This window comes from Pseudomonas sp. IT-93MI4, assembly GCF_949767635.1.
GTDB lineage: Bacteria > Pseudomonadota > Gammaproteobacteria > Pseudomonadales > Pseudomonadaceae > Aquipseudomonas > Aquipseudomonas putida_A.
Window position 1 is genome coordinate 114,806 of the sequence record NZ_CATKPP010000001.1, and the last position, 115,343, is coordinate 230,148.

Sequence of the window (115,343 nt, forward strand, 5' to 3'; positions counted from 1 at the left end):
GCTCAACTGCCCGGTGCACGTGCTGGGCGGCAAGGCGGATCGCGCGACCACCGAACAACTGATCGGCTGGAGCAAGGAAACCCGTGGCAGCTTTTCGGTGGACATGCTCGCCGGCGGGCACTTCTTCATTCATGAGCATGAGGCCAAAGTGCTCAAGGTGATCAAGGATCAGCTGGAAGGGCATCATCGTCGGCATGTCATGGCCGCAATCGCCTGAACAGCGCATCACCCAATGTGGGAGCGGGCTTGCTCGCGAAAGCGGTATTTCAGTTATTGCATCGTTGACTGACACACCGCTTTCGCGAGCAAGCCCGCTCCCACATTTGATTTGTGTGCATGAAAAAAGCCGCCCTACCTCCCGCCTGACAGTTGTTCTCATTCGCTAATTTTTCCGGTCTGCATTCGTTTTATAGGGACGACGTGCCTTTGTGCTTCCTGCCTACTGATCCGGATGCTGAGAAATGAATGCTGAAGACTCCTTGAAACTTGCTCGCCGGTTTATCGGGTTGCCCCTGGAAAAGCGCCAGATGTTCCTCGCGGCCCTGCACAAGGAGGGCGTGGATTTCGCGCGGTTCCCGATACCGGCCGGCATCGCAGCCGAGGATCGTCAGGCGCTGTCTTACGCGCAGCGACGCATGTGGTTCCTGTGGCAACTCGATCCGCAGAGCGGCGCCTACAACCTGCCCGGTGCGGTGCGACTCAATGGTCGACTGAACCAGTCGGCGCTGGAGCAAGCTTTCGCCAGTCTGGTGGAGCGCCACGAAACCCTGCGCACGGTGTTCCAGCGCCAGGCCGATGACAGCCTCCTGCAAGTGCCAGCCACCGCGCCGCTGCTGATTAACCGGGAAGACTTCAGCGCACTGCCGGCCAGCGAGCGCGAGCAGGCGGTGATCCGTGCCGCCGAACAGCAGTCGGTGTTGCCATTTGATCTGGCGGTCGGCCCGTTGCTGCGGGTGACCTTGCTCAAGCTTGCCGAGCAGGAACACGTGCTGCTGCTGACCCTGCACCACATCGTCTCCGATGGCTGGTCGATGAACGTGTTGATCGACGAATTCATCCGTTGCTACGACGCCTTCGACGCCGGTCAGGCACCGCAATTGCCGCCACTGCCGATCCAGTACAGCGACTATTCGCTGTGGCAACGCCGCTGGCTGGAGGCCGGTGAACAGGCGCGCCAGCTCGACTATTGGCAGGCGCAACTGGGCGACGAACACCCGGTGCTGGAGCTGCCACTGGATCATTCGCGCCCGGCGATGCCGAGCTATCGCGGCACTCGTTACGAGTTTGCGGTCGACGGCCAACTCGCCGAGCAACTGCGCAGCACTGCGCAACAGCATCAAGTCACTTTATTCATGTTCCTGCTCGGCGCCTTCAATGCGCTGCTGCACCGTTACACCGGGCAGACCGACCTGCGGGTCGGCGTGCCGATCGCCAACCGCAATCGCGGCGAGATCGAAGGCCTGATCGGCTTCTTCGTCAATACCCAGGTGCTGCGCACGCAGCTGCACGGACAGACTCGGGTCGATGAACTGCTGCGGGCGGTCAAGGAAACCGCGCTCGGTGCCCAAGCGCATCAGGATCTGCCGTTCGAGCAACTGGTCGAAGCGCTGAAGCTGGAACGCAGCCTCAGCCACACGCCACTGTTCCAGGTGATGTACAACCATCAGCCGCACGTCGCCGATATCGCCACCATTAGCACCGCATCCGGCCTGCAACTTGACAGCCTCGACTGGCAGAGCCGCACCACCCAGTTCGACCTGACGCTGGACACCTGGGAGAAGGGCGGCAAGCTGCACGCCGCGCTGACCTACGCCAGCGACCTGTTCGATGCACCGACCATCGAACGCATGGCGCGGCACTGGCTGCGCCTGCTGACGGCGATGGTCGCTGATCCGTCGCAGCGCATCGGTGAGTTGCCGCTGCTGGAGGCTGACGAGCAGCGCACGTTGGTGCACGACTGGAACAACGTCCACGCGCGATACCCGAGCGACACGCCGATTCACCAGTTGATCGAAGCACAGGTCGCGCGCACGCCGCAGGCACCGGCACTGGTATTCGGCGAACAGACCCTGAGTTACGCCGAACTGGATGCCCGGGCCAATCGCCTGGCGCATCTGCTGCGCGAACAAGGTGTGCAGGCGGACAGTCTGGTCGGCGTGTGCGCTCTGCGTTCGGTGGAAATGGTCGTCGCGCTGCTGGCAATTCTCAAGGCCGGCGGCGCCTACGTGCCGCTGGATCCGGAGTACCCGCAGGAGCGTCTGGCCTACATGATCGAGGACAGCGGCATCACCTTGCTGCTGACGCAACAGGCGCTGCTGGCAGCGCTGCCGACTGACGGCGTAAACGTCATCACCCTGGATCAGCCGGGGCTGCTCGACCGTTACAGCGACAGCCGTCCCAACGTCAGCGTCGATCCGCTGAACCTGGCGTACGTGATTTACACCTCGGGTTCCACCGGTAAACCGAAGGGCGCCGGCAACAGCCACGCGGCGCTGGTCAACCGTTTGTGCTGGATGCAGGAAGCCTATGCGCTGGACGCCAGTGATTCGGTGCTGCAGAAAACCCCGTTCAGTTTCGACGTGTCGGTGTGGGAGTTCTTCTGGCCGCTGCTGACCGGCGCACGGCTGGTGGTGGCCGCGCCGGGCGCGCACCGTGATCCGCTGCAACTGATCGATAGCATCAACCGCCACGGCATCAGCACGCTGCACTTTGTGCCGTCGATGTTGCAGGCGTTCATTCACGAGGCCGGCGTGGAAAGCTGCAGCGGACTCAAGCGGATTGTCTGCAGCGGTGAAGCGTTGCCGCTGGATGCGCAGCTGCAAGTCTTCGCCAAACTGCCGAACGCGAGCCTTTACAACCTGTATGGCCCGACCGAAGCGGCCATCGACGTCACTCACTGGACCTGTGTCGAAGAAGGCGCGGACAGCGTGCCGATCGGCCGGCCGATCGCCAACCTGCGCACCCATGTCCTCGATGCCGAATTGCTGCCGGTGCCGAGCGGTGTCGCCGGTGAGTTGTATCTGGGCGGCGCCGGGCTGGCGCGCAGTTATCACCAGCGCCCGGCGCTGACGGCCGAACGTTTTGTGCCGTGCCCGTTCCATCACGGCGCGCGCCTGTACCGCACCGGCGACCGTGTGCGGCAGCGTGCCGACGGCGTGATCGAATACCTCGGGCGTCTCGACCATCAGGTCAAGTTGCGCGGTTTGCGCATTGAGTTGGGTGAAATCGAAACCCGCCTGATGCAGCACTCGCTGGTGCGTGAGGCGGTGGTGCTGGTGCAGGGCGGCAAGCATCTGGTGGCTTATCTGGTGCTGGAAAACCCGCAGGCAGACGAGCAGTGGCAACAAGAGGTCAAGGCGTGGCTGCTCGGCAGTCTGCCGGAGTTCATGGTGCCGACCTACCTGATCACCCTCGACAAATTGCCGGTCACCGCCAACGGCAAGCTCGACCGCAAGGCCTTGCCACAACCGGAGGCCGCGCCGCAACAGGCATTCGTGGCGCCACAGGACGCCATGCAGAAAGCCCTCGCGGCGATCTGGGAAGCTGTGCTCGGCCTCGACCGCGTCGGCCTCGAAGACAACTTCTTCGAGCTGGGCGGCGATTCGATCATCTCGATTCAAGTGGTCAGCCGTGCGCGACAGGCCGGGATCCGTATCAGCCCGCGTGACCTGTTCCAGTACCAGACCGTGCGCAGTCTGGCGCTGGTCGCGAGCCACGATCATCTGTCTTCGGTGGATCAGGGGCCGGTGACCGGCGACGCCGTGCTCGGGCCGATCCAGCAGGATTTCTTCAGCCGCGCGATGCCGGTGCGCGAGCACTGGAACCAATCGTTGCTGCTGACCCCGCGTGAGGCATTGAACGCACAATGGCTCGATGCGGCGCTGACCCACCTGATCAATCACCACGACGCCTTGCGCCTGCGTTTTGTCGAAGGCAGCGAAGGCTGGCAGCAAAGCCACGGCCCGCTGCTGACGGGCGCTGAGCTGTGGCAACGCGATGCCGAATCTGCCGAACAGTTGCAGGCGCTATGCAACGAAGCTCAGCGCAGCCTCGACCTGCAAAACGGCCCGCTGCTGCGCGCGTTGCTGGTGACCATGGCCGACGGCTCGCAACGACTGGCGCTGATCATTCATCACCTGGCGGTCGATGGCGTTTCCTGGCGGGTGCTGCTGGAAGATCTGCAGCAGGCTTACGAGCAACTGGCGGCGGGTGGCGGCATTCAGTTGCCGGCCAAGACCAGCGCGTTCCAGAGCTGGACGGCGCGTCTGGCGCAGGATGCGTCGCGTTTCGATGAGCAATTGGGTTATTGGAAAGCCCAGCATCAGGGTGCCAAGGATCTGCCGTGCGACCGCCCGGATGGCAGCCTGCACAACCTGCATGGCGAGAAAATCGAATGGCGCCTCGACGCCGAGCGCACCCGCCAGTTGCTGCAACAGGCGCCCGCCGCCTATCGCACCCAGGTCAACGATCTGTTGCTCACCGCACTGGCGCGCACCATCAGCCGCTGGAGCCAGCAGCCGGGCACGTTGATCGAACTGGAAGGGCATGGCCGCGAAGATCTGTTCGATGACATTGACCTGACCCGCACCGTGGGCTGGTTCACCAGTCTGTTCGCGGTCAACCTGACCGCCAGCGCTGATCTCGACGGCTCGATCAAGGCGATCAAGGAGCAACTGCGCGCGGTGCCGGACAAAGGTCTGGGTTACGGCGTGCTACGGCATTTGGCCGCGCCGTCGGTGCGCGCCGAACTGGCCTCGCTGCCGCAACCGCGCATCACCTTCAACTACCTCGGCCAGTTCGACCGCCAGTTCGACGAGGCGGCGCTGTTCGTGCCGTCGGTTGAAGCCAGCGGCGTGGCGCAGGATCCGTCGGCGCCTCTGGGCAACTGGCTGACCGTGGAAGGTCAGGTGTATGGCGGCGAACTGTCGATGAGCTGGGGCTTCAGCCGCGAGATGTTCGACAGCGCCACGGTGCAGCACCTGGTCGATCAATACGCCATCGAATTGCAGGCGTTGATCGAACATTGCTGCACGCTACCCATTGCGCAAGCGACGCCGTCGGACTTCCCGCTGGCTCGGGTGACCCAGGCGCAACTGGATGCGCTGCCGGTACCGGCCGGTCAGCTCGATGATGTCTATCCGCTGTCGCCGATGCAGCAGGGTTTGCTGTTCCACACCCTCTACGAGCAGGCTGCGGGTGAGTACATCAACCAGTTGCGCGTGGATGTGCAAGGTCTTGACCCTGAGCGCTTCCGCGCCGCATGGCAGGCTACCGTCGCTGCGCAGGACATTCTGCGCAGCGGTTTCGTCTGGCAAGGCGAACTGGCGCAACCGCTGCAGATCGTGCAAAAACAGGTGCAGTTGCCGTTCAGCATCCTCGACTGGCGCGAGCGCGACGATCAGCCGGCAGCCCTTGCGGCGCTGGCCGATGCCGAACGTCAGCAAGGATTCGATCTGAGCCAGGCACCGTTGCTGCGTCTGGTGCTGGTGCAGACCGCTGCCGAGCAATGGCACCTGATCTACACCCATCACCACATTCTGATGGACGGCTGGAGCAACTCGCAGTTGCTCGGCGAAGTCTTGCAGCGCTACAGCGGTCGCACCCCGGCCCATGGTGGCGGACGTTATCGCGACTACATCGCCTGGCTGCAGCGTCAGGACGCGCAACTCAGTCAGGACTTCTGGAGCGTTCAGTTGGCCGCGCTGCAAGAGCCGACCCGACTGGCTCGCGCCGCCACCGGCGGCGAAGGCGACAGCGGCCACGGTGACCATTACCTGACGCTGGACGTGCCGCGCACCCAGGCGCTGGAAGCGTTTGCCCGCCAGCAGAAAGTCACCGTCAATACCCTCGTGCAAGCTGCGTGGCTGCTGTTGCTGCAACGCTACACCGGTCACGAAGCGGTGGCGTTCGGTGCGACCGTGGCCGGGCGCCCGGCGGATTTGCCGGGCATCGAGCAGCAGGTCGGCCTGTTCATCAACACCTTGCCGGTGATCGGCACGCCGCGTCCGGATCAATGCGTGGGCCAGTGGCTGCAAACGGTGCAGGCGCAAAACCTCAGCCTGCGCGACTTCGAACACACGCCGCTGGCGGATATCCAGCGCTGGGCCGGGCAGGGCGGTGAGGCGCTGTTCGACAACATTCTGGTGTTCGAAAACTACCCGGTCGCCCAGGCGCTGAGCCAGGCCGGGCAGGGCCTGCAGTTCGGTGATGTCGGCAACCTGGAGCAGACCCACTACGCCCTGAGCGTGGCGGTCACCCTCGGTCAGCAACTGGCGTTGCACTACAGCTTCGACCGCAGCCAGTTTGCCGGTGAGGTGATCGAAGGCATCAGTGCCCACCTGCTGCAATTGCTTGAGCAATTCGCCGTGTCGGCCGAACGCAACCTCGGTGAGATCGCTCTGGCCAGCGCGCAAGAGCATGCCCGCCAGCAAGCCGAAAACCAGCCGCAGCCATACCCGCTGGACATCGCTGTGCATCAGCGCATTGCTGCGCTGGCGGCCGAGCGTCCGCAGCGCACCGCGGTGATCTTCAACGGTCAGCATTTCAGTTATGGCGAGATCGAGCAGCGTGCCAATCAACTGGCCCACGCGCTGATCGCCCGTGGTGTCGGCGCCGAGACCCGGGTCGGCGTGGCCCTGCCACGCAGCGAGGCGGTGATCGTCGCGCTGCTGGCGGTGCTCAAGGCCGGCGGTGCGTATGTGCCGCTGGATACCAGTTATCCGCGTGAACGCCTGGCCTATCTGATCGAAGATTCAGGGCTGGCGCTGCTGATCAGCGATTCGTCGGTATCGGCGCAATTGCCGGTCGACGAGTCGGTGCCATTGCTGGAACTGGATCGTCTCGACCTGCGCCAGTTGCCGATCTCGGCGCCTCAGGTGCCAGTCGATCCGCATAACCTCGCGTACGTGATCTACACCTCCGGTTCCACCGGCAATCCGAAAGGCGTCAGCGTGGCCCATGGCCCACTGGCGATGCATTGCCAGGCCATCGGTCAGCGCTACGAAATGCGCGACAGCGACTGCGAATTCCACTTCATGTCGTTCGCCTTCGACGGCGCCCACGAACGCTGGCTGACCAGCCTGACCCACGGGGCTTCGCTGCTGATTCGCGACGACACGCTGTGGACGCCGGAGCAGACCTATAACGCGATGATCGAACACCGCGTGAGCGTGGTCGCGTTCCCGCCGGTATACCTGCAACAACTGGCCGAACACGCCGAGCGTGTCGGCAACCCGCCGAAGGTGCGGATCTATTGCTTCGGTGGCGATGCGGTGCCAAACGCCAGTTTCGAGCGGGTCAAACGCGCGCTCGATCCGGACTACATCATCAACGGCTACGGCCCAACCGAAACCGTGGTCACGCCGTTGATCTGGAAGGCTGGCCGTGAAGAACCGTGCGGCGCCGTTTACGCGCCGATCGGCAGCCGGATCGGCGACCGCAGCGCCTATGTGCTCGACGCCGATCTGAACCTGTTGCCACAAGGTATGGCCGGGGAGTTGTACCTCGGTGGCACCGGTTTGGCGCGGGGTTATCTGAACCGTCCGGGGCTGACCGCCGAGCGTTTTGTCGCCGACCCGTTCAGCGCAAATGGCGGCTTGCTCTATCGCACCGGCGACCTGGTGCGCCAGCGTGTCGACGGCACGTTCGACTATCTGGATCGCATCGACAATCAGGTGAAGATTCGCGGTTTCCGTATCGAACTGGGCGAAGTCGAAGCGGCGCTGCAAGCCCTCGACGGCGTGCGTGAAGCGGTGGTCGTGGCGCAGGAAGGCAGCGCCGGCAGTGGCAAGCGTCTGGTGGCTTACGTGGTCGGCGATTCAGCGAGTGCCGAGTTCACCGACGACCTGCGCGCGCAGCTCAAGGCCAGCCTGCCGGCGCACATGGTGCCGGCGTATGTCCTGCGTCTTGAGCGCATGCCGCTGACGCCGAATGGCAAGCTCGATCGCAAGAACCTGCCAAAACCGGACGTCAGCCAACTGCAGCAAACCTATGTCGCCCCCCAGAGCGCGCTGGAGCAGCAACTGGCGGCCATCTGGCAGGACGTACTCAAACTTGAGCAAGTCGGTGTTAGCGACAACTTCTTCGAACTGGGCGGCGATTCGATCATCTCGATTCAAGTGGTCAGCCGGGCACGGCAGGCCGGGATTCGCTTCAGCCCCAAAGACCTGTTCCAGCACCAGACCATTCAGGCCCTCGCTACAGTCGCGCAGACTGGCGAGGCGGTGCAGCCCATCGATCAGCATGCGCAAACCGGCGAAACCGCGCTGCTGCCGATTCATCAGGCATTCTTCGCCGAAGCGATTCCCGACCGTCACCACTGGAACCAGTCGGTGATGCTCAAGCCGACGCAGGCACTGGATGCTCAGGTACTGGAGCAAGCGCTGGATGCGTTGGTCGTGCAGCACGACAGTTTGCGTCTGGACTTTGTCGAGCAGGCCGCGGGTTGGTCGGCGCACTACCGCGACGTCGCCATGCAAGCGGGGGAAACCATTCTCTGGCAAGTCGAGGTCGCTGATCTCGCCGCCCTTGAGGCACTGGGCGACAAGGCCCAGCGCAGTCTGCAACTGAGCGGCGGTTCGCTGATCCGCGCGGTGCTGGCGAACCTGGCTGATGGCAGTCAGCGCCTGCTGCTGATCGTCCATCACCTGGTGGTCGATGGCGTGTCGTGGCGGATTCTGTTCGAAGATTTGCAACGTGCTTACCGGCAGATTCTCGCCGGTAACGCCGTGCAGTTGCCGGCCAAGACCAGTGCGGTCAAAGCCTGGGCGGCAGCGTTGCAGGACTACGCCAAAACGCCTGCGTTGCAGGCCGAACTGGGCTTCTGGCAGCAGCAGTTGCAGGGCGCTTCGGCGGCCTTGCCTTACGACCGGCCGCAGGGTGGTCAGCAACACGATCAGGCACTGACCCTGCGCAGCAAACTCGATCAGACCCTGACCCGCCAGCTGCTGCAGGAAGCTCCGGCGGCCTATCGCACCCAGGTCAACGACCTGTTGCTGACCGCGCTGGCGCGGGTGCTGGTGCGCTGGACCGGTGACGACAATGCGTTGGTATTGCTTGAGGGCCATGGTCGCGAAGACCTGTTCGAACACATCGATCTGACCCGCACCGTGGGCTGGTTCACCAGCGTATTCCCGGCACGCCTGGCGCCGGCTGCGGAACTCGGCGCGTCGCTCAAGCAGATCAAGGAACAGCTGCGGGCGATCCCCCACAAGGGCATCGGCTTCGGCGCACTCGCGCACCTTGGTGATGAGCCGGCGCGTGCCACCCTGCAAGCCTTGCCAGCGCCGCGCCTGACCTTCAACTACCTCGGCCAGTTCGACGGCAGCTTCGACGCTGCCAGCGATGCTCTGTTCGTGCCGACCAGCGAGTCCGGCGGCGCAGAGGTCAATCTGCAAGGGCCGCTGGGCAATCCGCTGGCGCTCAACAGCAAGGTGTTCGGCGGTGAGCTGGACCTGAGCTGGACCTACAGCGGCGCGATGTTCGACACCGCCACCATCCAGCGTCTGGCCGACGACTATGTGCAGGAACTGACCACGCTGATCGGCCACTGCTGCGACAGTGCCAACCGTGGCGTGACGCCGTCGGACTTCCCGCTGGCGCAACTGTCGCAAGCGCAACTGGATGCGCTGGTGCTGGAGCCGCAAGGCATCGACGACATCTATCCGCTGTCGCCGATGCAGCAGGGCATGCTGTTCCACACCTTGCTCGAACACGGCAACGGCGACTACATCAACCAGATGCGCCTGGACGTCGACGGCGTCGATCCGCAACGCTTCCGCGCAGCGTGGCAGGCGGTGGTGGATGCACATGACATCCTGCGCAGCGGCTTCTTCTGGCAAGGCGATCTACCGCAACCTGTGCAAGTGGTGCAGCGTCAGGTCGAGGTGCCGTTCAGCGTGCTCGACTGGCATGGCAGGATTGATCTGGAGGCAGCGCTGCAAACCCTCGCCGATGAGGAGCGCGCCCTGGGTCTGGACCTGAGTTGTGCGCCGCTGATGCGCCTGGTGCTGGTGCGCACCGCAGCCGAGCGTTATCACCTGATCTACACCAACCATCACATCCTGATGGACGGCTGGAGCAGCGCGCAGTTGCTCGGCGAAGTGTTGCAGCACTACAGCGGCGAAGCGGTCGCCCGTGGCGCGGGTCGCTACCGCGATTACATCGCCTGGCTGCAACGTCAGGATGGCGCGGCGGCTGAAGCCTACTGGTTGGCGACGCTGGGCAATCTGCAGGAACCGACGCGCCTGGCCAATGCCATCGCGCGGCCGCAGGCCGGTTTGCCGAGCGTGGGTTATGGCGATCATTACCAGGTGCTGGACGCTGAGCTGAGCCAGCGCCTGGGCGAGTTTGCCCGGGCCGCGAAAGTCACCGTCAACACCGTGGTGCAAGCGGCGTGGCTGCTGCTGTTGCAGCGCTACACCGGCAAGGATTGCGTGGCGTTTGGTGCCACCGTCGCCGGGCGCCCGGCGGATCTGCCGGGTGCCGAAGCGCAGATCGGCCTGTTCATCAACACGCTGCCGGTGATCGCTGCGCCGTCCGCGCAGCAGAGCGTGATCGCCTGGCTGCAAGCAGTGCAGGCGCAGAACCTCGCCTCGCGCGAGTTCGAACACACGCCGCTGGCGGATATTCAGCGCTGGGCCGGGCAGGGCGGTGACGCGCTGTTCGACAGCCTGATGGTGTTCGAGAACTACCCGATCGGCGAAGCACTGGAACGCGGTGCGCCGCAAGGTCTGCGCTTCGGCGCGGTGGCCAATCAGGAGCAGACCAACTATCCGCTGACCCTGCTGGTGAACATGGGCGCGCAACTGTCGGTGCATTTCAGTTATCAGCGCGACAGCTTCGCTGCGGCCAGCGTGGCGCAGTTGGGCGCGCATCTGCAGCGTCTGCTGAGCCAGATGGCGGATGGCGGGGAACGTTCGCTCAGTGAACTGAACCTGATTGAACACGGCCCGCAAGTGAACAGCGATTTCGTTACTGAGCAGTGCATCCATCAAGCCATCGCCCGTCAGGTAGCGGCGATCCCGGATGCCTTGGCGGTAACCTTCGCCCATAAGCAACTGAGCTACGCCGAACTGGATGCCCAGGCCAACCGTCTGGCGCACAAACTGGTCGAGCTGGGTGTCGGCCCGGAAGTGCGCGTGGGCGTGGCCATGCCGCGTTCCGAGCAGTTGCTGATTGCCTTGCTCGCGGTGCTCAAGGCGGGTGGCGCTTACGTGCCGCTCGACCCGGACTATCCGGCGGATCGCGTGGCTTACATGCTCGAAGACAGCCGGGCGCGGGTGTTGCTCACCGAACAGGCGGTTGCCGCGACCCTGAGCGTGCCGGGCGATACCCAAGTGCTGCTATTGGATCAGCTGTCGCTGGGCAGCTATTCGGCTGTTGCACCACAGACTGCGGTGCAGCCGGATAACCTCGCCTACGTGATCTACACCTCCGGCTCCACCGGCAAACCGAAAGGCGTGGCGATTGCCCATCGCAACGTCATGGCGCTGATCGACTGGTCGGCCAAGGTCTACAGCCGCGAGGACATTCAAGGCGTGCTGGCCTCGACTTCGGTGTGCTTCGACCTGTCGGTGTGGGAGCTGTTCGTCACGTTGGCCAACGGCGGCTCGCTGATCATCGCCCGTAATGCCTTGGAGCTGCCGCAACTGTCGGCCCGCGATCAGGTGCGCCTGATCAACACCGTGCCGTCGGCAATTGCCGCGCTGCAGCGTGCCGGGCAGATTCCGCCGAGCGTGCGCATCATCAACCTGGCGGGTGAGCCGCTGAAACAAGCGCTGGTGGAGGCGCTGTATCAGCAGTCGACGGTCGAGCACGTCTACGACCTGTACGGCCCGTCGGAAGACACCACTTACTCGACCTGGACCCGCCGCAGTGCCGGTGGTCAGGCACGGATCGGGCGCGCGCTCGAGCACAGCGCCAGCCATCTGTTGGATGCCGACCTGCACGCGGTGCCGCAAGGCGTTTCGGCCGAGCTGTACCTGTCCGGCGCCGGCATCACTCGCGGTTATCTGGGGCGTGCGGCGATGACCGCCGAGCGCTTCGTACCGAATCCTTTCGTCGGCAGCGGCGAGCGCATGTACCGCACCGGCGACCTGATTCGAGAGCGCGAGGAGGGCGAGCTGGAGTACATGGGCCGGATCGACCATCAGGTGAAAATTCGTGGATTCCGCATCGAACTGGGGGAGATCGAGGCGCGATTGCTCGCGCAACCGGCAGTCACCGAGGCGGCGGTGCTGGCCGTCGAGAGCGACACCGGCGCGCAACTGGTGGCGTATGTGGTTGCCCCGTCACTGGAGATGCACGACGGGGACGCGCAGCGGCAACTGCGCGAGGGACTAAAGACTGGCCTCAAGTCTTCGTTACCTGACTACATGATTCCCGCGCACCTGCTGTTCCTTGAGCAGTTGCCACTGACCCCCAACGGCAAACTCGACCGCAAGGCCCTGCCGGCGGTCGATGCCAGCCAGATGCAGGCCGCGTATGTCGCGCCGCACAGTGAGCTTGAGCAGCAGGTCGCGGCGATCTGGCAGCAAGTGCTCGAAGTGCAACGCATCGGCTTGAACGATCACTTCTTCGAACTCGGCGGGCACTCGCTGCTGGCGGTCAACGTGGTGTCGCGCATGGCTCTTGAACTGGGCCTGACGCTGACCCCGCAACTGTTATTCCAGCACCCCGTCCTGAGCGATTTTGTCGCTCGACTCGATACAGGAGGCGGGGCAATCAACGAACAGAAACTGAGCAAGCTGGAAGCCCTGCTTGACGATATGGAGGAAGTCTGATGGACAAGAGTGTTGCTTTGAGGGTAGCCAAGCGCTTTATCACTCTGCCGCTGGACAAACGTAAGCTGTACCTGGAAAAGATGCTCGAAGAGGGCGTCTCTCCGGCCAACCTGCCGATCCCGGAAACACGTTCCGGGTTTGCGGCGATTCCTCTGTCGTACGCTCAGGAACGTCAACTGTTCCTCTGGCAAATGGACCCGCACAGCACCGCGTATCACATCCCCAGCGCCTTGCGCCTCAAGGGTCGGCTGGATGTGGCGGCGCTGGAGCGCAGCTTCAACGCGGTGGCGGCGCGCCACGAAAGCTTGCGCACCACTTTCGCCGAACAGGGTGAAAGCTTTTGCCAGGTGATTCATCCGCAGTTGCCGCTGAGCATCAGCCTGACGCCATTGCCGGAGGGCCTCGACGCCGCCGGGGAAGACGCCGCGATCAAGGCCTTCGTCGAGAGCGAAACCGCACGCCCGTTCAATTTGCAGCAGGGCCCGCTGCTGCGGGTGGCGCTGCTCGAAGTGGCGGAAGACGACCATGTGCTGGTGCTGATCCAGCACCACATCATCGCCGATGGCTGGTCGATCAAAGTCCTGGTCAACGAGCTGATCCAGCATTACGCCGCCGACACCGCCGGGCAGCCGCTGAGCCTGCCGGAACTGGAAGTGCAATACGCCGACTACGCGATCTGGCAGCGCCACTGGCTGGAAGCGGGCGAGCGTGAGCGCCAGTTAGCCTACTGGGTCAAGACCCTGGGCGGCGAGCAGCCGGTGCTGGAGCTGCCGATCGATTTCCCGCGTCCGGCCGTGCAAAGCCTGCGCGGTGCGCGGCTGGAGCTGAACCTGCCGGCTGACCTCGGTGACGCCCTCAAACAGCTGGCGCAGCGCGAAGGTGCGAGCCTGTTCATGCTGTTGCTGGCGTCGTTCCAGGCGTTGCTGCATCGCTACAGCGGTCAGGCGCAGATTCGCGTCGGAGTGCCGACCGCCAACCGTAATCGGGTCGAGACTGAAGGCCTGATCGGCTTCTTCGTCAACACGCAGGTGCTGAATGCCGAGGTCAGCGGGCAACTGCCGTTCAACCAGTTGCTGGCTCAGGTCAAGCAGGCGGCGATGGCCGCGCAGGCGCATCAGGATCTGCCGTTCGAGCAACTGATCGAAGCCCTGCAGCCGGAGCGCAGCCTGAGCCACAGCCCGGTGTTCCAGGTGATGTTCAACCATCAGACCAGCCGTGATCAGGGGCGCAACGCGGCGCAGTTGCCGCAGCTGAGTGTCGAGGATGTGCAGTGGGAAGGGCGCACCGCGCAGTTCGACCTGACGCTGAATACCTACGAGTCCAGCGACGGTTTTGCCGCCGAGCTGACCTACGCCACCGATCTGTTCAAAGCTGAAACTGTCGAGCGTCTGGCGCGTCACTGGCAGAACCTGCTGCGCGGCATCGTCGCCGCGCCGAGCCAGCGCGTCGGCGAATTGCCGTTGCTGGAAAGCGCCGAACACGGCGTGCTGTTGCAGGACTGGTTGCGCAGCGCCGACCGCACTGCGCAAGCCGAATGCGTGCAGCAGGATTTCTCCCGGCGTGCGCAGCAAACACCGCAGGCCACGGCACTGATCATCAGCGAAGACGTGCTGAGCTACGGCGAGCTGGATGCCCGCTCCAGTCAACTGGCGCACAAGCTGATCGAGGCCGGTGTCGGCCCGGATCAACTGGTCGGTATCGCCGTCGAGCGCAGCGTGGAAATGATCGTCGGCCTGCTGGCGATCCTCAAGGCCGGCGGTGCTTATGTGCCGCTGGACCCGGCGTATCCGCAGGATCGTCTGGCCTACATGATCGAGGACAGCGGCCTGCAATTGCTGCTGACCCAAAGCCATTTGCAGACGCAGCTGCCGATCCCGCCGGGCGTGCAAGCGCTGTTGCTGGATCAACCACACGAGTGGCTGGCGGCTTATCCACAGACCGCGCCGGACGTGGCAGTCAATGGCGAGCATCTGGCCTACACGATCTACACCTCCGGTTCTACCGGCAAACCGAAAGGCGTGATGGTGCGCCACGCGGCGCTGAGCAACTTTGTCGCGAGCATGATCAAGCAGCCGGGCATCTGTGCCGCCGATCGCATGCTGTCGCTGACCACCTTTTCGTTCGATATTTTCGGCCTGGAAATCTACGGCCCATTGCTGGCCGGTGCCTGTGTGGTGCTGACCGGCAAGGATGTGCATCAAGACCCGCAAGCGGTGCTCGAACTGATCGCGCGTCATGGCGTGACGGCGCTGCAAGCCACGCCCTCGACCTGGCGCATGCTGCTGGACAATGAACAGGCGCCAATCCTGGCGGGCCGCACGTTCCTCTGTGGCGGTGAAGCGCTGCCGCAGGAACTGGCGCAACGCATGCTTGCACTGACGCCGAGCGTGTGGAACCTCTACGGCCCGACCGAAACCACTATCTGGTCGGCGCAGCACGCCTTGAGTGCGGACAGCAGCCGTCCATTCCTCGGCACGCCGATCGACAACACCGCGTTGTACATCCTCGGCAGCGACCTGGAGCTCAATCCGCTCGGCGCCCCGGGGGAACTGCTGATCGGCGGCGACGGCCTCGCGCGTGGTTACTTCCAGCGCCCAGGCCTGACCGCCGAACGTTTTGTCCCGGATCCCTTTTCGAAAACCGGCGCGCGTCTGTACCGCACCGGCGACCTGACCCGTTACCGCGCCGAAGGCGTGATCGAGTACATCGGGCGAATCGACCATCAGGTGAAAATCCGTGGTTTCCGGATTGAACTCGGCGAGATCGAAGCACGTTTGCTCGCCCTCGATAGCGTGCGCGAAACCGTCGTAGTTGCTCAGGACGGCCCGAACGGCCCGCAACTGGTCGGCTATGTGGTGCCGACCGCCGACGATATTGCTGAAGTCGAACTGCGCGCCGCATTGAAAGCCAGCCTCAAGGCCGAGCTGCCGGAATACATGGTGCCGGCGCACCTGTTGTTCCTCGCGCAACTGCCACTGACGCCGAACGGCAAAGTCGACCGCAAAGCCTTGCCGGCACCTGACGCCAGCCAGTTGCAATCGACTTACATCGCCCCGCAAACCGCCACTCAGCACAACGTTGCCGAGATCTGGCAGGCGGTGCTCAAGCTTGATCGCGTGGGCCTGAGCGATAACTTCTTCGAACTGGGCGGCCACTCGTTGCTGGTCACGCAAGTGGTCTCGCGGGTGCGTCAGACGCTGAACGTGCAGGTGCCGCTGCGCACGTTGTTCGAACACAGCACGCTGGAAGACTTCGTCGCCGCGCTGGGTGTCGATCAGGCGCATCGGGAGCCGCCGATTGTTGCCTTGCCACGCCTGCAACCGCTAGCGCTGTCCTATGCCCAGGAGCGTCAGTGGTTCCTCTGGCAACTGGAACCGACCAGCACCGCTTATCACGTGCCGGCGGCGCTGCGTCTGCGCGGTGAGCTGGATCTGCCGGCGTTGCAGCGCAGCTTCGACGCGCTGATCGAACGCCACGAATCGCTGCGCACCTGCTTCGTCGAACAACAGGGGCAGACCCTGCAAGTGATCCAGGCTCACGGCACGCTCCATCTGCAGGTACAGGAGGTGGCAGCGGATCTCGACGAGGCGGCGCTGCAAGCGCTGGTTGCCGCCGAAACCCTGCACCTGTTCAATCTGCAGCAAGGCCCGTTGCTGCGGGTCAAACTGCTGCGTCTGGCCGCCGATGACCACGCGCTGGTCATCACCCTGCATCACATCGTCTCCGACGGCTGGTCGATGAATGTCATGGTCGATGAGCTGGTGGCGTTGTATGCCGCCTACAGCCAGGGCCAGAGCGTGCAATTGCCGGCGCTGCCGGTGCAATACGCCGACTACGCCGTGTGGCAGAAACAGTGGATGGACGCCGGTGAACGCGAGCGTCAATTGAGCTACTGGGCCGCACAACTCGGCGATGGTGATCAACCGCTGCTGGAGTTGCCGACCGACCGTCCGCGTCCAGCCGAGCAGAGCTATCGTGGCGCCCGTCGCGATATCCCGCTGAGCCGCGAACTGGCCACCGCGCTCAAGCAACTGGCGCAGCGCGAAAACGTCACGCTGTTTGCGCTGTTGCTGGCGTCGTTCCAGACCTTGCTGCATCGCTACAGCGGTCAGGCCGATATCCGCGTCGGAGTGCCGGTGGCCAACCGCAACCGGGTCGAGACCGAAGGCCTGATCGGTTTCTTCGTCAACACCCAGGTTCTGAAGGCCGAGTTCGACAGTCAGCAGACGTTCCGCAGCCTGCTGCAACAAGTGAAAAATACGGTGCTCGGTGCGCAGGCGCATCAGGATCTGCCGTTTGAACAACTGGTCGACGCGCTGCAACCGGAGCGCAGCCTCAGCCACAGCCCGCTGTTCCAGGTGATGCACAACCACCAGAGCCAGGTGCGTCAGGCGCAGGGCGCCACGCGGCTGCCGAACCTGGCAATTGAAGGCTTGCCTTGGGCGTCCAATACAGCGCAGTTCGACCTGACCCTGAACACCTTTGAATCGAGCGACAACGTCTGGGCCGAGCTGACCTACGCCACCGACCTGTTCGACGTCGAAACCATCGAACGTCTGGCGCAACACTGGACCCATCTGCTGCAAGGCATCGTTGCCGACAGCGCTCAGCGCATCGCCGAACTGCCGCTGCATGACGCTGCCGAACGCGCGGCGACCTTGCAGCAGTGGAACCCGGCCATCCGCGATTTCCCGAGCGAGCAGTGCCTGCATCAACGGATCGAACAACAAGCCGCCCGCGCCCCGCAAGCGATTGCCGTGAGCTGTGCCGGGCAGGCCTTGAGTTACGGCGAACTCAACAGCCGCGCCAACCAGTTGGCCCACAAGCTGATTGCCAGCGGTGTCGGCCCGGACGTGCGCGTCGGTCTGGCGGTGGAGCGCAGCCTCGACATGCTGGTCGGCCTGCTGGCGATTCTCAAGGCCGGCGGTGCCTATGTGCCGCTGGACCCGACGTATCCGGAGGAACGCCTGAGCTACATGATCGGCGACAGCGGCATCGGCCTGCTGTTGACGCAAAGTCATCTGCTCGCGCGTTTGCCCGTGCCAGACTCGGTGCGCAGCCTGATGCTCGATCAGGATCGCGAAGACCTCGAAGGTTACAGCGACAGCAATCCGCAAGTGCGCATGAGCGCCGACAACCTCGCATACGTGATCTACACCTCGGGTTCGACCGGTCAGCCAAAGGGCACCTTGCTCGCGCACCGCAACGTGCTGCGCCTGTTCGAGGCCACTGATGCGTGGTTCGATTTCGGCGCCACGGATGTCTGGAGCCTGTTCCATTCCTACGCCTTCGATTTCTCGGTGTGGGAGATTTTCGGCGCGCTGCTGTACGGCGGCAAACTGCTGGTGGTGCCTTACGAGGTCAGCCGTTCGCCGGAAGATTTCTTCGCCTTGCTCTGCCGTGAAGGCGTCACCGTTCTGAACCAGACGCCGTCGGCGTTCAAGCAATTGATGCAAGTGGCCTGTGCCCCCGAACACGCGACGCAAGCACTGGCGCTGCGTTACGTGGTGTTCGGCGGCGAGGCGCTGGAGGTCAAGAGCCTGCGTCCGTGGTTCGAGCGTTTCGGCGATCAGGCACCGCAACTGATCAACATGTACGGCATCACCGAAACCACCGTGCACGTGACCTACCGGCCGATTTCGCTGGCCGACTTGCAGCGTGATGCCAGCAGTCCGATCGGCGAGCCGATCCCGGACCTGTCCTGGTACTTGCTCGACGGTGATCTGAATCCGGTCGCCAAAGGCTGCATCGGTGAGCTGTACGTCGGTCGTGCCGGCCTGGCTCGTGGTTACCTGAACCGTGCGGATCTGACCAGCCTGCGCTTTATTCCCGACCCGTTCGCCGCCGATGGCGGGCGTCTTTACCGTACCGGTGACCTGGCGCGCTATCGCGCCGACGGCGTGATCGAATACATCGGCCGGATCGACCATCAGGTGAAAATTCGCGGTTTCCGTATCGAACTTGGCGAGATCGAAGCGCAACTGCTGGAACAGGCTGCCGTGCGCCAGGCCGTGGTGCTGGCGCAGCCGGGCCTCAGCGGTCAGCAACTGGTGGCGTATCTGGTGCCAGGCGACGCCGCGCTGCTCGACGCAAGCCCGGCCGAACAGGCGCTGTGGCGCGACAGCGTGCGCGCCGAACTCAAGGCCAATCTGCCGGATCACATGGTTCCGGCGCACCTGTTGCTGCTGGCGCAATTGCCGTTGACCGCCAACGGCAAACTCAACCGCATGGCCTTGCCGTCACCGGACGCCAGCCAGGCGCAGCAGGCCTATCAGGCGCCGCAAAGCGCGATGGAGCAGGGTCTGGCCGCGATCTGGCAAGACGTACTGAAGCTGCCGCAAGTCGGCATCAACGACAACTTCTTCGAATTGGGCGGCGACTCGATCATCTCGATTCAGGTGGTCAGCCGTGCCCGTCAGGCCGGCATTCGCCTCAATCCCAAAGACCTGTTCCAGCACCAGACCGTACAGCGTCTGGCACTGGTCGCGCAGTGGGGTGGCGACGAATCGACGATTGATCAGCAAGCCGCGAGCGGTGCAGCGTTGCTGCTGCCGATCCAGCAGCAGTTCTTCGCCGACGAAATTCCGCAGCGTCATCACTGGAACCAGTCGGTGCTGCTGCAACCGCGGCAGGCGCTGGACGCTGAAAAACTCGAGCAAGTGTTGCGCGCACTGGTGGCTCATCACGATGCCTTGCGCCTGAGCTTCACTCAGCACGATGGCGTGTGGCAGGCCGAGCACCGCGCGGTCGAAGCGCTGCCGCAGAACCTGCTCTGGCAGGAGGACGTGGCCGATGCCGCCGCCCTTGAAGCCTTGGGTAACCGCGCCCAGCGCAGTCTCGATCTGCAACACGGGCCGTTGCTGCGTGCGGTACTGGCGAATCTGGCCGATGGCACGCAGCGTTTGCAGTTGGTGATTCATCACCTGGCGGTGGACGGCGTGTCGTGGCGGATTCTGCTGGAAGACCTGCAAAACGCTTATCAGCAATTGCTGAATGATCAGCCGTTGAGCCTGCCGTCCCGGACCAGCGCCTTCAAGGACTGGGGCGAGCATTTGCAGCGTTACGCCAACAGCCCGGCGTTGCAGGCCGAACTGGATTATTGGCAGGCCTGCCTGAGCGATGTAAGTACCGATCTGCCGTGCAAACGCGTTGACGCCAGTCAGGACAATCGTCTGGCCCAGACCGTACAAACCCGGCTCGGCGCCGAGCTGACCCGCCAACTGCTGCAAGAGGCCCCGGCGGCGTACCGTACTCAGGTCAACGATCTGTTGCTGACTGCGCTGGCGCGGGTCATCGGCCGTTGGAGCGGGCAGGCGTCGACGCTGATCCAGCTCGAAGGCCATGGCCGCGAAGAACTGTTCGACGGTGTCGATCTGACCCGCACGGTGGGCTGGTTCACCAGCCTGTTCCCGGTGCGCCTGACGCCGGCAGAGACGCTTGGCGAGTCGATCAAGCAGATCAAGGAACAACTGCGCTCGATCCCCAACAAGGGCATCGGTTTCGGCGCCTTGCGTTACCTCGGTGATGCCCGCGCGCAACAGAGCCTGCAGGCCTTGCCGAGCCCGCGCATCACCTTCAACTACCTCGGGCAGTTCGACGGCAGTTTCGCCGGCGATGACGCTGCGCTGTTCGTGCCGTCGCCGGATAACGCCGGCCTCGATCAGAGCCCGGAGGCGCCGCTGGGCAACTGGCTGACTCTCAACGGTCAAGTGTATGGCGGCGAGCTGCGGGTGGGCTGGACGTTCAGCCGCGAGCGTTTCGACAGCGCGGTGATTGAAGCCCTGGCCGAAGATTACGCTGCAGAACTCGCAGCGTTGATCGGCCATTGCCTGACCCCGGGCATCGAAGGCCTGACCCCGTCGGACTTCCCGTTGGCCGGCCTGACGCAGGCGCAGCTCGATCAGTTTCCGCTGGCGCCACGCCAGGTCGCCGATGTGTATCCGCTGTCGGCGATGCAGCAGGGCATGTTGTTCCACAGCCTCTACGAGCAGGCCACCGGCGATTACATCAACCAGGTCCGGCTCGATGTCGAAGGCCTCGATCCGCAACGCTTCCAGCAGGCCTGGCAAGCGGCGGTGGACAACCACGACATCCTGCGCAGCAGTTTTGTCTGGCAGGGTGAACTGGCGCGTCCGGTGCAAGTGGTGCACAAGCAACTGGACATGCCGTTCCGCATCTTCGACTGGCGTGATCGTGACGATTGCCACAGCGATCTGAATGCACTGGCGGCTGCCGAACAGGCGCAAGGTTTCGACCTGAGCCAGGGGCCGCTATTGCGCATGGTCGTGGTGCGTCTGGACGAGCAGCGCTGCCACTTGATCTACACCAACCACCACATCCTGATGGACGGCTGGAGCAACTCGCAGTTGCTTGGCGAAGTCCTGCAGCGCTACAGCGGGGTTGCCCAGCCGCCACTGGCCGGACGTTATCGCGATTACATCGAATGGCTGCAGCGCCAGGACGTGCAGGCCAGCGAGCGTTACTGGACCGCACAACTGGCTGACCTGCAAGCGCCGACCTTGCTGGCGCAAGCGTTGCAGGCGCAGCGCGGCGATGCACCGCGCGACGGCCACGGTGAACATTTCTGCGTACTCGATGCTGAGCAGACGCGGCGTCTGGGCGAGTTTGCGCGCCAGCAGAAAGTCACCCTCAACACGCTGATTCAGGCGGCATGGCTGCTGCTGTTGCAGCGCCTGACCGGCCAGCCGTGCGTGGCGTTCGGCGCGACGGTAGCGGGGCGTCCGGCCGAGCTCAAAGGGGTCGAGCAGCAGATCGGCCTGTTCATCAACACCTTGCCGGTCATCGCCAGCCCGCAGTCGCCATCGAGCGTTGGCGAATGGTTGCAGAGCGTGCAGGCGCAGAACCTGGCCTTGCGCGAGCATGAGCACACCCCGCTGTTCGACATTCAGCGCTGGGCCGAGCGCAATGGTGAGGCGCTGTTCGACAACATTCTGGTGTTCGAGAACTACCCGGTGTCCGAGGCGCTGGCGCAGGGTGCACCGCAAGAACTGCGCTTCGGTGAAATCCACAATCATGAGCAGACCAACTACCCGCTGACGCTGCTGGTGCACTTGAGCGACGAGTTGTCGATGCACTTCAGCTACCAGTGCGAAAGCTTTGCCGCGCACAGCGTGGTGCAACTGGCCGGGTATCTGCAGCGTTTGCTCGGGCAGATGAGCGAGTCAGGGGAGCGTTCGCTCAGTGAACTGAACCTGATCGAGCACAGCCCGCAGGTGAGTACCGACTTCTCCACCGATCTGTGCATCCATCAAGCCATCGCCCGTCAAGTGGCGGCGACCCCGGATGCCTTGGCGGTGACCTTCGCCCATACGCAACTGACCTACGCCGAACTGGATGCCCAGGCCAACCGTCTGGCGCACAAACTGGTCGAGCTGGGTGTCGGCCCGGAAGTGCGCGTGGGCGTGGCGATGCCGCGTTCCGAGCAGTTGCTGATTGCCTTGCTTGCGGTGCTCAAGGCTGGCGGTGCGTACGTGCCGCTGGACCCGGATTACCCGGCGGATCGCGTTGCCTACATGCTGGAGGACAGCCGGGCGCGGGTGTTGCTGACCGAACAGGCGGTTGCCGCGACCCTGAGCGTGCCGGGCGATACGCAAGTGCTGCTGATGGATCAGCTTTCGTTGAGCGATTATTCGGCTGTTGCACCACACACCAAAGTGCAGCCGAACAACCTCGCCTACGTGATCTACACCTCCGGCTCCACCGGCAAACCGAAAGGCGTGGCGATTGCCCATCGCAACGTCATGGCGCTGATCGACTGGTCGGCCAAGGTCTACAGCCGCGACGACATCCAAGGCGTGCTGGCCTCGACGTCGGTGTGTTTCGACCTGTCGGTCTGGGAGCTGTTTGTCACGCTGGCCAACGGTGGTTCGCTGATCATCGCGCGTAATGCACTGGAGCTTGCGCAACTGCCGGCTCGCGATCAGGTGCGTCTGATCAACACTGTGCCGTCGGCGATTGCCGCGCTGCAGCGTGCCGGGCAGATTCCGCCAAGCGTGCGCATCATCAATCTGGCGGGTGAGCCGCTGAAGCAAGCCTTGGTCGATGCGCTGTATCAGCAGTCAACCGTCGAGCACGTCTACGACCTGTACGGCCCATCGGAAGACACCACCTATTCGACCTGGACCCGCCGCAGTGCCGGTGGTCAGGCACGGATCGGGCGCGCGCTCGAGCACAGCGCCAGTCATCTGCTGGATGCCGACCTGCACGCGGTGCCGCAAGGCGTTTCGGCCGAGCTGTACCTGTCCGGCGCCGGCATCACGCGCGGTTATCTGGGACGTGCGGCGATGACCGCCGAGCGCTTCGTGCCGAATCCTTTCGTCGGTAACGGCGAGCGCATGTACCGCACCGGCGACCTGATTCGTCAGCGCGAAGAAGGCGATCTGGAGTACATGGGCCGGATCGATCATCAGGTGAAGATTCGCGGCTTGCGTATCGAACTGGGCGAAATCGAAGCGCGTCTGCAGGCGCATGCCGCCGTGCGTGAAGCGGTGGTCGTGGCCAGCGAAGTGTCGAGCAGTCAGCAACTGATTGCCTATCTGGTGCCGAGCGATCCGGCGGTCATCGAGGCCAGCGTCGAGCAACAGGCCGAACTGCAGCAAACCCTCGGCAACTGGCTAGGTGCGACCCTGCCGGATTATATGGTGCCGAGCCACCGCCTGTGGCTGGCGCAGCTGCCGCTGACCCCTAACGGCAAGATCGACCGCAAGCGCCTGCCGGCACTGGAACTCAGCGCCGCGCAGTCGCATGTCGAACCGGCGAATGCCACCGAGCAAATGTTGGTGGAGATCTGGAAAGAAGTGCTCGGCCTTGAACAGGTCAGCACCCACGACAGTTTCTTTGCCTTGGGCGGCGACTCGATCATCTCGATTCAGGTGGTCAGTCGCGCCCGTCAGCAAGGGCTGGAGCTGAGCCCGAAAGACCTGTTCCAGCAACCGACCATTCAGCAACTGGCCCTGTGCGTGCAGGCTGCCGAAGGGCGTGTGGCGCCGGACCCGGCGCTGATCGACCTGCCGCTGCACGGCTTGAGCGAGGCGCAAGTGGCGCAACTGCCACTGCCGGCGGGGCAACTCGACGGGCTCTATCGCTTGTCGCCGATGCAGCAGGGCATGCTGTTCCTCGGCCTGAATTCGCCGGAATCGGACCTGTACGTCAACCAGTTGAGCGTTCCGGTGCAGGGCCTTGAGCCGCTGCGTCTGCAAGCCGCGTGGGAAACCGTCAGCCGTCGCCACGACATTCTGCGCACCGGTTTCCTCTGGCAGGACATGGCCGAGCCGCTGCAATTCGTGCTCGCCGATCCGCAGTTGCCGTTCAGTCTGCTCGACTGGCGTGAGCAGGATCATTCGGCCGAAGCCTTGCAAGGCCTGGCGGATGCCGAGCGGGCCAAGGGCTTCGACCTTGACCAGCCACCGCTGCAACGGCTGACGCTGGTGCAAGTCGGCGAGCACAGCTATCAACTGATCTGGACCTACCATCACATCCTGATCGACGGCTGGAGCAGTTCGCAGTTAATCGGTGAGGTGCTGAGCCAGTATTCAGGGCGACCACTGGCCGACGCGGTGCCGTACCGCGGTTACATCAACTGGCTGCAGCAGCAGGACGCGAATGCCAGCGAAGGTTTCTGGCGTCAGCACCTGAGCCTGCTCGACGAGCCGACCTATCTGGCGGACGCGGTGACGCGCACCGGCAGTGGTCGCGGTCACCAGGCGCTGTACAGCCGTCTGGGCGCAACCCGCACCGAGCAGTTGAAAGCCTTTGCCCAGTCGCAGCAGGTCACCCTCAACACCTTGGTGCAGGGCGCGTGGCTGGTGCTGCTGAGCCGGTACAGTGGGCAGCGTTGCGTGGCGTTCGGCGCCACGGTGGCGGGGCGTCCGGCGAGTCTGCCGGCGTCGGAATCGATCCTCGGCCTGTTCATCAACACCTTGCCGGTGATCAAGGACGTGCCGGCCGAGCAGGCCGTGGGCGCCTGGTTGCGCGAGTTGCAGGATTTCAACCTGGAACTGCGCGAGCGCGAGTACACCCCGCTGACCGACGTCCAGCGTTGGGGCGGGCGTGCCGGGCAGTCGCTGTTCGACAGCATCATCGTGTTCGAAAACCACCCGATCGATCAGGCGCTGCGCGAGTGGCGCGATGATTCGCTGAAGTTTGGCGAGATCAATAACTCGGGCCTGACCAACTTCCCGATGGACCTGATGGTCACCCTCGAAGACGGGTTGGTGATCGAGTACATGTTCCTGCGCGAACATTTTGATCTGGCGACTGTGGAAGGCATCCGCAGCAACATGGAAGGCCTGCTCACCGCACTGGTTCAGGACGCCGGGCAGGCGCTGGGACGCATCGGTCTGCCGACCGGGCAAGTCGCGCCCGCGCCGCACGTTGTCGCGCAAGCGCAGACCACGCTGGTGCACCAGCGCATTGCCGGGTGGGCCGCGCAGCGTGCCGAACAAACCGCAGTGATCTTCAATGAGCAAGCCTTCAGCTACGGCCAGATCGAAGCGCGGGCCAATCGTCTGGCGCATGCGCTGATCGCCGAAGGTGTCGGTCCGGAAGTGCGGGTCGGTGTGGCCCTGCCACGCAGCGAAAACATGATCGTCGCGCTGTTGGCGGTGCTCAAGGCCGGGGGGGCCTACGTGCCGCTGGACGCGACTTATCCGCGCGAGCGCTTGAGTTATCTGATGCACGATTCGGGCATCGCCTTGCTGCTCAGCGATTCGAGTCTGCGTCAGGTGCTGCCGACCCAGGCCAACCTGCATGTGCTGGAACTCGATCAACTGGACCTGCGCACTCAGCCGGATTCGGCGCCGCAGGTCGCGGTGCAGCCGGGCAACCTGGCCTACGTGATCTACACCTCCGGCTCCACCGGTCAACCGAAAGGTGTCGGCGTGGCGCACGGGCCGCTGGCGATGCACTGCCAGGCGATCGGTCAGCGTTACGAAATGAGCGCAGCCGATTGCGAGTTGCACTTCATGTCGTTCGCCTTCGACGGCGCGCATGAGCGCTGGCTGACCACCCTGACGCACGGCGCCCGTTTGCTGATTCGTGACGACAGCCTGTGGACGGCCGAACAAACCTTCGACGCCCTGCATCAGCATGGCGTGACTGTGGCCGCGTTCCCGCCGGTGTATCTGCAACAACTGGCTGAACACGCTGAGCAGCACGGCAATCCGCCGCCGGTACGGATCTACTGCTTCGGCGGGGATGCGGTGCCGGTGGCGAGTTTCGAACTGGCCAAACGCGCACTGCAACCGCAGTACATCATCAACGGCTATGGCCCGACCGAAACGGTGGTCACGCCGTTGATCTGGAAGGCCGCGGTCGACGATCAATGCGGCGCGGCCTATGCGCCGATCGGCAGCGTGGTCGGCGAGCGTAGCGGTTATGTGCTCGACAGCGACCTCAACCCGCTGCCGGCCGGCATCGCTGGTGAGCTGTACTTGGGTGGTGCGTTGGCGCGCGGTTATCTGGGGCGTGCCGGTGGCACCGCCGAACGTTTCGTCGCCAACCCGTTCAGCGCCGATGGCAGTCGCCTGTACCGCACCGGCGACCTGGTGCGCCAGCGTGCCGACGGCACCGTCGATTACCTCGGGCGGATCGACCATCAGGTGAAAATCCGTGGTTTCCGCATCGAGCTGGGTGAAATCGAAGCGCGCCTCAAGCAGCAGCCGGGCGTGCGTGACGCCGCCGTGGTGGCCCGCGAGGGTGTCAGCGGCAAGCAACTGCTCGGCTACGTACTGGCCGCTGCCGAGACGCCGGCCGACGGTTTGGGCGAGCGTCTGCGCGAGCAACTCAAGGCCAGCCTGCCGGATTACATGGTGCCGGCACACCTGATGGTGCTTGAGCGCATGCCGCTGACGCCGAACGGCAAACTCGACCGCAAGGCCCTGCCGAATCCGGACGCCGAACAGCGCCTGGCCTACGTCGAGCCGCGCACCGAGCTGGAAAAAGCCCTGGCGAAGATCTGGCAGGAGGTGCTGAAAATCGAACGTGTCGGGCTCACCGATAACTTCTTCGAACTGGGTGGCGACTCGATCCTCAGCCTGCAAGTGGTGGCCCGCAGCCGTGTGCTCAAGGCTCAGGGCCTGAGCCTGAAACTGCGCGATCTGATGCAGAAACCGAGCATCGGCGAACTGGTAGCGAGCGTTCAGGGCACGGCGGAAAAAGCCTCCGGGTTGCTGGCGATGAACGCCGAGGTCAAGGGCGTGGCGCCGCTGTTCTGCCTCCACGCCGGTTTCGGCACGGTGTTCGACTACGAGCCGCTGGCGCGGCGCTTGAGCGGTCAACGCCAGGTGTTGGCGATTCAGTCGCGAATGCTGCTGGATCCGACGTTCAACGACACCTCGTTGCACGAGATGGCGAGTGATTACCTGGCGCAGATTCGCCAGAAACAGCCGCACGGGCCGTATCACCTGTTGGGCTGGTCACTGGGCGGTACGCTGGCGATGTTGATCGCCGCGCAACTGGAGCAGGCCGGGCAACAGGTCAAGTTTGTCGGGCTGGTCGACAGCTTCGTGCCGTCGGCGGCGGTCGACGCCGGGGCTGTCGATGACTGGCAAGCCGACCTGCGCGACTTCCTGCAGGTGACGCTGCCGGACGCCGCACCGGGCCTGCCCATCGACGGTGAAGAAACGCCGCACAACCTGCGTGCGCTGTTCCAGCGTGCCATGAGCGCCGAGCGCGGGGCGTCGACTTATGTGGCGCTGGGTGCCGAAGAACTGGCGCAGGTGTTCAGCGTGGCGCGCCGGCTCAAGCAGTTGTCGCTCAAGCTTGAGCGCTGTGCGCCGCTGACCGTCAACCCGACGTGCTGGTGGACCTTGGGTCGCGAAGCCGAGGCACTGGAGCTGGCGGCGCAACTCGACCAGCCGGGCATGGGCGGTGAATGGCTGGATTGCGGGCACTTCCAGATCCCGCGCGATGAAACTTTCCTGTCCGAGGCTGAAGAAATGCTCGGCCAGATCGTTGAATCAGTAGTCATGTCCTGAAACCTGCTGTGAAAGCCAAGTAAAAGCGATCGGGCGCTGCTGGCGCCCGACCGCTTTGGAGATTTGAATGTCATTGAATCCTGATATCGCCGCATTTCTGCAACTGGTCGGCAACGGCCGGGCCAGTGGCAAACGCGTCGGCATGCATGAGCTGACCCCGAGCGAGGCCCGTGAACAGTTCGATCAGTCATCGTTGCTGATGGACGCCGGCGGTGAAGAACTGGCCGTGGTGGATGAGCTGCAATTGCCGGTGCGTGACGGTGCACTGTTGAACGCACGGATCTACAGCAATCATCCGTTGCAGGCGGGCGCCGGACGTCCGGCACTGTTGTATTTCCATGGCGGCGGCTATGTGGTCGGCAGCCTCGACTCGCATGATTCGCTGTGCCGCGCGTTGGCCGCGCTGGCGGATTGTGTGGTGCTGTCGGTGGCGTATCGACTGGCGCCGGAACATCGTTTCCCGACAGCGGCCGACGACGCCCGCGATGCCTGGGACTGGCTGGTGGCGAGTGCTGCTGATCTGGGCATCGACACGGCGCGGCTGGCGATTGCTGGTGACAGCGTTGGTGGCAGCCTGGCCACGGTGCTGGCTGCGCAACTGACGGATGCCGCTGTGCAGCCGCGTTTGCAGGTGCTGATTTATCCGGTCACCGATGCCAGTCGCAGCACGCCTTCGATCGAGCGTTTCGCCGAAGGTTATCTGCTGGAGAAGGCTTCGCTGCAGTGGTTCTACGCGCACTATCAGCGTGATGCCAGCGATCGTCTTGATCCGCGTTTCTCGCCGTTGCTCGGCGAAGTCCCGGCCAATGTCGCGCCGGTGCTGATGGTGTTGGCCGAGTGTGATCCGTTGCACGATGAGGGGGTGGCTTATGCCCGGCATTTGCAGGCGGCGGGGGTTGTTGTGGATTTGCAGGTGTACTCGGGCATGACCCATGACTTTATGCGGATGGGGGCGATTGTTGATGAGGCTGAAGAGGCGCTGGGGTTGATTGCTGGGCGCTTGGTAGAGGTGTTTGATTTGGCTTGACGGGGTGGGTGGGTGAGTGGGTGAATATCCGTTGCTGCGGTAACGGCCGCCTAGGGTTCCGCCCTTACGGCGGGTCACTTTTGGCAAACGCCCGGAATGCCGGCCCAGCCAAAAGTAACCAAAAGGTCTATGCCCTGACGTTCGGCCCTCGCTTAGGCTCGGGTTCCTTCGCTCCGGGATTCATCCGGGGGGCAGCGCCTACGGTTTGCTTCGCTGCACCTCCTCTCGCTGTGTTTGGCTGCGCCAAACGGTCGCTGCGCTCCCACCCCCGGATAAATCCCTCCACTCAGCCTGCCGACGGGCCCTCAGATCAAAAGCGGTACTCGAGCTAACGCTCATTGTGTTGAGTGGGGCGGCTTCGCCGCAAGGGGTGCACGCTCTCTAAATTGTAGGAGCCAGCCTGCTGGTGAAGGCGGCCTGACAGCTGACCAATCTCTACCTGAATACACCCCATCCCCCTGTGGGAGCGGGCTTGCTCGCGAAGGCGGCCTGCCAGCCGACCAAACTCCAACTGAAAACACCCAATCCCACGCAGGAGCTGCCGAAGGCTGCGATCTTTTGATCTGCTTTGGCTTTGGCTTTGGCTTTGGCTTTGGCTTTGGCTTTGGCTTTGGCTTTGGCTTTGGCTCTTGATGTGGCTTTTGATCTTCAGCCCCTTCGGCAGGCCGAGCGTAGGTGTTCATCCGGGGGATAGGCGCGCAGCGCCATGCGGCGGAGCCGCATACATCGAGAGGAGGTGCAGCGAAGCAAACCGGAGGCGATGCCCCCGGATGGACACCGTAGCGAGGGAACACTGAGCCTCAGCGAAGTGCCGTACGCCGGGGCAAAGCCTTTTGGGTTACCTTTTCGGCGTCTGGAAAAGGTGACTCGCTGTAAGAGCGAAACCGCCAGCAGCAACACCCGCAGAAACGGATATACACCCAAAACCCCAAGAGCCTGGTCGGCCCAAAGGCCGCCAAGGCCCAAAAAAAACGCCAGCAAATGCCGGCGTTTCAGTGAGCGCTAAACGTATTACCAGTTGTAGGTCACGTCAGCAGTCATGGTCCGGCCTTCGCCGTAGTAGCAATCGAGGGTACCGTTGCACGCGGCCACGTATTTCTCGTCGGTGAGGTTCTGCAGATTGGCTTGCAGTTTCACGCCTTTGACATGCAGCGGCGATTTCTCCAGGTCGTAAGAAACCATGGCGTCATACACGGTATAGGACGGGATCTGGAACGAGTCCGACTCGTAATCCGAACCGTAGCTGCTGCGCACGTAACGGGCGCCCAGGCCCATGCCGAAACCGGCGAGGGCGGTAGAGATGTCGAAGTCGTAGTTGACCCACGCGGAGGCGGTCAGCGGTGGACGCATGGCCAGAGTGCGACCTTCGCGACCGTCGTTGTCCTTCTCCCACTTGGTCTGGTTACGCGACACCGCCGCCAGCACGCGCAGGTTGCGGGTGACGTTGACCTTGCCTTCCAGCTCGATACCGCGCGAACGCACGGAGCCGCTCTGGGTGCTGAAGCCCGGGTTGTTGAGGTCGGTGGTGAGCATATTGTCCTGGTCGATCTGGTACGCCGACAGCTGGATGAAGCCGTCGATCGACTTCGGCTCGTACTTGACGCCGACTTCGTACTGCTTGCCGGTGGTCGGTTCGAAGGCGCCGCCGCTCATGTCGGTACCGGTTTGCGGCAGGAACGATTCGGCGTAGCTGATGTACGGCGTGATGCCGTTGTCGAACTCGTAGCCCAGGCCGGCACGACCGGTGAACTTCTCGTCCTTCTGGTTGCTGTGGCCGCCGCTCAGCGGTTGCTTGTTGTCGGTTTCGGCGAAGTCATAACGACCGCCGAGGGTCAGGAACCACTGGTTCCAGCGCAGTTGATCCTGAGCGTACAGGCCGGTCTGGGTGATGGTGTTGTCCCATTTGTACGGCTGACGGAAATTGATCTGGCTGCCATACACCGGGTTGTACAGGTCCAGACCTGGAGCGGTGCGGTCGTACAGGCCGAGGAATTTCGAATTGTAGTGGTAGTAGTCCACACCCAGCAGCACGGTGTGCTCGACGTCGGCGGTGTGGAACTTGGCCTGGGCAATGTTATCGATGCCGTAGACCTTGTTGTGCTGCGACCAGTCCACCGCATAACGGCTCTGGTAGCTGCCGTCGTTGAGGCCGGTGACCGGGTTGGTCGGGAACGCATAACCGTGCAGCGGCGCCACGTACTGGTCGTTGATGTCGGCGTAACGCGCGTTCTGCTTCAGGGTCCAGACGTCGTTGAGTTCGTGAGCGATCTCGTAACCGACGACGAACTGCTCGCGGTGGTACTTGTTCACGTCCGGCTCGCCGAGGAACAGGCTGCGGCTGATGCGCCCGGCCTGGCTGCGATGCACCGTGCCGTTGGCCGGCAGGCCTTGGGCTTCCGGTACATCGTGGTCTTTCTGGTACTGACCGAACACGGTGATGGTGGTCTGATCGTTGGGCAGCCAGGTCAGGCTTGGCGCCAGCAGCATGCGGTTCTGGCTGGCGTAGTCGATGGCCGAGCCGCTGTCGTTGACCACACCGGTCAGGCGATAGAGGAATTCGCCCTGATCATCGATCGGGCCGCCGAGGTCGAAGGCACCGTACTTGCGGTCATAGCTGCCGCCACCGAGCTTCACTTCGTGCAGCGGGGTCGCGGTCGGACGCTTGCTGACCATGTTGACGATACCGCCCGGCTGGTTCTGGCCGTACAGCACCGAGGCCGGGCCTTTGAGCACTTCGACGCGCTCCAGGGTGTACGGGTCGATCTGCAGCGAACCGCCGGTGCTGCCGCCGCCGTAAGGCATGTGCAGGCCGTCGAGGTACAGCGGAGTAGGGGAGAAGCCACGGGATGTCGGTTCGTCGAAGATCTTCACCCGGTCCGAGAAACCGCCGCCGGTCATGCCCGGCGTGTATTGCAGGGCTTCGGTGACCGTCTTCGAGCCGCGCATCTTGATTTCGTCTTGAGTGACGACGTTGATGGTCTGCGGGATTTCCTTGAGCGACGAATCGGTCTTCGAACCGGTGGCGCTGCGCTTGGCGACGATCCCGTCGACCGGGCCCCAGGCCGATTCGGCGGTGGCGGAAATGCTGGTCGGGGCCAGATCGAGGCTGGCGCCGCCGGTGCTGCGTGAACGCAAGGCGACGTTGTTGCCTTCGACGCTGTAGGCGATGTTGGTGCCTTGCAGCAGTTGCGCGATGGCGGCGGTCGGTTCCAGGTTGCCACTGACGGCGCTGCTGCGCAGGCCGCTGACTTCATCCGGGCTGTAAAGCACTTGGAGGTTGGTCTGGCGACCGAATTCCTGCAACGCGCTCCCCAGCGACTGTGCAGGAATATTGATCGCCACGGCGGCGGCCTGGGCCTGGCCGATCATCGGCACAGTCAGGGCCATGGCGCAGAAGGCTGGCAAGGTGCAACGGAAGGAGCGGCGGATCAGCAGGGCCTTGGCGAGCGGGTGGAGTCCGTGCGGTGCGGGCATTGTTCTTCTACTCTTCAAAGTGTTGACTGAGAACTATTTCTATTAACTGTTAGTAAGACGTTGAGCCTTCCGAAAACCGGAAAGCTCAACGCAATTTTTTTACAAATTTTTCACAGTCAGGCGGGTTGCAGCTCAGTGACCACTTTGCCGGCGCTCATGCGCACCAGTTGGTCGGCGACATCGAAGTAACGATCGTCGTGGGAAATGACGATGATGGTCTTGCCCAGACGCTTCAGGTCCGGCAGCAGCTCGGTGTAGAAAATCCGCCGGAAGGTCGGGTCCTGATCGGCGGCCCACTCATCGAACACCAGCACCGGACGCTCTTCCAGCCAGGCGTTGATCAGGGCCAGACGCTTGCGCTGGCCGGTGGACAGGTCGGTGGTGGTGAACGAGCCGTCACGCACGCTGACCTTGTGCGCAATTTCCAGGCGCTCCAGGTATTGGTTGGCGTCTTCCGGGATATGCGTATCGCCCTGAACCACGTCGTCGAACAGGTAATAGTCGGCGAAGATCGTGGTGAACAACTGACGGTAATCGTCGCGGTTGGCGGCATCGACGAGCTGCTGGTTGAGGCGGATTTCGCCTTGCTGCGGCGCGTACAGGCCCAGCAGCAACTTGATCAGCGTGGTCTTGCCGCAGCCGTTTTCGCCGACGATGAAAATGATGTCGCCCTGTTCGATTTTCAGGTTCACCGGCCCCAACCGGAACGGCTTGGCGCCTTCTACCGACGGGAAGCTGTACGAGACATCGGTCAGTTCCAGTCTGTGCACCGGGGTCTTTTGGTGGCCCTGATCGCTGAGCAGCAGGTGCGGCTCTGGCGAGGAAAACTGCTCGGACAGATCGGCGATCCGGCGGAACGCGATTTGCGCACGACTGACGATCGGCAGGGTGCCGATGATGTGTTCCAGCGGCCCTTTCATGTACAGCAGCACCAGCACGAAGCCGCTCATGACTGCTTTGTCAGCACTCGGCCACAGCGATTGCAGGCCCAGCGCCAGGCCGATCACCACGAAGAACAGCATCGAACCCAAAGTCTTGGCGACCACGAAAATGTTCACCGAACGCACCTGCGTGTCGCAGATCTTGTCGGCCGTGCCTTCGATGCCCGAGACGAACATGCGATGCCGGCGCGGGCGGTGGATGCGCAGTTCCTTGGCGCCCTCGGCGACCGCGTGGTAGTGCTTCTGCAACTCGTCTTCGTAGTCGCGGGCCTTGAGGAAACCCTGCATGCCACGCCCGCGCGCGATGTACTGAATGACCGTGCCGATCAGGATCGCCACCGCCATCATCAGGAACATCGGCCACGACAACATCGCCAGGTAGCCCATGCAACCGAGGGTCACGGTCAGGGAAATCGCCAGCGGCGCAAAGGCGAAAGCGAAGTCGCTGATGGTGTCGACATCGTGGGTCAGCACCGGAATCAGCCGATGGCTGCGATAGCGCTCGATCTGCTCGATCGGCGCCGAAAGGACTTTCTCGCCCAGCTCTTTGCGCAATTTGGCGATGATGTGCTGGCCGACGAAATTGGTGCCGATGTCGGAAAAGATCGAGCTGGTCAGCGCCAGCAGGCACAGGCCGGCAAACACCGCGACCATCGTGCTGGTCAGTGCGCCCTCGGCGTGCAGCACGTTGTTGATGGTCGCCAGCAGTGCGGTGACGCTCAGGCCACCGACCATGCCGAGCAGGATCGACACGCTGACGATCAGTCGAAAGGGTTTGAGCAGGGCGAACAATTCATTGATCACCCCGCGTGTTGGTTTGCTCATGGAGGTTCCCTGCTTGAAGGAGCGGCGAACACCGGCACTGCTCGTGGGGTTCGCCTGGATGACGTAGAGGGCGGTGGGCGCGCCATGGAGGATCGCGCCCACCTGTAGAACGACTGGCAGGACGGCTAATTTAGCCGGGCGATGGCGTTACAGATCGCGGGCGACCCGGAAGCCGATCCAGTCGCCACGGGTGTCGGTGTAGGTGGCGTTGCGGTTGCCCGAGCGCGAGAACACCGGTGCCTCGCCCCAGTCGTTGCCACGGATGCGCCGCACGTCGCACTTGCCGCTTAACCAGGCACTGCCATCGCTTGGCGCGCCAACGTAGTTCTCGTTGTAGCAATCGGCGGTCCACTCATAAATATTGCCGTGCATGTCGTAGACGCCGAAGGCGTTGGCCGGGAAGCTGCCGGCCGGCGCGGTGAAGTTGTAGCCATCGGCGGCGCCATAGGTGTTGGCGTGTTTGGCGATGCTGTATTCCTTGCCTTCGTCAAACGGGAAAGGGAACGGCCCGGTGCTGCCGGCGCGGGCGGCGTATTCACGCAGCGATTCGCTGACCAGCCGGTATTGCTGGCCGGTCTTCTTCGACAGCCAGGCCACGTACGCTTCGACCTCCGGGAAATCCATGCACACCGCCGGGTGCTTGTCGGTGTACTGCTTGCGCGGGTCGCTGCCCTGATAATCCGGGATCCCGGCCTTGCACGCGCGACCGGGGCGCGTGTCGCCGTCGGGCATCTTGTAGCCGCTGTCCTTGAGGTAGGCGTCCCACTCGCCGCGCAGAATCTGGAAACGGCTGATCGCCAGCGGTTTGGCAAACGTCACCGGGTGCAGCGGCCCTTCATCCGGCTCGCGGCCGACCTCATCCTCCGGGGTGCCCATGGTGAACGTGCCGGTGGGCAGCACGACCATTTCCGGGCAGTCCTTGCAGTCCTTGAACACCTTGCCCGGCGCAGGAGGGGTGGCGGCCTGCGCGGCACCCGGCAGCAGGCCGGCGGCGAGGGCGGTGAGCATCAGCGCCGGCAGCGCCCTCAAGGAAAATCGACGCAGTTCACTGTTCATTGCGAGTCTCGCTAAAAGGAAAAAAAGGAGCGTCCGGGTCAAAGGGCCTGATCGAGCACGCCCAGCAAGCGGTCGATTTGCTCTTCGTCGTTGAGCAGCCCCGGTGCGGTGCGGATCACCGGGCCGACGTCACGGTGCACGGCATCGGCCACTACGCGGTTGGCCATCAGGTGCGCGGCGATCTTGTCGCTGTCCTTGCCCTTGACCCGGAAGAAGGTGAAACCGGCGGACAGCTCAGGGCTCAGTGGCGTGACCAGTTCGATCTGCGGCCGTTGCTGCAGGCGTTGTTTCAGGTAACTGTTGAGCGCGTGAATGCGCGCTTCGACCTCGGCCTTGCCCAGCTCAAGATGCAATTTGAACGCTTCGTCCAGCGCCCAGCGGTGCTCGAACGAGTGATAGCCACCGGGCGTCATGGTGGTGGAAAACGCCGTGGCTTCGGAGAACGTCGGAATGATCGGGGTGACGTACCTGACCTCGGCGAAGCGACTGCAGACGATGCCGGTGCCACGCGGACCGAACATCCACTTGTGGGTGCCGGCGATGAAGAAGTCGCAGTTCATTTGCGCGAAGTTCAGGTTGTCCACGCCGAAGCCATGCACCCCGTCGACCACGTAAACGATGCGGTCAGCGTCGCTGCGACCACGGTTGTGCCGGTCGACGATGGCGCCGATTTCACCGATGGGCAGTTTCATGCCGCTGCCCGAATGCACCCAGCACATGCCCAGCACCCGGGTTTCGGGGCGGATGGCGCCGTCGATGGCAGCAAGGATTTCTGCTTTGCTGGCGCTGTACGAATCCTTGAACAGACGAATTTTGCGCACCCGGGTGCCGTCGCGTTCGCTACGCAGGGCGAGGATAGTGTGGGTCGCGTAGTGCTCGTGCTCGGTGGTGAGGATTTCCTGATCGGGGCGCACGTGCACGCCGCCGTAGATCGTCGCCAGACCTTCGGTGGTGCTGCTGGTCAGGGCGATCTGTTTGGCGTCGGCTTGCAGGTAGCGTCCGGCCCAGACCCGCACGTTCTCTTCGCGCTGCTCGATCACGCCGTGGTCCCAATCCATGGCCAGGCCGGGATTTTTGTCGAGGGCGGCGCGGTGCCGCTCAATCGCCTCGCGCACCGGTTTCGGGTGCGAGGTGATCAGGAAATTGGAGAAGTGCAGATACGCCGGATCCTGATCGAACAGCTGCTGCAACCGCGCCCACTTGTTGACGGTCGCGGGCGCGGCGTTCGCGGCACCGGCGACATTCGGCAGGCTCGCGCCCAGTGGCAGAGCCGCGGCGAGAATCCCCGCCTGCTTCAAGAACTCACGACGATTGCTCATGGCTTGGCAGTTCCCGGCGCGGCGGCCAGTGCCGGTTTCGCGGCTTTCTCGACCTGATCCCAGACCCGCAGGAAGTTGCCGCCCCAGAGCTTGGCGATGTCCGCTTCGGAGTAACCGCGTGAGATCAGCTCGGCGGTGACGTTGCGGATTTCGCCGACGTTCTCGAAACCTTTGACGCCGCCACCTTCGTTGAAGTCGGAGCTGATGCCGACGTGGTCGATGCCGATCTTGCGCACCGCGTAATCGATGGCATCGCCCAGATCCTTGAGGCTGGCTTTCGGTTCTTCTTCGAGGATGCCGTACAGGCGGCTGGCGTACTGGCCAAACTTCTGCTCGGACCACGCCGCAATGATCGGGTCGCCGGGCATCAGCGCCATCGCCAGGTTCGGCAGCGGCGGCAGGTCGAAGTCCTTGCGCATCTCGTTGAGCTTGTCCTGGGTGTGCTGGGTGAGCGGACGCAGGTACTGCGAGAACGCGACGATCTGCACCACGCCGCCGCTGTTTTTGATCAGCTGCATTTCCTTGTCGCTGAGGTTGCGCGGAATGTCGACCATCGCGCGCGGCGCCGAATGCGAGGCTACCAGCGGCGTGCGGCTCAGTTGCGCAACTTGTTCGAGGGCTTTGGTCGACATTTGCGAGACGTCGATGATCACGCCCAGATCGTTGAGGCGCTTGACCGCTTGCTTGCCCAGCTCCGAGAGGCCGTCGAGGGCGTCCGGCGAATCATTGAGAAATGGCAGCGGCCGCGACGAATCCGCCCAGTCGTTGTTGCCGATGTAGCTGAAACCGAACATGCGCATGCCGCGCGCGGTCCACAGGTCCAGCAGGTTGAGGTCGTGGCCCAGCGGATAGGCGTTGAGCATGCTGATGAAAATCGCGAACTTGCCTTCGCCGTGCAGGCGCCGGAAGTCGTCGGGGGTGTAGGCGATGGCCACCTGATTAGGGTAGTCGCGAACCATCCCGGAGATGATCTTGAAGCGGATTTCCTGCTGATTGCGCGCCTCGTCGACGAAGCCGGGGGTCGGCTTGTGCGGGGCGTTCGGGCCGTTCCACATTTCCGGCCAGCCGAAGATGGTCAGCGCGGCGCCGGACAGGCGCCCACGGTTGGCCTTGGCGAGGTCGAACTGGCCGTCGCCGTCCTTGTCGGCTTCGTGGCCATCGGTGCCGAAATTTTGCGTCAGGCTGACATGGCTGTCGAAAGAGAGCATGCGTTCGTGCAGCTCATCGGCCTGCTTCATGACTTTGGCCGGGTAGCCGAGGTCGTCCTTGAACCAGTGATGCCACACGGCAAAGCCTGCGCCGGCGCTGATCGCCAGGGCCAACGGCAGGCCGATGAATAGAGCCTTTTTCGAACGTGGTTTTGTCATTGCCATCTCAGTCAGGTTCGCCATCGAGTTGCAGGCGCGGAGGCCTTCGCTATCTGGGAGGAACGAGTGGTTGGCGGCAAAATTTAAGCCTGGTGCTGTGGCGAGGGGATTTATCCCCGATCGAGTGCGAAGCGCTCGCAAAGCCTGCCAGCGCTGTCCCTTCTGGTGTCGCCGCCAGCGTCGGATGGGAGTTGCTTCGCAACTCATCGGGGATGAATCCCCTCGCCACGGGTCATCATCGCCGGGCGCGTTAAATTTGCCGGGGCAACAAACGTTCTAGCTTGGATAAAGCCTGCTTCATGGCTGACACAGGTAGGGCAATGAAGATTTCTCGACGATGGTTCATGGCGGGCCTGGCGCTGACCGGCGCTGCCGTGCCTGCGGCGTATTTTGGGCATCGTGAATGGACGAAGCCGGACCCGACGATCACCCCGGGCGAAGCGTCTTTCGACGTCGCCGACATGGCCGGACAGCGCCTGGCGAATGCGTTGCGCGGGGTGTGGGATATCCGTTTCGAAGGTGCCGATGCCGGCCTCGAGGGCTTGCCGCTCAAGGGTCTGCAAGTGTTTCTCGACATCGGCCAGAAGGGGCGCGGCGTGTGCGGTTTTCTCGACACGCCCGAGCGCCTGCGCTCCGCTGAAACACCGCGTTATCGAATTCTGGGCGACCTCGCGATAGCCGATGCGGCGAAGTTGAGTTGGCGCCTGATCGGTGCCGACGGCCAGATCAGCTATGAGCTGGAGATGATCCTCGATGAGGTCTGGGCCGACTTCGGCAATGCCGGCAGTGGCACCCTCAGCGGCAAGGCTTTGCGCCTGGATCGAGCGCTGGCCTTGCCGGCGCAGGACAACCGCTTCGTCGCCGTCAAGCGGCTGTTTCCCGAAGCGCGCGAGCGCACGCCGCTCAACCCGACGTTGCTGGCGTGGCTTATCTCTCCCGAGCATCGCCTGTTTCACCAGTTGTGGCATGCGACCCGGGACAAGTGGCACAAACTGCCCGAGGACAAACGCGAGGCCTTGCGCGGCATCGGCTGGCAGCCCGGCCCGCGCGACAAGGAGCGCGATGCCCGTGGTCCGCGCAAGGATCGCAATGGCTCGGGCGTGGACTTTTTCTTCATGCACCGGCACATGCTCGGGACGGCGCGCTCGATGCAGGAATTGCCATCCTGGGAGTTTTTCCCGCTGCCGCAGCCTGAGCTGATCCGCGACCGCGTCGGCTTCGCCCGCTATTTCGACAACCACGACGGCACGGCCTTGCCACCGACCTGGACGGCGGCGGGTGATGACGAATTCAGTCAGTGGGTCAGCGACATCAAGACTGCCGAGACTTACGAAAGCAACTTCCAGGTCTGGGAGTCGCAGTATCGCGATCCGGCGTATCTGGCCCGGCTCACCCTCGGCCAGTTCGGCTCCGAAGTCGAGTTGGGCCTGCATGACTGGCTGCATATGCGCTGGGCTTCTGTGCCGCGCGATCCGTCCAACGGTCAGCCGGTGCCGTTTGCCCGCGATCCGGCGGACTTCGCGGCGCGTTGGTACAACGCCGAAAACGATTTCCTCGGCGATCCGTTTTCTTCCCACGTCAACCCGACGTTCTGGCATTTTCATGGCTGGATCGACGATCGCATCGAGGACTGGTTCCGCGCCCACGAGCGGTTCCATCCGGGCGAAGTCACGCGGCTGCAGGTCAATGGCGTGCCATGGTTTGCCCCGGGGCGTTGGGTGGAAGTCGACGACCCATGGCTCGGGCCGATCACCCATGGCTGCAGCACCACGCCGGGTTTGCAGATGGGCAAGTCGGTGGAGATGGATCCGGAAACCATGAAGCTGGCGCTGCGCATCACCTTCATCACCGACGAGGAAAAACTCGCCGGCCTGTTCCGCCGCGTGCCGCAACGGCCATGGTATGCGCGCAATCTGAAGCCTAAAACCAGCCCGACTTGAGGGCTGCGTCATCGATCATTCGCGAGCAGGCTCGCTCCTACAGGTTCAGGTGTCAGCCCACAATGTCCGGACTGACTTCTACATGAGAACGCATTCTTACTGATGGAACGCGTTCAAATGTGGGAGCGAGCCTGCTCGCGAAGGCGATCTGTCAGTCGCCGCAATTACAAGGTCTGCCACCCGCCACCAAGCGCCTTGTACAGCGCAATGCTCGCCTGCATCCGCGCCAGGCGCAGTTGCACGCTCTGGTCCTGCGCTGCGTACAAGGTGCGCTGGGTTTCGAGGACAGTCAGCAAGTCTTCAGCGCCAGCCTGGTAACGGCTCTGCGCGATGTCGAATGCGGTCTGCGCCTGATTCAGTTCTTCGTTCTGCCACAACCGCTGCTCATCCAGGCGGCGAATGCTATTGAGCGCTTTTTCCACATCGGCGAAACCGTTGATGATCGCCCCACGGTAAGTTTCCAGCAGCTCTTGCTGGCGCGCAGAGGCCTTGTCGCGTTCAGCGCCGAGGCGACCGTTATTGAAAATCGGTGCGACCAGTCCGGCGGTCAGGTTGTAGAAAGGGCTGCGGATCAAATCGTCGAACTGATTGGCGCCCGAGCCGAGTTGGGCGGTCAGGGTCAGTGCCGGCAACATGGCCGCGCGAGCGACTTTGACGTCAGCTTCGGCGGCGGCCAGTTGGGCTTCGGCGCGTGCGATGTCCGGACGATGCGTGAGCAACTCGCTGGGCACGCCAGCGGCGATGTCTGGCCATTGCAGGTGCTCGAAGGACTCTGTCGCCGACAGTTGCTGCACCGGTCGGCCGAGGAGGGCGGCGAGGCTGATCAGCGCGTCCTGGGCTTGCTGTTGCAAGCGCGGCAATTGCCATTGCTGGGCGGCGACCAGGCTCTTCTGTTGCGCCAGTTCCAGCGCGGTGGCTGAGCCTGAATCAAACCGCGTCTGCACCAGTTTCAGCACGCTTTGCGCGTTGGCCAGATTGAGTTCGGCGATGCGGCTCTGCTCGCGTAGCGACAAGGTTTGCGCATACGTGCTGGCAACGCCGCTGAGCAATGTCAGTTCTACCGTCGCCCGGTCGAATTCGCTGGCCTGCAGAGCGAACTGCGCACTGTCGCGAGACGCGCGTTTGCCGCCCCAGAAATCGATTTCGTAGGTGGCGCTCAGGTTGGTATCGAAATAGTCCACCGCCTTGTTGCTGCTGTTGGCATCGAGTTGGCTGTAGCCATTGCCGCGCAGCAGTTTCTGCCGATTGGCATTCAGACCGGCCTTGACCTCCGGCAACTGTGAGCCGCCAGCGATGACGGTGGCCGCCTGCGCCTGATGCACTCGAGCAGCGGCGGCCGCGAGGTCGAAACTGCCGACGCGAGCCTGTTCGATCAGACGATCCAGTTCCGGGCTGCCAAATTGCGTCCACCACTGCGGGTTGTTGCGGGCAACGCTGGCGCCATGGGGCGACTGCCAGGCAGCTGGCGTTTGCACGCCACTGTCCGGGCGTTGAACGGGACTGCCGCAGGCACTGAGGATCAGGCACACGGTCAACAGGCTGAGGCGCGGTTTCATAGATCGATCATTCACTGGTAAGGGCCGTGACCGGGTCGAGCCGGGCAGCTTTGCGGGCAGGCATGAAGCCGAAGACAACACCGGTGACCAGGGCGCAGCCGAACGCGCCGAGTACCGCCATCAAGGAAAAAGCCACGGCCACTTCGCTGAGGATCAGCACGCCGCCGACGATCAGCGCCAGGGCGATCCCGGCAATGCCGCCGACCACCGAGAGCATCACCGCTTCGGTCAGGAACTGCCGGAGGATGTCGCGCTGGCGGGCGCCGGTGGCCATGCGAATGCCGATCTCGCGAGTCCGCTCGCGCACGGTCATGAGCATGATGTTCATCACGCCGATGCCGCCGACCAGCAGCGAAATCGCCGCAATCGAACCGAGCATCAGCGACAGGGTGTTCTGGGTGCGCGCCTCGGCCTGAATCATCGCGGCGTTGTTGGTCAGTTCGAAATCCTTCTTGCCGTTGTGCAGGCGCAGCATCAGTTGCTCGATGGCCTGCTCGGTGTCCTTGACCTTGCGCGCGTCGGCGGCGGCGATGGCCACGTATTCCGGATTGCGCGTGCCGAACAGCCGGACGCTGGCCGCCGAATAAGGGATGGCGATGCGATTGTCGCTGTCGGAGTCGCCGGAGCTGGCGCCTTTTTCCGCGAGTACGCCGACCACCTGGAACGGCACATTCTCGATCAGGATGAACTGCCCGATCGGGTTCGGCACATCCTTGAGCAGTTTGCTGCGGACTTTGTGGCCGATCACCGCGACGGCTGCAGCATTCTGCTCATCGGCCTCGGTGAAGTAACTGCCTTGCACCACCGGCCAGTTGAAGATCGCCGGGAAGTTGGTGTCGTTGCCGCCGACGTAACTCAGGTGGTCGGCATTGCCGTAACGTACGCCGGCCTCGGCGCCATTGACCGGCATGATCCGCTGCACTTGCGGCAGGCTGGCCAGCGCGTGCACATCGTCGAGGGTGATGATCCCCGGCGGCGTGCGCGGGTTGGGCGCCGAGCCGCTGAGGTAAATAATGTTCGAACCGAACGCGCCCATCTGCGCCATCACCTGGCGTTTGCTGCCTTCACCGACCGCCAGCATCACCACCACCGACGCCACGCCGATGATGATCCCGAGCAGGGTCAGTGCGGTGCGAAAACGATTGATCCACATCACCCGCCACGCAGCGTGCAGGGCATCGACCAGTTCGCCTTTCCAGGCGCCGGTGGCTTCGGCGCCGTCGGCCAGACGCTGGCGCAGATCCACCGCTTGCAGGGCGCCGGGGTTGGCGCTGGTCTGGGCGTGGGGATTGTCGCGGGCGCTGTCGCTGATGATCAGGCCGTCGCGGATTTCGATGATGCGTTTGGCCCGGGCCGCGACTTCGCGGTCGTGGGTGATGAGGATCACCACGTGGCCCTGGCTCGCTAGCTCATCGAGCAGCGTCATCACTTCTTTGCCGCTGTGGCTGTCGAGCGCGCCGGTGGGTTCGTCGGCGAGGATGATGTGGCCGCCGTTCATCAACGCCCGGGCAATCGACACCCGTTGCTGCTGACCGCCGGACAATTGATGCGGGCGATTGCCGGTGCGCGAGGCCAGACCGAGGCGGTCGAGCAGGGCGGCGGCTCGGGCGTGACGCTCGGCGGCCGGGGTGCCGGCATAGATCGCCGGCATCTCGACGTTTTCCTGGGCCGAGCCGGACGGAATCAGGTGATAGCCCTGGAACACAAATCCAAAGGCTTCGCGACGCAGCCAGGCCAGCTCGTCGCTGTCGAGGCCGGCAACGTTTTCCCCGGCGAAGCGGTACTCGCCGGAGGTCGGGCGGTCGAGGCAGCCGAGGATATTCATCAGGGTCGATTTGCCGGAGCCGGAAGCGCCGACAATCGCCACGAATTCACCAGCGTGAATCGACAGGTCGATGCCGCGCAACACGTGAACTTCAGGCGCGTCACCGCCGCCGTAGGATTTGCGAATGTCCTGCAGATCGATCAGAGGCGTTTGCATTCAGCCTCCGCTGCCGTCGACCGGGCCGATCAGCAGGTGATCGCCTTCGTTGAGGCCGTCGACAATCTGTACCTTGAGCCGGTCGCTGATGCCGGTGCGCACCTCGCGTTGCTGGATGTCGCCGTTGGCCGCGACCACCTGCGCGGTCTGCAGGTTGGCGCTAGTGCTGCCCTGCAACGCGGCGACCGGTGCGGTAAGCACGCCTTTGGCCTGATTGGCGACGAAAAACACTTGGGTGGTCATCTCGGCCATCAAGGCGTTGTCGGCGTTATCGACGTCGAGCAAAACCGTGTACAGCACAACGCGGGCGCTGCCGCTTTTACTGCTGCTGGCTGGGCTGCCGCCGCCCTGGCTGGTCTGGTCCAGCGGCTTGGGCGGCACCGGCAGAATCTGCCGCACGGTGCTGCTCCAGCGCCGCTGGCCGCCGCTGAGGGTGGTGAAGTAGGCGGTCATGCCCGGTTTGACGTGACCGATGTCAGCCTCGGAAACCTCGGCCCACACGGTCATCGGTGACAGCTTGGCGATGCGCAGGATCAGCGGCGTCTGCTGTTGCGCGTTGAGGGTCTGGCCTTCGCGGGCGTCGAGGGCAACCACGGTGCCGGCCATCGGCGCGTAGATCCGCGTGTAGCCGAGTTCGGCCTGATCGCTGCGCAGGCTCGCTTCGGCCTGGCGGATCTGTGCCTGGAACATGTCGACGCGGGCCTGAGTGGCTTTCAGTTCGGCGCGGGCGGTCTGCACGTCTTCTGCACGGGTGGCGCCGCCGGCGGCGAGATTCTGCTGGCGCTGATATTTCTGCCGCGCCAGTTCATGCTGGGCGCGTTGCTCCTGCAATTGCGCCTTGAGGTTTTCGATGGAGAAGCGTCCGGCGTCGAGTTTGGCCTTCTGCGTGGACGGATCGATTTCCACCAGCAGTTGACCTTCCTTGACCACGTCACCGACTTCGACGTGGATTTTCTGGATCTGCCCGGAGGCCTGCGCACCGACATCGACATATCGGCGCGGTTGCAGGGTGCCCAGTGCGGTGACGCTGCTTTCGATGTCGCCACGACTGACTTGCACGGTGGCAAAACGGTCGCGGCCCGGCGGCATGATTTGCCACGCGGCGTAGGCAACAACAGGAATCAGACAAAGGACTGCGAGCAGGGCGCGTCGAGCGGGGCGGGGACGTTTCATGCAGGGTTCCGGCCAGTGGAATTCGGCCCGTCGTCCGGCTGCACGCCACAGCGCGCAGCCGCAGAACGCTGTCGCAGGGCGCGACAGACACGGGGAGCTGTCCTGTAAACGATGAATACGCGGGGGAATTTAAGTGAAGACACAGGATGTTACAGGTATAGAACGGCACTATTTAGCGGGCAACGACAAACGCCACTTTAAATCTATATGAGAATTACTATAAATTACGCACCTCAGTTGCCACTATCTTGCTACCCGTGTTCGCGGGCCGTCGATCAGTGTGCTCAAGGATCGAATCCGCATCGATGCGGCCGGGAGTCATGTTGGAAAACTACTATCGCGAGCTGGTGTGTTTCCTGAACGCCAAGCTCGGCAACCGTCAGGTCGCCGAAGATGTGGTGCATGACGCTTATGTGCGGGTTCTGGAACGCTCCAGCGACACGCCCATCGAGCAGCCCCGAGCCTTTCTTTATCGCACTGCGTTGAATCTGGTGATCGACGATCATCGGCGCAACGCCTTGCGCCAGGTCGAGCCACTGGAAGTGCTCGACAGCGAAGAGCGCTATTTCACCCCGTCGCCCCATGGCACTCTCGATCACGGCCAGCGTCTGGAGATGCTCCAGCGCGCCCTGGCGGAATTATCGCCGCTGTGCCGCGACAGTTTTCTGCTGCGCAAGATCGAAGGCCTGTCGCACCCGCAGATCGCCGAACAGCTGGGAATTTCCAAGGCACTGGTGGAAAAACACATCGTCAATGCGATGAAGCATTGCCGCCTGCGCATCAAACAATGGGATGCCCATTGAGCCGCCATCGCTAAATTTTATTTCACTGTCCTCGTTCCTACTCAACAGACGACCTGCTGTCCTGCTCAAGGCCAGTCGGGTCACTTAGGCTCTCCTTTCCCCTTGTTGAGGGGTTCATCCAGAGGACACTGGAAATGACTCAGGCAATTGCATCGCCCATCGTTCACGACCTGATCGGCGTCGGTTTCGGACCTTCGAACCTGGCGCTGGCCATCGCTCTGCAAGAGCGCGGCCCGACCCACGGCGAACTGGATGTGCTGTTCCTCGACAAGCAGGCCAACTACAGCTGGCACGGCAACACCCTGTCGACCCAAAGCGAATTGCAGATTTCCTTCCTCAAGGATCTGGTGACCCTGCGCAACCCGACCAGCCCGTACTCGTTCGTCAATTACCTGAAGGCCCACGGCCGTCTGGTCGACTTCATCAACCTCGGCACCTTCTACCCGTGCCGCATGGAGTACAACGACTACCTGCGCTGGGTCGCCGGGCAGTTCACCGAACAGAGCCGCTATGGCGAAGAAGTGCTGACCATCGAACCGGTGCTGCACAACCATCAGGTTGAAGCGCTGCGCGTGATCTCCCGCGACAGCGAAGGCCAGCAGTTGGTGCGCACTGCGCGTTCGGTGGTGGTCAGCGCCGGCGGCACACCGCGTATTCCCGAGGCGTTCAAGGCGCTGAAGGGTGACAGCCGCGTGTTCCACCACTCGCAGTATCTGTCGCAGATGGCCAAACAGCCTTGTGTGAACAACCAGCCGATGAGCATCGCGATCATCGGCGGCGGGCAGAGCGCGGCGGAAGCCTTTATCGATCTGAACGATTCGTTCCCGTCGGTGCAGGTCGACATGATCCTGCGCGGTTCGGCCCTCAAGCCTGCGGATGACAGCCCGTTCGTCAACGAAGTGTTCTCCCCGGAGTTCACCGATCTGGTGTTCCAGCAAAACAGCGCCGAGCGTGAGCGGCTGGTCAACGAGTACCACAACACCAACTACTCAGTGGTCGACATCGACCTGATCGAGCGCATCTACGGCATCTTCTATCGGCAGAAAGTCTCGGGCATCGCCCGTCATGCGTTCCGTACCCTGACCACAGTGGAAAGTGCCACCGCCACCGAGCGCGGCATCGAACTGGCGGTGCGCAACAACGCCACCGGCGAAGTCACCGTGCGTATCTACGACGCCGTGGTCCTGGCCACCGGTTATGAGCGGCAGATGCACCGCAAATTGCTGGCGCCCCTGGAAGAATACCTCGGTGATTTCGAGGTCGATCGCAACTACAAACTGATCACCGACGAGCGCTGCAAGGCCGGCCTGTACATGCAGGGCTTCTGCCAGGCCAGCCATGGCCTGAGTGATACGTTGCTGTCGGTGTTGCCGGTGCGTGCCGACGAGATTGCCGGGTCGCTGTATGAGCATGGCAAGAACCGTGGGCATCGTTCGGTGGCAGATCTGTTGTTGGCGACGGCAAGCTGAATCTGCTTTGCCTGATACACCGCAATCGCTGGCAAGCCAGCTCCCACAGGATCTGTGTCGGATGCAAAACTTGTATTCACTGGAGATTCTTGTGGGAGCGGGCTTGCCCGCGATAGGGCCCTGGAGGCCAGCGAAAAATCTGAATCCTGAACCCTTCCTGAACACCCGCCACATTCCCCGACACACTTCCTTTTGCGGGTTTACTCTCAAATCATCGAGGCGTAAGCTTCGCGCGTTTTCATCAATAGCGGAGACCCACAGTGGGTACTTGTTCGAGTGACAGTTGTCGGCCGGTCTCGGTAACCGGCAGATTCTCGGCAAGATAACGCGCAGCCTTTCTCTGCCGTTGTCTCGCCGTAAAGCGAGCAGCGGCATCCCGATCATGGTCAGTTGAGACCATGTCCCGACGTCCTTCTCATCGACACTGAAAGTATGTGATTTCGACCGTGTGGTCGCGATCGCAAACCTATCGACACGCCTGTCCTTTGTGATCGGCGCGCCAAGCCTTGCCGTGCCGGATTTTCCGGCGTACGAGGCGCGGTCGTACCTGCTCGACGGTTTCCCGGCTGACCATAGGGGCAACAGCCATGAAACTTACGCTCAAGGAATTTTTCGCAGGCTTCCTGCGTACACGCCACATCGCCCGGCACTTCCGCCGTCTGGCGCTGCTGGAATCGATCACCGACACCACGGTCAGCCGTGAAGTCCCGCCCACTCTGGCCAACACCCTGGTCGATGCAGCCCATCGCGACAGCGGTGAGCTGCTGTCGTCACTGGGTACTCACACCGACGGTTTGACTGACTTTGAAGTCGACGCCCTGCGTGCGCAGTACGGCCTCAACGAAGTCGAGCACGAGCAGCCGCTGCCATGGTGGAACCACCTGTGGCACTGCTACAAAAACCCGTTCAACCTGCTGCTGACCCTGTTGGCGGTGATTTCGTGGCTGACCGAAGACCTGAAAGCCGCCACGGTGATTTTCTCCATGGTGGTGCTGTCGACGCTGCTGCGCTTCTGGCAGGAAAGCAAATCCAACCAGGCCGCCGACGCGCTCAAGGCGATGGTCAGCAACACCGCCACGGTGATGCGCCGCGACGAGCCGCGCGTCGAACTGCCAATCAAGCAACTGGTGCCGGGCGACCTGATCGTGCTGTCCGCCGGCGACATGATTCCTGCCGACTGCCGGGTGCTCAGCGCCAAGGACCTGTTCGTCAGCCAGGCGGCGATGACCGGTGAATCGATGCCGGTGGAAAAATTCGCCCGTCAGGCCGACCGCGACACGCGCAATCCGCTGGAGCTGGAGAACATTCTGTTCATGGGCACCAACGTGGTGTCCGGTACGGCGGTGGCGGTGATTCTCACCACCGGCAACAGCACCTATTTCGGCGCGCTGGCGCAGCGGGTCGGCGCGACTGACCGCGCGGTAACCTCGTTCCAGCTGGGCGTGAACAAAGTCAGCTGGCTGCTGATCCGCTTCATGTTCGTCATGGCGCCGCTGGTGCTGTTCATCAACGGTTTCACCAAGGGCGACTGGACCGAAGCGCTGCTGTTTGCGCTGTCGATTGCCGTGGGCCTGACCCCGGAAATGCTGCCGATGATCGTCACCTCGACCCTGGCCAAAGGTGCGGTGTTCCTGTCGCGCAAAAAGGTCATCGTCAAGCGTCTGGACGCGATCCAGAACTTCGGCGCCATGGACGTGCTGTGCACCGACAAGACCGGCACCCTGACTCAGGACAAGATCTTCCTCGCGCGCAATGTCGATGTCTGGGGTGAAGACTCCGATGACGTGCTGGAAAAGGCCTACCTCAACAGCTACTACCAGACCGGGCTGAAAAACCTGCTCGACGTGGCGGTGCTGGAACACGTGGAAATCCATCGTGAACTGAAGGTCGGCACGGCGTTTCGCAAGGTCGATGAGATCCCGTTCGACTTCAATCGCCGGCGCATGTCGGTGGTGGTCGAGGGGCGTGGCGAGCCGCATTTGCTGATCTGCAAAGGTGCGGTGGAAGAAGTGCTGGCGGTGTGCACCCGTGTGCAGCACGGTGACGTCGAGGAAGCCTTGAGCGATGAATTGCTGACCCGGATTCGTCAGGTCACCGCAGCATTCAACGCTGAAGGCTTGCGCGTGGTGGCAGTGGCTGCCCGCTCGATGCCGGAAGGTCGCGACACTTACAGCCTGGCGGATGAGCAGGAACTGACGCTGATCGGTTACGTGGCCTTCCTCGATCCACCGAAGGAAAGCACCGCGCCGGCGCTCAAGGCTTTGGCCGAGCACGGTGTGGCGGTCAAAGTGCTGACCGGTGACAACGAACTGGTGACCGCGAAGATTTGCCGCGAAGTCGGTCTGGCCCAACAGGGCTTGCTGATGGGTAACGATGTCGAGCGCATGAGCGATGCCGAACTGGCCGTGGCGGTAGAGAAAACCAACGTCTTCGCCAAGCTGACGCCGTCGCACAAGGAGCGCATCGTGCGCATCCTCAAGGGCAACGGGCATGTGGTCGGTTTCATGGGCGACGGCATCAACGACGCCCCGGCGCTGCGCACCGCCGACATCGGAATCTCGGTGGATAGCGCGGTGGACATCGCCAAGGAAGCCGCTGACATCATCCTCCTGGAAAAGAGCCTGATGGTGCTGGAGGAGGGCGTGCTCGAAGGGCGGCGGACCTTCGCCAACATGCTCAAGTACATCAAGATGACCGCCAGCTCGAACTTCGGCAACGTGTTCTCGGTGCTGGTCGCCAGCGCGTTCATTCCGTTCCTGCCGATGCTGCCGATGCACCTGCTGGTACAGAACCTGCTCTACGACATTTCGCAGATCGCCATTCCGTTCGACAACGTCGACAAGGAGATGCTGAAGAAGCCGCAACGCTGGCAGCCGGCTGATGTCGGGCGCTTCATGCTGTTCTTCGGCCCGATCAGTTCGATCTTTGACATCCTGACGTTCGCCTTGATGTGGTATGTGTTCGATGCCAACACCCCGGACCACCAGACCCTGTTCCAGTCCGGCTGGTTCGTGGTGGGGCTGCTGACCCAGACGCTGATCGTGCACATGATCCGCACGCCGAAGATTCCGTTCCTGCAAAGCCGTGCAGCCATGCCGCTGCTGGTGATGACCGGAATCATCATGGCGGTCGGGATCTTCCTGCCGATGGGGCCGCTGGCCAACTACTTCAAACTGCAGGCGCTGCCGTCGATGTACTTCGTGTTCCTGCCGATGATCCTGCTGGCGTACATGGCGCTGACCCAGGCGGTGAAAGGCTTCTACATCCGCCGGTTCGGCTGGCAATAACAACAGGACAACGCTGTTCCCTCTGTAGGAGTGAGCCTGCTCGCGATGGCAATCCGTCAGTCAAAATTTCAACGACTGACACACCGCTATCGCGAGCAGGCTCACTCCTACAGGGGATTCGGATGTTTTCAAGGACTAGACTATGCAAGCCATCAACAACCTCAACCTGACTTCTTTGCTCGACACGCTGGTCAGCCTCAGCGCAGCGTTCATCCTCGGTGGCCTGATCGGGTTCGAGCGCCAGTACCGGCAACGCACGGCGGGCCTGCGCACCAATGTGCTGGTGGCGGTCGGTGCGGCGATTTTCGTCGACATGGCCAACCGTCTCGGCGGTGCTGAAGGCGCGGTGCGGGTGGTCGCCTACGTGGTTTCCGGCATCGGCTTTCTCGGTGCCGGGGTGATCATGCGCGAAGAAGGCAACGTGCGCGGCCTCAACACCGCCGCGACCTTGTGGACTTCCGCCGCTGTCGGTGCCTGCGCCGGTGCCGACCTGCTGGCCGAAGCGGTGCTCGGCACGCTGTTCATCCTCGCTGCCAACACCTTGCTGCGGCCGATCGTCAACAACATCAACCGCCAGCCACTGGACGTGGTCTCGGCCGAAGTCACCAACATCGTTTACGTGATCGCCCGGCGCTCACAGCAGAAAGCCGTGTTCGCCCTGCTCGAAGCCGAGTTGGAACGCAGCAACTACCCGGCCAGCGACGTCGATGTACACGCCTTCGGTGCCGACGAAATCGAGATCGAAGCCACGCTGGCGACGACTTCGGTCGACGGCGATGAACTCGATGCGCTGGTGGCGCGGATTTCGACTTCAGCGCTGGTGGTGCAGGCGTTCTGGAGTCCGAGTACCACTGAATAAGGCAACAACGTCGGGCAGCCATTCGGCATGGCTCATGAGTGCGGATGAATGACCGGTTTTTTAGGAAAAGTCCTACAGAACTGCTCCTGAGGCTTGCGTAGTCTTGGCGCACCCGTCCACCTCCACGAGATCGAGCATGATCAATAAAGCCCTGCGTATCCTGATTGCCGATTCGCAGCATTTTTACCGGATGAAAATCGAGCGCCTGTTCAATGGTCTCGAATACTTCCGGGTTGCTCCGGTACAGAGTCTGCTTGAGCTGCTGACCCTGGTGGACTACGGCTGTGAACCGTTCGACGTCGTGGTCATCAACGCCGAGCTGGCGGCCGGATCGCTGGACCTGCCGGGGTTTTTCCTCAACAACCCGCAGGTGCGCCACGCCCTGATCTATAACGAGCCCTCGGCACCTGCGCCGACACCCGCAGGCTTTGCTCAGGAAAACCTGCAGATCAGCCATGTCGGCCTGCCCAATGCGGCCGCGATCAAGCACCTGATGGCGCGCGTCGACGTTGCCCCGGTGTGTGCTGCCAATGCCTGGAACCCGGCGCCAGCCTTGCAACGCCGGGCTTGAGCACGAATTACATTTTTGCGCAACTGTCAGATCTGACAGGTAGATACGACTGGCTTCCCGTGTAACAGTTCTTGCGCAGCCACCCCGGCCGGAACAGCCGATACCGGTGGCGCCATCGTCTTGTTTTTGCCCTGGGAGCGGTCATGAAGTCAGCGCTGATCGTCGACGATCATCCGGTGGTAAGGGCTGCCGTGAAACTCGTACTCGAAGCCGAAAGGTTCAAGGTGATTCACGAAGCATCGAACGCCAGCGAAGCCCTGGAGCTTAGCCGTGAGCACAAACCGGAACTGGTGATACTTGATCTCAAGTTGCCGGGGGTGGGTGGACTGGAAGCGTTGGAGCGGCTCAAGGCCAACGACCCCGAATGCAGGGTGCTGATTTTTACTTCTCAGGATCCGCTGCACTATCAGGATCGCTGTCTGCGTAGTGGCGCCATGGGTTACGTGGCTAAAACCAACCACTTGCTGCAATTGCACAAGGCTGTCCAGGCGCTGATGTCGGGCTACTCCTATTTTGCTGCACTGCCTGATAGCGGCTCTGTGTCGACCCCGTCGCACCGCAGCGAAAAACAGCTGATCGACGAGCTCTCCAACCGAGAACTGAACATTCTCGTGCAGTTGGCCCTGGGCAAGCCCAACAAGAAAATCGCCGCTGAAATGTTCCTCAGCCACAAGACCGTCAGCACCTACAAAACCCGCTTGATAAAAAAGCTCGGTCTGCACTCAAAGTCAGCGGTGTACTTGCGCGAATTCGCCAAGCGCAACGATTTGATCTGAGTAGCACAGTGAATCTGCGACGCTGGTGGTGCGTGCTCTGGTTGAGCATCACGGCCACCTGCTGGGCCAGTGAGTCGCCGCAGCCTCTTGAGTTGTTGAGCCAGGCAGCACTGGAGAACATTCAGGTCCCGCTCGACCCCCAGGATCAACAGTGGCTACGCCGCCATCCGACGTTGCGCATGGGGATTTCCGGGCCCGATTATCCACCGTTCGAGATCACGCGAAATCGGCAGGAGCTGGAAGGTCTCACCGCCGACTATGCCGAGCTGCTGGCGCAACTGCTCGGGGTGCGGATCGAGGTGCAACGCTACGCAAACCGCGACGCGGTGATGAGCGCACTCAAGCGCGGCGAACTCGATCTGCTGGGCACCTCGAACAATTTCGAGCTGGCCGATCCAGATTTCATCTTGTCGCGCCCCTATGCCGAAGACCAACCGATGCTGGTGACCCGGCTCGACGAAACGTTACCGGCCGACCTGACAGGCAAACGCATCGCCATGGTCGAGGACTATCTGCCGCTGACCAGCGTGCAGGCGTTCTACCCCGACGCGAAGGTGCAGCGTTACGCCTCGGCAATGGATGCGCTGGGTGCGGTAGCGTTTGGTGTCGATGACGGCTATCTCGGCGATCTGATCAGTGCCAATTACCTGATCAACACCAATTACCGCAATGACCTGCAACTGGCCGGGCCCTCGGGCCTGGATGCCAATCCCTTCGGTTTCGCCCTGCTGCGCAGTGAGGTGCGCCTCAAACGCATCATCGACAAGGCGCTGGCGGCGATTCCCATGGAGCGTCGTCAACTGATCGAGCAGCGCTGGAGCGCAGGGCGCGCGCAAATGGCCGCGCAGTCGCAGGTGCGCCTCAGTGCCAGCGAGCAGCAGTGGCTGGAGCAACATCCGCGGGTGCGGGTCGGCGTGATCGAAGACTTCGCACCGCTGACGTTTTTTGATGCCGACGGACGATTCAACGGGCTGTCGGCGCAGTTGCTCAACCTGATCAGTCAGCGTACCGGGCTGCAATTCGAGGTGGTTCGGGGGCGTTCGCTGGACCGCCAGATCGAACAGCTCAAGGCGGGTGAGCTCGACGTGCTGCCGGTGGTGACCCCGAGCAGCGAACGCGAAGCCGAGCTGCAATTCACTCGCGCCTACCTGAACAATCCGTTCGTGCTGGTCAGTGCGACAACCGCGGGTAGTCCGCGCAGCCTCATTGATCTGCCGGGCAAGCGCCTGGCGATTTATCGCGGTCATCCGTTGCGCGGCTACATTTTGCAGAGAGTGCCCGGGATCCGTCTGGTGGAGGTGCGCAGCCCGGCCGACGGCATGGAACTGATCACCAAGGGGCAGGCCGACGCGACCGTCAGCTCACTGCTGGTGGCGCGTTTTCTGATCGCCCGCCATTATCGCGAACGCCTGCGCATCACCAACACGATCGGCGATCAGCCGGCACGCATTGCGCTGGCGACCGCAGCGCAGGATACGTCGCTGCACACGATTCTGAACAAGGCGTTGCTGAGCATCGCGCCGCAGCAGATGGACGAACTGGTCGAGCGCTGGAGCCATGACGTGGTCGTGGAAGAGAGCTACTGGCAGCGTCATCGCCGCGAAATCCTGCTGGCGTTTGCCGGTGCGGCAGGGCTGCTGTTGCTGGCTTTGGCCTGGATCGGTTTTCAGCGCTCGCAGCTGCGTCAGCGTCAGCAGTGGCTGCACCAGTTGCAGCAGGCCAAGGATGCCGCCGACGACGCCAATCGGGCCAAGACTACGTTTCTGGCGACCATGAGCCATGAAATCCGCACGCCGATGAATGCCCTGATCGGCATGCTCGAAATGGCCCTCAAACGTGCCGAGGAGGGCGTCACCGACAATCTGGCAATCGAGCTCGCGTCCGCTGCCGGCCAGCAATTACTGGGGTTGATCGGCGATATTCTCGACATCGCGCGTATCGAGTCCGGGCATCTGTCCCTCGCGCCGGAGCGGGCCAATCTGCGCGAACAAGTGATCGCGGTGTGTCGCGTATTCGAAGGACTGGCGCGGGAGAAACGCCTGCTGTGGCAGGTCGAACTGGATGCGCACAGTGACGTCGACGTCATGCTCGACCCGACACGCTTCAAGCAAGTGCTGTCAAACCTGTTGAGCAACGCGATCAAGTTCACCGAGCAGGGTCAGGTGAGCCTGCATTTGTCATGCTCTGCGATGCCGTCCGGGATCCTGGCGGTCGCGGTGGTGATTGCAGACAGCGGAATCGGCATCAGTGCCGATGACCGCAAACGCCTGTTCAGTCCGTTCGTCCAGGCCGCTAACCAGGGCCAGTCAGCGCGTAGCGGCTCGGGACTGGGCCTGGTGATCAGCCGTAACCTCTGCGAAATGATGGGCGGCACACTGCACCTGGACAGCGAGCCGGTGCATGGAACGCGGGTTGAGGTAAACCTGCAATTGCCGCTGTTGACCGCGCTCGAACCCGAGACGGCAGGCCCGCAAGTGGCGGACACGCCAGCGCGTTCGCTGAGCGTGCTGGTGGTGGACGATCATCCGGTCAACCGCTTGCTCCTGTGCCGGCAACTGAGTGAGCTGGGCCACGCTACGGTCGATGTCGAGGATGGTGAGCTGGGCTTGCAGCGCTGGCGAACACAGGCTTTCGATGTGCTGATCACCGATTGCAACATGCCCCGGCGCAACGGTTACGAACTCGCTCGGACACTTCGTGAAGAAGAGGCGGCGAACGGTCGTGCACGCTGCCTGATCCTCGGCTTCACTGCCAACGCGCAGGTCGAGGAGAAAGTCCGTTGTCTTGAGGCCGGCATGGACGATTGTCTGTTCAAGCCGATTCGCTTGCACGATCTGCAACAGGCATTGAAGACGGCCAGCCGCGGCGACAGTGATCAGCTGTCGAACCCGACACCGCCGCTGCCTGAGATCGACCTGAGCGCGCTTGAGCAGATGGCCGGGGACAATCCTGCAGTGATGCAACGCCTGCGCGAACAAGTGTTGCGCAGTCTGCACGAGGATCTGCAACGGCTGGACGCTGCGCGCCAGCCACAGGATCTGAGCGAATTAAGCACCCTGGCGCATCACATCAAGGGCGGTGCGCAAATGGTCGGTGCCGCGCGGGTGGCGGCGGCGTGCGCGGAGCTCGAACAGGCGTGCCGCGACGCCGAAACCCTGGCTGTCCACCGCTCGGCGGATGCGCTGCGCACGGCCATGCTCGGCCTTGCGCAGCATCTTCAGGGCTGAGCGATCAATCCCACTGCGGGGCAATGCCTTTCGGGCTGGTCAGACGATGGCCGCGCTCCAGACCGGCGATCAGCGCCATGTCGGATTCGCTCAGGGTCAGCGTAGTGGCGCCGAGGTTGCTTTGCAGGTTGGCGCGTTTGGTCGACGATGGAATCACCGCGTAACCCGACTGCATCGCCCAGGCCAGGGTGACTTGCGCCGGGGTCGCTTGCAGGCGTTGAGCAATCTGCTGGATCACCGGATCCTTCAGCACTTCGCCATAGGCGAGGGTCATGTAGGAGGTGATCTGGATGCCTTGGCTGCGGGCGAACTCGACCACTTTGCGATTTTGCATGTACGGGTGCAGCTCGATCTGGTTGGTGGCGATGTTTTCCGCGCCGACCGCTGCGATGGCCTGTTGCATCAGCTCGATGGTGAAGTTGGACACTCCGATCTGCCGGGTCAGGCCCAGACGCTTGGCTTCGAGCAGCGCGCCCATGTATTCGGCGACCGGCACCTGATCTTCCGGCGACGGCCAGTGGATCAGTGTCAGATCGAGGTAATCGGTCTGCAATTTCTGCAGGCTTTCCTTGAGGCTGTCGATCAGACGGTCCTTGGCGAAGTTGGCGATCCAGATCTTGCTGGTGATGAACAGCTCTTCGCGAGCAATGCCGCTGGCGGCGATGGCCTGGCCGACCTCGGCTTCGTTCTCGTAGATCTGCGCGGTGTCGATGGCGCGGTAACCGAGTTCAAGGCCGGTGCGCACCGAATCGATGACCACCTGACCTTGCAGGCGAAACGTACCCAGACCAAAAGCGGGAACAGACATTGATGACTCCAGGGTTGCAGTGGGAATGGGCAGGAGTATCCGCGTCTGCGTGCTTGGGAAAAACCGCTGCTGGGGCAAAGCACTGTTGAGCAGAAGTCATGAATCTTTTGCCGCCGGCAACACTCCTGTAGGAGCTGCGGCACGCTGCGATCTTTTGATCTTGTTTTTCAGGATCAACAGATCGCAGCGTGCCGCAGCTCCTACAGGGCTTTGTGGATAGGTGCAGCACTGTTCTATAAGTGGAACAGTAAGGCCGGTTTTTACCGTCTAGTCCTTCAGCCGTCATGGATTTATGCTCAATCCATTGCGTCACCCACCTTTTCTGGAGGCAACCATGAAAAACATCATCGGTATCTACACCAGCCCTCGCGGCCATTGGGTCGGCGATGGTTTCCCGGTGCGCACCCTGTTTTCCTATGACAACCTGGGCAAACACATCAGCCCGTTCCTGCTGCTCGATCACGCAGGTCCGGCCGAATTCACCCCGACCACCGAGCGCCGTGGCGTCGGCCAGCACCCGCACCGTGGTTTTGAAACGGTGACCATCGTCTACGACGGCGAAGTGCAGCACCGCGACTCCACCGGCAGCGGCGGCACCATCGGCCCCGGCGATGTGCAGTGGATGACCGCCGCGTCCGGGATCCTCCACGAGGAGTTCCACTCGGATGATTTCGCCAGAACCGGCGGCAAGCTGGAAATGGTGCAGCTGTGGGTTAACCTGCCGGCCAAGGACAAAATGGCTGCGCCCGGCTACCAGACCATTCTCGACGGCGATATTCCGAATATCGCGCTGAAAGACGATGCCGGCCGGCTGCGGCTGATCGCTGGTGAGTTCGATGGGCATAAAGGCCCGTCGCACACTTTCACGCCGATCGACGTCTGGGACCTGCGGCTCAATGCCGGCAAGTTGCTGACGCTCGATCTGCACGAGGGACGCAACACCGCGCTGGTGCTGTTGAAAGGTTCGGTGCAGATCAACGGTGTGGAAACCGCAGGTGTCGGGCAGTTGGTGCTGTTCGAGCGCGACGGCCGTCAGTTGACCCTTGAGGCCAGTGAAGATGCGGTGGTGTTGTTGCTCAGCGGCGAGCCAATCGACGAACCAATTGTCGGCCATGGCCCGTTCGTGATGAACACCGAGCAGGAAATTCATCAGGCATTCGCCGACTTCCAGTCGGGACGTTTTGGCCGGATGCACGGGTAAATTTCACCCCTGTGGGAGCGGGCTTGCTCGCGAAAGCGCAGTGCCAGTCAATGCATGTCTGACTGATCCACCGCCTTCGCGAGCAGGCTCGCTCCCACAGGGGTTTTCCGGTGTTTTTGTGCTGGTGTTCTGCCTCTGAAATCAATTACTCCTACACTTGCCCAATCTGTGCGATCTTCTCGCGACCGGGCCCTGTCGGAGTGCTTTGATGTTGTCTTTTTTGACCGAACATCCGTTGTTTTGCGCGTTGATCCTGATCCTCCTCGATCTCGGGCTGTGGCGCCTGATCAGCTCCCGTGGCAGCGAGTGGAAGCTGCTGGTGCGGGTACTGATTTTCAGCCTGTTCAGCGTGCTGTTGTTCAACGAAGGCCTCAATCCGATGGAGCCGGCGCCGTGGGCCGACAACGTGCCGCTGCACCTGGCGGCGACCGGCTTGCAGATCGGCTGGTGGCTGTTTGGCGCGCGCACCCTGACCGTGCTGATCGGTGCGGTGATGATGCAGCGGGTCGGGCACACCGGACGGCTGTTGCAGGATCTGCTCGGTGCGGTGATTTTCCTGATCGCCATTATCGCGGCCCTGGCCTACGTGCTGGATCTGCCGGTCAAAGGTGTGCTGGCGACGTCCGGGGCCTTGGCGATCATCGTCGGTCTGGCGTTGCAGAGCACCCTCAGCGATGTGTTTTCCGGGATCGTGCTCAACACCACCAAGCCCTATCAGATCGATGACTGGATCTCGATCGATGGCACTGAAGGCCGGGTTATCGATATCGACTGGCGCGCCACGCGTTTGCAGACCAGTCAGGGCAGCATGGCGGTGATTCCCAACTCGCTGGCGGCCAAGGCCAAGATCATCAACTTCAGCCGTCCGAGCAACATGTTCGGGGTGGCCGTCAGTGTCCAGGTCAGCCCGCATGTCCGGCCCAGTACGGTGATCGACGCGCTGGAGCGGGCGATGCAGGGTTGCCGTCCGCTGCTGGACAATCCCTCGCCAAGCGTCGCGCTGAAAAGCTCCAGCAGCGCCGGCGCGGAATATGAAATCAGCGGTTTTGTCTCGTCGATGGATCAGAAGCGCTCGGTGCGCAATCAGCTGTTCGATCTGGCTTACCGGCATCTGCAGGCGTCCGGGATCAATCTGTTGTCGAGTGTCGAACCGATCGTCGCCGGCAACCTCTCGCGGCCGCGGGCGCTGCTCGACAGTTCGCCGATTTTCTCCACGCTGCGCCAGGAAGAGAAAGACACCTTCAGCCAGAACATGACCCTGCAAACCTTCCGTGCCGGCGAGACGATCCTCGAAGCCGGGGAGGTCAGCGATCATTTGTTCATCATCGAATCGGGCGTGGTCAGCGTGACCTTGACTCGCCATGGCAGCCCGTTCGAATCCGGGCGCATGGGGCCGGGGGAGGTGATCGGCGAGGCCGGCATTCTCTCCGATTCGTCGGTGCCGGCGACCTTCGCGGCGAAAACCTTCTGCGCGTTGTATCGCATCGAGAAGACCTACCTGAAGCCGTGTCTGGATGCCCGCCACGACATCAACGAGGCGATGAAAGCCTTGCTCGATTATCGCCTGCACAAGGCTCAGACCCTGACCCAGGACGTGCCGCCCGTGGTGGCGAAAACCGGGTTCCTGCACTGGTTGCGCAATCGCGTGTGACAGGGTGGTCTACTCGTCTTCCGGGAGATTGGCTATTTGTCCGGGGCAAGTGCGGGACTACCTTAGTCACACATTCACTGGCCCCGGAAACTCAATCATGAAAGCTCGTACCGATTTCTACACCGCCTCCCCAGACGCCCTGAAAGCGATGATCGCCCTGGAAACCGCGGTCTCGAAACTGCCGCTGGAAAAGACCCTGATCGAACTGGTCAAGCTGCGCGCTTCGCAGATCAACGGCTGTGCGTTCTGCATCGACATGCACACCGCTGACGCGATCAAGGGCGGCGAAACCCCGCGTCGACTGTTCGCCGTGACCGCGTGGCGTGAAGCGCCATTCTTCACCGAGCGTGAGCGCGCTGCGCTGCTGTGGACCGAATCGCTGACCCAGCTGAGCCTGACCCACGCCCCGGACGAAGACTACGACATCGTCGCGGCGCAATTCACGCCCAAGGAAATGGTCGACCTGAGCGTGGCGATCAGCACCATCAACAGCTGGAACCGTCTGGCGGTGGGCTTCCGCAAAACCCCGCAGCTCTAAGCCCCAGACACAATCTTTTGTAGGAGTGAGCCTGCTCGCGATAGCGATTATCCGTTCAACATTAATGTTGAATGAACTGGCGCCATCGCGAGCAGGCTCACTCCTACAGGGGGCATGCATTGCAGATCTGGATCAATGCCCATCCGCACTCGGCGCGGCCGGTGGTTGTACCTTGCGCATCAAGGGCACCATCGCCGTGGCGATGATGAAGCACAGCATGATCATCAAAAAGGTGTCGCCGTAGGTCTGGGTCTGCGCCTCGCGGTAGGTCAGTAGCCACAGTTGACGCAGGCCGGCGGTGACGCCGACGTCACCGCTCTGACCCAGCGTCGCCAGGTTGCCACCGACCTGCGCCAGCCACTGATTCATCGCCTCGTTGCTGCTGTTCAAATGCTCGGCCAAGCGGGTGAAGTGCAAGTTGGTGCGGTCATTGAGAATGGTCGCGCACGCGGCAATGCCGATGGCTCCGCCCAGATTGCGCATCAGGTTGAACAGCCCCGAAGCGTGCTTCAAGCGCGCCGGTGCCAAACCTCCCAGAGTCAGTGTCACTGCCGGCGGCACCGCCAGTTGCTGGGCGATCCCGCGCAGCGCTTGCGGCAGCATCAACTGGCCGGAACCCCAGTCATGGGTGATCGGACTGAACTCCCACATCGACACGGCAAACAGGCCCAGGCCGATCATCATGATCCAGCGCAAATCCATGCGATTGGCGAGAAAGGCGTACAGCGGAATCGCCATGATCTGGAACACCCCGGTGGAAAAAACCGCCAGACCAATGTCCAGCGCGCTGTAGCCACGCACCCGTCCAAGAAACAGCGGAGTCAGGTAAATCGTTGCGAACAGACCGATCCCGGTGACAAAGGAAAAGAAACAGCCCAGGGCAAAATTGCGATCCTTGAGTGCGCGCAGATCGACGATCGGATTGGCCACGTGCAAGGTGCGTCCGATGAAGGCCAGACCCGCCAGACCGCTGATCCATGCCGTGGTCAGAATCGTTTGATCGCTGAACCAGTTCCAGCGCGGGCCTTCTTCGAGGGTGTATTCCAGACAGCCGAGAAACAGCGCGAGAAACACCATGCTCAGGTAGTCCGCGCCCTTGAGCAGCGACAGTTCCGGCTGGTCGATTTTCACCAGCATCGGCACGGCCACCGCAACGAAAATTCCCGGCACCAGGTTGATGTAGAACAGCCAGTGCCATGAGGAAATGTCGGTGATCCAGCCGCCGATCACCGGACCCAGGGTCGGCGCCAGCGAAGCCACCGCACCGATGGTCGCGGCGGCGATCACCCGTTGTTTGCCACTGAAGAAAAAGAACGCGGTGGTGAACACCAACGGAATCATCGAGCCGCCAAGAAAGCCTTGCAGCGCGCGAAAGGCGATCATGCTCTGGATGTTCCAGGCCACGCCGCAGAGCAGGCTGGCCAGAGTAAAACCGACCGCCGAGGCGCAGAACAGCCAGCGTGTGGAGAACACCCGCGACAGCCAGCCCGACAGCGGGATCACGATGATTTCGGCGATCAGGTAACTGGTCTGCACCCACGCGGTTTCGTCGGTGCCGGCCGAGAGTCCGCCGCCGATGTCGCGCAGCGAGGCCGAGACGATCTGGATGTCCAGCAGCGCAATGAACATGCCGATGCACATCGTGGCGAAGGCGAAAACTTTGGTCGCGGTGGCCATGTCGGCGGCGTTGAACGGTTGCGCCGGGGCGGTGAGGGCGGTGCTCATGGCGCGACGGCCACGGCGCTGGTTTCGGCTTGCGCGCGGGTGTCGACTTCAGCGGTCACCGATAGCCCCGGCCGCAGATGGCCGAGCACGCCATCAGCCGGATCGAGGAGGATTCGCACCGGTACCCGCTGGACGATTTTGGTGAAGTTGCCGGTGGCGTTCTCCGGCGGTAGCACGCTGAATTGCGAGCCGGTGGCGGGGGCGAGGCTGTCGAGGCGGCCGTGGAATTCCTGGCCGGAGAGCACGTCGGCACGGATGCTCACCCGTTGCCCGGGTTTCATCCGCGCCAGTTGATCCTCCTTGAAATTGGCATCGACCCACAGACCGCTGGCCGGCACCACCGACAGCTGTTGCGAACCCGCCTGGGCATAGGCGCCGACCCGCGCGCGGCGGTTGCCGATCACGCCATCAACCGGCGCGCGCAGTTCGGTGTAGCCGAGATTCAACTGCGCCAGATCACGCTCGGCCCGGGCTTGTTGCAGGGCGGCGCGGGCCTGTTGTTTCTGGGTGTCGATCACCGCCAGTTGGCGCTGGGCGGCAAGCAGTTCGGCCTGGGCGCGGGCACTCAGGGCCTGGGCGGTCTTGAAGGTGGCGTCGGCGCGTTGGGCGCTTTCCACCGACACGGCATTGGTGCTGACCAGACGTTTGTAACGCGCATTGTCATCCCGCGAGCGGGCGGTTTCGGCACCGGCGGCATCGATGCCGGCGCGGGCCTGGCCGATCACCGCTTGCTGCAGTTGTTCAGTGGCATCGAGGTTGGCCAGCAGCGCCTCTTCGGCGGCAACCGCGCCTTCGGCTTTGGCGAGATTGGCACGATAGTCGCGCGCATCGAGGCGGATCAGCACGTCGCCGGCCTTCACCGATTGGTTGTCGCTGACCAGCACTTCTTCGATGTAACCGGCGACCTTCGGCCCGATCACCGTCACGTCGCCACCGATGTAGGCATCGTCAGTCTCTTCAAGAAAACGCCCGGTGCCCCACCAATGACTGGCGTAAACGCCGACCACGACCAGCGCGACCAGGCCAGAGCCGGTCAGCAGCAGGCGTTTGCGCAGTGGCGGTTTGGCGGGGGTGACCGGGGCAGACAGGTCTGGCTCAACGGTTGGCATGCTGGTCATGGCGTAATACCTGCGGAAACGGGCTGTTATTACGGCTGTAATATGACGCAAGTAATATTTTGTGGCAATTATGTTTTTGTGCCAATCGTCAGTTGCTTACCCGGCCTCGGGGTTTGGAGCGGTTTCGATTCATGACGGCGCCAGTAATATGGGCCAAATCTTCAAGAACTCAATGAAAGCCCTCGGGGAACCCCTGATGGCGTGGCGTTGAACACAGCAAAATCAAATGTTTAAGAAATGTAAGCGTTGTAGGAAGCGTCTTGCATTTGTGTAGGAAGGCTCTGACTATCACTCGCATTGATGAGGTGGCATTACGCTACTTTATGATTGCAAGGATGTTGCGTGTCGTATTTGCTTTGCGCTGTTTTCCGTCGTCGTTCCACGCTTTGCCCGCTGTTGTCGGCCTTTGTGTTGAGTGTGTGTGCCTCCTCGATTCAAGCGGCTGATCCTGTTGCGCCGGGCCAGGAAGTGCTGCGCCAGCAGCAACAGCAACAGCGCGATCTGCAACAACTGCAAATGGAACAGCGCAAGCGCCAACTGGAGCGCGGTGCGTTCGGCCCGGCACCGGTCACCCCGGCGATCCCGCAGACAGTCGCCCCCGATGAGCGTTGCTGGCCGCTAAGTGGGACGCGCATCGGCGGTGTCACGCTGATCGACAGCGACAAACTCAACGCCCGGATCAAACCGCTGCTGGCGCCGTGCATGGGCGTCGGCCAGATCAACCATTTGCTGGCGACCATCACCGCGGCCTACGTCGAGCAGGGCTACATCGCCAGCCGCCCGTACCTGTTGAGCGCGCCAGCGGCGGGGCAGTCGCTGGACATCATGATCGACGAGGGCTACATCGAGTCCATCGAGCTGGCCGATCAGAGCCTGCCCGTTTCGCTGGGTGGCGCGTTCCCGCACATGCTCGGCCAGCCGCTGAACCTGCGCGATCTGGAGCAGGGTCTGGATCAGTTGAACCGTTTGCGCTCGATTGACCTGACCGCCGACATCGCCCCCGGCAGCCAGCCCGGCGCGTCGCGAATCATCCTGCGCTCGCGCACTTCCGGGCAGTCGCGCTGGGCGTTGGGCCTGGGCATGGACAACCTTGGCAGCGCCAGCACCGGGCGTGATCGCGACAGCGTCAGCCTGAGCTTCGACAGCCCGCTGCAACTCAACGATCTGTTGAGCCTCAGTGCCAGCGACACGTTGAATCAGGGCGACCGCTACAGTCGCAACGCCAGCCTGTATTACGCGATTCCCTACGGCTACTGGACCTACAGCGCATTCGCCAGCCACGCCGAATATCGCGCGCCGTTCAAACTGCCCAGCGCGACCTTGTACAGCACCGGCATCACCGATCAACTGAGCCTGCGCGCCGACCGCGTGTTGTGGCGCGACCAGAGTCGCCAGCTCAGCGCCAACCTGCAACTGGCGCACAAAGACGTCGACAGCTATCTGGAAAATGTCCGTCTGGGCATTCAAAGCCCGACCCTGACCGTGGCCGAAGCCGGACTCAATCTGTTCTGGCTCGACCGTGCGGTGTGGAACCTCGACTTCACCTATTCGCAAGGCCTGCGCTGGCTGGGCGCCGATGACGACGCCAATCATGCGGTCAACAATTTGCCCAAAGCGCAGTTTCGCAAGTACCGCGCCGGCCTCAGCCAGTGGCGCAACGGCCAGTTCGGCGCGCAAGCGTGGCAGTGGCAGAGTCAGCTCAATCTGCAATACAGCCCCGACCCGTTACCGGCCATCGAACAGTTGCTCGGCACCGATGATTCGGCGGTGCGCGGCTATCGGGTCAGCAGCGCATCCGGTGCCAGCGGCGCGATCTGGCGCAACACCTTGCGTCTGCCGCTGCGCAGCGATTGGCCGGTGCAGATCACCCCGCGCGTGGGCCTGGACATCGGCTGGCTCAAGGCCGACCAGGGCGCTCAGGGCCAACGCCTGAGCGGTGCCAGCGTTGGGCTGAATCTGGGCTGGAAGAATCTGCAAGTGGACGTCGATTACCAACGCGCCCTCAACACCCCCAACGGTTTGCAGCACGAGCCAGAGACCTGGCTGATGCGCGTGGGGTTGCAGATATGAGCACCAGCGAGACTCATCAAGCAGTGAAAAAACCGCCGTCGGATCTGAGCGCGACAGCCACGGCCAAGACTAAATCGCGCGCCGTGATGCCGTACTTACATGGAGACGTTTTTATGCCAGCACACACCTTTGCATTCCATCTTTCTCCTCGGGGTAAACTGCGCTGGGCGATTGCCAGCCTGTTCTTCGCCGTGCACCTGCCCAGCGCCATCGCCGGCGGTGTGGTGGTCGCTCCCGGCCCCGGCGGCACCGCGCAATTGCAGACCCAGGGCGGCGTGCCCATCGTCAATATCGTCGCGCCCAACGGCTCGGGCCTGTCGCACAACCAGTTCCTCGACTACAACGTCGACCGTCAGGGCCTGGTGCTGAACAACGCCTTGCAGGCCGGGCAATCGCAGCTCGCCGGGCAACTGGCGGCCAACCCGCAACTGCAGGGCCAGGCGGCGAGCGTGATCCTCAACGAGGTGATCAGCCGCAACCCTTCGGCCATCAACGGCGCCCAGGAAATCTTCGGCCGCGCCGCCGATTACGTGCTGGCCAACCCCAACGGCATTTCGGTGAACGGCGGCAGTTTCATCAACACGCCTAACGCGAGTCTGCTGGTCGGTCGTCCGGAGTTGAACGACGGCAAACTGCAAGCCTTGAACACCCGCGACGCCAGCGGTCAGTTGCAGATCCAGAGTGGCGGCCTGCGTAACGCCGAGGGTTCGGTCAATCTGATCGCCCCGCGTATCGACAGCCAGGGCCGCATCGATGCCCGCGATCAGTTGAACCTCACCGTCGGGCGCAATCAGGTCGATTACGTCAGCGGTCAGGTCAAAGCCGTGGATCCGGCGGGCAATACCCAGGATCAACGCATTGACGCCAGCCTGTTCGGCGCGATGCAGGCCGGGCGCATCAACATCGTCAGCACCGCCGAAGGCGCGGGCGTGCGTGTGGGGGCGGTGCAAGCGGCCGGGCGTGACGGGGTGCAGATCCGTTCCGCTGGCGATCTCAGCGTCAGCGGTGAAGCCATCCCCAACAGCCTCGAAGTGACCCGTGCCAGCATTCGCAGCAGTCAGGGTGATGTCGGCCTGCACAGCGGCAACGACCTGACGCTGGCCGCCACCGATGTCAGTGGTCGCGACGTCAACGTCAATGCCAAGCGCAACCTGACCCTGAGCACCGTAGAAAGCCGCAAGCTTCAGGAAAAACGCGAGAACTGGAGCAACAGCACCATCGGCATCACCTGGGAAACCTACGATCGCACCCAGACCGACAGTGAAACTCGCCAGCACGGCAGCCAGATCGTCGCCACTCGTGACGCCAAATTGTCCTCCGGCAAAGACACCGAACTCAAAGCAGCCAAGGTCGAAGCGGCGAAAAATCTCGATGTGCAGAGCAGCGGCGATCTGCGCCTGAGTGCGGCCACCGAAAGCCACACCCAGACCGATCAGGGCAACCATCGCAAGCATCTATGGAAGGCCGACTGGAACAACAGCAGCGAAGAGCAGCGCAGCATCGGCAGCCAGCTGAAGGGCGGCAATATCGCTTTGCAGACCGCCGCGTTGCTGCGCGCCGAAGGTGCCGAACTGAACAGCACCGGCGATGTGAAACTGGCGGGCAAGCAAGTGGACGTCACCACGGCCACGCGCACCAGTCGCAGTAATAACAACAGTTACTCCGGCGACCTGGTTGGCGGCGGATTCTTCGGCAAGACCGGTGATGCCGACAAGGGCCAGACCCGGCATCAGGGCAGCAAAATCAATGCGGCCGGCAAACTGATCGTCAAGGCTGACGACGTGCGCATCAGCGGCAGCCAGGTCCGTGGCGGCACCGAGGCCAGCGTGATCAGCGATCAGGGTTCGCTGGTGATCGACGGCGTGCAGGACACCTCGCACAGCAACAACCACGACAAGGACAGCAAGTTCTTCGGTATCACCAAGGACGAGTCGCGGCAGAACGCCAAAGACAGCACCACGCTGCGTAGCGAGTTGGTTTCCGACAGCAACCTCAAGCTCAAAAGTGCAAAGGACATCGAAGTCGCCGGCTCCACGGTCAAGGCCAGTGGTGCGCTGACGGCGGACGCAGCCGGTGATGTAAACGTGCATTCCACGCAGAACACTCACGACAGCAGCTCGACCACCGAAACCCGTGGCTTCGATGCCTACGCCAAAGAGCAAACGCCGGAGCAATACCGCGCCGGGGTGCACTACGAAGACAAGCAGCAGACCGTCACCCGCAACGACGTCAACCAGCAGGGCTCGAGCCTCAGCGGCGGCAGCGTGCAGGTGAAGGCCGGCGGCGATCTGACGATCAAGGGCGGCGAAGTCAAATCCACAGCCGGCGATACCACGCTGGGCGGCAAGAACGTGTCGTTGCTGGCCGAACAGGACAGCCACAAAACCTCATCCGACACCTCCAGTACTGGCGGCGGTTTCTACTACACCGGCGGCCTCGACCGCGCCGGCAGTGGCGTCGATTTTGCCCACAGCACCACGCAAGACAGCAGCAGCAAAACCAGCGCGCAAACCACACACGTGCAAAGCAGCGGCAGCCTGAACATCAATGCCGACAAACTGCTGACCGAAGGCGCGCAGGTCAATGCTGGCAACGGCGTGAACGTCGCGGCCAACGCGATCGACAACCGCGCGGCCAGCAACACCGAAAGCAGTACGCACAACCAGAGCAACTGGTCGGCGGACATCGGCGCCAACGTCGAGTACAAGGACATCGCCCGCCCGATTGCCGGTGCAGTCAAGGATGTGCTCAACGGCAAGGTGCCGGACAAGGAAGCCCTGAGCAATCTTGGCCAGCCGAACGTCGGTATCGACGTGGCGATCGGTCACGGCAGCGCCGACAAGACCGAGCACAACAGCAACGCCGTGGTCAGCCGTTTCGACGGTGGCAGTGTCGAGGTAAAAACCGCCGGCACCCTGCACGACCAGGGCACCCAGTACAGCGCGAGCAACGGCAAGGTCAACATCAGCGCTGACAAACTGGTTGCCGATGCCGCGAGCAACACTCACAGCAGTACCGATAACTCGGTGGACGCCAAGGTCGACGTGCGCGTCTACACCAAGACCGGCGAGGACGTGAACGTCGCCGGCAGCGGCGCGGGTGGCAACAGCTACAGCAGCAAGGACAGCAGCACCGCAGTGGTCGGCGGTTTTGCCGGCAGCCAAGGTGTGAACATCAAGGTGGGCGGTGATGCGCAGTTCGCCGGCAGCCGTTTCGACGGCGGGCAGGGCGGAGTGAGCATCAAGACTGGCGGCGATCTGGCGCTGAATCAGGCAAACGACCGTCAGAGCAGCAGCGACTCCAGCCTGCGCGGCAACGGCTCGCTGACGGTCGGCACCTTGCCGGGCACCGACGGCACCAACGTCGACCTCGGCGCTGGCTTCCAGCTTGATCACACCGGCAAGCAGACCAATGACACCCAGGCTCACGTGGCGAGCATCAGCGGCAACGGTCCGGTGCAACTGAGCAGCGGCGGCAATCAGGTTCAGCAAGGCACGCAGATCGACAGCGTCGGCGGCATTGAGCTGCACGCTGACGGCAAACTCGATCTGCAAGCGGCCGTTGATACCCACACCGCGACTGGCAGCAATCTCGGCGGCGGTTTGAAGGGCGGCGGCAGCAAATCCAGCAGCGAGAAGAGTCGCGATCAGGGCGGCAACCTGAGCGGCAACTTCAACATCGGCCGCATCAACGAAAACTCGCAAACCCTGACCGGTGGCCAGCTCAACAGCCAGAGCAACGTCGCCTTGAGCGGTGACGCGGTGCACCTGCAAGGCACGCAAGTCAGCGCGCCGAACGTCAGCATCAATGCGCAGAAGGGTGGTTTGGTTCAGGAATCGGCGCAGTCCACCGAGAGCCGCAACAACTGGAACGTCGCGCTGAATGCCGGCGGCAACCTGAGCAGCAAGACCCCGACCGCAGCCGATGAAAAGGCCAGCAGTGACCACGGCTTCAACGCCGGGGCCAAGGTCGGCGTCGATTACCTGCAAGGCACCACCCAGCAAAACAGCCAGATCAAGGCTGACAGCGTGGTGCTCAACAGCGCGGGGGATGCGCAGCTGTCGGGCGCGCGGATCGACGTGAAAAATGTCAGTGGCAAGGTCGCCGGTGATCTGATCGTCGAAAGCCGCCAGGACTCGACGACCCAAGCCAAGGTCGATGTCGATCTGGGCCTGACCGCGAAGAAGAATCCACCGAGCGACAAGGAAAAACTCGCCGGCACTGACTACAAACCAACGTTGAAAGCGCAGGGCGAATACGCGCAGAAGGACAGCGTCGCGCAGGCGTCCGCCATCAGTGGCAATCAGGGTGTGAAGTTGAACGTTGGTGGTGGTACGCAGCTGACCGGCGCGCGGATTTCATCGACTGACGGCAAGGTCGATCTGGGCGCTTCGAAGGTCGTTGGCAGCGATCTGGTCAACCGTGACTACGGGGTGAAAGCCGGGCTGGACCTGCCGCAGAAAACCGAGGAGAACGCACCGAAGGTGTCGTTCGATAACGGCAATCTGAAAGTCGGTCCGGTGACCCTGAGCGGTAATCTGGACAGCCAGACCCTACAGGCCGGGATCGACGAAAAAGGCTGAGCAGCACCGCTATAAAAACTGTGGGAGCGGGCTTGCTCGCGAAGACGTCAGTTCAGTCAGCGAGGCTGTTGACTGAACCAGCGCCTTCGCGAGCAAGCTCGCTCGTTTTGATCTGTCGCATTACCGCGAAGATAGTCGCTGCGCAACCATCGCATGCAAATACGCAAGTCGAATATATATATCAAAAATGAATATTCGGCATAGCGAAGAGTTTTAAAAAACTGTCATTTATAACAGTTGTGAGAGTTTCCTTGAAAACTGAAGATCAGGTTCCGGTACTTCCAACCAGATTGGTTTTATCCCGGCCTTTATCAAGTCATTTCAAGGAGCTGCAAAAATGAGCGATATCACATTTCCGGATGCAAAAGAAGGCGTCATCAATTGCCGTTCGAATCCAATGGGCGGTGTAAGGGTTAAAGTGAGGCTGGTGCCAGACACGCAGATCGGGGCCGTATTGAAACTGAACTGGCAGGGATATACCGATCAGGCGGGCGAGCAACCCATTTTCGATACCGAGACTTCGTTCAAGCACACTATCACTTCGGAGGACATCTCCGAGGGTGTTGTAATAACAGTCGGTGATTGGTCAAAGCATATCAAGCCTATTAAAGATGGATCGGCCCGTGCTAGCTATGCAATCAATGGTGGCGAGGTGGGGGATGCACTGGTCCAGGTAAGATTGTTAAATGCTGCAGGGCAGTCATGCGACGAAGTTTGAGGTGCAAAAAGGCTGATTTGCACAGTGAAGCGGGATCTGTTGCGGGCGCAACGTCTTGAGGTGACTGAAGGATCCAGAACCGTCGGGGCGCAACAGTTCCGGATCGCGTAGCTCGGTTGCAATCGCCTCAGTCCCAGTCAACGCGAGTTGACCGGGACTGCTTGCCGCAGAGGGTCAGCTCGAAGCCTTCGCCTTACCCGCACTCATCAGCACGACCACCGCCAGCAGCGCGGACAGGATCGAACCCAGCAACACCCCAACTTTCACCGAGTCGACCAGATGCGGCGCGCCCGGGAACGCCAGCGCGCCGATGAACAGGCTCATGGTGAAGCCGATCCCGCAGAGCAGGGCGACGCCGTACAGCTGCAGCCAGCTCGCGCCTTGCGGCAGTTGTGCCAGACCACTGCGAATCGCCAGGGCGCCGAGGCCGAGGATGCCGATCTGCTTGCCGAACAACAGCCCCAGCGCCACGCCCAGTGGTACCGGCTCAAGCAGGTTGCTCGGAGAAATGCCGGTCAGCGACACACCCGCGTTGGCGAAGCCGAAAATCGGCACCACGGCGAACGCCACCCACGGATGCATTTTTTCTTCGAGGTACAGCAGCGGCGAGTTGTGCTCGTCTTCGGGATTTCCCAGCGGAATGCACAGGGCCAGAATCACCCCGGCGAGGGTCGCGTGGATCCCCGATTGCAGCATGAAGAACCACAGGAAGGCGCCGGCGATCAGGTATGGCCAAAGTTTTCTGACACCGCAGCGGTTGAGGATCACCAGCAGTGCAATCACTGCCAACGAGGCCAGCAGCATGCTCACCGACAGGCCGCTGGTGTAGAAAATCGCGATGATCACCACTGCGCCCAGGTCATCGAGGATGGCCAGCGCCGAGAGGAAGATTTTCAGCGACACGGGCACCCGTTTGCCCAGCAGCGACAGCACGCCCAGGGCGAAAGCAATATCGGTGGCGGCGGGGATCGCCCAACCGCTCAGGGTCTGCGGATTGCCCCAGTTGATCGCGACGTAGATCAGGGCCGGGACCAGCATCCCGCCCAGCGCGGCGAAGCCCGGCAGCGCGCGCTGACCCCAGGTCGACAACTGACCGGCGAGCATTTCGCGCTTGATCTCCAGGCCCACCAGCATGAAGAAGATCGCCATCAGGCCATCATTCACCCAATGCTCGATCGACAGACCGGCGATCTTGATGTGCAAGGTCGAGAAATACGTGGCCGCCCAAGGCGAGTTGGCGACCAGCAGCGCGGCCAGGGCAGCGGCCATCAGAATCAGGCCACCGGCGGATTCGGCAGCGAAAAAACGCGAGAGAAAGGCCAGGGCAGAAGGCGACTCCTGGCGGGCAGGGGCAGTCTGCAGGCGTGACGGATCGTGGCTCATAGGCACAGCAACTCCGCGCGGCGGCCCGACCTGCGCTGAATTAAACCTGCCCTGCCGCGTTGTTGCGGTGGCACCCGGGCGGCATTTTACACAATAGGTGGGACGGCTGCGAAAAACTCGACGACGTGAGTCGCTGCCCGGCAATTTCTCGATACGTGGAAATTGGCTTCCTGATGTGTGCTTAGCTGTGCGCCGTCCGTTTCAGCCTCTGACCCTTTATAAAAATGAAAACAACCCTCGTCGCCTTATTCGCTTTGTTATCAGTCATTCAGACCTCCCTGTCCGTGGCAGAAAATGCCAACGGCAAAAATCTTTATGTCCAGCGCTGTGCTGTGTGCCACGGCGCCGATATCAAGGCAACCGGGCCATTGGCCAATAAAAGCAATCCGCCAACGCCTGACCTGACAACAGCCACCTTCAAGAAACGCCTTAAGGATTATCCGGGCGTCATCGTGTCCTCGATCATCCTTCGTCCCAATGGAAACCTGATTCCAAAAACCTTGCAGGACAACGGCGTGAAGATCGCGCCGCACGCCTGGAGCGTTCAGGATTTTCGCGATCTGCATCAATACATGAGTGAGGTTATTGCAAAAGCACGATGACCTGGAGATGAACGGCGGATCGGGTCTCCAAGGAATGAATTGCCGGCCTTAATAGGAAGCATTACTATTCACGCCCTTTCCACAGCACGCCGTTATGAACCCCATGCTGCCCCGCAGACCCGGCTTTTTCGAGCATTACGAAGAGTTGATCGGCACCTGGACCCGGCGTCTGCGCAATCGCGCGCAGGCCGAGGATCTGGCGCACGACACCTTTGTGCGGGTGCTCGAATCCGATTCGGCGGCGGTGCAGCAGCCACGGGCGTATCTGCACCAGACCGCACGCAACATCGCGGTCGACGGTTATCGGCGTGAGGATCGACGGGAAGCCATGGAGTCGCAGGCGATCGATCACAGTGTGTCGTCCACCGGCGACCCGGAGCATTACATGCAGGCGATCCAGTTGGCCGACTCCATCGAACGGGCGCTGCAGGAACTGCCGCTCAACTGCCGGAAGATTTTCGTCTGGCAGAAGATCGAAGGGCTGACCCAGGCGGAAATCGCCGAACGCCTTGGGCTGTCGAGGAACATGGTCGAAAAGTATATGATCCGCACCCTGCGCCACTTGCGCGATCGCCTCGACGGCATGCAGTCATGAGCGGCCGCCGCTTTTCATCCCCAGCCCGACAGGACATTCCATGATGGATACCCGTGATTGCGCGTGCGGGCAAACAACGGTGCGCGATGAAGCGGCACGCTGGTTTGTGCGTTTGAAGGAACCGCTGATCAGCGCCGACGAACAGCAGCGCTTCGATGCCTGGCTGAACCAGCATCCGCAACACCGTGACGAATTCCAGTTGCTGCAAGGCCTGTGGACGGCGGCCGATCTGCTGCCGGCGCCACGTCTCAAGTCCCTCGTCGAAACCCCGCCGGCCCGTCGCGAACGTCGCCCGCTGCTGCGCTATGCCGTGGCCGCCAGTGTGCTGGCGGTGGCGCTCGGCCTCGGTCTGTTCAGCGGTCTGAATCTCCCCGACGGCTACAGCGCCGAGTTCGCGACGGCGCTGGGTGAGCGCAAGCACGTGGCGCTGCCGGACGGATCGGTGATCGACCTGAACAGCCGCAGCCGTCTGCAGGTGCGTTTTGAGAAGGATCGGCGGCTCATCGAATTGAGTGAAGGCGAGGCGCTGTTCAGCGTTCAGCACGACACCGCGCGGCCGTTCGTGGTCGAGGCCGGCAGTGGCAAGGTCACCGTGACCGGTACGCGGTTCGATGTGCGCCGCGACGTCATGCAAACCCGGGTCGCGGTGGAGCAGGGCACGGTAAAGGTCCAGGGGCGCAATGCGCCGGACAACGAGTTCATCAACTTGACGGCAGGTCTCGGTACCCACGTCGATGCCGAGGGTCGCGTCGCCGCCGCATATGCGGTCAACCCCGCCGAACTGACGGCGTGGCGCAGCGGCAAACTGGTGTTCAACAACGCCAGCCTCGGCGAAGTGGCAGCGGAAGTTTCGCGTTATCGCGACAAGCCACTGACGGTCAGCAACCCGGCCGTGGCCAGTCTGCGCCTGACCAGCGTGTTCAAATCAGACAACACCGACGCCTTGCTCAAGGCCCTGCCAAACATCCTGCCGGTGGCCGTCCGAACCCTGGCCGATGGCAGTCAGGAAATAATTTCAAAATAACATTCAGGTTTTTTTCGAGTTCATCGTCTTCCTGTTCAACTGCAACTGGTTTGCATTAACAGACGCACACTCTTGCGCTCCACAGGACTACGTTCGACGTGAAAAACACCTCAGCCAACAACAAAAAATCCACCTGGTTACCGCTGGCCCTCGCGCTGGCAGTCAACGCTGCGATGCCACTGGCGTATGCCGCCGAGGCCATTCACATCCGCGCCCAGCCGTTGGGCCAGGCCCTGAGTGAACTGGGCCAGCAAACTTCGCTGCAAGTGTTTTTCAGCCCGGAACTGGTGGCCGGCAAACAGGCACCCGCGGTCGATGGCAACATTTCCCCCGAGCAGGCGTTGCGCCAATTGCTTCAGGGCAGCGGCCTCGACTATCAGATCAACGAAGGCTCGGTGACTTTGGCTCCAGTCGCGACCGCCGCCAGCAATGGCCCGCTGGAACTGGGCGTGACCGACATCAAAGTGGTCGGCGACTGGCTCGGTGACGCTGACGCCGCCGTGGTGCAGAACCACCCGGGCGCACGCACGGTGATCCGCCGCGAAGCCATGGTCGAGCAGGGCGCGATGAACGTCAGTGATGTGCTCAAGCGTGTGCCGGGCGTACAGGTGCAGGACTCCAACGGCACCGGCGGCAGCGACATCGCGCTGAACGTCGGCGTGCGTGGCCTGACTTCGCGCCTCTCGCCACGCTCCACGGTGCTGATCGACGGCGTGCCGGCCGCGTTCGCGCCGTACGGCCAGCCGCAGCTGTCGATGGCGCCGATCTCCTCGGGCAACCTCGACAGTATCGACGTGGTACGCGGTGCCGGTTCCGTGCGTTACGGCCCGCAAAACGTCGGCGGGGTGATCAACTTCGTCACCCGCGCCATTCCGGAAAAAGCCACCGGGGAAATCGGCACCACCCTGGAGACCACCCGTTACGGCGGCTGGAAGCACATCGACACGGCGTTCCTCGGCGGCACTGCCGACAACGGCATGGGCGTGGCGCTGTTGTACTCCGGGGTCAACGGCAACGGTTACCGCGAGCGCAACAACGGTAACGACATCGACGACGTGCTGCTCAAGACCCATTGGGCGCCGACCGATCAGGACGATTTCAGCCTCAACTTTCATTACTACGACGCCAGCGCCGACATGCCCGGCGGCCTGACGCAGAAGCAGTACGACGACAAACCGTATGATTCGGTACGCGATTACGACAACTTCAGCGGTCGGCGCAAAGACGTGTCGTTCAAGTGGATTCGGCAGATCGACGAGCGCACTCAGGCAGAAATCCTCACCTACTACACCGACAGCTTTCGCGGCAGCACCATCGCCGCCCGCGATCAGAAAACCCTCAGCTCGTACCCGCGTTCCTACTACACCCTCGGTGTCGAACCGCGTGTGTCGCGGGTGTTTGACGTCGGCCCGACCACGCAGGAAGTCAGCGTCGGTTATCGCTACCTGAAAGAGGCGATGCACGAACAGTCGAGCCGTCTGGCGCTGGTCAACAATCAGCCGGTGGTCACGCCGACGTCCGATGGTCATGTGTTCCAGGACCGCACCGGCGGCACCGAGGCTAACTCGGTGTATGTCGACAACAAGATCGACGTCGGCAACTGGACCATCACCCCGGGCATTCGCTTCGAACACATCAGCACCGACTGGCATGACCGCGCCGTGCTCGACACTGCAGGCAAACGCGTGCCGGAGAAAAACCGCAGCATCGAAAGCAACGAACCGCTGCCGGCACTGAGCGTGATGTATCACCTGTCGGACGCGTGGAAACTGTTCGCCAACTACGAAACCTCGTTCGGCAGCCTGCAGTATTTCCAGCTTGGCCAGGGCGGTTCGGGTGACCAGACCGCCAACGGCCTGGAACCGGAAAAAGCCAAGACCTACGAGATCGGTACGCGCTACAACGATGACGTGTAGGGCGGGGAAGTGACGCTGTTCTACATCGACTTCGATGACGAACTGCAATACATCAGCAACGATGTCGGCTGGACCAACCTCGGCGCGACCAAGCACCAGGGCATCGAAGCGTCGGTGCACTACGACATGGCAGCGCTCGATCCGCGTCTCGACGGTCTGACCGCCAACGCCGGTTTCACCTACACCCGTGCGACTTACGAAGGTGAGATTCCGGGCTTCAAGGGCCGTGATCTGCCGTTCTATTCGCGGCAGGTGGCGACCGTGGGCTTGCGTTACGACGTCAATCGCTGGACCTACAACATCGACGGTTTCGCCCAGTCGAAACAGCGCTCGCCGGGCACCGGGGTCAACGCCGATGGCAGCTTCAACGGCAACTACATCACCGAAGGCACGGCCGACGGGCAGTACGGCGACATCCCGGGTTACGTGACCTGGAACGTGCGCGGCGGGTATGACTTCGGGCCGCAAGTGTCGAATCTGAAACTGGGTGCCGGGGTGAAAAACGTCTTCGACAAGCAGTACTTCACCCGCTCCAGCGACAACAATTCGGGGATGTATGTCGGTGCGCCGCGTACGTTCTTCGTGCAGGCCAGTGTAGGTTTCTAAGGCGCTGTTGTGGCTGAATCGGTTTCACACGGTTCAGCCACAAAAAGCCTGAAGCTATTGAGGGATCAGAAACTCGATGGTCGGCCCGGGATTCCCGGCCAGGTCTGCGCCTTTGAGGCAGGCGTTCTTTCGGCCATTGGCAATGGAAACATGGAACACGCCTGTGGAGGGTGATACGCGTTGAAATCCCTGCCCGTCATTGCAATTGATGCTTCCGGGCTGGCCGTACTTGTATTGAAATCGGGCGGGATCCAGATCCGGTGAAACCGGAAATACCCTGATGTCGTATTCGTCGCCACCTACCGCTTCGACCTTATAGGCAGGCTTCAGCGGTGCGGGCGCGTCCATCATCCAGCGCCAGTAGACGCTGGGTGTTCTTCCGGCCCATTGCTTGGGTACGTCCGTAGGCCGCTGTTGGCCAATCAGGCAGAGAAAGTACAAGCCTGAGCCGTCTTTAAGTTCATGACTCAATTGATTATCGGCGTCCGGTGCAGCCGTTCGCACTTGGCTATAGCCATCAAGGTTCTGACATTCGTCCAGAGTGCGCGTAAAGCGATAGCGGTAGTAAGGCGCGGTTGTGGTGAACGTTTGCAGCCATCGCCAAGGCACGACTTGTCCATGTTCGTCGCGCTCGAGCTTGATGTAATCGCTGTTTTGCGACGAACCAGGAAACGACCAGTTCTCGCCCAGCGAACAACCGTCCAGACGTGGATTGAAATGTCCGTTGGCGAAACAGGCGTCCAGCCCATCGGTTGTGGAGGCGTAATTGGTATTGCTGCGTTTGTTGACCTGTCCCGCCACGACTTCGCAGGGCGCGCCCTTGTCGCAGCGATTGCGGTCACTCCCGCGAGTGGTGGTGCCGAGCACACCCACAATTTCATTGGTGTAACGCGCAAGCAGTGGCGAGCCTGACAGCCCGCTGACAACATCGAGACAACGGTTGCTCAGTTGTCCGACCCAACGCCATGGGCCTTCAATAATCGCCGCCGAGTGTTCTTGTTTGCAGGCCATGCGCTGAATGAAACCGTTCATGGGCGCGCCGGTGATCAGAATGTCGTCTTCGCTGTCCAACGGGGCCCGCGCCAGTTTCAACGGCTGGATACCGTCTCTGATCAACTGTTCCAGAGGCTGTTCAAGCTCAATGATAGAGAGGTCTTGACCGCGTAGCGTGCTCCAGCCGACGCGACTGACCGTGTAGGAACGGCTTTGCGGTTGCGTGTCGAAAAAATAATTGAACGTCACCCGACCCTTTGCAGGTTGATTGACGATGATCTCGTTATTGCCTATCTCCGGATGTGTGCAGTGTCCGGAGGTCAGCACGTAGGCGGGTTGCGATACTGCTCCGGGTTCTCGAGTGTCAATCAGCGTGCCGGAGCAGGTCATGCCGTCTTCAACTTCAACACGGCCAATGGCTTGCCAATGCGCATAGTTCCCGCCGGCATTGGCCAGGCGCTCAGCGGGCGCAAAATTGGCAGTGCCTTCACCCCAGTCGTATCGATTGACGGAGGCACATCCCTGGAGAATAGTGATTAGCGCAATAACTGATCCTGTTCCAATGTTCATGCCGGATTTCCTTTTCTCCAGAGCTGGAAATCAACCCTATGATTGGGGGCAGGGCTTGTCTACTGTCAAACCTGACAGGTACCGCGCCAATGTTCAGACTTTCAAGGTCTTGCCGCCGATGGCCACAGCCACCAACAACACCGCCATCAAGCCAAACGCAAAACTCAAACTGCTGGCATGCGCGACAAAACCGATCACCGCCGGCCCCGCCAGAATCCCTGCGTAACCCAGCGTGGTGATTGCCGGCACCGCGATGCTTTCCGGCATCACCGTCTGCTTGCCCACCGCCGTATACAGCACCGGCACGATGTTCGAACAGCCGGCGCCGACCAGCGCATACCCGAGCAGCGCGGCTTCCCAGCTCGGGGCGAAGGTCGCCAGAAACAGGCCTGCCGCTGCCAGCAGCCCGCCAAACAGAATGATCCGCGTGGCCCCGACACTGCGCACGACCCTGTCACCCAGCAGGCGTCCCGCCGTCATGGTCAGGGCAAATGCGGCGTAACCCAAGCCCGCATACGCCGTGTCGATCCCGCGTTCCTGGGCGAGGAACACCGCGCTCCAGTCCAGCGCTGCGCCTTCGGTGAGGAACACGATGAAGCACATCCCGCCGATGAACAGCACGATGCCGTGGGGAATGGCGAATGCCGGGCCCGAGCTTTCACTGCCGTACGGCAGCATGTGCGGCACCGCTTTGAACAGCGCGCCGATCAACACCGCCACCACCACCAGCATCGCCGCCAGTGGCGTCAGGCCGAGGCCGAGGAGGGCGCTGACACCGGCCGCGCCGACAATCCCGCCGAGGCTGAACAGGCCATGAAACCCCGACATCATGTGCTTGCCGCTGGCCCGCTCGACGATCACCGCTTGCAGGTTGACGGTCGAATCCACCGTGCCCAACCCGGCACCGAACATGAACAACGTGGCGATCAGCGCCGGTATCGACGACACCGTCGCCAGCAACGGCAGCGCCGCGCAAATCAGCAGGGTGCCGCCGGTGGCGACTTTGCGGCAGCCGAAGCGCGTGGCGAGAATCCCCGCCAAGGGCATCGCCAGAATCGAGCCGACTCCCAGGCACAGCAGCAACAGGCCCAACGTGCCTTCGTCGAGTCCGGCGCGGGCCTTGGCGTACGGCACCAGCGGCGCCCATGCGGCAATGCCGAGGCCGGCGATGAAAAAAGCGATGCGCGTCGACATCTGTTGCAGGCGTCCGGGGACGAAGGTGTCTTGGGGGTTGAGGCTGGTCATATCGATCCTTGGCAAAAAACGTCGCGTCCCCGAATGACAGTGATAGCGCGTCGAGGTTCGATCGCAAGTCTCGGGGGCGGTGCAGCCGACATCCTAACCTGTGGAAGCGAGCTTGCTCGCGAATGCGGTGGTTCAGGCGATGAGATTGGTGGCTGATACGCCGCTTTCGCGAGCAGGCTCGCTCCCACAGGGTTTTGCACAGAACGGACATTTGTGAGCGCCAGTCATCCAATGTGGGAGCGAGCCTGCTCGCGAATACTGTGTATCAGCTAATCAATATGGCGGCTGATGCACTGCTATCGCGAGCAGGCTCACTCCTACAAGGGATCGCGGTTTACAGTGATGGCTCGACAAGGTGAGTGAGGCTAGTGATGACGCAGTTTTACGATGCACGGGGCAATATCTACGGGGTGGTTTCGCCTCAGGCACTTCGTGAGGCGGGGATCGATTTGCCTGTCGGTGCCGCGCAGTGTGCCTTGTCGAGACAGGCATGGAGTCAGGCAGCCATTGCGCTGTGCTGCGACTGGCCTGAGGGGCAGCGTCCGGCGGGGAGCAAATCCCATCGCAGCGATGGCCTGCTGATCGGCCCGTTTCAGTCGGCAGCGCCGTTCGACGTGCTGATCGTCAATACCGACGGCACCTTGGCCGAGCGCAGCGGCAATGGTCTGACGATCTTTTCCCAGTCGTTGCTGGAACAGGGGTTGATGCCGGCGGAAGGGGCGTCGCTGCGAGTGCATCACGACAAGGGCGACGCCGTGGAAACTTCGGTGAAAACGGCCACAGTTGAAGGCATGAACGGCTTCTGGCTGAACCTCGGTCAACCGGGCTTCGGGCCTTCAGCGGTGACCGCCCGGAATGTTGAAAACCGCGAATTCAATGGTCATGAAGTGAGCCATGTAAAACCATTGGCGCAGCTCGATCCCGCGTGGCAGCACAGCCAGTTCGTGCGCATCGGCAATCCGCATTGCGTGACCTTGCTCACCGACGTTGCCGTGTTGCCGAGCAACTCACAAATGCGCGAATCGCCCTGGGCTGAAGGCCTGACCCGAATCGCCTACGCGATGCCGACCGGCGCCGGCCAGCCATGCCCGGCGGGCATCAATCTGCAATGGGCCGCGCTTGAGTCCGCGCAGCGCATCGTCGCCCGAGTATTCGAGCGTGGCGAAGGGCCGACGGCGTCTTCCGGCACCAGTGCCAGTGCGGTGGCGTGTGCCGCATGGGCGGTGGGTTGGGTGGCGAGCGGCGAAGTGCACGTCGTCATGCCGGGCGGTACGGCGCCGGTGTTGCTCGAAGAAGAGCAGGGCGAATTGGTGCGGGTCAGGCTGTTTGGTACGGCTCGATTGATCGACTGAAGCGGCAATCGCCTTCGCTGGCAAGCCAGCTCCCACAGAGTTATGTGGTGAACACAAATCACGCGTTCACTGCTGGATACTGTGGGAGCTGGCTTGCCAGCGATGAGGCCATCAGCCTGACAAAAGTTTCAGATTTGTCCGCCGCTGAACGCCACCACCGGCATCTGCCGCTGCATCAGCACCTTGCCGCCACGAATCGAATACAGCGGCAGGCCCTGGCTGCGGATCACTTCGTAGTCGCTGTCCGCCGACAGAATCAGCAAGTTCGCCGGACGCCCCTGTTCCAGGCCATAACGCTCGCCCAAGTGCATGGCCTTGGCGCTGTTGTCGGTGACCAGGTCCAGCGCGTTCTGCAGGTTGCGGTAACCGAGCATGTGGCAGATGTGCAACCCGGCTTCCAGCACCCGCAGGATGTTGCCGTTGCCTAGCGGATACCAAGGATCGACGATCGAATCCTGGCCAAAACACACGTTCATCCCGGCTTCAAGCAATTCATTCACGCGGGTCACGCCACGGCGTTTCGGGAAGTTGTCGAAGCGCCCCTGCAGGTGAATGCTTTCGGTCGGGCACGAGACGAAACTGATCCCGGAATGCCCGAGCAGGCGGAACAGTTTGGCGCAGTAAGCGTTGTCGTAAGAACCCATCGCCGTGGTGTGGCTGGCGGTGACCCGCGCGCCCATGTCGCGGCTGCGCGCCTCTTCGGCGAGCACCTCAAGAAAGCGCGAGTGCGGGTCGTCAGTCTCGTCGCAATGCACATCGACCAGGCACCCGGTGCGCTCGGCCAGGTCCATCAGAAACTTCACCGAACTGACACCCTGATCACGGGTGTACTCGAAATGCGGAATGCCGCCGACCACATCGGCGCCCATGCGAATCGCTTCTTCCATCAGCTCGCGACCGTTGCGGAACGACTCGATGCCTTCCTGTGGGAACGCGACGATTTGCAGATCGATCAGCTGCCGGGATTCTTCGCGGACTTCGAGCATCGCCTTGAGCGCGGTGAGTTGCGGATCGGTGACGTCGACGTGGGTGCGCACGTGCTGGATGCCGTGTGCGGCCAGGGCCTGGATGGTCTTTTTCGCGCGGGTCTTGGTGTCTTCTTCGGTGATGGTGACTTTGCGCTCACCCCAGCACTCGATGCCCTCGAACAGCGTGCCGCTCATGTTCCAGCGCGGCTCGCCAGCGGTCAGCGTGGCGTCGAGGTGGATGTGCGGTTCGACGAAGGGCGGCACCACCAGATTGCCGCCGGCGTCGAGGTCGCCGGGGTTGAGGGTCGGGGCTTCGGTCTGGCGGCCGATGCTGCGGATCAGGCCGTCTTCCAGGTGCAATTCGTGCAAACCGTCCTGGTTGCGCAGTCGGGCGTTGATGATGTGCATCAGGCGAATCCTTCTTATAGGTCTTGTAATGGCACGGTGGCGCGACGGGCGCCGAGCAGGCCGGTGACGATGACATACGTTAGCGCGGCGGCGGCAATCCCTACCAGCGGCGCGACCCAGGGCGAGTGGAACGCAGTGAGCGTGCCGACCGCGTAAGCCCCCAGCCCCGGCCAGTTGAACGCCGGCAGCCGTGCGTCGGCCAGCCGCGGATAGCGCCCGCGCCAGCGGAAGAAAAAGTCGGCCATGATCACTCCGCCAATCGGCGGAATCACCGTGCCCAGCAGAATCAGGTACGGCACCAGCATGTCGTACATGCCCAGCAGGGCGAGCAGGGTGCCGATTACCGCGCCGGCCAGGGTCACGGTTTTGCGTCGGCCGGTGCGCAGCAGGTTGCAGCCGGCGACGGCGAAGTTGTAGATGGTGTTGTCCTGGGTGCTCCAGATATTCAGTAGCAGCATGGCCATTGCGGCCATGGCGAAACCTTGCAGCAGCAACACTTCAACCACGTCGGGCTGCTGATAGACGATCGCGCCGTAGGCACCGATCAGCACCATCAAGCCATTGCCGATGAAAAATCCGATCAGGCTCGCCAGCACGGCAACCCGTGCCGAGCGCGAGAAGCGTGTCCAGTTGGTCGCCTGGGTCGCGCCGCTGACGAAGGTGCCGAACACCAGCGTGATCGCGGTCGACCAGTCCAGCGAACCCGTCGGCACCACGCTGAGCAAACCTTCGAGGCCACCGACTTTTACCGTCGCGACCCACATCGACAGCATCAGCAGCAACATCATCGCCGGCACCGCGATGTACGACAGAATCTCCAGACCGCGATAACCGACATACGCCGTGGCGCAGAACACCAGGCCGAACAGCACCATCAAGCCGAGCACTGTGCCTTGCCCCAGATCGAAGTATTTGCCGAGCACCACGGCGGCGGTCGCAGTGCCCCAGGCGTACCAGCCGATCTGGGTGAAACCGAGGATCAGGTCACTGAGCTTGCTGCCGACTTCACCAAAACAGAAACGCCCCATCAGCACGGAGTTAAGTCCGCTCTTGAAGGCGATATAACCGAGGCCTGCCGCATACAGACCGAGCAGCAGGTTACCGACGACGATCACCGCCAGCATCTCGCCAAAACTGAACGCCACGCCGAGCTTGCCGCCGGCGAACATGGTTGCGGTGAAAAACGTGAAACCGAGCAACACCATGGCGGTTGAGGCCAGACCTTTGCGGGCATGCATCGGCACTTCGCTGAGCGGGTAGTCGTTGCCAGGGTCGTTCTGCGTCATGGGGCGTTCCTTGCTGAAGAGGGGGGACGCGGGTTGGGTTGCAGTGGTCGTGCCAAATGCTGATTGGCGCGGGTTATGTATAGACGAGGCGCATGGATTGGCGCGAAAGCGGTGCAACTGAATGCACCCGAGCCCAATGTGGGAGCGAGCCTGCTCGCGAAGGCGGCGGGTCAGGCGACATTTGCAATGGCTGATATTCCGCTTTCGCGAGCAGGCTCGCTCCCACAAGGGATGGGTGTTGGGTCAGAGGAATCTGAGCAGGGCGGCGACGATCGCTTCCGGGGCGTCCTCCTGGACCAGGTGGCCGGCGTTGGTGATGGGGTGAAATAGCGCGCCAGGAATCATCTTGTGCAACGCCCGACCCCGCTCGATGGGAATCCACTGATCGGCTTCACCCCAGAGAATCTGCACCGGACAGCGGATGCTCGGGTACAGCGGTTCGGCCTCGCGGGTGTAGCGTTCGTCCATCTGCGCGATCTGCCGATAGAACGCCGCTTGCCCGGGATCGCCGAGCCACGGTTGCACGTAGGGCGCCAGTTCTGCGTCGGGGATGTCGCGGTGAATCGCCCCGCGAATGTAAGTCGGAACGATCGCGCGCTGAATGTAATCGGGCAGGCCGCTGAACGCCGCTTGATGCTGGCGCACATGCTGCACGAACGGCGAACCCCACGGCGTCAGCGCCACCGGATCGATCAGCGTCAGGCTGCGGTAGTCCCTGTCATTGAGCAAATGCGTGCGCAACGCGGTGGCGCCGCCGAAGTCGTGGGCGACCACGTCCGGGCGCTGGATGTTCCAGTGATCGAGCAACTGCGCGAGCAGTTGATTCTGCACGCCGAGGGAAACATCGGCATCCGGTTGTGCGGAGCGCCCGTAACCCAGCAGGTCGAAATAATGCACCCGGTGACTGGCAAAGAAATGCGGCGCGATGCGGTGCCACACATACGATGAAAACGGTGTGCCATGCACGAACACCAGCGGCGGGCCGTCACCGCGCACGGCGTGGCGCACCGGATGCCCATTGAAATCGAAGACCTGATCCAGCAGCCAGTCTGTCATCGGCCTGTCCTCTTGGCGGGGTTGAGCCAAAAAGCATAGGCATAAAAAAACAGCCGTGAAGGCTGTTTATTCATTGACTGACACGCCGCCTATCCCTGTGGGAGCTAGCCTGCTCGCGAAGACATGGTGTCAGTCAACATTTGTATGACTGGCAGAGCGCATTCGCGAGCAAGCCCGCTCCCACAGGTTTTTCGGTGATCTCTGGATCAGGTCATTCACCGCGATAAATGCAACCGCTGGTGCAGGTCTCGTGAATGCGGATCGCGCTGAGTTCCGGCAGCAGCGGCTTCATTTCATTCCAGATGAATTTGGCCAGCACTTCGCTGGTCGGGTTTTCCAGACCGGGAATGTCGTTCAGGTAGTTGTGATCCAGACGCTCGTACAGCGGCTTGAAAATCGCCTTGATCTCGGAGAAGTCGCGGATCCAGCCGGCGTGCGGATCGAGGTCGCCGCTCAGGTGCAGCGCCACCTTGAACGAGTGACCGTGCAGGCGTCCGCACTTGTGGCCCTCCGGGACGTGCGGCAGGCGGTGGGCGGATTCGAAAGTAAATTCCTTGAAGATTTCCACAGTATTTTCGGCTCTGTTCAGGTGGCGTTCGCCGCAGCGATTCGGGCAGGCGGCGAGTTTACCAGCTTGTGTTTGGCGATGCGGGAAAACACTGACTAAAGGGTCAGCAAGCGTTCGGCGAGGCGACAGTTGGCGGTCAGTTCAAGAAACTCGTCGCCGAGACGGCGGCTTTCGTCCATCGCCGCGTGCCAATACTTTTGGCGGCTCGGCGCATCGCCCATGAAGCGCTTGAAGTCGTTACGGTCGGGCAGTTTGCCGTAGGGCAGCCGTGCCAGATATTCCTTGGATGGCGCGAGCAACAGCACGTCCTGCAAGCGCTCGACCGACGCGCGGCGCCACGGCAGAGTCTTGTCGAACCAGCCGGGAATCACCCGGTCGGTGAAGTGCGGATAGAGCACGATGCCGTCGCCGCTGTAGGGCAGGTCGAGGTGGTAGTCGAGCAGCCCGCCATCGCGGAACGTGCCGGCACCGGCACCCGGCAGGTCACGCACGCCTTCCATGACCATCGGGATCGACCCCGAGGCCAGCAGCGCCTGACGCAAGTTGCCGGCATTCAGGGCGACGAAGCGCGACGGAAAGTCATTCAGCGCATTCACCGGCGGGGCGAGGCGCGGGTCGTGGATGATCAGGCGCTCAAAGTGCCGCGACAGCCGCGGGCGACCGCGCAGGTTATCGGCGATCACCGAGCCCAGCGCCAGACCGAGGCGGCCGCGATGGTCATCGGCCAGGCGTCCGTGGCTTTTCACCACCATGATGTTCAGGCGGTAGTCGGCGTTGTTGAGGATGCTGGCGTCGCGGCCGTCGAGCAGGTCATTGAGCATGCGCTGCGAACTCTGGCTGATCTCGGCCATGGTCACGCCTTTGTTGAAATTCTGCTCGGCGTACAACTGGCCGAGGCGGCGGATGCCCTCGGCGGCGTCCGGCAGACAGGCGCTGGCGAAGCGCCAGGAACCGACCGACGCGCCGATCAGCGAGCGCTCACGCGGCGCGCTCGGCAGCCATTCACCGAACAACGCCAGGTCCAGCCCTTGAATCCCCAATGCCTTCGGCCCGCCGGCCGCACCGGGCAGGGTGCCGACGTCAGCGGCGTTCAGGCCCTGGGCACGAATGCGCGCCATGGCCCGTGGGCCGGCCTTGAGGGTGAGGGCGGGGAACTTGATGTGGATGGCAGTCATACCGGTCTCGATCGTTAGCAAGCTTTGGATTATAGGCGCACTACTTGACCCAGTGGGAGCGGGCTTGCTCGCGAAGGCGTTGTGTCAGTCGCCGTCATTATTGCTGACCCACCGCCTTCGCGAGCAAGCCCGCTCCCACAGGGTTTTGCATGAATCTGCAAATGTGGTTGGTGCCATGGACAATGATGGCAATTCAGTTTCAGTTAAGTTCGCACCGCTATGGTGCCCACCGTAGCTGCACATAAAAATATGGAGACACCCATGAGAACCCTGACTGCCCTGTCCATTGCCTCGATCATCGGCCTGACCGCCAGCCTCGCCCACGCCCGCGATCTTGGCCCGGATGAAGCCCTGCGTCTGCGCGACGCTGGTACTATCGTCTCCTTCGAGAAGCTCAACGCCACGGCGCTGGCCAGACACCCGGGCTCGACCATCACCGAAACCGAGCTGGAAGAGGAGTACGGCAAGTACGTCTACCAGGTCGAAATGCGTGATCCGCAAGGGCTGGAGTGGGATCTGGAATTAGACGCGGTCACTGGGCAGGTTCTCAAGGATCATCAGGATACGTAATGAAGGTTAATGTTCGCGCCACCAGCCGCACGGCGTTGGCGCTTGTGATTGTTTGCTCGGCGGCGATGGCCCGCGACCTCGATCAGGACGAAGCGCTGAAGCTGCGTCAGCAGGGCGTGATCCTGCCGCTGGAGCAGGTGCTGCAACAGGCGCTGGATCGCTATCCGGGGGCCAAACTGCTGGAGGTCGAGCTGGAGGAAAAGCACGACGTCTATGTTTATGAAGTCGAGCTGCTGACGGTCGAGGGCGTGGCGCGCGAGCTGCATCTGAAAGCCGATACCGGCCAATTACTCAAAGACAAGGAAGATTGACCGATGCGTTTGCTTCTGGTGGAAGACCACGTGCCGCTCGCCGACGAACTGATCGCCGGCCTGCAGCGCCAAGGCTACGCGGTGGACTGGCTGGCGGACGGACGCGATGCGGTCTATCAGGGCAGCAGCGAGCCCTATGACCTGATCATTCTAGACCTCGGTCTGCCCGGCGTTCCCGGGCTGGAGGTGCTGGCGCAATGGCGTGCCGGTGGCCTGTCGACCCCGGTGCTGATCCTCACCGCCCGCGATTCCTGGGCCGAGCGCATCGAAGGCCTGAAGGCCGGCGCCGACGATTACCTGACCAAACCGTTCCATCCCGAAGAGCTGCACTTGCGGGTGCAGTCGTTGCTGCGTCGCTCCAAGGGCCAGGCCAATCAGCCGACGCTCAAGGCGGCCGGCCTGCATCTGGATGAAGGTCGCCAGTGCGTGATCCGCGACGGCAGCGAGATTCAGCTGACCGCCGCCGAATTCCGCCTGCTGCGCTATTTCATGCTGCACCCGGAACAGATCCTGTCGAAAACCCACCTCGCCGAGCACCTCTACGACGGCGAAACCGAGCGCGATTCCAACGTCCTCGAAGTTCACGTCAACCACCTGCGGCGCAAGCTGGGTAAAGCGGTGATCGAAACCCGTCGCGGCCAGGGTTACCTGTTCGGCGGGCAAGCTTCGTGAGGTCGATCCAGCGCCGCTTGAGCCTGGGGTTGATCAGCGTGATGGTGATCGTCGGCCTGGTGTTGGCGCAAACCAGTCTGTGGTTGTTCGAAGTCGGGTTGCAGCGTTACCTCGAGGCCGGTCTGCGCAACGACAGCGAAAGCCTGCTGGTCGCACTGGTGCGTGGCCCGCAAGGTTTGCAACTGGATGAGCGGCATCTGTCGCCGGCCTATCAGCGACCGTTTTCCGGGCATTACTTCCGCATCGATTTTGCCGACAGCCACTGGCGCTCGCGTTCGCTGTGGGATCAGGATCTGCCGCTGCTGGAACACCCGGGTTTGCACAGCAACCTGCAACTGGGGCCGGACGGTCAGCAGTTGCTGGTATTGCGTTCGGATTATCGGCGTCTGGGGCAGTCGATCTCGATCAGCGTCGCCCAGGATTACACCCCGGTGCGCGAGAGTTTCCAGCGCATGCGCCAGATCGGCCTCGGTCTGGGCCTTGCCGGTTTGCTGCTGATTCTGCTGCTGCAACGGCTGACGGTGCGCCGCGCGTTGAAGCCGCTGGAACGCGCGCGCGAGCAGATCGCCCAGTTGCAGCAGGGCCAGCGCTCGCAACTGGACGATCAGGTGCCAGTCGAGCTGGAGCCGCTGGTGGCGCAGATCAACCATTTGCTCGCGCACACCGAGGACAGCCTCAAGCGTTCACGCAATGCGCTGGGCAATCTGGGGCATGCGCTGAAAACGCCGTTGGCGGTGCTTTTGAGTCTGGCGTCGAGCGAAAAACTCGATGCCCACCCGGAGCTGCGCCGAATCCTCAAGGAACAACTGGAGCAGGTGCAACAGCGGCTCAATCGCGAGCTTAATCGCGCGCGGTTGTCAGGTGATGCGCTGCCCGGTGCGCTGTTTGATTGCGATGCGGAACTGCCGGGATTGCTGGCAACGCTGAACATGATCCACGGCGAGCATCTGGCGTTGAGTTACGTCGCGCCGCCGGGGCTGCAACTGCCGTGGGACCGCGAGGACTTGCTGGAACTGCTCGGCAACTTGCTGGACAACGCTTGCAAATGGGCGGATGCCGAGGTGCGCCTGAGTGTGATCGAACGAACGGACGGCTACGCCCTTGGCGTTGAAGATGACGGGCCGGGGATTCCTGAAGAGCAACGCACTCAGGTGTTCAGCCGTGGCACACGGCTCGATGAGCAGACTGACGGGCATGGCCTGGGGCTGGGAATTGTGCGTGATATCGTCGAGATGTGGGGCGGGTTGCTGGTGTTGGGCGAGAGTGAGTGGGGCGGGCTGAAGGTGGTGATCGAGTTGCCTAAACGCTGATCACCCAAACACTACCAATCCCCTGTGGGAGCGAGCCTGCTCGCGAATGCGCTGGATCAGACACATCATCGCTGACTGACATACCGCTTTCGCGAGCAGGCTCGCTCCCACATTGGGTTTGGCAATGGGCTGTCAGACCCGGAACTGATCCATCAGACTCTGCTGTTGATTCGCCAGGCTGTTCAGCGACTGGCTCACCCGCGCCGACTCATTGGCCTGTCCGGACAGCGATTCGGTCACGTCACGAATGGTCGCGACGTTGTTGTTGATCTCCTCGGCCACCGCGCTCTGTTCTTCCGCCGCGCTGGCGATCTGCAGATTCATGTCGCTGATCACCGTCACTGCATCGCCGATCTGGCGCAGTGCGGTCACCGCTTGCCCGACCTGTTCGACACTGCCCTGCGCCTGACGATGGCTGTTGCCCATCGACCCGACCACGTCCTGGGTGCCGGTCTGCAGTTGCTCGATGACCTGACGGGTTTCTTCCACCGACTCCTGCGTGCGGCGGGCAAGGTTGCGCACTTCGTCGGCGACCACGGCAAAACCACGCCCGGCTTCACCGGCACGCGCTGCTTCGATCGCCGCGTTGAGCGCCAACAGGTTGGTCTGTTCGGCGATGGCGCGGATGGTTTCCAGCACGGTGCCGATCTTCTCGCTGTTGGCAGCCAACCCTTCGACCTGAACCATCGCCGCGCTCATGTCGGCGGCGAGCGTGTCGATGCTCGCGGTGGTGCGGTCGATCACGGTCAGGCCCTGACGGGTGGCGCGGTCGGCGTCCTTGGCCGCTTCGGCGGCTTGCGCGGCGCTGCGTGCAACGTCCTGCGCGGTGGCGCTCATTTCGTGGGAGGCAGTGGCGACCTGATCGACCTGCCGGTATTGCTGCTCCATGCCGGCGCTGGTCTGGGTGGCGATGGCCGAGGACTGGTCGGCGGTGTTGCGCGCATCCTGCACCGAGCGTTTCACCTCGGCGATGATCGGCTGCAACTTGTCGAGGAACTTGTTGAACCAGCCGGCCAGTTGACCGAGTTCATCTTTCTTGTCATAGGCCAGACGGCGGGTCAGATCACCTTCGCCGCTGGCAATGTCTTCCAGCATATGCGCGACGCCGAGGATCGGTTTGGTCACGCTGCGCGCCATCAGCCACACCAGCAGCAGGCCGACCAGGGCTGCGAGCACGCCAAGGCTCAGTTCGATCAGGGTGCCGGAGTTGTTGCTCGCATCCAGTTGCTGCTTGAGCGCTTCGGCGCGGCTGACCAGCACCTTTTCCGGCACGTCGAGCAACACGCCCCACGACGGGCCGCCGGGGATCGGCTGGAACGGCGACAGCACTTTCAACTGGCCGTTGCTGTGCAGGCTGCTGACGCTGCTGCTGGCGGCGAGTTGACGCAGCAGTTCGGCGCCGCTGACGGTGTCCACGGCATCCAGGCGCTTGCTCAGTTTGCTGGCGTCCGGGCTGTAGCCGGCGAGCAGGCCGGTGGGGCTGATGATGCTCACGGCGGTCTGGCCGTCGTAGAGTTTTTTGCTCGCGCCCTGGCTGATCGCCTGCAGGCTGTTGAGATTGATGTCCACCGACAGCGAGGCGATGACTTTGCCGTTGACCATCAGCGGGAAGACGATGCTGGTCATCAGCACGTTCTGACCGTCGATCACATAGAAGTACGGTTCGATCACGCACGGCTTGAGCGTGGTGCGCGGGCAGGTGAACCAGGCGTTGGCGGCCTGGCCGCTGGGGCCGGTGCTGGTGTCGGTCATGTCGCTTTCCGGCAGGGCCATCGAGGTGACTTTGCCGGGAGTCGGCTGCGACCAGTACAGGGCAAAACGACCCTTGTCGTTGCTGCCGAGTTCAGCCTGACCGGCGAACAGCTCATCCTTGCCATCCAAGGCGTTGGCTTCGAACACCAGCGACAGACCGAGCAGCTCCGGGTTGGCCTGCAGCGCGGACTTGACCTGACGGGTCATGTCTTCGCGCAGGTCGAAGGCATCGAGGAAGCGCTTCTCGGCCTGTTCGCGCAGGAACAGCACCTGCCGCGAGAAGCCGTGGCCATATTGATAGGCGTCCATGAACTGCTGGTGAATCCCGGCAGCCTGCACCTCACCCTGCGACTCAATGCGCGCCTGGGCCGACTCGGTCAGCATCTCCATGCTCGAAGCCTTCACCAGCTCGGAGCTGTGCTCCATGCGGTACAGCGAAAGACCCACCAGCAGGGTCACGATGCCCGCCAGGCACAGGCCGGCGAGCAGGGTGATTTTCCATTGAATGGAAAGTTGTCTGAGCGACATGGAGACGTCCTTATTCGATAAATATCTGAGACTTTGCACTGTAACGGCCGCGTTTCGGCTTTCTTTATTGTTCAAGCGCAATATGACCAATTGCCGCATGCTGGCGATCAGATACCTGTGGTGAGGGGATTTATCCCCGATGGGGGGCGAAGCCGCCCTCACAATCGTTCAGAGAAATTGCATAGTCAGGTTTGGCGACTGCTGCGCAGCCGATCGGGGATAAATCCCCTCGCCACAGGGTTCTCCATTGCCCGTTACATTGATCTCCTTACCGCAGGGTTCTGCATTGCCAGTTACATTTCAGTTCAGCCGCTCGCTTTGACACCGCCGCCACTCTGCGGCACAGTGCGCGCCCTTCTAATAAGACCCTCTTTGCAAATCCGCCGGTGCTCCGTGGGCGGACTCATCCTGTCTGGCGGTGATGATTTCATCGCAGTGTTTTTGAGGTAGTGAAATGAATGCAGTGATTGCTGCGGTCGGCGTCATGCTGATCCTCAGCCTGTCCCGCGTGCACGTGGTGATCGCCCTGATCGTCGGTGCGCTGGTCGGTGGCCTGACCGGTGGTCTGGGCATCGACGCCACGCTCAAGGCGTTCAACAGCGGCCTGGGTGGCGGGGCGACGGTGGCGTTGTCCTACGCATTGCTCGGCGCTTTCGCCGTGGCGATTGCCAAGTCCGGCCTGGCCCATGCGCTGGCCGACAAGGCCCTGGCGATGGTCGATCGTCAGCATTCGACCGGCGGCGGCAGCGTCAAGTGGCTGCTGATCGGCCTGCTGTGGGTGGTGGCGATTGCCTCGCAGAACATCCTGCCGATCCACATTGCGTTCATCCCGCTGCTGGTGCCGCCGCTGCTCTATGTACTGACCAAGTTGCAGCTGGATCGCCGGTTGATTGCCTGCGTCATGACCTTCGGCCTGATCACCCCGTACATGGTGTTCCCGGTGGGTTTCGGCAACATCTTCCTCAACCAGATCCTGCTGGCCAACGTCAGCAAGGCCGGGGTCGATATCAGCCAGATCAACGTCATGCACGCCATGGCGATTCCGGCGCTGGGCATGGTCTTCGGCCTGTTGCTGGCGGTGTTTTTCAGCTATCGGAAAAAGCGTGTTTACGATCTGGAGAAAATCGAGCAGGTCGAGCAAGTCAGCGTCGCCTACAACCCGAAGACCATTGGCATTGCCGGTCTGGCAATTGCCGCCGCGTTCATCATTCAGCTGCTGCTGGACTCGATGATTATCGGCGCACTGGCCGGGTTCCTGATTTTCTCGGCTTCGGGCATCGTCAAATGGCGTGAGACCGATGACCTGTTCACCGAAGGCATGAAGATGATGGCGATGATCGGCTTCATCATGATCTCCGCCTCGGGTTTCGCCGAAGTGCTCAAGGCTACCGGCGAAGTGCGCTCGCTGGTCGAAAGCGCGGCGGCGTGGATCGATCACAGTCAGGCGATCGGCGCGTTGTTGATGCTGCTGGTGGGCCTGATGGTGACCATCGGTATCGGCTCGTCGTTCTCCACGGTACCGATTCTGGCGGCGATTTTCGTGCCGCTGTGCGTGCAGCTGGGCTTCAGCCCGATGGCCATCGTGTGCATCGTCGGCACCGCCGGTGCATTGGGCGATACCGGCTCGCCGGCCTCGGACTCGACGCTGGGCCCGACCTCCGGTCTGAATGTCGATGGCCAGCATCACCACATCTGGGACACCGTGGTCCCGACCTTCCTGCACTACAACCTGCCGCTGCTGGCGTTCGGCTGGGTGGCGGCGATGGTTCTCTAAACCCGCCAATCACCTGTGGGAGCGGGCTTGCTCGCGAAAGCGGTGTATCAGAAACATAAATGTTGACTGACACGACGCTTTCGCGAGCAAGCCCGCTCCCACAGGGGAATGCGGTGAATCCCCCGCTCAACTTTTGCTTTTGCGTGCCGTTAACGCCTTTAACCACGCCAATAAAACCAAAAGAGTGAGCCCCCCAATGCGCTTGAGTCTCAAGGCCAAAGTCCTGTCCCTTGCCGTCCTGCCGGTGCTGCTCTTTGCGCTGGTCATCAGTCTGACCACGCTGTTTATCCTCCAGCAACAGGCGCACACCGAGGTCGAACAGACCCGCGAGCGCCTGCTCGCCGACGCCAAGGCCACGCTGCAAAGTTACGTCGCCGTGGCCATGACCACGATCAAACCGCTGTACGACGCAGCCGCCCCCGGTGACAACGCGGCGCGGGCGCAGGCGATCAAGCTGCTGTCAGGCATCCGCTACGGCAAGGACGGCTACTTCTTCGGCTACGACTCCGAGACCGTGCGCCTGTTCAAGGCCAACGACCCCGAAGGCGTGGGCAAAAGCTTCAAGGACAACCGCGATCCGAATGGCGTCTACGTCAACCTCGGCCTGGTGAAAGTGGCGAAGGACGGCACCCACTATCTGCAATACAGCTCGCCACTGCCGGGCAATGCCAACGTGCTGGTGCCGAAACTCGGCTACACCGAATACCTGGCGAAGTGGGACATGGCGGTCGGTACCTCGGTCAACCTCGACGGCATTGAAGCGCAAGTGGCAGTGGTCGAGGCGCAAGTGCAGGAGCGCATGCAAGGCGTGATCCTCAGTATCGTCGGCGTGGCGGTGCTGGTGCTGTTGGTGATTGCCATCGCGGGGATGCTGTTGGCCAACACCATTCTGCGCCCGCTGAACCTGATGAAAGCCAACCTCGACGACATCGCGGCGGGCGAGGGCGACTTGACCCGCCGGCTGAACATCACTAGCCAGGACGAACTCGGCGAACTGGCCGGCTCGTTCAATCGCTTCGTCGACAAGATTCACGGCCTGGTGCGGCAGATCACCGAGATGACCACACAACTGACCGGCCTGGTGACCCAGGTGTCGGATCAGGCCCAGCGTTCCGATCAGGCGATGGAGCGTCAGCGCCACGAGACCGATCAGGTCGCCACGGCGATCAACGAGATGTCCGCCGCCGCCCAGGAAGTCGCCAAGAGCGCGCAGAACGCCGCGGTCGCCGCGCAGCAGACTGATGAAGAAGGCCAGAGCGCCAAACGCGTGGTGGCCGGCAGCATCAAACAGATTCATGCGCTGGTGGATGACATTCGCAGCAGCGGCGTGTCGCTCGACAGCCTGCAGCAGGACGTGTCGTCGATTGTCGGCGTGCTCGGGGTGATCCGTTCGATTGCCGAGCAGACCAATCTGCTGGCACTCAACGCCGCGATTGAAGCGGCGCGCGCCGGGGAGGCCGGGCGCGGTTTTGCGGTGGTGGCGGACGAAGTGCGGGCACTGGCCAGCCGCACGCAGATCAGCACCCAGGAAATTCAGGGCATGATCGATCGTCTGCAAGCGGGTACCCAGTCGGCGGTCGAGGCGATGCGCCGTTCCAGTGAAGCGGGCGATGGTACTTCGGCGCAGGCCAATCAGGCCGGGGCGTCGCTGGACGCGATGGCTGACCTGATCGCGACCATCAACTCGATGAACGCGCAGATCGCCAGCGCGGCCGAGGAACAAACGGCGGTGGCCGAAGAGATCAACCGCAGCGTGCATCAGATCGCGGTGGCGGTGGACAGCGTGGCGGATGAGACCCAGTTGGGCGCGCAGACTTCGCGCAGTCTGGCGGAACTTGGCCAGCGATTGGGCAAACTGGTGGGCCAGTTCCGCATTTAAAAAGTCTGTAAAACCTCATTGTGGGAGCGGGCTTGCTCGCGAAGGCGTCATGTCAGTCAGTATTCTTGTATCTGACATACCGCCTTCGCGAGCAAGCCCGCTCCCACATTGGGTTTTGTGTAGGACTTAGGGTCTGTCCCAGTACGGGATTTCGCCAAAGCACTCGACAAAGAAATCGATCACCGTACGCACCTTCACCGACAGCCGCCGGCTCCCCGGCCACAGCACTGCAATCTGCTGCGGCTCCAGGCTGTTCGATACCTGATACTCGCGCAACACCGGCACCAGCGTGCCTTCGCGCACCGCCTCACCAATCAGCCAGGATGGAAACATCACCAGCCCCAGGCCTTGCTCGGCGGCCTGGGTGAGGGTGTCGGCGTGGTTGCCAGTGATCGGGCCTTTGACCGAGTAAGGCGTCCAGTCGTCCTGATCCTGACGGAAAAACCAGCGTTGCTGACCGGTCGCACCTTTGTAGGCCAGGCACTGGTGTTGCGCGAGTTCGTCGGGATGCTGCGGCGTGCCGTGGCGCTTCAGATAAGTCGGGCTGGCCGCGACCTGAAAGCGGTGCGGCGCCAGAATCCGCGCCTGCATGCTCGAGTCGTGCATCGGGCCGATGCGAAACAGCAGGTCGGCGCCTTCCTGCAACGGGTCGACGTAATGGTCGGTCTGCTGGATGTCCAGTTGCAGCTTCGGATAGCGCGCGCACAACTGACCGAGCCACGGCGTCAGATGACGTTGGCCGAACACCACCGGTGCGTTGATCCGCACCAGTCCGGTGGGTTCGCTTTGCTGCTCCTGCAACGCCTGCTCGGCTTCCTCCAGTTGCACCAGCACCAGCCGCGCATGGTGGCCGAGCATGCGCCCGGCTTCGGTCGGGGTGACAGCGCGGGTGTGGCGGTAGAGCAATTGCTGGTTCAGCGCCTGCTCCATCAACTGGATCTGCCGCGAGATCGAAGAGGGCGCGACGCCCTCGCGGCGGGCGACTTCGGAAAAACTGCCGTGGTCGAGCACCGCCACAAACAGCCTGAGTGCCTTGAATCCCAGTTCATTCAGCCCGTGCATGGATCTTCCTGCTGTGCGAGTTGCGCAAAAGTGTTGTCCGGATGCTCCCATTTATCGCACAGCTACGCCAGCCGATAATCCGCGCCATCGTTTACTTGCGTGGGTTTTGGATGATGCAGACATTGGATGAAGTGAGTGTGCCGGCGCCGGCGACCCGGTCGTGGTTGCGCCTGTTGTTGCTGCCGCTGGTGATTCTGGCCGGCATGGGCCTGTCGGTGGAGGCCGGGTTACTGGGGCCGCTGGGGGAGCAGGTCGGGCATCTGTGGGCGACCTTGAGCATCTTCGGCGTGGGTTCGGCGATTCTGTTTTTGCTGCTGTTGTTCGCCGGCCCGCAGAAAGGCCCGGCGCTGACCGATCTGCCGCGCTGGCAATTGATCGGCGGCTTTCTCGGGCCGATATACGTGGTGGTGCTGACCCTGGCAACGCCGCATATCGGGATCGCGATGACGATGATCGCGATCCTGTCCGGGCAGGTCGGCAAGAGTGTGCTGATCGACCATTTCGGCTGGTTCGGCGCGACGCGCAAGAAGGTCAATGCCGAGCGGTGGCTGGCGTTGGGGTTGATAGTGGTGGCACTGGTTCTGATTGCGCGGGGTTGAGAATATGAGTCTGGTTATTTTGTTGGCAGTGGTGGTGTTGGCTGGCGCGGTGTTGAGTGTGCAGGCGGCGATCAATGGGCGCCTCGGTGAAAGCGTCGGGGTATTGCGCAGCAGTTTGCTGACGTTTTTCGTCGGGGCTGTGGTCACCGGATTGTTGATTGTGTTTTTTGAACCGGCGCATGCGGTGAGTTTGCTCGATGTGCCGAAGTGGCAGGTCTGCGGGGCGCTGTTTGGGGTGGTTTACATGATGGTCATGGTTGGCGCGGTGCCTGTTGTGGGGACTGCGGTGGCGACGGTGGCGGTGATTGTTGGTCAACTTGGGATGGGGATGTTGATCGACAATTTTGGCTGGCTGGGGAATCCGGCGATCGAGCTTTCGTCTTCGCGGGTGTTGGCGATGGTGTGTCTGGGGTTGGCTTTGGTCTTTATGTATCGGAGTAGTGTTCGGGGTTCTGATTGAGTTTTGGGTGTATATCCGTTGCTGCGGTAACGGCCACTTAGGGTTCCGCCCTTACGGCGGGTCACTTTTTCCAGACGCCGAAAAAGTAACCAAAAAGGCTTTACCCTGACGTTCGGCCCTCGCTTAGGCTCGGGTTCCTTCGCTCCGGGATTCATCCGGGGGGCAGCGCCTACGGTTTGCTTCGCTGCACCTCCTCTCGCTGTGTTTGGCTGCGCCAAACGGTCGCTGCGCTCCCACCCCCGGATAAACCCCTCCACTCAGCCTGCCGACGGGCCCTCAGATCAAAAGCGGTACTCGAGCTAACGCTCATTGTGTTGAGTGGGGCGGCCTCGCCGCATGGGGCGCACACTCTCTAAATTGTAGGAGCTAGCCTGCTGGCGATGGCGGCCTGACAGCCGACCAATTTCCAACTGAAGCCACCCATTCCAACTGTGGGAGCGGGCTTGCTCGCGAAGGCGGCCTGCCAGCCGACCAATCTCTAACTGAAAGCGCCCCCCCATCCCATGTAGAAACTGTCGAAGGCTGTGATCTTTTGATCTGCTTTGGCTTTGCTTTGGCTCTGGCTCTTGATTTGGCTTTTGATCTTCAGCCCCTTCGGCAGGCCGAGCGGAGGTGTTCATCCGGGGGTTAGGCGCGCAGCGCCATGCGGCGAAGCCGCATCCATCGAGAGGAGGTGCAGCGAAGCAAACCGGAGGCGATGCCCCCGGATGGACACCGTAGCGAGGGAACACTGAGCCTAAGCGAAGTGCCGTACGCCGGGGCAAAGCCTTTTGGGTTACCTTTTCGGCGTTTGGAAAAGGTGACTCGCTGTAAGAGCGAAACCGCCAGCGGCAGCACCCGAAGAAACGGATATTCACCCAATTCCCGAAAAAAACCAGATCAACAGATCGCAGCCTGCGGCAGCTCCTACACTGGTATTTACGGCTTATCCCAAAAGCCCAGACAACCACCAAAAAAGGAGTCTGCCCCCATGCCCGATAGAAAATGCGACTGCCCCAACTGCAAATGCACGATCAAGGAAGGCGACCACGCCTACGCCGTGCACGGCAAACACTATTGCTGTGAAGCCTGCGCCCACCACCACAAGGGCGGTGAAGAGTGCTCAAGCAAAGGCTGCCATTGCGCCCACCCCAAATAACCGCGCGCAAAAAAAGTGGAGCCTAATCAGGCTCCACTTGCAGTTTCAGGCTTTCATCATCCAGCCGTTCGGTACGGCGAACCGTGCCTTGCAGCCGTCGACCGTCAACCCTGACTACCACGGTTTTCGCCTGGTCGAGGTCTTCCGGTAACGGCGCCGGTATGCGCAGGGCGAAGCTATAGGGATCGTCTTCGACAGCCTCAAGACCCACCTGACAGTCCACGCTTTTGGTGATACGTCCGAACAGGGTGTCCAGTCCGTAATCCAGATGCGCCGGGCTGAAGATGCTGGTCATTGTGTACGCCCCCAAAGAGTCCCCATCGCCTGACGAGAGTCTAGCTCGCCGGTCGCCATGTGACGTTTTCCACGCCGAATTTCTCCGCCATCGGTTTGCTGGTCTTTTGCACTTTTTCCCGGCCGAAACGCGGGATGCGACCCACACCGGCGTCGCAGCTTGCCCAGTGCCACGCCTCGGCGTTGTCCATTCTGTCCGAGCGGATAATGAACGACTTAGGCGTGCCGTGAAGGGTGTAATCGATGACAAACAGTTTTGCGTTGTTCATAAAGCCCGTAATCCTCCCTGTGGTATTAGAAGGATCGCGGCGCGTCGGGAAAATTCACTCGGATTGTCCGACGGTATCTATCGTTGTCGACGCTGTGACCGACTGGTTACCATGCGCCTTCCGCCAACCCCAATGAATGCTCGCCATGGCCCTCGCCGCACCCCCCGATCTCACGGATACCGATGTGCCGGTGCAACCGCTGGCGCGCACTTATCCGCGCGGGTTGTTCATCGAGCCGCACGAGCATGTCTGGGGGCAGTTGCTGTATGCGATGAGCGGAGTGATGTGGGTCGAGACCCCGCATGAGGCACTGGTGGTGCCGCCGCAGCGCGCGGTGTGGTTGCCGCCCGGGGTGCCGCATGGAATTCGCGTGGTCTCGGACTTGCAGATGCGCAATATCTACCTGCGCCCGGTGCTGGCGGCAACGCTGGATCCGACGGTGCAGGTGATCGAGGTCGGAGGGCTGTTGCGCGAGTTGATCGTCGGGCTGGTGGAGCAGGGCGATAGCGGTGAGCCGGCTTATTACGACGCCTTGGTCGGGCTGGCGTTGCTGGAGCTCAAGCGTGCCCGGCGCTCACAATTGAAGATCCCGCTGCCGGACGATTCCGACCGGCGCCTGATGAATCTGTGCCAGGCGGTGATGGCGTCACCGTCGCTGGACATTCCGTTCGAACAGCACGCGGAAAACGCCGGGGCCAGCGTGCGCACGCTGGCGCGGCTGTTCAAGGACAGCCTCGGCATGGGCTTCGCCGAATGGCGGCGGCAGGTGCAACTGGCGACGGCGGTGGCCGAGTTGATTCAGGGCGTGCCGGTGAGCGCGATCGCTCGCGAGCTGGGGTATTCGCCGAGCAGTTTCAGTGACATGTTCCGGCGCGAACTGGGCGTGGCGCCTTCGCAATTTACGATCACCTGAACGCAATCCCTGTGGGAGCGGGCTTGCTCGCGAAAGCGGTTTGTCTGTGAAGCATAAAGTGACTGACCCGCCGCCTTCGCGAGCAAGCCCGCTCCCACATTTTTACCGTGTTGTACTCAGGATTGCGGGACGCCGTTTTCCCACGCCGACCAATTTTTCAGATTGTCCTGCACCAGCGGATTGCCGGCGCGGAAGAGGTTTTCCAGCGCCGGCTCCCCTGACACCGCAAAACACCTGGGGGAGCGGGCTTGCTCGCGAAAGCGGTGTGTCTGTGAAGCATAAGGTGACTGACCCGCCGCCTTCGCGAGCAAGCCTGCTCCCACATTTTTTACCGTGTTGTACTCAGGATTACGGGACACCGTTTTCCCACGCCGACCAGTGTTTCAGGATGTCTGCACCAGCGGACTGCCTGTGCGATAGAGGTTCTCCAGCTACGGCTCCCCTGACACCGCAAAACAACTGTGGGAGCGGGCTTGCTCGCGAAAACGGTGGGTCTGTGAAGCATAAAGTGACTGACCCGCCGCCTTCGCGAGCAAGCCCGCTTCCACAGGGGACGGCAGAGAACGCGGGAATTGGCCGAAATTCAGAAGTCCTTGGCCGACACCTCTGCCGATCCTTCCCTAGACTTTGCCCATTCCTTTCACGCGGCGGAGTTTCCTCCCATGAACTACCTGATTTCGCTGGGCATCGGTCTCGGTGTCGGCCTGCTCTATGGCGCGCTGGATTTTCGTTCCCCGGCACCTCCGGCCATCGCGCTGGTGGGGCTGCTGGGCATGCTCGCGGGTGAGCAGCTGTGGCCGATGGGCCGGCAACTGGTCGCCGGTTGGCTGTCCTGAATTCCTTTTTCCCTTTGATGGATGTCCTCATGAAAGCACTGCAATTCGATAAAACCGGCGATCTGTCTTCCCTGCATTTCGTCGACGTACCGACCCCGCTGCCCGGCGCTGATGAGGTGCTGGTCGAGATCAAGGCGGCCGGTCTGAACCCCAGCGATGTGAAGAACGTGCTCGGGCGATTTCCGTACACCACATTGCCACGGATTCCCGGGCGTGATTTCGCTGGTGTCGTGGTCGAAGGCCCGCAGGCGTTGCTCGGTCAGGAAGTCTGGGGCACCGGGCGTGAGCTGGGCTTTTTCGCCGATGGCTCGCACGCGCAGTTCGTCAAACTGCCAGCCAATGGCGTGGCGCACAAACCGTCGCACTTGAGTTTCGCCCAGGCGGCCAGCCTCGGCGTGCCGTACACCACGGCGTGGGATGCGCTGGAGCGCAGTCTGGTGAGCGCTGAAACCCGTTTGCTGGTGATCGGCGGCGGCGCGGTGGCCACGGCGGCGTTGGCGCTGGCCAAGGTGCGCGGCGCGCAGATCCTCGCGGCAGCGCGGCGGCCGGAGCAGGTCAAGGAGTTGCAGGCGCAGGGCTTCCAGACGATTCAGCTGGATAAACCCGAAGACCTCGGCGCGCAGGTCAACGCGGTGTACAGCGGCGGCGCCGACGTGATCTTCGACACCACCGGCTTCTGGCTGCCGGCCTCGGTCGCGGCATTGGCAGCGTTCGGGCGGATCGCGATCATCGCCGCACCGGTCGACGGCCATGTACAGTTGCCGGCGCTGGCGTTGTACCGCAAGGGCGGTTCGGTGGTCGGGATCAACTCGCTGCTGTACGGCGTGCAAGCCTGTGCGGCGATGCTCGAGCAGTTTGGGCGGTTCTTTGATGAGGATCTGTTGCCGTTGCCGCAGGGGTTGGTGCAGGTGCCATTGGCGGAGGGGTTGGACAGCTACGCGCAGGTGAATCAAGGCAGTGGCGACAAGATAATTCTCATCCCCTGACTCAGCCACAAGCCCTGTAGGAGTGAGCCTGCTCGCGATAGCGTCAATTCAGTCGACAAACTCGGCGGCTGAATAACCGCCATCGCGAGCAGGCTCACTCCTACAATTGATTGGCGCAGGGCTCAGGATTGCGGGACGCCGTTTTCCCACGCCGACCAGTTTTTCACGATTTCCTGCACCAGCGGGTTACCTGCGCGATAGAGGTTTTCCAGCGCCGGCACGAACCCGCCCTGATCGGCGTACTTGAGCAGATTGTCCACTTCACTGCCGCCCGGTGCCGGCCGATCAAAGTCAGAGCCGGCACGCACCACGGCCAGACGCTGCACATCCACCAGACCTTCGCGACTGGCACGCAGCAGCGCTTCATAGGTGGAGTTGTCTTCCTGTTGTGTGGTGCAGTATTCACCCTTGTTATCGGTCAGCAGTTTGGTCCAGACCTCGGCGCGTTCGCTCAGGCGTGTACCGGAGAACCAGGTGTTGCCCGCCAGCGTGTCGCAGCGCGTGACCACGGGCGGCTGATTGGCCGGGGCCGAGGGGTATTTCCGGCGCCACGCCGCCGACTCCTTGCTCTCGCTCAGTTCGACCTTGTGGCTCAGGGCGAAGGCTTTGGCCTGCAGTGTCGGGTTGAGTTCGAAGACTTCGGTCTTGTAGTCCAGCGGCGGCTTTTCGTTCGGACCCTTGGTGTTGATGCCCAGGTAGCCAGTCGGCCAGCTCGCCGGCGCGTCGCGCGAATCCAGCTCCCATTGCGTGCCGAATTCCACCAGGTAATGCGCCCACGCCGCAGTGCCGATGGTCCCGTGTTTCGGGCTGATGCCGGCGATCCCGGCAATCAGGAACCAGCTTTTGCGCAGGTCGAATTTCGGCGACAGCGCCAGTGCCAAGGTCGAGGCGGCGGCGTTGGTCTGGCCCATGCCGGTGGTCAGCAGGCACACCTGTTGTGCGTTGCAGCGGATGGTCGGGTACTCGGCGGACAGGCCCGGTACGCGGATTTCCTGCTTGAGATTCAGGCGCTCGATCCAGTTCTGTGCCTCGGGGGCGAACATGGTGATCAGCACCACTTTCGGCTGGATCGGCGCTTCAGCCGCCCACGCCGTGGAAGAGAGCAGGGCCGCAGCGGCCAGGGTCAGACGCGTCATTGCTTGCATGAGAATCTCCTGATTTCAGAACTGGTATCCGATGCCGGCGTAGTAACCCCAACCGTTGGAGCGCGCGCGGAAATTGCCGTCGCCGAAGTTCAGCTCGCTGCCGTCTTCCCAATTGCCGCCGTTGTGGAAGTAACGGCCGACCAGGGTGAAACGCAGGTGGGTGAACGAGTACAACAGCACGTTGGTCGCCACCGTGGCATTGGCGGTGCGCGCCGGATTGTCCTTGTGAATGTCCGAGCCGAAATCGAAGTTGGTGAAACCGATGTAGGTCAGCGACGCGCCGTTGCTGAATTTGTCGATGGGCACGATGTACTTGAGCTGCGCGCGGTAGCCGTCCCATGAATACTCATTGCTCGCGCCGTAGTTTTCCCACTGGTAGCGCCCGTACAGGTTGGCCGACAGGTTGACCCGCGAATGGGTGTCGATGTCGGTGCCGAAGCCGCTGTACAGGGTGTTGGCGCGGTTCTCTTTACGGCTGCCGTGATCGTAGATCCAGTCGAACGCCACGTACCATTCCTTGAACGGGCCGATGGCCAGGCTGCGGCCGGCGAGGTAGTCGATAGAGATGCGCGGCTCGTGTTCCATGAACACCGGTGAGCCGTGATCCCACACGCCTTTGTCGTGGCTGTTGCCGATGTTGAAGATCTTCGGAATGTCGACGTAGCCGTACAGCTCGAACGGGCCCTTGCGCCCGAAGTACTCGTATTCCAGATAAATGTCGTCGGCCGGTTGCGGCCCGAAGCTGATGTCCTTGCTGCCGATCAGCGTCAGGTCCTGGTTGTACCAGTCCGACAGATACGCGCCTTTTTTCGGCGGGGCAGCTTCCGGGCTGAGGGCTTCGCCCTGAGCGGATTCGTCGGGCAGCGCCGGTTGCGCCAATGCGCTGTGGCTGAGAACTCCGGTAACGCCGGTCAGTAGCAGGGAAACAGCAAACGTGCGCGCAAACGGGGCGCGAAGAAGGGAAGCAACGTGCATTCAAAGTCCTTTTTTGCGGATCGAGGCCCGGGTTCTGCGGGTCTGTACGGTTTTGTTACGAAAAAGCCGTTAAAGGCAGGTCGCAAACGTTTGCACAAGGCGTACCAGTTTCTTTTAAACGCTGAAATTCTCCTGTGGGAGCGGGCTTGCTCGCGAAGGCGTCGGGTCAGCTGACATATCCTTCACAGATACACCGCTTTCGCGAGCAAGCCCGCTCCCACAGGGTTAGTCAGGTGTCGCCAAACCCAGTGTTTACTGACCGAAACCCGCGTTCTAGACGGTCCTAGTATTAAAGTATTAACACCATTTAATCAGTGCCCCATCGCGGGGCGTCTACTAGCTTGTCAGCCAAGACGCGGTTTTGTGATGACCGTCGCAGTCTTGATTCGCGTGTGGAATAAGCACGTCTCCCACGCCTTCAAGGAAGAATTTGGCCACGACAAGGAGTAGCCCGTGGAAGCAAGGTTTGGTGTCGCCCTCGTTTCGCGTTTTTCCCCACTTTCCCTTGCTGTGCACCTGAGCGTTGCCGGGCTGTTGTTCGGCGGCGTCAGTGCACCGGCACTGGCCACATGCTCCACGGCAGGCTCCACGGTGACCTGTACCGGCGTGCCGAGTCTGCCGCTGTTTCTCAACAATTTCGCCAGTGCCACCAACGGTCTGACGGTCAACGTCAACTCCGGGGCGCAGATGAACGCGACGCTCGGCGGCCATGTGATGGACCTGACCGGGGTCAACATCAGCCTGAACAACTCCGGGACGATCGACCCGGCGCTGCTCGGGCTGGTCTCGGTGTTGAGCGGCGGTGCCTTCATCGGTACGGGCGCAACCAGTACGGTCAGCGTGCTCAACAATGCCAGCGGGATCATTCGCGGTACCGGCATGTTGCTCGGGCTCAACCTGACCAGCGTTGACGGCCTGGGCATCGCGGTGAACAACGCTGCGGCCGGCACTACCAGCATCACCAACAATGGCACCATCACCTCGACCGGACTCTCGGTCGGCGGCATCACCCTGGCCGACACCCCGGTGGTCGGTGTGTACGGCGGCTCGCAGGTCAACATGACCAACAGCAGCACCGGCGTGATCAACGGCCGGATCGCCTTCGAGACCTCGGCGGCGGGCAACACCTTCACTAACGCCGGTGCGATCACTGGCGGCGTGTCGATGGGCGCGAGCAGCACCAACACCTTTACGGCGGTAACCGGCTCCAGCGTCAACGTGGGTGACGGCGTGCAGGTCAGCGTCGGCCTCGGCGGACTGATCGGCATCAACCTGACCTTCGCCCCGACCGGTACTGTCGATGGCGGCGCGGGCGGTACCAACAACCTGATCCTGCAAAACCCGGCCGGTGTCGGCGGCGGCACCACCGGGGTCGGCACGGCGTCGAGCGCCACTTACGTCAACTTCAACAACCTGACCATCAACAGCGGCACCTGGACCTTGCAAGGGCCACTGGTCAGCGGCGCGACCACGCTCAATGGCGGTGTCGCCCAGTTCAACAACAACGCCACGTTCGGCAGCGGGGTGCTCACCTCCAACGGCGGGATCCTCCAGGCCAGCAACGCCGGGTTGAACCTCAGCAATCTGATCTCCCTCGGCGCCGGTGGTGTGACCGTGCAGGGCACCAACGCCACCACCCTGAGCGGGGTGATTTCCGGCAGCGGCGGCCTGACCAAAGTCGGTTCCGGGCAACTGAGCCTCAGCGCTGCCAACACCTATCTGGGCAACACCACGCTCAATGGCGGCACGGTGCAGATCAGCAACAATCAGGCATTCAGCACCGGCACCCTCAACGTCACTGGCGCGACGACCCTGAGCGCGCCGGGCACGATCAGCCTGGCCAACGCCATCAACCTCGGCGGCACCTTGACCGCCGGCGGCACTGGCGCACTGACCCTCGGCGGCTTGATCAACGGCAGCAGTGGCCTGACCAAAACCGGCAGCGGCAGCCTGACCGTCAGTGGCGCCAACACCGGCTTCACCGGTACTACCACCCTGAGCGCCGGCAGCCTGCTGGTGACCAACAACAATTCACTGGGCAGCGGTGCGCTGAACACCGCCGCTGGCACCAGCCTCGACAGCACCGCCAACGTCACGCTGGCCAACAACATCGCCATGACCGGCGCGCTCAACGTGCTCGGCAGCAATGCCCTGACCCTGGGCGGCGTCCTGTCCGGTACTGGCGGGATTACCAAATCCGGTACCGCCAGCCTGACCCTGACGGGGAACAATACCAACGCCGGCAACACGCTTCTCAACGCCGGCAGCCTGTTCGTCGGCAGCAACACCGCACTGGGGACTGGCGCGTTGAACGCCGCGGCCGGCACCACGCTGGATGCGACCACGGCGGTGACCCTGGCCAACGCTGTCGCGCTGGCGGCGGATCTGACCATTGGCGGCACCCAGGCACTGGGCCTGAGCGGGGTCGTCAGCGGCGCCGGCAATCTGATCAAGAACGGCACTGCGAGCCTCAGCCTCAGCGGCAATAACACTTTCTCCGGCGGCACTGCGCTGAATGCTGGCACGCTGATTGTCGGCTCCAACACCGCGCTGGGCACGGGCGCATTGACCACGGCAGCAGGTACCACCCTCGATGCCAGCACAGCGGTGGCGCTGACCAACGCGGTGTCACTCGGTGGCAATCTGAACATCGGCGGCAGCGCCAACCTGACCCTCGGCGGTATCGTCAGCGGCAGCGGCGGGCTGACCAAGAACGGCGCGGCCAATCTGATTCTCAATGGCGCCAATACTTTCCTCGGTGCCGTCGCGTTGAACGCCGGCACCATTACGGCCGGCGCGAATGCGGCGCTCGGCAGCGGCAACATCACCGTCGGCGGCGTGGCGACGCTCGACAGCAATGCGGCGGTGACACTGAACAACAACGTCATTCTCAATAACAGTCTGGGGATTGGCGGCAGCAACGCGCTGACCCTCGGTGGCGGGATCAGCGGTACCAGCCAACTGGTGAAAAACGGCGCCGCCAATCTGACCCTCAACGGCAGCAATACCTACAGCGGCGGCACCACCCTGAATGCCGGCAGCCTGACCGTCGGCAACGGTGCGGCACTGGGCACCGGCGCCTTGTCGGTGGAAGGCGCAGGCACCCTCAACAGTAGTTCCGCCGTGACCCTGAACAACAACGTGATTCTCAATGCCAACCTCACCGCAGGCGGCGCCAACGCGCTGACCCTCGGCGGGGTAATCAGTGGCGCGAACGGCCTGATCAAGACCGGCGCATCGAGCCTGACCCTGACCGGCAACAACACCTACACCGGCACCACGGCGTTGAATGCCGGTTCGCTGGTGGTCGGCTCCAACACCGCTCTGGGTACGGGCGCACTGAACGCGTCGAACGGCACCACGCTGGATGCAAGCACGGCGGCGACCCTGGCCAACAACGTCAACCTCGGCGGCACGCTGACCGTCGGCGGCAGCAATGCGCTGATTCTCGGCGGGGTGGTCGCCGGCATCGGTGGGCTGACCAAGAACGGCGCGGCCGACCTGACCCTCAACGGCGCCAACACCTATTTCGGCAACACTGCACTGAACACCGGCAAGCTGATTGTCGGCAGCAACACCGCGCTGGGCGTCGGTACGCTGAATGCGGCGGCCAATACCACGCTGGACGCCAACACCGCCGTCAGCCTGAACAACGCAGTGGGCCTGGCGGGAGCCTTGAATATCGGTGGCACGGCAGATCTGACCTTGACCGGTCTGGTCAGCGGCGCCGGCAGTCTGGTGAAAGACGGCGCGGCCAATCTGATTCTCAATGCGGCCAACAACTACCTCGGCGGCACCACGTTGAACGCCGGTACGCTGACCGTCGGCAACAGTTCGGCGCTGGGTTCCGGCGCACTGACCGTCGCTGGCGCTGCCACACTGGACAGCAATTCGCCGCTGGTCAGCCTCAATAACGGCGTCACTCTCAACGCTGGATTGACCGTCGGCGGCACGCAGAATCTGACCCTCGGTGGCGTCACCAGCGGCAGCGGCCAATTGATCAAGAATGGCGCAGCGAATCTGACACTCAACGGCAACAACACCTTCAGCGGCGGCACCACCCTCAACGCCGGTACCCTGACCCTGGGCAATGCCAACGGTCTGGGTAGTGGTGGCTTGACCGTCGGCGGCGCGGCGACTCTCGATAACAGCGCCTCGTTCGGTATCGGCAACGCGATCACCCTCAACGCCGGGCTGACGGTGGCCGGCAATAACGACCTGAGCCTCAACGGCATCATCGACGGCGCCGGCAGCCTGACCAAAAACGGCCTGTCGGACCTGACTCTGGCCGGCAACAACACCTTTACCGGCGCCGTGAACATCGTCTCCGGCAGCGTCACTACCCTCAACACCAACGCACTGGGCAACACTTCTGGCGTCAACATCAGTGCCGGTGCCGGCCTGAATCTCGGTAGCGATGCCAGCCTCGGCGCGCTGACCGGCAGCGGCAGTGTGCAACTGACTGGCAGCAACACGTTGAGCGTCGGTGGCGGCAACGTCACCAGCACCTTTGATGGTGATCTCAGTGGCAGCGGTGGCCTGACTAAAGTCGGCACCGGCACCTTGAACCTCACTGGCATCAACGGCATTACCGGCAATACCGCGATCGATGGCGGTATCGTGAACCTGAGCGGTTCGCTGGGCAGTGCACAGGTCAACGTCAACACCGGCGGTACCCTGACCGGTACCGGCTCGGCGCTTGGCACAGTGAACATTAATAGCGGGGGCCATCTGGCGCTGTCATCGGGCAATACCTTGTCAGCCAGTGGCCTGACCCTCGGTGCCGGTAGCAACGTGGATGTGGCGCTGGGGACTCCGTCGACCAGTTCGCTGATGAACATCGGCGGCAACCTTACCCTTGACGGCAATCTCAACGTCACCGATGCCGGCGGTTTCGGCGTCGGTGTGTATCGCCTGTTCAACTACACCGGTGCCCTGACTAATCTCGGTCTGGACGTCGCCAGCGTGCCGGTCGGCTATGGCCTTGGCGATCTGGTGGTGCAGACCGGCGTGGGCAATCAGATCAATATTCAAGTGTCGGCACCGAACAGCAACATCCGTTACTGGGACGGCAGCCAGACCATCGCCAACGGCGTGGTCGATGGCGGCAGCGGCACGTGGAATGCTGTCGGCACCAACTGGACCGATGCCAATGGTCTGGTCAACCAGCCATGGGCCGGTGACTTCGCGGTATTCCAGGGTGCTGCGGGCACTGTGACGGTGAACGGCACGCAAGCGTTCACCGGTATGCAATTCCTCACCGACGGCTACAACCTGGTCAACGGCGCGGCGGGGCAACTGACCGCAGTCAACGGCACTGGCGGTACCACAGCGCTGCGGGTTGATCCGGGCGTTACTGCGACCATCGGCGTGAATATCGATGGCAGCGGCATCCTCAATAAACTCGACGCCGGTACCCTGGTACTCAACGGCGCCAACAGCTACACCGGTGGTACGCAACTGGACGGCGGCACCTTGGTGGTCGGCAGCAACATCGCACTGGGCACCGGCGCATTGATTGCCAACGCCGGCACGCAACTGGACAGCAACACGGCCGTGACCCTGGGCAATGCCGCCACGCTTAACGGCAATCTGACCCTGTTGGGCAGTAATGCGCTGACCCTCAACGGTGTCATTTCCGGCACCGGCGGTCTGATCAAGAACGGTTCGGCCAGCCTGACTCTCGGTGGCAACAACGCTTTCCTCGGGCCGGTGGCGCTGAATGCGGGCGGCTTGATTCTGGCGTCGAACAGCGCGCTGGGCTCGGCCATCCTGAACGCGGCGAACGGCACCACACTGGATGCCAGCGGCGCCTTCACGGCGGGTAATGCGATCAATCTGGCGGGCAACCTCGGTGTCGTCGGCAGCAACGATCTGACACTGAGCGGTGCGATCAATGGCGCCGGCAGCCTGACCAAGAATGGTGCGGCCAACCTGATCCTGAGCGGGGCTAACAATTTCCTCGGCGGCGTCACTCTCAACGCCGGCACACTGACCGCCGGCAGCAACGGCGCACTCGGTCTGGGCAACCTGACCGTGGCCGGTGCCTCGGCGCTGGACAGCAACACCGCGGTGTCGCTGGGCAACAACGTGGTGCTCAACGCCAATCTGACCAATACCGGCAGCAGCGACGTCGCGCTCAGCGGCGTGGTCAGCGGCACCGGCGGTCTGATCAAGAACGGCGCGTCCAACCTGACCCTCAACGGCATTAACACTTACAGCGGCGGCACCACACTGAACGCCGGCACCGTGACCCTTGGCACCTCGGCGGGCCTGGGCTCCGGCGCGGTAACCGTGGCGGGTGCGTCGACCCTCGACACCACCGCGCCGCTGGTGCTGGCCAACAACGTCAACGTCAATGCCAACCTGAGCGTGGCTGGCAACAACAACCTGACGCTCGGTGGCGTGATCGCCGGCGCGGGCACCCTGACCAAGAATGGTCTGGCCGACCTGACGCTGTCCGGCAACAACACCTTCAGCGGCACCTTTGATGTGCAATCGGGCAGCCTCACGACACTGGGCAACTCGGCACTGGGCAGCAATGCCGGGGTCAACCTCGGCGCTGCGTCAACTCTCAATCTCGGCGGCTCCGGCAGCCTCGCCAGTCTGACCGGTAGCGGCACCGCACTGATCGGTGGCGGCAACACCCTGAGCATCGGCGGCAACAACGCCAGCAGCCTTTTCGCCGGTGTCCTCACCGGAACCGGCGAATTGAGCAAGCTCGGCACCGGAACGCTGACCCTGACCGGCCTCAACAGCCTGACCGGCAACACCACGGTCAACGCCGGCACCTTGAACGTCAGCGGCTCGCTGGACAGCGCCAGCGTACTGGTCAACAGCGGCGGCACCCTGACCGGCGGCGGCTCGCTCGGCGGTGCGGTGACCGTGGCCGACGGCGGTCATCTGGCCGGCGCCACCGGCAGCACCCTGTCGGTGAACTCGCTGGTGTTCAACGCCAACTCCAATTTCGATGTCGGACTGGGCACGCCGGTTTCCGGTGGCGGCAATGCGCTGGTGAATGTCGGCGGCAACCTGACCCTCGACGGCACCCTGAACGTTAGCGACATCGGCGGTTTCGGCAGTGGTGTGTACCGGTTGATCAACTACACCGGCGGCCTGACCGACAACGGCATGCTGATCGGCACGGTGCCGGGCAGCGTCACCCCGGGCGATCTGACTCTGCAAACCGCGCTGGCCAACCAGATCAATTTGCTGGTCACTGCACCGGGCGTCACCGTGCAGTTCTGGGACGGCAACCAACTGGTGGCCAACGGTTCGGTCGATGGCGGCAGCGGCACCTGGGGCACCGGCACCACCAACTGGACCGACGTCAACGGCACCACCAATCAGGCCTGGACCAACAACTTCGCGGTGTTCCAGGGCACGGCGGGCACGGTCACCGTGAACGGCGCACAAACCATCACCGGCATGCAGTTCGTCACCGATGGCTACAGCCTGCAGGACGGCACCGCGGGTTCGCTGAATCTGGTCAACGGTTCGTTGGGTAACGCCACGGTGCGAGTCGATCCGAACGCCACCGCGACCGTCGGCGTTGCGCTTAACGGCAGCGGCACCCTCGGCAAATACGACACCGGCACGCTGGTGCTCAACGCCGCCAACGGCTACACCGGTGGCACTGCGCTCAATGGCGGCAAGATCGTCGTGGGCAACAACGCAGCGCTCGGCAGCGGTTTGTTGACCGCTGCGGACGGCACCGCGCTGGACAGCAACGCAGCCGTCACGCTGGGCAACGATGTGGTGGTGAACGGTGGCCTGACTGTCGCTGGCAGTAACGCCTTGACCCTCGACGGTGTAGTCAGTGGGGCGGGCAACCTGATCAAGTCTGGCGCTTCGAGCCTGACCCTCAACGGCAGCAACACCTACAGCGGTGGTACTCAGCTCGCTGGCGGTACGCTAGTGCTGGGCAACAACAGCGCAATCAGCAGCGGTGCACTGAGCGTGACCGGCAACGCCAGCCTCGACAGCACCTCGGCGCTGCAACTGGCCAACGCGATCAATCTGGGGTCGCAACTGACCCTGGCCGGCAACCAGAACACCACGCTGCTCGGCGCCATCACCGGCACCGGCAGCCTGGTGAAAAACGGCAGCGCTGACCTCGTGCTTAGCGGCGCCAACACCTACAGCGGCGGCACCACGCTGAACGCTGGCACTACCACTGGCGACACCAGTAGCCTGCAAGGCGCCATCGTCAACAACGCGGCGCTGACCTTCGCGCAGAACGCCGACGGCAGCTACACCGGCAACCTCACCGGCGCCGGCACGTTGAACAAAACCGGCACCGGCCAATTGCTCCTGACCGGCAACAACACCTTCACCGGTGACACTTCGGTGCAGGCCGGCAACCTGATCGTCAACGGCGTGCTCAACAGCGCCAACGTCAACGTCGCCAGTGGCGCGAAAGTCGGAGGCAGCGGACAACTGGGCGGCAACGTGCAACTGGCCAGCGGTGCGACGCTGACCGGTGGCGGCACGGCTACACCGTTGTCGGTCGGCTCGCTGGCGCTGTCCTCGGGCACCAACCTGGACTTCAGCCTCGGCTCGGCCGCCAGCTCCACCACGGTGGTCAACGTCGCCGGTAACCTGACCCTCGACGGCACGCTGAACATCAGCAACGCCGGCGGCTTTGGCACCGGGGTCTATCAACTGTTCCGCTACGGTGGCAGCCTGACCGACAACGGGCTGGTCTACGGCAGCCTGCCGGTATCGGCGGCCAACCTGACCCTGCAAACCGCGATCGCCAATCAGATCAACCTGTTGGTACAAGGCACGCCGGGTGAGGTGCAGTTCTGGAACGGCGGCACTACCAACCCTGATGGCAGCATCGGTGGCGGCAGTGGCGTCTGGGGCCCGGGCACCAACTGGACCGATCCGAGCGGCACTCAGGCGCTGGCGTCCAATGGTCAATTCGCAGTGTTTGGTGGCCAGGCGGGTACCGTCACTGTGCAGGGCAATCAGAACTTCACCGGTCTGCAGTTCCTTACCAGTGGCTACAGCGTGGTTCCGGGGGCTGGCGGCACGCTGACGCCGGTCAATGGTGCCGACGGCAGTCTGGCACCGGTGCGGGTGAATGCCGGCGCCAGCGCCGAAGTCTCCGCACCGCTGGTGGGTACGGGAGGGATCGAGAAACTCGATTCCGGCACTCTGGTTCTTACGGGCGCCAACACCTACAGCGGTGGCACCACGGTCAGCGGCGGTACGCTGGTCGGTAACACCACCAGCCTGCAAGGCAACATCACCAACAATGCCTCGCTGGTGTTCCAGCAAAACACCGATGGCCAGTTCAATGGTGTGCTCAACGGCACCGGCGCGCTGTTCAAACGCGGCGTGAGTCGCCTGTTGATGGTCGGCAATCAACCGTTCAGCGGTACGGTTTCCGTCGATCAAGGCCTGCTGCAAGTCGGCAGCCGTGCGGCCCGGGCTTCGCTGGGCGCACAAGTCACGGTCGCCAACGGCGCAGGCCTGAGCGGTAACGGCAGCGTCGGTTCGGTGGTCAACCACGGTGTGGTCGCTTCCGGTGGCGCTGACGGCACCTTGAGCGTGGCCGGCAACCTGACCAACAGCAGCGATGGTGTACTGGCGCTGACCGTCAGCTCGCCAACCGCGACACCGTTGGCGGTAGGTGGCACGGCAGCTCTGAGTGGCAGTCTGGTGGTCAACAGCCTGGCGCCGTTCACTGGCAACACCACTTACTCATTGATCACTGCGGGCGGTGGTGTGACCGGGACCTTCAGTGCCGCCGATCTGCCGCAGTACGCGTTCCTCGACAGCTCGCTGGTCTACGGTGCCGACTCGGTCACCCTGGCTGTGAGCCGCAACGGCAACTCGTTCGCCGACGTCGCTGCCACGGGCAACCAGCGCGGCACCGCCACGGCACTGTCCAATAACGGTGCGGCCGGTGCGGCGTTGCAGAACCAGATCGTCAACCTCAGCGTGGCCGGTGCACGCAATGCGTTCGACAGCCTGTCGGGTGAAATCCACGCCAGCACCGCCAGCGCCATGCTGGAAGACTCGCGCTTCATCCGTGAGGCGGTCAATGACCGCATGCGCCAGCCGTCGTGCAGCGCTGCGGATGATCCACGCAAAACCCTGGCACCGAGCGACACGCAACTGAGCAGCAACGGCTGCCACGGGGAAATGGTCGGCTGGATCCGGGCTATCGGTGCCTGGGGCGACATGGGCGGCGACAGCAACACGGCGAAAGTCGATCGCAACCTCGGCGGTTTCATGCTCGGCACCGACAAGGCTCTGGATGACACCTGGCGTGCCGGGATGGCGGCCGGCTACACCCGCAGCAACCTCAATGCGCACGATCGCAACTCAGATGCCAAGGTCGACAGCTACCACCTGGCCGGTTATCTGAACTCGCAATTCGATGCACTGGCGGTGCGCCTCGGCGCGGCTTACAGCTGGCACAGCATCGAGACCAAACGCGATGTCAGCGTCGGTACTTACAACGATCGCCTGAAGGCCGATTACGACGCGCGCAGTGCGCAGGTGTTCGGTGAAGTGGGTTACGCGATCAACGCGGCAGGCGTTGCCATCGAACCGTTCGCCGGGCTGGCCTACGTCAACTACGACAGCGACACCGGCAAGGAAAAAGGGGGAGTGGGGCGCCTGAAGGCCGACGCCGATCAGGACATCACCTACTCGACCCTTGGTGTGCGTGTCGGCAAATTGGTGACCCTGGCCAACGGCAGCCAACTGACGCCACGCGCGGCCATCGGCTGGCGGCATGCCTACGGCGACACCAAACCTGACGCCGACCTGACCTTCATCGACGGCGGCGCCTCGTTCAGCACCCAGGGCGTACCCATCGCCAAGGACAGCGCATTGCTCGAAGCCGGCATCGACTTCCAGGTCACCCCGACCGGCAAGCTGGGCATCGGCTACTCGGGCCAGGTGTCGAGCGACAACAACGACAGCGCGTTCAACATCAGCTTCAGTCAAAGCTTCTGAATCATGGTCGAAGTACTTTAGCCGCCCGAAAGGGCGGTTTTTTTTGGGAGGCAGAATAGAGCGGCTTTATAGGTCCGGCGATGAAGTGGCGGTGACCGCTCGATAGCTTTCGCGAGCAGGCTCACTCCCACATTTGCTCTCTGTCACCCACCGACTCTGTGTCCACTGGAGATCCCGTGTGGGAGCGAGCCTGCTCGCGAAGGGGCCGTGACAGTCAGCGCAAAAATCAGCCGGCCCGCGCTCTGCTAGAATCCGCCCCATCAATTGCCAGAGACTCTCCCATGAGCGAGCCGATTCGCCTGACCCAATACAGCCACGGTGCCGGTTGTGGCTGCAAGATTTCCCCGCAGGTGCTGGAAGTGATTCTGGCCGGCAGCGGAGCGCAGAACCTTGACCCGAAACTGTGGGTCGGCAATGCCTCGCGTGATGATGCGGCGGTGTACGAGATCGACGCCGAGCGCGGTGTGGTGTCGACCACTGATTTTTTCATGCCGATTGTCGACGACCCGTTCGACTTCGGCCGTATCGCCGCGACCAACGCGATCAGCGACATCTATGCGATGGGCGGCGATCCGTTGATGGCGATTGCGATCCTCGGCTGGCCGGTGAATGTGCTGGCGCCGGAAGTGGCGCGGGAAGTGATTCGCGGCGGGCGCGCGGTGTGTGACGCCGCCGGCATTCCGCTAGCCGGTGGGCATTCGATCGATGCGCCGGAGCCGATTTTCGGCCTGGCCGTGACCGGTCTGGTGGAAAAGCGCCACATGAAGCGCAACGACACCGCCACCGCCGGTTGCCTGCTGTACCTGACCAAGCCGTTGGGCATCGGCATCCTCACCACCGCCGAGAAGAAAGGCAAATTGCGTTCCAGCGACATTGGCGTGGCCCGTGACTGGATGTGCACCGTGAACAAACCCGGCAGCCGTTTTGGCAAACTGGCCGGCGTCACCGCGATGACCGACGTTACCGGTTTCGGCCTGCTCGGGCATCTGGTGGAAATGGCCGACGGCAGCCACCTGACCGCACGTATCGGCTACAACCACGTGCCGCGTCTGGACAGCGTCGAGTACTACCTCGAACAGGGCTGTGTGCCCGGTGGCACCTTGCGTAACTTTGACAGCTATTCGAGCAAGCTCGGCCGTCTGCAGGAGTTGCACAAGCGCGTGCTGTGCGACCCGCAGACCAGCGGCGGTCTGTTGATTGCAGTTACACCGGAAGGCAACGCCGAATTCCTCGCCGTGGCTGCCGAACTGGGCCTGAACCTGGCGCCGATCGGCGAGCTGGTCGAGCGACAGACCCACGCAGTCG

61 protein-coding genes and 3 pseudogenes (2 of these 64 running past the window's edge) are annotated in these 115,343 nt (G+C 62.5%); 38 read left to right on the forward strand and 26 right to left on the reverse strand.

Going from position 1 to position 115,343, the window contains the following annotated elements:
• From ACM6I7_RS00470 to ACM6I7_RS00485, 4 genes are all read left to right on the forward strand, one after another.
• A protein-coding gene (locus ACM6I7_RS00470) for a thioesterase II family protein (protein ID WP_414887748.1) crosses the window boundary here: on the forward strand, window positions 1-217 show its final stretch. 518 nt of this gene lie to the left of the window's left edge; only the last 217 of its 735 coding nucleotides appear in the window; its start codon lies off the left edge, out of view; the stop codon is at window positions 215-217.
• A 244-nt stretch (window positions 218-461) separates the two neighbouring features.
• Complete coding sequence (locus ACM6I7_RS00475) at window positions 462-12,782, forward strand: non-ribosomal peptide synthase/polyketide synthase (RefSeq protein WP_414887749.1); 12,321 nt, start codon at window positions 462-464, stop codon at window positions 12,780-12,782.
• Window positions 12,782-27,778: a non-ribosomal peptide synthase/polyketide synthase gene (locus tag ACM6I7_RS00480; RefSeq protein ID WP_414887750.1), complete on the forward strand. Its 14,997-nt coding sequence runs from the start codon at window positions 12,782-12,784 to the stop codon at window positions 27,776-27,778. Before ACM6I7_RS00475 ends, ACM6I7_RS00480 begins: the two co-directional genes overlap by 1 nt.
• 67 nt (window positions 27,779-27,845) lie before the next feature.
• Window positions 27,846-28,805, forward strand: coding sequence for an alpha/beta hydrolase (locus ACM6I7_RS00485; RefSeq protein ID WP_414887751.1), 960 nt, complete (start codon window positions 27,846-27,848; stop codon window positions 28,803-28,805).
• Window positions 28,806-29,816: 1,011 nt separating this feature from the next.
• Here the strand turns inward: ACM6I7_RS00485 and ACM6I7_RS00490 are convergent.
• The 5 genes from ACM6I7_RS00490 to pvdM all read right to left on the reverse strand — a co-directional run bounded on the left by ACM6I7_RS00490 (window position 29,817) and on the right by pvdM (window position 37,787).
• Entirely contained in the window at window positions 29,817-32,279 is a 2,463-nt protein-coding gene (locus tag ACM6I7_RS00490) for a TonB-dependent siderophore receptor (protein WP_115990297.1), read from the reverse strand.
• A gap of 116 nt (window positions 32,280-32,395) precedes the next feature.
• The gene (locus tag ACM6I7_RS00495; RefSeq protein ID WP_414887752.1) at window positions 32,396-34,045 is read right to left on the reverse strand and encodes a cyclic peptide export ABC transporter; all 1,650 of its coding nucleotides are present in this window, start codon (window positions 34,043-34,045) and stop codon (window positions 32,396-32,398) included.
• A gap of 147 nt (window positions 34,046-34,192) precedes the next feature.
• Window positions 34,193-35,101: a formylglycine-generating enzyme family protein gene (locus tag ACM6I7_RS00500; protein WP_414887753.1), complete on the reverse strand. Its 909-nt coding sequence runs from the start codon at window positions 35,099-35,101 to the stop codon at window positions 34,193-34,195.
• A gap of 38 nt (window positions 35,102-35,139) precedes the next feature.
• Window positions 35,140-36,420, reverse strand: a complete 1,281-nt coding sequence (locus ACM6I7_RS00505; protein ID WP_414887754.1) for an aminotransferase class V-fold PLP-dependent enzyme — start codon at window positions 36,418-36,420, stop codon at window positions 35,140-35,142.
• On the reverse strand, window positions 36,417-37,787 hold the full coding sequence (pvdM, locus tag ACM6I7_RS00510) for a pyoverdine-tailoring dipeptidase-like protein PvdM (protein WP_414887755.1): 1,371 nt from the start codon (window positions 37,785-37,787) through the stop codon (window positions 36,417-36,419). Before pvdM ends, ACM6I7_RS00505 begins: the two co-directional genes overlap by 4 nt.
• Before the next feature lie 320 nt (window positions 37,788-38,107).
• Between pvdM and ACM6I7_RS00515 the strand changes: the two genes are divergently transcribed.
• The gene (locus ACM6I7_RS00515) at window positions 38,108-39,727 is read left to right on the forward strand and encodes a PvdJ/PvdD/PvdP-like protein (protein WP_414887756.1); all 1,620 of its coding nucleotides are present in this window, start codon (window positions 38,108-38,110) and stop codon (window positions 39,725-39,727) included.
• A 164-nt stretch (window positions 39,728-39,891) separates the two neighbouring features.
• Here ACM6I7_RS00515 and ACM6I7_RS00520 read toward each other — a convergent pair whose 3' ends face one another.
• From ACM6I7_RS00520 to ACM6I7_RS00530, 3 genes are read right to left on the reverse strand one after another with little or no spacing between them, the layout of a single operon-like run.
• The gene (locus tag ACM6I7_RS00520) at window positions 39,892-41,283 is read right to left on the reverse strand and encodes an efflux transporter outer membrane subunit (protein ID WP_414887757.1); all 1,392 of its coding nucleotides are present in this window, start codon (window positions 41,281-41,283) and stop codon (window positions 39,892-39,894) included.
• 7 nt (window positions 41,284-41,290) lie between these two features.
• Window positions 41,291-43,264, reverse strand: a complete 1,974-nt coding sequence (locus ACM6I7_RS00525) for a MacB family efflux pump subunit (protein WP_414887758.1) — start codon at window positions 43,262-43,264, stop codon at window positions 41,291-41,293.
• Complete coding sequence (locus ACM6I7_RS00530) at window positions 43,265-44,437, reverse strand: efflux RND transporter periplasmic adaptor subunit (RefSeq protein ID WP_414887759.1); 1,173 nt, start codon at window positions 44,435-44,437, stop codon at window positions 43,265-43,267.
• Window positions 44,438-44,757: 320 nt separating this feature from the next.
• Between ACM6I7_RS00530 and ACM6I7_RS00535 the strand changes: the two genes are divergently transcribed.
• From ACM6I7_RS00535 to ACM6I7_RS00565, 7 genes are all read left to right on the forward strand, one after another.
• A complete protein-coding gene (locus ACM6I7_RS00535) occupies window positions 44,758-45,240 on the forward strand; it encodes a sigma-70 family RNA polymerase sigma factor (RefSeq protein ID WP_027614027.1) in 483 nt (160 codons plus the stop codon).
• Window positions 45,241-45,374: 134 nt separating this feature from the next.
• Window positions 45,375-46,709, forward strand: coding sequence for a lysine N(6)-hydroxylase/L-ornithine N(5)-oxygenase family protein (locus ACM6I7_RS00540; protein ID WP_097087697.1), 1,335 nt, complete (start codon window positions 45,375-45,377; stop codon window positions 46,707-46,709).
• 587 nt (window positions 46,710-47,296) lie between these two features.
• Window positions 47,297-49,996, forward strand: coding sequence for a magnesium-translocating P-type ATPase (mgtA, locus tag ACM6I7_RS00545; RefSeq protein ID WP_414887760.1), 2,700 nt, complete (start codon window positions 47,297-47,299; stop codon window positions 49,994-49,996).
• Window positions 49,997-50,138: 142 nt separating this feature from the next.
• Window positions 50,139-50,855 carry an MgtC/SapB family protein gene (locus tag ACM6I7_RS00550; RefSeq protein WP_007968289.1) on the forward strand — a complete coding sequence of 239 codons (717 nt, stop codon included), beginning with the start codon at window positions 50,139-50,141 and terminating at the stop codon, window positions 50,853-50,855.
• A 136-nt stretch (window positions 50,856-50,991) separates the two neighbouring features.
• Window positions 50,992-51,426 (forward strand): chemotaxis protein CheY, encoded by a 435-nt coding sequence (locus ACM6I7_RS00555; protein WP_414887761.1) that lies wholly within the window; start codon window positions 50,992-50,994, stop codon window positions 51,424-51,426.
• 143 nt (window positions 51,427-51,569) lie between these two features.
• Window positions 51,570-52,202 (forward strand): response regulator, encoded by a 633-nt coding sequence (locus ACM6I7_RS00560; RefSeq protein ID WP_414887762.1) that lies wholly within the window; start codon window positions 51,570-51,572, stop codon window positions 52,200-52,202.
• Between the two features lie 8 nt (window positions 52,203-52,210).
• Entirely contained in the window at window positions 52,211-55,429 is a 3,219-nt protein-coding gene (locus ACM6I7_RS00565) for a transporter substrate-binding domain-containing protein (protein ID WP_414887763.1), read from the forward strand.
• 4 nt (window positions 55,430-55,433) lie between these two features.
• On the opposite strand, the gene dkgB is transcribed toward ACM6I7_RS00565, so the two are convergent.
• A complete protein-coding gene (gene dkgB, locus ACM6I7_RS00570) occupies window positions 55,434-56,237 on the reverse strand; it encodes a 2,5-didehydrogluconate reductase DkgB (RefSeq protein ID WP_414887764.1) in 804 nt (267 codons plus the stop codon).
• Window positions 56,238-56,571: 334 nt separating this feature from the next.
• On the opposite strand from dkgB, the gene ACM6I7_RS00575 reads away from it, so the two are divergent.
• From ACM6I7_RS00575 to ACM6I7_RS00585, 3 genes are all read left to right on the forward strand, one after another.
• Window positions 56,572-57,438, forward strand: a complete 867-nt coding sequence (locus tag ACM6I7_RS00575) for a pirin family protein (protein WP_103369055.1) — start codon at window positions 56,572-56,574, stop codon at window positions 57,436-57,438.
• Between the two features lie 208 nt (window positions 57,439-57,646).
• Window positions 57,647-59,089 carry a mechanosensitive ion channel domain-containing protein gene (locus ACM6I7_RS00580; protein WP_414887765.1) on the forward strand — a complete coding sequence of 481 codons (1,443 nt, stop codon included), beginning with the start codon at window positions 57,647-57,649 and terminating at the stop codon, window positions 59,087-59,089.
• A 97-nt stretch (window positions 59,090-59,186) separates the two neighbouring features.
• On the forward strand, window positions 59,187-59,627 hold the full coding sequence (locus ACM6I7_RS00585; RefSeq protein ID WP_027614017.1) for a carboxymuconolactone decarboxylase family protein: 441 nt from the start codon (window positions 59,187-59,189) through the stop codon (window positions 59,625-59,627).
• A 132-nt stretch (window positions 59,628-59,759) separates the two neighbouring features.
• On the opposite strand, the gene ACM6I7_RS00590 is transcribed toward ACM6I7_RS00585, so the two are convergent.
• A complete protein-coding gene (locus tag ACM6I7_RS00590) occupies window positions 59,760-61,352 on the reverse strand; it encodes a DHA2 family efflux MFS transporter permease subunit (RefSeq protein WP_414887766.1) in 1,593 nt (530 codons plus the stop codon).
• Window positions 61,349-62,470, reverse strand: coding sequence for an HlyD family secretion protein (locus tag ACM6I7_RS00595; RefSeq protein ID WP_098968020.1), 1,122 nt, complete (start codon window positions 62,468-62,470; stop codon window positions 61,349-61,351). The genes ACM6I7_RS00590 and ACM6I7_RS00595 overlap by 4 nt, the downstream gene beginning before the upstream one ends.
• 342 nt (window positions 62,471-62,812) lie before the next feature.
• Here ACM6I7_RS00595 and ACM6I7_RS00600 point away from each other — a divergent pair, with 342 nt between their 5' ends.
• The 3 genes from ACM6I7_RS00600 to ACM6I7_RS00610 all read left to right on the forward strand — a co-directional run bounded on the left by ACM6I7_RS00600 (window position 62,813) and on the right by ACM6I7_RS00610 (window position 69,841).
• Complete coding sequence (locus ACM6I7_RS00600) at window positions 62,813-64,540, forward strand: ShlB/FhaC/HecB family hemolysin secretion/activation protein (protein WP_414887767.1); 1,728 nt, start codon at window positions 62,813-62,815, stop codon at window positions 64,538-64,540.
• Window positions 64,541-64,653: 113 nt separating this feature from the next.
• Window positions 64,654-69,123 (forward strand): hemagglutinin repeat-containing protein, encoded by a 4,470-nt coding sequence (locus ACM6I7_RS00605; RefSeq protein ID WP_414887768.1) that lies wholly within the window; start codon window positions 64,654-64,656, stop codon window positions 69,121-69,123.
• A 337-nt stretch (window positions 69,124-69,460) separates the two neighbouring features.
• A complete protein-coding gene (locus tag ACM6I7_RS00610; protein WP_414887769.1) occupies window positions 69,461-69,841 on the forward strand; it encodes a hypothetical protein in 381 nt (126 codons plus the stop codon).
• Window positions 69,842-70,015: 174 nt separating this feature from the next.
• Here the strand turns inward: ACM6I7_RS00610 and nhaA are convergent, their stop codons facing one another.
• Complete coding sequence (nhaA, locus tag ACM6I7_RS00615; protein ID WP_183782368.1) at window positions 70,016-71,224, reverse strand: Na+/H+ antiporter NhaA; 1,209 nt, start codon at window positions 71,222-71,224, stop codon at window positions 70,016-70,018.
• Between the two features lie 224 nt (window positions 71,225-71,448).
• On the opposite strand from nhaA, the gene ACM6I7_RS00620 reads away from it, so the two are divergent.
• The 4 genes and pseudogenes from ACM6I7_RS00620 (at window position 71,449) to ACM6I7_RS00635 (ending at window position 75,967) form a co-directional block, all read left to right on the forward strand.
• Window positions 71,449-71,826: a c-type cytochrome gene (locus ACM6I7_RS00620; protein WP_027614010.1), complete on the forward strand. Its 378-nt coding sequence runs from the start codon at window positions 71,449-71,451 to the stop codon at window positions 71,824-71,826.
• Window positions 71,827-71,920: 94 nt separating this feature from the next.
• Complete coding sequence (locus tag ACM6I7_RS00625; RefSeq protein WP_003223490.1) at window positions 71,921-72,421, forward strand: sigma-70 family RNA polymerase sigma factor; 501 nt, start codon at window positions 71,921-71,923, stop codon at window positions 72,419-72,421.
• Between the two features lie 40 nt (window positions 72,422-72,461).
• The gene (locus ACM6I7_RS00630; RefSeq protein WP_414887770.1) at window positions 72,462-73,445 is read left to right on the forward strand and encodes a FecR family protein; all 984 of its coding nucleotides are present in this window, start codon (window positions 72,462-72,464) and stop codon (window positions 73,443-73,445) included.
• 98 nt (window positions 73,446-73,543) lie between these two features.
• A pseudogene (locus ACM6I7_RS00635) lies at window positions 73,544-75,967 on the forward strand (TonB-dependent siderophore receptor).
• Window positions 75,968-76,021: 54 nt separating this feature from the next.
• Here the strand turns inward: ACM6I7_RS00635 and ACM6I7_RS00640 are convergent.
• Both ACM6I7_RS00640 and ACM6I7_RS00645 read right to left on the reverse strand, forming a co-directional pair.
• Window positions 76,022-77,530: a trypsin-like serine peptidase gene (locus ACM6I7_RS00640; protein ID WP_414887771.1), complete on the reverse strand. Its 1,509-nt coding sequence runs from the start codon at window positions 77,528-77,530 to the stop codon at window positions 76,022-76,024.
• A gap of 93 nt (window positions 77,531-77,623) precedes the next feature.
• Window positions 77,624-78,775 carry an MFS transporter gene (locus tag ACM6I7_RS00645; protein WP_096797129.1) on the reverse strand — a complete coding sequence of 384 codons (1,152 nt, stop codon included), beginning with the start codon at window positions 78,773-78,775 and terminating at the stop codon, window positions 77,624-77,626.
• A 371-nt stretch (window positions 78,776-79,146) separates the two neighbouring features.
• Here ACM6I7_RS00645 and ACM6I7_RS00650 point away from each other — a divergent pair, with 371 nt between their 5' ends.
• A complete protein-coding gene (locus tag ACM6I7_RS00650) occupies window positions 79,147-80,127 on the forward strand; it encodes a diaminopimelate epimerase (RefSeq protein WP_414887772.1) in 981 nt (326 codons plus the stop codon).
• Between the two features lie 128 nt (window positions 80,128-80,255).
• On the opposite strand, the gene codA is transcribed toward ACM6I7_RS00650, so the two are convergent.
• The 5 genes from codA to ACM6I7_RS00675 all read right to left on the reverse strand — a co-directional run bounded on the left by codA (window position 80,256) and on the right by ACM6I7_RS00675 (window position 85,588).
• Window positions 80,256-81,503, reverse strand: coding sequence for a cytosine deaminase (codA, locus tag ACM6I7_RS00655; protein WP_414887773.1), 1,248 nt, complete (start codon window positions 81,501-81,503; stop codon window positions 80,256-80,258).
• 14 nt (window positions 81,504-81,517) lie between these two features.
• On the reverse strand, window positions 81,518-82,789 hold the full coding sequence (codB, locus tag ACM6I7_RS00660) for a cytosine permease (protein WP_414887774.1): 1,272 nt from the start codon (window positions 82,787-82,789) through the stop codon (window positions 81,518-81,520).
• Window positions 82,790-83,032: 243 nt separating this feature from the next.
• The gene (locus tag ACM6I7_RS00665; protein WP_414887775.1) at window positions 83,033-83,845 is read right to left on the reverse strand and encodes an alpha/beta fold hydrolase; all 813 of its coding nucleotides are present in this window, start codon (window positions 83,843-83,845) and stop codon (window positions 83,033-83,035) included.
• A 211-nt stretch (window positions 83,846-84,056) separates the two neighbouring features.
• A complete protein-coding gene (queD, locus tag ACM6I7_RS00670) occupies window positions 84,057-84,413 on the reverse strand; it encodes a 6-carboxytetrahydropterin synthase QueD (protein WP_414887776.1) in 357 nt (118 codons plus the stop codon).
• A gap of 95 nt (window positions 84,414-84,508) precedes the next feature.
• Window positions 84,509-85,588: a patatin-like phospholipase family protein gene (locus ACM6I7_RS00675; RefSeq protein WP_414887777.1), complete on the reverse strand. Its 1,080-nt coding sequence runs from the start codon at window positions 85,586-85,588 to the stop codon at window positions 84,509-84,511.
• A 261-nt stretch (window positions 85,589-85,849) separates the two neighbouring features.
• Here ACM6I7_RS00675 and ACM6I7_RS00680 point away from each other — a divergent pair, with 261 nt between their 5' ends.
• From ACM6I7_RS00680 to ACM6I7_RS00695, 4 genes are read left to right on the forward strand one after another with little or no spacing between them, the layout of a single operon-like run.
• Entirely contained in the window at window positions 85,850-86,158 is a 309-nt protein-coding gene (locus ACM6I7_RS00680; protein WP_414887778.1) for a PepSY domain-containing protein, read from the forward strand.
• Window positions 86,158-86,469: a PepSY domain-containing protein gene (locus tag ACM6I7_RS00685; protein WP_027613999.1), complete on the forward strand. Its 312-nt coding sequence runs from the start codon at window positions 86,158-86,160 to the stop codon at window positions 86,467-86,469. Before ACM6I7_RS00680 ends, ACM6I7_RS00685 begins: the two co-directional genes overlap by 1 nt.
• Before the next feature lie 3 nt (window positions 86,470-86,472).
• A complete protein-coding gene (locus ACM6I7_RS00690) occupies window positions 86,473-87,141 on the forward strand; it encodes a response regulator transcription factor (protein ID WP_003223514.1) in 669 nt (222 codons plus the stop codon).
• Window positions 87,138-88,451 (forward strand): sensor histidine kinase, encoded by a 1,314-nt coding sequence (locus ACM6I7_RS00695; RefSeq protein WP_414887779.1) that lies wholly within the window; start codon window positions 87,138-87,140, stop codon window positions 88,449-88,451. Before ACM6I7_RS00690 ends, ACM6I7_RS00695 begins: the two co-directional genes overlap by 4 nt.
• Before the next feature lie 132 nt (window positions 88,452-88,583).
• Here ACM6I7_RS00695 and ACM6I7_RS00700 read toward each other — a convergent pair whose 3' ends face one another.
• Window positions 88,584-89,339, reverse strand: coding sequence for a methyl-accepting chemotaxis protein (locus tag ACM6I7_RS00700; protein ID WP_371262551.1), 756 nt, complete (start codon window positions 89,337-89,339; stop codon window positions 88,584-88,586).
• 102 nt (window positions 89,340-89,441) lie between these two features.
• Window positions 89,442-90,830, reverse strand: a pseudogene (locus ACM6I7_RS00705) (HAMP domain-containing protein); the annotation flags it as partial.
• Window positions 90,831-91,185: 355 nt separating this feature from the next.
• Between ACM6I7_RS00705 and ACM6I7_RS00710 the strand changes: the two are divergent.
• The 3 genes and pseudogenes from ACM6I7_RS00710 (at window position 91,186) to ACM6I7_RS00720 (ending at window position 94,384) form a co-directional block, all read left to right on the forward strand.
• Window positions 91,186-92,505 carry a Na+/H+ antiporter family protein gene (locus ACM6I7_RS00710; protein WP_115990270.1) on the forward strand — a complete coding sequence of 440 codons (1,320 nt, stop codon included), beginning with the start codon at window positions 91,186-91,188 and terminating at the stop codon, window positions 92,503-92,505.
• 196 nt (window positions 92,506-92,701) lie between these two features.
• Window positions 92,702-93,526, forward strand: a pseudogene (locus ACM6I7_RS00715) (cache domain-containing protein); the annotation flags it as partial.
• Window positions 93,527-93,628: 102 nt separating this feature from the next.
• Window positions 93,629-94,384 (forward strand): methyl-accepting chemotaxis protein, encoded by a 756-nt coding sequence (locus ACM6I7_RS00720; RefSeq protein WP_371917818.1) that lies wholly within the window; start codon window positions 93,629-93,631, stop codon window positions 94,382-94,384.
• A gap of 126 nt (window positions 94,385-94,510) precedes the next feature.
• On the opposite strand, the gene ACM6I7_RS00725 is transcribed toward ACM6I7_RS00720, so the two are convergent.
• Window positions 94,511-95,446: a LysR family transcriptional regulator gene (locus ACM6I7_RS00725; RefSeq protein WP_414887780.1), complete on the reverse strand. Its 936-nt coding sequence runs from the start codon at window positions 95,444-95,446 to the stop codon at window positions 94,511-94,513.
• Window positions 95,447-95,559: 113 nt separating this feature from the next.
• On the opposite strand from ACM6I7_RS00725, the gene ACM6I7_RS00730 reads away from it, so the two are divergent.
• From ACM6I7_RS00730 to ACM6I7_RS00740, 3 genes are all read left to right on the forward strand, one after another.
• A complete protein-coding gene (locus ACM6I7_RS00730; RefSeq protein ID WP_027614319.1) occupies window positions 95,560-96,045 on the forward strand; it encodes a DMT family transporter in 486 nt (161 codons plus the stop codon).
• Between the two features lie 4 nt (window positions 96,046-96,049).
• A complete protein-coding gene (locus tag ACM6I7_RS00735) occupies window positions 96,050-96,505 on the forward strand; it encodes a DMT family transporter (protein ID WP_027614318.1) in 456 nt (151 codons plus the stop codon).
• 970 nt (window positions 96,506-97,475) lie between these two features.
• Window positions 97,476-97,643: a metallothionein gene (locus ACM6I7_RS00740; RefSeq protein ID WP_081730276.1), complete on the forward strand. Its 168-nt coding sequence runs from the start codon at window positions 97,476-97,478 to the stop codon at window positions 97,641-97,643.
• A 22-nt stretch (window positions 97,644-97,665) separates the two neighbouring features.
• On the opposite strand, the gene ACM6I7_RS00745 is transcribed toward ACM6I7_RS00740, so the two are convergent.
• Both ACM6I7_RS00745 and ACM6I7_RS00750 read right to left on the reverse strand, forming a co-directional pair.
• A complete protein-coding gene (locus ACM6I7_RS00745; protein ID WP_027613848.1) occupies window positions 97,666-97,938 on the reverse strand; it encodes a hypothetical protein in 273 nt (90 codons plus the stop codon).
• 40 nt (window positions 97,939-97,978) lie between these two features.
• Complete coding sequence (locus tag ACM6I7_RS00750; RefSeq protein WP_027613849.1) at window positions 97,979-98,206, reverse strand: DUF6555 family protein; 228 nt, start codon at window positions 98,204-98,206, stop codon at window positions 97,979-97,981.
• Between the two features lie 136 nt (window positions 98,207-98,342).
• On the opposite strand from ACM6I7_RS00750, the gene ACM6I7_RS00755 reads away from it, so the two are divergent.
• From ACM6I7_RS00755 to ACM6I7_RS00765, 3 genes are all read left to right on the forward strand, one after another.
• Window positions 98,343-99,119 carry an AraC family transcriptional regulator gene (locus ACM6I7_RS00755; RefSeq protein ID WP_414887781.1) on the forward strand — a complete coding sequence of 259 codons (777 nt, stop codon included), beginning with the start codon at window positions 98,343-98,345 and terminating at the stop codon, window positions 99,117-99,119.
• Between the two features lie 662 nt (window positions 99,120-99,781).
• The gene (locus ACM6I7_RS00760) at window positions 99,782-99,955 is read left to right on the forward strand and encodes a DUF1427 family protein (protein ID WP_095138741.1); all 174 of its coding nucleotides are present in this window, start codon (window positions 99,782-99,784) and stop codon (window positions 99,953-99,955) included.
• Between the two features lie 29 nt (window positions 99,956-99,984).
• Window positions 99,985-100,941 (forward strand): quinone oxidoreductase family protein, encoded by a 957-nt coding sequence (locus tag ACM6I7_RS00765; RefSeq protein ID WP_414887782.1) that lies wholly within the window; start codon window positions 99,985-99,987, stop codon window positions 100,939-100,941.
• A gap of 122 nt (window positions 100,942-101,063) precedes the next feature.
• On the opposite strand, the gene ACM6I7_RS00770 is transcribed toward ACM6I7_RS00765, so the two are convergent.
• Window positions 101,064-102,086: a purine-nucleoside phosphorylase gene (locus ACM6I7_RS00770; RefSeq protein ID WP_414887783.1), complete on the reverse strand. Its 1,023-nt coding sequence runs from the start codon at window positions 102,084-102,086 to the stop codon at window positions 101,064-101,066.
• Window positions 102,087-102,101: 15 nt separating this feature from the next.
• On the reverse strand, window positions 102,102-103,061 hold the full coding sequence (locus ACM6I7_RS00775; RefSeq protein ID WP_096797785.1) for a nucleoside-specific channel-forming protein Tsx: 960 nt from the start codon (window positions 103,059-103,061) through the stop codon (window positions 102,102-102,104).
• Window positions 103,062-103,514: 453 nt separating this feature from the next.
• Here ACM6I7_RS00775 and ACM6I7_RS00780 point away from each other — a divergent pair, with 453 nt between their 5' ends.
• Together ACM6I7_RS00780 and selD are read left to right on the forward strand one after the other, a co-directional pair.
• Entirely contained in the window at window positions 103,515-114,038 is a 10,524-nt protein-coding gene (locus tag ACM6I7_RS00780; protein WP_414887784.1) for an autotransporter-associated beta strand repeat-containing protein, read from the forward strand.
• Between the two features lie 281 nt (window positions 114,039-114,319).
• Window positions 114,320-115,343, forward strand: partial view of a selenide, water dikinase SelD gene (gene selD, locus ACM6I7_RS00785; protein WP_414887785.1) — the 5' portion only. Its footprint extends 11 nt past the window's final position; 1,024 of the gene's 1,035 nt are visible here — the first part of the coding sequence; its start codon is at window positions 114,320-114,322; its stop codon lies off the right edge, out of view.

Excerpts from the sequence above, each read along its gene's own strand:
- ACM6I7_RS00475 (WP_414887749.1), top strand. The coding sequence starts at position 462 with ATGAATGCTGAAGACTCCTTGAAACTTGCTCGCCGGTTTATCGGGTTG.
- ACM6I7_RS00480 (WP_414887750.1), top strand. The coding sequence starts at position 12,782 with ATGGACAAGAGTGTTGCTTTGAGGGTAGCCAAGCGCTTTATCACTCTG.
- ACM6I7_RS00485 (WP_414887751.1), top strand. The coding sequence starts at position 27,846 with ATGTCATTGAATCCTGATATCGCCGCATTTCTGCAACTGGTCGGCAAC.
- ACM6I7_RS00490 (WP_115990297.1), bottom strand. The coding sequence starts at position 32,279 with ATGCCCGCACCGCACGGACTCCACCCGCTCGCCAAGGCCCTGCTGATC.
- ACM6I7_RS00495 (WP_414887752.1), bottom strand. The coding sequence starts at position 34,045 with ATGAGCAAACCAACACGCGGGGTGATCAATGAATTGTTCGCCCTGCTC.
- ACM6I7_RS00500 (WP_414887753.1), bottom strand. The coding sequence starts at position 35,101 with ATGAACAGTGAACTGCGTCGATTTTCCTTGAGGGCGCTGCCGGCGCTG.
- ACM6I7_RS00505 (WP_414887754.1), bottom strand. The coding sequence starts at position 36,420 with ATGAGCAATCGTCGTGAGTTCTTGAAGCAGGCGGGGATTCTCGCCGCG.
- pvdM (WP_414887755.1), bottom strand. The coding sequence starts at position 37,787 with ATGACAAAACCACGTTCGAAAAAGGCTCTATTCATCGGCCTGCCGTTG.
- ACM6I7_RS00515 (WP_414887756.1), top strand. The coding sequence starts at position 38,108 with ATGAAGATTTCTCGACGATGGTTCATGGCGGGCCTGGCGCTGACCGGC.
- ACM6I7_RS00520 (WP_414887757.1), bottom strand. The coding sequence starts at position 41,283 with ATGAAACCGCGCCTCAGCCTGTTGACCGTGTGCCTGATCCTCAGTGCC.
- ACM6I7_RS00525 (WP_414887758.1), bottom strand. The coding sequence starts at position 43,264 with ATGCAAACGCCTCTGATCGATCTGCAGGACATTCGCAAATCCTACGGC.
- ACM6I7_RS00530 (WP_414887759.1), bottom strand. The coding sequence starts at position 44,437 with ATGAAACGTCCCCGCCCCGCTCGACGCGCCCTGCTCGCAGTCCTTTGT.
- ACM6I7_RS00535 (WP_027614027.1), top strand. The coding sequence starts at position 44,758 with ATGTTGGAAAACTACTATCGCGAGCTGGTGTGTTTCCTGAACGCCAAG.
- ACM6I7_RS00540 (WP_097087697.1), top strand. The coding sequence starts at position 45,375 with ATGACTCAGGCAATTGCATCGCCCATCGTTCACGACCTGATCGGCGTC.
- mgtA (WP_414887760.1), top strand. The coding sequence starts at position 47,297 with ATGAAACTTACGCTCAAGGAATTTTTCGCAGGCTTCCTGCGTACACGC.
- ACM6I7_RS00550 (WP_007968289.1), top strand. The coding sequence starts at position 50,139 with ATGCAAGCCATCAACAACCTCAACCTGACTTCTTTGCTCGACACGCTG.
- ACM6I7_RS00555 (WP_414887761.1), top strand. The coding sequence starts at position 50,992 with ATGATCAATAAAGCCCTGCGTATCCTGATTGCCGATTCGCAGCATTTT.
- ACM6I7_RS00560 (WP_414887762.1), top strand. The coding sequence starts at position 51,570 with ATGAAGTCAGCGCTGATCGTCGACGATCATCCGGTGGTAAGGGCTGCC.
- dkgB (WP_414887764.1), bottom strand. The coding sequence starts at position 56,237 with ATGTCTGTTCCCGCTTTTGGTCTGGGTACGTTTCGCCTGCAAGGTCAG.
- ACM6I7_RS00575 (WP_103369055.1), top strand. The coding sequence starts at position 56,572 with ATGAAAAACATCATCGGTATCTACACCAGCCCTCGCGGCCATTGGGTC.
- ACM6I7_RS00580 (WP_414887765.1), top strand. The coding sequence starts at position 57,647 with ATGTTGTCTTTTTTGACCGAACATCCGTTGTTTTGCGCGTTGATCCTG.
- ACM6I7_RS00585 (WP_027614017.1), top strand. The coding sequence starts at position 59,187 with ATGAAAGCTCGTACCGATTTCTACACCGCCTCCCCAGACGCCCTGAAA.
- ACM6I7_RS00590 (WP_414887766.1), bottom strand. The coding sequence starts at position 61,352 with ATGAGCACCGCCCTCACCGCCCCGGCGCAACCGTTCAACGCCGCCGAC.
- ACM6I7_RS00595 (WP_098968020.1), bottom strand. The coding sequence starts at position 62,470 with ATGACCAGCATGCCAACCGTTGAGCCAGACCTGTCTGCCCCGGTCACC.
- ACM6I7_RS00605 (WP_414887768.1), top strand. The coding sequence starts at position 64,654 with ATGCCAGCACACACCTTTGCATTCCATCTTTCTCCTCGGGGTAAACTG.
- ACM6I7_RS00610 (WP_414887769.1), top strand. The coding sequence starts at position 69,461 with ATGAGCGATATCACATTTCCGGATGCAAAAGAAGGCGTCATCAATTGC.
- nhaA (WP_183782368.1), bottom strand. The coding sequence starts at position 71,224 with ATGAGCCACGATCCGTCACGCCTGCAGACTGCCCCTGCCCGCCAGGAG.
- ACM6I7_RS00620 (WP_027614010.1), top strand. The coding sequence starts at position 71,449 with ATGAAAACAACCCTCGTCGCCTTATTCGCTTTGTTATCAGTCATTCAG.
- ACM6I7_RS00625 (WP_003223490.1), top strand. The coding sequence starts at position 71,921 with ATGAACCCCATGCTGCCCCGCAGACCCGGCTTTTTCGAGCATTACGAA.
- ACM6I7_RS00630 (WP_414887770.1), top strand. The coding sequence starts at position 72,462 with ATGATGGATACCCGTGATTGCGCGTGCGGGCAAACAACGGTGCGCGAT.
- ACM6I7_RS00640 (WP_414887771.1), bottom strand. The coding sequence starts at position 77,530 with ATGAACATTGGAACAGGATCAGTTATTGCGCTAATCACTATTCTCCAG.
- ACM6I7_RS00645 (WP_096797129.1), bottom strand. The coding sequence starts at position 78,775 with ATGACCAGCCTCAACCCCCAAGACACCTTCGTCCCCGGACGCCTGCAA.
- ACM6I7_RS00650 (WP_414887772.1), top strand. The coding sequence starts at position 79,147 with ATGACGCAGTTTTACGATGCACGGGGCAATATCTACGGGGTGGTTTCG.
- codA (WP_414887773.1), bottom strand. The coding sequence starts at position 81,503 with ATGCACATCATCAACGCCCGACTGCGCAACCAGGACGGTTTGCACGAA.
- codB (WP_414887774.1), bottom strand. The coding sequence starts at position 82,789 with ATGACGCAGAACGACCCTGGCAACGACTACCCGCTCAGCGAAGTGCCG.
- ACM6I7_RS00665 (WP_414887775.1), bottom strand. The coding sequence starts at position 83,845 with ATGACAGACTGGCTGCTGGATCAGGTCTTCGATTTCAATGGGCATCCG.
- ACM6I7_RS00675 (WP_414887777.1), bottom strand. The coding sequence starts at position 85,588 with ATGACTGCCATCCACATCAAGTTCCCCGCCCTCACCCTCAAGGCCGGC.
- ACM6I7_RS00680 (WP_414887778.1), top strand. The coding sequence starts at position 85,850 with ATGAGAACCCTGACTGCCCTGTCCATTGCCTCGATCATCGGCCTGACC.
- ACM6I7_RS00685 (WP_027613999.1), top strand. The coding sequence starts at position 86,158 with ATGAAGGTTAATGTTCGCGCCACCAGCCGCACGGCGTTGGCGCTTGTG.
- ACM6I7_RS00690 (WP_003223514.1), top strand. The coding sequence starts at position 86,473 with ATGCGTTTGCTTCTGGTGGAAGACCACGTGCCGCTCGCCGACGAACTG.
- ACM6I7_RS00700 (WP_371262551.1), bottom strand. The coding sequence starts at position 89,339 with ATGGAGCAGCAATACCGGCAGGTCGATCAGGTCGCCACTGCCTCCCAC.
- ACM6I7_RS00710 (WP_115990270.1), top strand. The coding sequence starts at position 91,186 with ATGAATGCAGTGATTGCTGCGGTCGGCGTCATGCTGATCCTCAGCCTG.
- ACM6I7_RS00720 (WP_371917818.1), top strand. The coding sequence starts at position 93,629 with ATGGAGCGTCAGCGCCACGAGACCGATCAGGTCGCCACGGCGATCAAC.
- ACM6I7_RS00725 (WP_414887780.1), bottom strand. The coding sequence starts at position 95,446 with ATGCACGGGCTGAATGAACTGGGATTCAAGGCACTCAGGCTGTTTGTG.
- ACM6I7_RS00730 (WP_027614319.1), top strand. The coding sequence starts at position 95,560 with ATGCAGACATTGGATGAAGTGAGTGTGCCGGCGCCGGCGACCCGGTCG.
- ACM6I7_RS00735 (WP_027614318.1), top strand. The coding sequence starts at position 96,050 with ATGAGTCTGGTTATTTTGTTGGCAGTGGTGGTGTTGGCTGGCGCGGTG.
- ACM6I7_RS00740 (WP_081730276.1), top strand. The coding sequence starts at position 97,476 with ATGCCCGATAGAAAATGCGACTGCCCCAACTGCAAATGCACGATCAAG.
- ACM6I7_RS00745 (WP_027613848.1), bottom strand. The coding sequence starts at position 97,938 with ATGACCAGCATCTTCAGCCCGGCGCATCTGGATTACGGACTGGACACC.
- ACM6I7_RS00750 (WP_027613849.1), bottom strand. The coding sequence starts at position 98,206 with ATGAACAACGCAAAACTGTTTGTCATCGATTACACCCTTCACGGCACG.
- ACM6I7_RS00755 (WP_414887781.1), top strand. The coding sequence starts at position 98,343 with ATGCTCGCCATGGCCCTCGCCGCACCCCCCGATCTCACGGATACCGAT.
- ACM6I7_RS00760 (WP_095138741.1), top strand. The coding sequence starts at position 99,782 with ATGAACTACCTGATTTCGCTGGGCATCGGTCTCGGTGTCGGCCTGCTC.
- ACM6I7_RS00765 (WP_414887782.1), top strand. The coding sequence starts at position 99,985 with ATGAAAGCACTGCAATTCGATAAAACCGGCGATCTGTCTTCCCTGCAT.
- ACM6I7_RS00770 (WP_414887783.1), bottom strand. The coding sequence starts at position 102,086 with ATGCAAGCAATGACGCGTCTGACCCTGGCCGCTGCGGCCCTGCTCTCT.
- ACM6I7_RS00775 (WP_096797785.1), bottom strand. The coding sequence starts at position 103,061 with ATGCACGTTGCTTCCCTTCTTCGCGCCCCGTTTGCGCGCACGTTTGCT.